The 114,549-nt window shown below is 60.5% G+C and carries 101 protein-coding genes, 2 tRNA genes and 1 pseudogene (2 of these 104 running past the window's edge); 45 read left to right on the forward strand and 59 right to left on the reverse strand.

Features of this window, described 5'->3' with window-relative positions:
• The 14 genes from ACU5AY_RS08555 to ACU5AY_RS08620 all read right to left on the reverse strand — a co-directional run.
• Window positions 1-884, reverse strand: the 5' portion of a protein-coding gene (locus ACU5AY_RS08555; protein WP_446828728.1) for a peptidoglycan DD-metalloendopeptidase family protein. Its footprint begins 565 nt before the window's first position; only the first 884 of its 1,449 coding nucleotides appear in the window; its start codon is at window positions 882-884; the stop codon falls past the left edge of the window.
• Between the two features lie 251 nt (window positions 885-1,135).
• Window positions 1,136-1,789, reverse strand: coding sequence for a protein-L-isoaspartate(D-aspartate) O-methyltransferase (locus ACU5AY_RS08560; RefSeq protein WP_446824339.1), 654 nt, complete (start codon window positions 1,787-1,789; stop codon window positions 1,136-1,138).
• On the reverse strand, window positions 1,786-2,559 hold the full coding sequence (surE, locus tag ACU5AY_RS08565) for a 5'/3'-nucleotidase SurE (protein WP_446828729.1): 774 nt from the start codon (window positions 2,557-2,559) through the stop codon (window positions 1,786-1,788). Before surE ends, ACU5AY_RS08560 begins: the two co-directional genes overlap by 4 nt.
• Window positions 2,560-2,587: 28 nt before the next feature.
• Complete coding sequence (gene serS, locus ACU5AY_RS08570) at window positions 2,588-3,880, reverse strand: serine--tRNA ligase (RefSeq protein WP_446828730.1); 1,293 nt, start codon at window positions 3,878-3,880, stop codon at window positions 2,588-2,590.
• A gap of 99 nt (window positions 3,881-3,979) precedes the next feature.
• Window positions 3,980-4,813: a twin-arginine translocase subunit TatC gene (gene tatC, locus ACU5AY_RS08575; protein WP_446824342.1), complete on the reverse strand. Its 834-nt coding sequence runs from the start codon at window positions 4,811-4,813 to the stop codon at window positions 3,980-3,982.
• Complete coding sequence (tatB, locus tag ACU5AY_RS08580) at window positions 4,810-5,538, reverse strand: Sec-independent protein translocase protein TatB (RefSeq protein WP_446828731.1); 729 nt, start codon at window positions 5,536-5,538, stop codon at window positions 4,810-4,812. The genes tatC and tatB overlap by 4 nt, the downstream gene beginning before the upstream one ends.
• A 146-nt stretch (window positions 5,539-5,684) precedes the next feature.
• Window positions 5,685-5,879, reverse strand: a complete 195-nt coding sequence (locus ACU5AY_RS08585; RefSeq protein ID WP_446824344.1) for a twin-arginine translocase TatA/TatE family subunit — start codon at window positions 5,877-5,879, stop codon at window positions 5,685-5,687.
• Between the two features lie 32 nt (window positions 5,880-5,911).
• Window positions 5,912-7,024 (reverse strand): ABC transporter ATP-binding protein, encoded by a 1,113-nt coding sequence (locus ACU5AY_RS08590; RefSeq protein WP_446828732.1) that lies wholly within the window; start codon window positions 7,022-7,024, stop codon window positions 5,912-5,914.
• Between the two features lie 61 nt (window positions 7,025-7,085).
• On the reverse strand, window positions 7,086-7,748 hold the full coding sequence (scpB, locus tag ACU5AY_RS08595; RefSeq protein WP_446828979.1) for an SMC-Scp complex subunit ScpB: 663 nt from the start codon (window positions 7,746-7,748) through the stop codon (window positions 7,086-7,088).
• Window positions 7,749-7,839: 91 nt separating this feature from the next.
• Window positions 7,840-8,643 carry a segregation and condensation protein A gene (locus ACU5AY_RS08600; protein ID WP_446826083.1) on the reverse strand — a complete coding sequence of 268 codons (804 nt, stop codon included), beginning with the start codon at window positions 8,641-8,643 and terminating at the stop codon, window positions 7,840-7,842.
• Window positions 8,644-8,701: 58 nt separating this feature from the next.
• Window positions 8,702-9,715, reverse strand: a complete 1,014-nt coding sequence (gene nagZ, locus ACU5AY_RS08605; RefSeq protein ID WP_446828733.1) for a beta-N-acetylhexosaminidase — start codon at window positions 9,713-9,715, stop codon at window positions 8,702-8,704.
• An 82-nt stretch (window positions 9,716-9,797) separates the two neighbouring features.
• A complete protein-coding gene (locus tag ACU5AY_RS08610; protein ID WP_446828734.1) occupies window positions 9,798-12,662 on the reverse strand; it encodes an SPOR domain-containing protein in 2,865 nt (954 codons plus the stop codon).
• Window positions 12,663-12,790: 128 nt separating this feature from the next.
• Window positions 12,791-14,548, reverse strand: a complete 1,758-nt coding sequence (gene argS, locus ACU5AY_RS08615; protein WP_446828735.1) for an arginine--tRNA ligase — start codon at window positions 14,546-14,548, stop codon at window positions 12,791-12,793.
• Window positions 14,549-14,612: 64 nt separating this feature from the next.
• Window positions 14,613-15,833 (reverse strand): deoxyguanosinetriphosphate triphosphohydrolase, encoded by a 1,221-nt coding sequence (locus tag ACU5AY_RS08620; RefSeq protein WP_446828736.1) that lies wholly within the window; start codon window positions 15,831-15,833, stop codon window positions 14,613-14,615.
• Window positions 15,834-15,994: 161 nt separating this feature from the next.
• Between ACU5AY_RS08620 and erpA the strand changes: the two genes are divergently transcribed.
• The gene (gene erpA, locus ACU5AY_RS08625; protein WP_446828737.1) at window positions 15,995-16,327 is read left to right on the forward strand and encodes an iron-sulfur cluster insertion protein ErpA; all 333 of its coding nucleotides are present in this window, start codon (window positions 15,995-15,997) and stop codon (window positions 16,325-16,327) included.
• Window positions 16,328-16,405: 78 nt separating this feature from the next.
• Here erpA and ACU5AY_RS08630 read toward each other — a convergent pair whose 3' ends face one another.
• Window positions 16,406-17,761, reverse strand: a complete 1,356-nt coding sequence (locus ACU5AY_RS08630) for a nucleobase:cation symporter-2 family protein (protein ID WP_446828738.1) — start codon at window positions 17,759-17,761, stop codon at window positions 16,406-16,408.
• A gap of 203 nt (window positions 17,762-17,964) precedes the next feature.
• On the opposite strand from ACU5AY_RS08630, the gene xth reads away from it, so the two are divergent.
• Window positions 17,965-18,750 (forward strand): exodeoxyribonuclease III, encoded by a 786-nt coding sequence (gene xth / locus ACU5AY_RS08635; protein ID WP_446824352.1) that lies wholly within the window; start codon window positions 17,965-17,967, stop codon window positions 18,748-18,750.
• A gap of 38 nt (window positions 18,751-18,788) precedes the next feature.
• Here xth and ACU5AY_RS08640 read toward each other — a convergent pair whose 3' ends face one another.
• The 6 genes from ACU5AY_RS08640 to ACU5AY_RS08665 form a co-directional block, all read right to left on the reverse strand.
• Entirely contained in the window at window positions 18,789-19,586 is a 798-nt protein-coding gene (locus ACU5AY_RS08640) for a tetratricopeptide repeat protein (RefSeq protein ID WP_446826084.1), read from the reverse strand.
• A gap of 512 nt (window positions 19,587-20,098) precedes the next feature.
• Entirely contained in the window at window positions 20,099-21,259 is a 1,161-nt protein-coding gene (locus ACU5AY_RS08645) for an OmpP1/FadL family transporter (RefSeq protein ID WP_446828739.1), read from the reverse strand.
• 363 nt (window positions 21,260-21,622) lie between these two features.
• A complete protein-coding gene (locus tag ACU5AY_RS08650; RefSeq protein WP_446824354.1) occupies window positions 21,623-24,550 on the reverse strand; it encodes a valine--tRNA ligase in 2,928 nt (975 codons plus the stop codon).
• Between the two features lie 120 nt (window positions 24,551-24,670).
• Window positions 24,671-25,636, reverse strand: a complete 966-nt coding sequence (locus ACU5AY_RS08655; protein ID WP_446828740.1) for a DUF2497 domain-containing protein — start codon at window positions 25,634-25,636, stop codon at window positions 24,671-24,673.
• A gap of 213 nt (window positions 25,637-25,849) precedes the next feature.
• On the reverse strand, window positions 25,850-27,232 hold the full coding sequence (locus ACU5AY_RS08660; protein WP_446826085.1) for a TolC family outer membrane protein: 1,383 nt from the start codon (window positions 27,230-27,232) through the stop codon (window positions 25,850-25,852).
• Window positions 27,233-27,585: 353 nt separating this feature from the next.
• Window positions 27,586-28,236: a protein-L-isoaspartate O-methyltransferase family protein gene (locus ACU5AY_RS08665; protein ID WP_446826086.1), complete on the reverse strand. Its 651-nt coding sequence runs from the start codon at window positions 28,234-28,236 to the stop codon at window positions 27,586-27,588.
• 235 nt (window positions 28,237-28,471) lie between these two features.
• Between ACU5AY_RS08665 and ACU5AY_RS08670 the strand changes: the two genes are divergently transcribed.
• Window positions 28,472-28,545: transfer RNA gene (locus ACU5AY_RS08670), tRNA-Cys, on the forward strand.
• Window positions 28,546-28,794: 249 nt separating this feature from the next.
• A complete protein-coding gene (locus ACU5AY_RS08675) occupies window positions 28,795-29,931 on the forward strand; it encodes a hypothetical protein (protein WP_446828741.1) in 1,137 nt (378 codons plus the stop codon).
• 76 nt (window positions 29,932-30,007) lie between these two features.
• On the opposite strand, the gene ACU5AY_RS08680 is transcribed toward ACU5AY_RS08675, so the two are convergent.
• Window positions 30,008-30,082, reverse strand: a tRNA-Asn gene (locus tag ACU5AY_RS08680).
• A 184-nt stretch (window positions 30,083-30,266) separates the two neighbouring features.
• Between ACU5AY_RS08680 and ACU5AY_RS08685 the strand changes: the two genes are divergently transcribed.
• Window positions 30,267-30,518: a hypothetical protein gene (locus tag ACU5AY_RS08685; protein WP_446828742.1), complete on the forward strand. Its 252-nt coding sequence runs from the start codon at window positions 30,267-30,269 to the stop codon at window positions 30,516-30,518.
• 21 nt (window positions 30,519-30,539) lie between these two features.
• Here the strand turns inward: ACU5AY_RS08685 and bla are convergent, their stop codons facing one another.
• Complete coding sequence (gene bla, locus ACU5AY_RS08690; RefSeq protein WP_446828743.1) at window positions 30,540-31,433, reverse strand: class A beta-lactamase; 894 nt, start codon at window positions 31,431-31,433, stop codon at window positions 30,540-30,542.
• Between the two features lie 156 nt (window positions 31,434-31,589).
• On the opposite strand from bla, the gene ACU5AY_RS08695 reads away from it, so the two are divergent.
• The gene (locus tag ACU5AY_RS08695) at window positions 31,590-32,480 is read left to right on the forward strand and encodes a LysR family transcriptional regulator (protein ID WP_446828744.1); all 891 of its coding nucleotides are present in this window, start codon (window positions 31,590-31,592) and stop codon (window positions 32,478-32,480) included.
• Here the strand turns inward: ACU5AY_RS08695 and ACU5AY_RS08700 are convergent.
• Window positions 32,477-32,941 carry an Lrp/AsnC family transcriptional regulator gene (locus tag ACU5AY_RS08700; RefSeq protein ID WP_446828745.1) on the reverse strand — a complete coding sequence of 155 codons (465 nt, stop codon included), beginning with the start codon at window positions 32,939-32,941 and terminating at the stop codon, window positions 32,477-32,479. The genes ACU5AY_RS08695 and ACU5AY_RS08700 overlap by 4 nt on opposite strands.
• 128 nt (window positions 32,942-33,069) lie before the next feature.
• On the opposite strand from ACU5AY_RS08700, the gene putA reads away from it, so the two are divergent.
• From putA to ACU5AY_RS08715, 3 genes are all read left to right on the forward strand, one after another.
• Window positions 33,070-36,771 carry a trifunctional transcriptional regulator/proline dehydrogenase/L-glutamate gamma-semialdehyde dehydrogenase gene (gene putA / locus ACU5AY_RS08705; RefSeq protein WP_446828746.1) on the forward strand — a complete coding sequence of 1,234 codons (3,702 nt, stop codon included), beginning with the start codon at window positions 33,070-33,072 and terminating at the stop codon, window positions 36,769-36,771.
• A 127-nt stretch (window positions 36,772-36,898) separates the two neighbouring features.
• A complete protein-coding gene (locus ACU5AY_RS08710; protein WP_446828747.1) occupies window positions 36,899-38,344 on the forward strand; it encodes a cryptochrome/photolyase family protein in 1,446 nt (481 codons plus the stop codon).
• A gap of 189 nt (window positions 38,345-38,533) precedes the next feature.
• On the forward strand, window positions 38,534-40,441 hold the full coding sequence (locus ACU5AY_RS08715; RefSeq protein ID WP_446828980.1) for a HAMP domain-containing methyl-accepting chemotaxis protein: 1,908 nt from the start codon (window positions 38,534-38,536) through the stop codon (window positions 40,439-40,441).
• Window positions 40,442-40,501: 60 nt separating this feature from the next.
• Here ACU5AY_RS08715 and ACU5AY_RS08720 read toward each other — a convergent pair whose 3' ends face one another.
• Complete coding sequence (locus tag ACU5AY_RS08720; protein WP_446824364.1) at window positions 40,502-41,332, reverse strand: SDR family NAD(P)-dependent oxidoreductase; 831 nt, start codon at window positions 41,330-41,332, stop codon at window positions 40,502-40,504.
• A gap of 276 nt (window positions 41,333-41,608) precedes the next feature.
• Here ACU5AY_RS08720 and ACU5AY_RS08725 point away from each other — a divergent pair, with 276 nt between their 5' ends.
• Genes ACU5AY_RS08725 through ACU5AY_RS08745 form a run of 5 tightly spaced genes read left to right on the forward strand, consistent with a single transcriptional unit; the run spans window position 41,609 to window position 45,389 of the window.
• Window positions 41,609-42,646: a cysteine synthase A gene (locus tag ACU5AY_RS08725; RefSeq protein WP_446828748.1), complete on the forward strand. Its 1,038-nt coding sequence runs from the start codon at window positions 41,609-41,611 to the stop codon at window positions 42,644-42,646.
• 24 nt (window positions 42,647-42,670) lie between these two features.
• Window positions 42,671-43,402, forward strand: coding sequence for an alanyl-tRNA editing protein (locus tag ACU5AY_RS08730; RefSeq protein ID WP_446828749.1), 732 nt, complete (start codon window positions 42,671-42,673; stop codon window positions 43,400-43,402).
• Window positions 43,403-43,420: 18 nt separating this feature from the next.
• Entirely contained in the window at window positions 43,421-44,275 is an 855-nt protein-coding gene (gene sseA / locus ACU5AY_RS08735) for a 3-mercaptopyruvate sulfurtransferase (RefSeq protein WP_446828750.1), read from the forward strand.
• A gap of 3 nt (window positions 44,276-44,278) precedes the next feature.
• The gene (locus ACU5AY_RS08740; RefSeq protein WP_446828751.1) at window positions 44,279-44,869 is read left to right on the forward strand and encodes a GNAT family N-acetyltransferase; all 591 of its coding nucleotides are present in this window, start codon (window positions 44,279-44,281) and stop codon (window positions 44,867-44,869) included.
• 49 nt (window positions 44,870-44,918) lie between these two features.
• Window positions 44,919-45,389 (forward strand): DUF1203 domain-containing protein, encoded by a 471-nt coding sequence (locus ACU5AY_RS08745; protein WP_446828752.1) that lies wholly within the window; start codon window positions 44,919-44,921, stop codon window positions 45,387-45,389.
• 28 nt (window positions 45,390-45,417) lie between these two features.
• On the opposite strand, the gene ACU5AY_RS08750 is transcribed toward ACU5AY_RS08745, so the two are convergent.
• The 3 genes and pseudogenes from ACU5AY_RS08750 to ACU5AY_RS08760 all read right to left on the reverse strand — a co-directional run bounded on the left by ACU5AY_RS08750 (window position 45,418) and on the right by ACU5AY_RS08760 (window position 48,064).
• Window positions 45,418-46,209: a sulfite exporter TauE/SafE family protein gene (locus ACU5AY_RS08750; RefSeq protein WP_446828753.1), complete on the reverse strand. Its 792-nt coding sequence runs from the start codon at window positions 46,207-46,209 to the stop codon at window positions 45,418-45,420.
• Window positions 46,206-47,072, reverse strand: a pseudogene (locus ACU5AY_RS08755) (MBL fold metallo-hydrolase); the annotation flags it as partial. The pseudogene ACU5AY_RS08755 and the gene ACU5AY_RS08750, both read right to left, overlap by 4 nt.
• A 179-nt stretch (window positions 47,073-47,251) precedes the next feature.
• Window positions 47,252-48,064 (reverse strand): AraC family transcriptional regulator, encoded by an 813-nt coding sequence (locus tag ACU5AY_RS08760; RefSeq protein WP_446828754.1) that lies wholly within the window; start codon window positions 48,062-48,064, stop codon window positions 47,252-47,254.
• 115 nt (window positions 48,065-48,179) lie between these two features.
• On the opposite strand from ACU5AY_RS08760, the gene ACU5AY_RS08765 reads away from it, so the two are divergent.
• Window positions 48,180-49,385, forward strand: a complete 1,206-nt coding sequence (locus tag ACU5AY_RS08765) for an MFS transporter (protein WP_446828755.1) — start codon at window positions 48,180-48,182, stop codon at window positions 49,383-49,385.
• A 69-nt stretch (window positions 49,386-49,454) separates the two neighbouring features.
• Here the strand turns inward: ACU5AY_RS08765 and ACU5AY_RS08770 are convergent, their stop codons facing one another.
• From ACU5AY_RS08770 to ACU5AY_RS08790, 5 genes are all read right to left on the reverse strand, one after another.
• Window positions 49,455-50,504 (reverse strand): alpha/beta hydrolase family protein, encoded by a 1,050-nt coding sequence (locus ACU5AY_RS08770; RefSeq protein WP_446828756.1) that lies wholly within the window; start codon window positions 50,502-50,504, stop codon window positions 49,455-49,457.
• A gap of 201 nt (window positions 50,505-50,705) precedes the next feature.
• On the reverse strand, window positions 50,706-51,776 hold the full coding sequence (locus ACU5AY_RS08775; protein WP_446828757.1) for a helix-turn-helix domain-containing protein: 1,071 nt from the start codon (window positions 51,774-51,776) through the stop codon (window positions 50,706-50,708).
• A 94-nt stretch (window positions 51,777-51,870) separates the two neighbouring features.
• Entirely contained in the window at window positions 51,871-52,995 is a 1,125-nt protein-coding gene (locus ACU5AY_RS08780) for an FAD-dependent oxidoreductase (RefSeq protein ID WP_446828758.1), read from the reverse strand.
• Between the two features lie 205 nt (window positions 52,996-53,200).
• Window positions 53,201-53,455 (reverse strand): hypothetical protein, encoded by a 255-nt coding sequence (locus ACU5AY_RS08785; protein WP_446824376.1) that lies wholly within the window; start codon window positions 53,453-53,455, stop codon window positions 53,201-53,203.
• Between the two features lie 58 nt (window positions 53,456-53,513).
• Entirely contained in the window at window positions 53,514-53,918 is a 405-nt protein-coding gene (locus ACU5AY_RS08790) for a tautomerase family protein (RefSeq protein ID WP_446828759.1), read from the reverse strand.
• A 115-nt stretch (window positions 53,919-54,033) separates the two neighbouring features.
• Between ACU5AY_RS08790 and ACU5AY_RS08795 the strand changes: the two genes are divergently transcribed.
• Complete coding sequence (locus tag ACU5AY_RS08795) at window positions 54,034-54,891, forward strand: LysR family transcriptional regulator (RefSeq protein WP_446828760.1); 858 nt, start codon at window positions 54,034-54,036, stop codon at window positions 54,889-54,891.
• 80 nt (window positions 54,892-54,971) lie between these two features.
• Here ACU5AY_RS08795 and ACU5AY_RS08800 read toward each other — a convergent pair whose 3' ends face one another.
• Together ACU5AY_RS08800 and ald are read right to left on the reverse strand one after the other, a co-directional pair.
• Window positions 54,972-55,652 (reverse strand): helix-turn-helix transcriptional regulator, encoded by a 681-nt coding sequence (locus tag ACU5AY_RS08800; protein ID WP_446828761.1) that lies wholly within the window; start codon window positions 55,650-55,652, stop codon window positions 54,972-54,974.
• Between the two features lie 212 nt (window positions 55,653-55,864).
• On the reverse strand, window positions 55,865-56,983 hold the full coding sequence (ald, locus tag ACU5AY_RS08805; protein ID WP_446828762.1) for an alanine dehydrogenase: 1,119 nt from the start codon (window positions 56,981-56,983) through the stop codon (window positions 55,865-55,867).
• Window positions 56,984-57,140: 157 nt separating this feature from the next.
• Between ald and ACU5AY_RS08810 the strand changes: the two genes are divergently transcribed.
• Both ACU5AY_RS08810 and ACU5AY_RS08815 read left to right on the forward strand, forming a co-directional pair.
• On the forward strand, window positions 57,141-57,602 hold the full coding sequence (locus ACU5AY_RS08810; protein ID WP_446828763.1) for an Lrp/AsnC family transcriptional regulator: 462 nt from the start codon (window positions 57,141-57,143) through the stop codon (window positions 57,600-57,602).
• A 119-nt stretch (window positions 57,603-57,721) separates the two neighbouring features.
• Window positions 57,722-58,426 (forward strand): hypothetical protein, encoded by a 705-nt coding sequence (locus ACU5AY_RS08815; protein WP_446828764.1) that lies wholly within the window; start codon window positions 57,722-57,724, stop codon window positions 58,424-58,426.
• 244 nt (window positions 58,427-58,670) lie between these two features.
• On the opposite strand, the gene ACU5AY_RS08820 is transcribed toward ACU5AY_RS08815, so the two are convergent.
• On the reverse strand, window positions 58,671-59,072 hold the full coding sequence (locus ACU5AY_RS08820; RefSeq protein WP_446828765.1) for a hypothetical protein: 402 nt from the start codon (window positions 59,070-59,072) through the stop codon (window positions 58,671-58,673).
• Between the two features lie 274 nt (window positions 59,073-59,346).
• On the opposite strand from ACU5AY_RS08820, the gene ACU5AY_RS08825 reads away from it, so the two are divergent.
• Complete coding sequence (locus ACU5AY_RS08825; protein ID WP_446828766.1) at window positions 59,347-61,335, forward strand: bifunctional 2',3'-cyclic-nucleotide 2'-phosphodiesterase/3'-nucleotidase; 1,989 nt, start codon at window positions 59,347-59,349, stop codon at window positions 61,333-61,335.
• A 36-nt stretch (window positions 61,336-61,371) separates the two neighbouring features.
• Here ACU5AY_RS08825 and ACU5AY_RS08830 read toward each other — a convergent pair whose 3' ends face one another.
• Window positions 61,372-62,325, reverse strand: coding sequence for a LysR family transcriptional regulator (locus tag ACU5AY_RS08830; protein WP_446828767.1), 954 nt, complete (start codon window positions 62,323-62,325; stop codon window positions 61,372-61,374).
• Between the two features lie 138 nt (window positions 62,326-62,463).
• On the opposite strand from ACU5AY_RS08830, the gene ACU5AY_RS08835 reads away from it, so the two are divergent.
• Window positions 62,464-63,081 (forward strand): FMN-dependent NADH-azoreductase, encoded by a 618-nt coding sequence (locus ACU5AY_RS08835; protein ID WP_446828768.1) that lies wholly within the window; start codon window positions 62,464-62,466, stop codon window positions 63,079-63,081.
• A 133-nt stretch (window positions 63,082-63,214) separates the two neighbouring features.
• On the opposite strand, the gene amt is transcribed toward ACU5AY_RS08835, so the two are convergent.
• The 3 genes from amt to ilvA form a co-directional block, all read right to left on the reverse strand.
• Window positions 63,215-66,400: an ammonium transporter gene (amt, locus tag ACU5AY_RS08840; RefSeq protein WP_446828769.1), complete on the reverse strand. Its 3,186-nt coding sequence runs from the start codon at window positions 66,398-66,400 to the stop codon at window positions 63,215-63,217.
• A gap of 174 nt (window positions 66,401-66,574) precedes the next feature.
• On the reverse strand, window positions 66,575-66,895 hold the full coding sequence (locus tag ACU5AY_RS08845; RefSeq protein WP_446828770.1) for an HlyU family transcriptional regulator: 321 nt from the start codon (window positions 66,893-66,895) through the stop codon (window positions 66,575-66,577).
• 88 nt (window positions 66,896-66,983) lie between these two features.
• A complete protein-coding gene (ilvA, locus tag ACU5AY_RS08850; protein WP_446828981.1) occupies window positions 66,984-68,198 on the reverse strand; it encodes a threonine ammonia-lyase in 1,215 nt (404 codons plus the stop codon).
• A gap of 161 nt (window positions 68,199-68,359) precedes the next feature.
• On the opposite strand from ilvA, the gene ACU5AY_RS08855 reads away from it, so the two are divergent.
• On the forward strand, window positions 68,360-69,814 hold the full coding sequence (locus tag ACU5AY_RS08855; RefSeq protein ID WP_446828771.1) for a TrkH family potassium uptake protein: 1,455 nt from the start codon (window positions 68,360-68,362) through the stop codon (window positions 69,812-69,814).
• A gap of 85 nt (window positions 69,815-69,899) precedes the next feature.
• Here ACU5AY_RS08855 and ACU5AY_RS08860 read toward each other — a convergent pair whose 3' ends face one another.
• From ACU5AY_RS08860 to ACU5AY_RS08870, 3 genes are all read right to left on the reverse strand, one after another.
• Entirely contained in the window at window positions 69,900-70,349 is a 450-nt protein-coding gene (locus tag ACU5AY_RS08860; RefSeq protein WP_446828772.1) for a hypothetical protein, read from the reverse strand.
• Window positions 70,350-70,455: 106 nt separating this feature from the next.
• Entirely contained in the window at window positions 70,456-71,277 is an 822-nt protein-coding gene (locus ACU5AY_RS08865) for an SDR family oxidoreductase (RefSeq protein ID WP_446828773.1), read from the reverse strand.
• Entirely contained in the window at window positions 71,274-72,467 is a 1,194-nt protein-coding gene (locus ACU5AY_RS08870) for a phytanoyl-CoA dioxygenase family protein (protein WP_446828774.1), read from the reverse strand. Before ACU5AY_RS08870 ends, ACU5AY_RS08865 begins: the two co-directional genes overlap by 4 nt.
• A 100-nt stretch (window positions 72,468-72,567) precedes the next feature.
• Between ACU5AY_RS08870 and ACU5AY_RS08875 the strand changes: the two genes are divergently transcribed.
• Together ACU5AY_RS08875 and ACU5AY_RS08880 are read left to right on the forward strand one after the other, a co-directional pair.
• A complete protein-coding gene (locus ACU5AY_RS08875) occupies window positions 72,568-73,593 on the forward strand; it encodes a LacI family DNA-binding transcriptional regulator (protein ID WP_446828775.1) in 1,026 nt (341 codons plus the stop codon).
• Window positions 73,594-73,850: 257 nt separating this feature from the next.
• Window positions 73,851-75,041: a site-specific integrase gene (locus tag ACU5AY_RS08880; protein WP_446828776.1), complete on the forward strand. Its 1,191-nt coding sequence runs from the start codon at window positions 73,851-73,853 to the stop codon at window positions 75,039-75,041.
• A 262-nt stretch (window positions 75,042-75,303) separates the two neighbouring features.
• Here the strand turns inward: ACU5AY_RS08880 and ACU5AY_RS08885 are convergent, their stop codons facing one another.
• The 4 genes from ACU5AY_RS08885 to ACU5AY_RS08900 all read right to left on the reverse strand — a co-directional run bounded on the left by ACU5AY_RS08885 (window position 75,304) and on the right by ACU5AY_RS08900 (window position 80,984).
• The gene (locus ACU5AY_RS08885) at window positions 75,304-76,713 is read right to left on the reverse strand and encodes a hypothetical protein (RefSeq protein WP_446828777.1); all 1,410 of its coding nucleotides are present in this window, start codon (window positions 76,711-76,713) and stop codon (window positions 75,304-75,306) included.
• Window positions 76,714-76,786: 73 nt separating this feature from the next.
• Window positions 76,787-77,842, reverse strand: a complete 1,056-nt coding sequence (locus tag ACU5AY_RS08890) for a hypothetical protein (RefSeq protein ID WP_446828778.1) — start codon at window positions 77,840-77,842, stop codon at window positions 76,787-76,789.
• Window positions 77,843-78,429: 587 nt separating this feature from the next.
• A complete protein-coding gene (locus ACU5AY_RS08895) occupies window positions 78,430-79,383 on the reverse strand; it encodes a M48 family metalloprotease (protein ID WP_446828779.1) in 954 nt (317 codons plus the stop codon).
• A complete protein-coding gene (locus ACU5AY_RS08900; protein ID WP_446828780.1) occupies window positions 79,380-80,984 on the reverse strand; it encodes a type IV secretory system conjugative DNA transfer family protein in 1,605 nt (534 codons plus the stop codon). Before ACU5AY_RS08900 ends, ACU5AY_RS08895 begins: the two co-directional genes overlap by 4 nt.
• Window positions 80,985-81,243: 259 nt before the next feature.
• On the opposite strand from ACU5AY_RS08900, the gene ACU5AY_RS08905 reads away from it, so the two are divergent.
• Window positions 81,244-82,596 carry a MobA/MobL family protein gene (locus tag ACU5AY_RS08905; RefSeq protein ID WP_446828781.1) on the forward strand — a complete coding sequence of 451 codons (1,353 nt, stop codon included), beginning with the start codon at window positions 81,244-81,246 and terminating at the stop codon, window positions 82,594-82,596.
• Here ACU5AY_RS08905 and ACU5AY_RS08910 read toward each other — a convergent pair.
• Window positions 82,593-83,171, reverse strand: a complete 579-nt coding sequence (locus ACU5AY_RS08910; protein ID WP_446828782.1) for a Fic/DOC family protein — start codon at window positions 83,169-83,171, stop codon at window positions 82,593-82,595. The two genes, ACU5AY_RS08905 and ACU5AY_RS08910, sit on opposite strands and share 4 nt — an antisense overlap.
• Before the next feature lie 3 nt (window positions 83,172-83,174).
• Window positions 83,175-83,387 carry a hypothetical protein gene (locus ACU5AY_RS08915; protein ID WP_446828783.1) on the reverse strand — a complete coding sequence of 71 codons (213 nt, stop codon included), beginning with the start codon at window positions 83,385-83,387 and terminating at the stop codon, window positions 83,175-83,177.
• A 462-nt stretch (window positions 83,388-83,849) separates the two neighbouring features.
• Between ACU5AY_RS08915 and ACU5AY_RS08920 the strand changes: the two genes are divergently transcribed.
• The 8 genes from ACU5AY_RS08920 to ACU5AY_RS08955 all read left to right on the forward strand — a co-directional run bounded on the left by ACU5AY_RS08920 (window position 83,850) and on the right by ACU5AY_RS08955 (window position 91,357).
• Window positions 83,850-84,053, forward strand: a complete 204-nt coding sequence (locus ACU5AY_RS08920) for a hypothetical protein (protein WP_446824402.1) — start codon at window positions 83,850-83,852, stop codon at window positions 84,051-84,053.
• The gene (locus tag ACU5AY_RS08925) at window positions 84,050-84,565 is read left to right on the forward strand and encodes an antirestriction protein ArdA (RefSeq protein WP_446828784.1); all 516 of its coding nucleotides are present in this window, start codon (window positions 84,050-84,052) and stop codon (window positions 84,563-84,565) included. The genes ACU5AY_RS08920 and ACU5AY_RS08925 overlap by 4 nt, the downstream gene beginning before the upstream one ends.
• 91 nt (window positions 84,566-84,656) lie before the next feature.
• Complete coding sequence (locus ACU5AY_RS08930) at window positions 84,657-85,838, forward strand: hypothetical protein (protein WP_446828785.1); 1,182 nt, start codon at window positions 84,657-84,659, stop codon at window positions 85,836-85,838.
• A gap of 288 nt (window positions 85,839-86,126) precedes the next feature.
• Window positions 86,127-88,322, forward strand: a complete 2,196-nt coding sequence (locus tag ACU5AY_RS08935; RefSeq protein WP_446828786.1) for a patatin-like phospholipase family protein — start codon at window positions 86,127-86,129, stop codon at window positions 88,320-88,322.
• A 467-nt stretch (window positions 88,323-88,789) separates the two neighbouring features.
• A complete protein-coding gene (locus ACU5AY_RS08940; RefSeq protein WP_446828787.1) occupies window positions 88,790-89,350 on the forward strand; it encodes a hypothetical protein in 561 nt (186 codons plus the stop codon).
• Window positions 89,351-89,362: 12 nt separating this feature from the next.
• Window positions 89,363-89,695 (forward strand): hypothetical protein, encoded by a 333-nt coding sequence (locus ACU5AY_RS08945; RefSeq protein WP_446828788.1) that lies wholly within the window; start codon window positions 89,363-89,365, stop codon window positions 89,693-89,695.
• 54 nt (window positions 89,696-89,749) lie between these two features.
• Window positions 89,750-90,454 (forward strand): peptidoglycan-binding domain-containing protein, encoded by a 705-nt coding sequence (locus tag ACU5AY_RS08950; RefSeq protein WP_446828789.1) that lies wholly within the window; start codon window positions 89,750-89,752, stop codon window positions 90,452-90,454.
• A gap of 18 nt (window positions 90,455-90,472) precedes the next feature.
• Window positions 90,473-91,357, forward strand: coding sequence for a hypothetical protein (locus tag ACU5AY_RS08955; protein ID WP_446828790.1), 885 nt, complete (start codon window positions 90,473-90,475; stop codon window positions 91,355-91,357).
• A 219-nt stretch (window positions 91,358-91,576) separates the two neighbouring features.
• Here ACU5AY_RS08955 and ACU5AY_RS08960 read toward each other — a convergent pair whose 3' ends face one another.
• Both ACU5AY_RS08960 and ACU5AY_RS08965 read right to left on the reverse strand, forming a co-directional pair.
• Complete coding sequence (locus ACU5AY_RS08960) at window positions 91,577-91,879, reverse strand: hypothetical protein (protein ID WP_446824411.1); 303 nt, start codon at window positions 91,877-91,879, stop codon at window positions 91,577-91,579.
• On the reverse strand, window positions 91,879-92,748 hold the full coding sequence (locus ACU5AY_RS08965; RefSeq protein ID WP_446828791.1) for a phage integrase N-terminal domain-containing protein: 870 nt from the start codon (window positions 92,746-92,748) through the stop codon (window positions 91,879-91,881). Before ACU5AY_RS08965 ends, ACU5AY_RS08960 begins: the two co-directional genes overlap by 1 nt.
• A 1,112-nt stretch (window positions 92,749-93,860) precedes the next feature.
• Here ACU5AY_RS08965 and ACU5AY_RS08970 point away from each other — a divergent pair.
• Both ACU5AY_RS08970 and ACU5AY_RS08975 read left to right on the forward strand, forming a co-directional pair.
• Window positions 93,861-94,307 carry a transposase gene (locus tag ACU5AY_RS08970; RefSeq protein WP_446828792.1) on the forward strand — a complete coding sequence of 149 codons (447 nt, stop codon included), beginning with the start codon at window positions 93,861-93,863 and terminating at the stop codon, window positions 94,305-94,307.
• 2 nt (window positions 94,308-94,309) lie between these two features.
• Window positions 94,310-94,936 (forward strand): transposase, encoded by a 627-nt coding sequence (locus ACU5AY_RS08975; RefSeq protein ID WP_446828793.1) that lies wholly within the window; start codon window positions 94,310-94,312, stop codon window positions 94,934-94,936.
• Window positions 94,937-94,994: 58 nt separating this feature from the next.
• On the opposite strand, the gene ACU5AY_RS08980 is transcribed toward ACU5AY_RS08975, so the two are convergent.
• Window positions 94,995-95,675, reverse strand: coding sequence for a WbqC family protein (locus ACU5AY_RS08980; protein WP_446828794.1), 681 nt, complete (start codon window positions 95,673-95,675; stop codon window positions 94,995-94,997).
• 18 nt (window positions 95,676-95,693) lie between these two features.
• Complete coding sequence (locus ACU5AY_RS08985) at window positions 95,694-96,599, reverse strand: TauD/TfdA family dioxygenase (protein WP_446828795.1); 906 nt, start codon at window positions 96,597-96,599, stop codon at window positions 95,694-95,696.
• Between the two features lie 479 nt (window positions 96,600-97,078).
• On the opposite strand from ACU5AY_RS08985, the gene ACU5AY_RS08990 reads away from it, so the two are divergent.
• Together ACU5AY_RS08990 and ACU5AY_RS08995 are read left to right on the forward strand one after the other, a co-directional pair.
• Entirely contained in the window at window positions 97,079-97,999 is a 921-nt protein-coding gene (locus tag ACU5AY_RS08990; protein ID WP_446828796.1) for a PIG-L deacetylase family protein, read from the forward strand.
• Between the two features lie 5 nt (window positions 98,000-98,004).
• Window positions 98,005-99,036, forward strand: coding sequence for a UDP-N-acetylglucosamine--N-acetylmuramyl-(pentapeptide) pyrophosphoryl-undecaprenol N-acetylglucosamine transferase (locus ACU5AY_RS08995; protein WP_446828797.1), 1,032 nt, complete (start codon window positions 98,005-98,007; stop codon window positions 99,034-99,036).
• A 447-nt stretch (window positions 99,037-99,483) separates the two neighbouring features.
• Here the strand turns inward: ACU5AY_RS08995 and ACU5AY_RS09000 are convergent, their stop codons facing one another.
• Window positions 99,484-100,128, reverse strand: coding sequence for a recombinase family protein (locus tag ACU5AY_RS09000; RefSeq protein WP_446828798.1), 645 nt, complete (start codon window positions 100,126-100,128; stop codon window positions 99,484-99,486).
• A gap of 281 nt (window positions 100,129-100,409) precedes the next feature.
• Here ACU5AY_RS09000 and ACU5AY_RS09005 point away from each other — a divergent pair, with 281 nt between their 5' ends.
• Window positions 100,410-100,676 (forward strand): hypothetical protein, encoded by a 267-nt coding sequence (locus ACU5AY_RS09005; protein ID WP_446828799.1) that lies wholly within the window; start codon window positions 100,410-100,412, stop codon window positions 100,674-100,676.
• Between the two features lie 225 nt (window positions 100,677-100,901).
• On the opposite strand, the gene ACU5AY_RS09010 is transcribed toward ACU5AY_RS09005, so the two are convergent.
• Genes ACU5AY_RS09010 through ACU5AY_RS09020 form a run of 3 tightly spaced genes read right to left on the reverse strand, consistent with a single transcriptional unit; the run spans window position 100,902 to window position 104,244 of the window.
• Complete coding sequence (locus ACU5AY_RS09010) at window positions 100,902-101,780, reverse strand: plasmid partitioning protein RepB C-terminal domain-containing protein (RefSeq protein WP_446828800.1); 879 nt, start codon at window positions 101,778-101,780, stop codon at window positions 100,902-100,904.
• Window positions 101,777-102,670, reverse strand: coding sequence for a ParB/RepB/Spo0J family partition protein (locus ACU5AY_RS09015; protein WP_446828801.1), 894 nt, complete (start codon window positions 102,668-102,670; stop codon window positions 101,777-101,779). The genes ACU5AY_RS09010 and ACU5AY_RS09015 overlap by 4 nt, the downstream gene beginning before the upstream one ends.
• Window positions 102,670-104,244, reverse strand: a complete 1,575-nt coding sequence (locus ACU5AY_RS09020) for a recombinase family protein (RefSeq protein WP_446828802.1) — start codon at window positions 104,242-104,244, stop codon at window positions 102,670-102,672. The genes ACU5AY_RS09015 and ACU5AY_RS09020 overlap by 1 nt, the downstream gene beginning before the upstream one ends.
• A 65-nt stretch (window positions 104,245-104,309) precedes the next feature.
• Between ACU5AY_RS09020 and ACU5AY_RS09025 the strand changes: the two genes are divergently transcribed.
• Complete coding sequence (locus tag ACU5AY_RS09025; RefSeq protein WP_446828803.1) at window positions 104,310-104,669, forward strand: hypothetical protein; 360 nt, start codon at window positions 104,310-104,312, stop codon at window positions 104,667-104,669.
• 306 nt (window positions 104,670-104,975) lie between these two features.
• Here the strand turns inward: ACU5AY_RS09025 and ACU5AY_RS09030 are convergent, their stop codons facing one another.
• Window positions 104,976-105,377 (reverse strand): helix-turn-helix domain-containing protein, encoded by a 402-nt coding sequence (locus ACU5AY_RS09030; protein WP_446828804.1) that lies wholly within the window; start codon window positions 105,375-105,377, stop codon window positions 104,976-104,978.
• Window positions 105,378-105,462: 85 nt separating this feature from the next.
• On the reverse strand, window positions 105,463-105,681 hold the full coding sequence (locus ACU5AY_RS09035) for a hypothetical protein (protein WP_446828805.1): 219 nt from the start codon (window positions 105,679-105,681) through the stop codon (window positions 105,463-105,465).
• Between the two features lie 227 nt (window positions 105,682-105,908).
• Here ACU5AY_RS09035 and ACU5AY_RS09040 point away from each other — a divergent pair, with 227 nt between their 5' ends.
• From ACU5AY_RS09040 to ACU5AY_RS09070, 7 genes are all read left to right on the forward strand, one after another.
• Window positions 105,909-107,279 carry a hypothetical protein gene (locus ACU5AY_RS09040; protein ID WP_446828806.1) on the forward strand — a complete coding sequence of 457 codons (1,371 nt, stop codon included), beginning with the start codon at window positions 105,909-105,911 and terminating at the stop codon, window positions 107,277-107,279.
• Window positions 107,280-107,319: 40 nt separating this feature from the next.
• A complete protein-coding gene (locus ACU5AY_RS09045; protein WP_446828807.1) occupies window positions 107,320-108,915 on the forward strand; it encodes a hypothetical protein in 1,596 nt (531 codons plus the stop codon).
• A gap of 134 nt (window positions 108,916-109,049) precedes the next feature.
• The gene (locus ACU5AY_RS09050) at window positions 109,050-109,259 is read left to right on the forward strand and encodes a hypothetical protein (protein WP_446828808.1); all 210 of its coding nucleotides are present in this window, start codon (window positions 109,050-109,052) and stop codon (window positions 109,257-109,259) included.
• A 70-nt stretch (window positions 109,260-109,329) separates the two neighbouring features.
• Entirely contained in the window at window positions 109,330-110,772 is a 1,443-nt protein-coding gene (locus ACU5AY_RS09055) for a DUF2235 domain-containing protein (RefSeq protein WP_446828809.1), read from the forward strand.
• Window positions 110,769-111,170 carry a sunset domain-containing protein gene (locus ACU5AY_RS09060; RefSeq protein WP_446828810.1) on the forward strand — a complete coding sequence of 134 codons (402 nt, stop codon included), beginning with the start codon at window positions 110,769-110,771 and terminating at the stop codon, window positions 111,168-111,170. Before ACU5AY_RS09055 ends, ACU5AY_RS09060 begins: the two co-directional genes overlap by 4 nt.
• A 122-nt stretch (window positions 111,171-111,292) precedes the next feature.
• Entirely contained in the window at window positions 111,293-112,420 is a 1,128-nt protein-coding gene (locus ACU5AY_RS09065; protein ID WP_446828982.1) for a Fic family protein, read from the forward strand.
• Window positions 112,417-114,549: the 5' end (the start) of a hypothetical protein gene (locus ACU5AY_RS09070; protein ID WP_446828811.1), read on the forward strand. The gene runs 2,178 nt beyond the window's last position; 2,133 of the gene's 4,311 nt are visible here — the first part of the coding sequence; it begins with the start codon at window positions 112,417-112,419; the stop codon falls past the right edge of the window. The genes ACU5AY_RS09065 and ACU5AY_RS09070 overlap by 4 nt, the downstream gene beginning before the upstream one ends.

Genomic DNA, 114,549 nt, shown 5'->3' on the forward strand with positions numbered 1-114,549 from the left:
GGCGTCGAGGCCGAGCCGTTCGGCAGCTTCAGCACCTGGCCGATGCGGATGCTGGCGGTGTTAAGACCGTTCAGCCGCTTCAGCTCGTCGATGTTGCTGCCGGTCTGGCGGGCAATCTTGGTGAGCGTATCACCGGCAGCCACCTTGTAGGTGCCACCGTCGCCGCCTGCCGGAGCCTTCTTCGGCTCGACAGACGCGGACTTGTCGCGATTGTCGACCGGCTTGGGCAGAAGGGCGACCTTCTGCTCGGTTTTCCTGGGCTGCTCGGGCAGCCTGCCGCCCTTGGAAAAGTCTTCCGCGGTGGCGGACGCCTTCGCCGTGTTCGGGCTGACGCTGTAGGACGGGATGATCAGTGTCTGGCCGGCCTGGACAGCACCGCTGGTCAGACCGTTGGCCTTCATGATGTCAGCCATCGACACGTTGTAGCGGCGTGACAGGGCAGCAATGGTGTCGCCCGGCTTCAGGACGACCTTCTGGCCGCCCATGCCGTTGTCGGCCGGACGCGTCGTCGCCGTCCTGATCGGATCGGCGGGCAGCGTGGCGTGCGAGAGGGTCGTCTGTGCAGGCGCCCTTGCCGGCATCGGCTGTTCCAGCGATGCGCTCTGCGAGGAGACCGGCGGCAGGCTCTGCTGCTGCACGCTCACCGGCGTCGCCGACATGCGCGCTCCGGAAGCGACCGTGCCGGTGCTCATCGGATCATAGTTGCTGTTGGCCGGGCGGGCCGGATAAGGCTGGTTGAGCGCCTGGTTGGCGGTCGAATAATCCTGCGCCGGCGCCATGCCGACATTGGCGCTCGGAACAGGCGCGCCAGCAGTGTTGGTAACGGGACGCACGGAGCTGGTGGTCAGGTTATCCGTGCCAAAATAGCCACCGGAAAACCGCATCGCATCCGAACTGCACCCCGCAACAGTCGAACCCAGCAAGGCTATGGCGACAAGCCGAAGAACTGAGTTTCCGAATTTTTGCGACACTTTGATACTCATAACTGGACCTACTCGATACGCGACAGGTTATGAGCAAATTAAACCGCGTTAATGTTACCGCCCGGTTAAGACGTGGACTCACAAGGAAGATTTTTGACAAAAAGCTAACCATGCCGCCACAATTGTAGGTCGAGCGCGCAGGTCGGACGTCTTCAGAGGAAGGAGGCGGTGTTCTCGACGAATGGCAGATACGGGGCTTCGAACAGGTCCTCGCGCTCGAAGCGGCTGCCGACCTTGCCGAGCTGGACCATGCGGCAGGTGCCGTTCTCCATCATCAGCGGCGCGATCATCGTACCGCCGGAGACCAGCTGCTCCGCGTAGAACCTCGGCGTTTCCTTGAAAGCCGCGGTGCAGACGATCCGGTCGAACGTCCCCTCGCCCGGAACCCCGGAACGGCCGTCGCCCTGGCGGATGATGACATTGAGGCGCTGCAGCTTTTCCATGCGCTGGCGGGCATTCTCTGTCAGCGTCCGGTAACGCTCGATCGACAGCACACGCTCCGCGAGCCTGGAGAGCACACCGGTCATGAAGCCGCTGCCTGTGCCGATTTCGAGCACCCGGTGGCCCGGCTTCACCTTCAGCCGGTCGAGAAGCCTGACGGCGAAATCGACCCCTTCCATGAAGGAGCCGCATTCGATCGGAATGGAGCGCGAGGAATAGGCCTTGTCGGCAAATTGCGGCGGCACGAACAGCGAGCGCGGCGTCTGCTCGACGGCGGTCAGCAGATCGATGTCCGAAATGCCTTCGGCCCTCAATCTGAGCACGAGAGCGGCAAAGCCTTCCTTTTCGACCATGGCAGCCGTCAAGCATTCCCTCCGTCAGCAAGAGCCTGAGCGACGCGATCCTGCACGGAGTAATCGGTCATGTCGAGCTTCAGCGGGGTCACCGAGATCTTCCTGTTGCGCAATTCCACAAGATCCGTGCCTTCGCCCTCGCGCGGCGTCCGGCCGCCGAGCGTCAGCCAGTAATACGGGAAGCCGCGGCCGTCCTGACGCTCCTCGATGCCGACCCCGTAGTCGAGCTTGCCCTGCGAGGTCACTGCCACGCCGGCTACCTCTTCGGGCCGGCAATTGGGGAAATTGATGTTGAGGAAAGTGCCTTCCGGAAGGTCGAGATGCATCAGCTGCCGCAGCACGCCCGGTGCATGGGTCTCGGCAACCTCCCACGGCACGACCCGCCGTCCGTCATAGATGTAGGCCTGGCTCAGCGCGAAGGAGCGTATGCCGTTCAGCGCACCTTCGATGGCGCCGGCAACCGTGCCGGAATAGGTCACGTCCTCGGCCATGTTGGCGCCGGAATTGACGCCGGAAAGCACGAGGTCGGGCTTTTTCCCGGACATCAGCTTGCGGATCGCCATGATCACGCAATCGGTCGGCGTTCCTTTCAGGGCGAATTTCTTTTCGCCGACCTGCCGCAGCCGCAAGGGCTCCGACAGCGTCAGCGAATGGGCAAGCCCGCTCTGGTCGCTCTCGGGGGCGACGATCCAGACGTCGTCGGACAGCTCGCGGGCGATCCGCTCCAGAGCCGCCAGACCTTCGGCATGAATGCCGTCGTCATTCGTCAGAAGAATGCGCATGATGCCCCCGAGGCAGGCGCCACCCTGGTCAGGCGGCGCGTTCGATTCTCTTCAATCCACCCATATAGGGCAGCAGAACGTCCGGAATTGTGACCGAGCCGTCCTCGTTGAGGTAATTCTCCAGAACGGCGATCAGCGCGCGGCCGACGGCGGTGCCGGAGCCGTTCAGCGTGTGAACGAACTTCGTCGCCTTGTCCTCCTTGCCGCGGTAGCGGGCGTTCATGCGCCGCGCCTGGAAATCGCCGCAGACCGAGCACGACGAGATTTCGCGGTAGGTGTCCTGACCCGGCAGCCAGACCTCGATGTCATAGGTCTTGCGGGCGCCGAAACCCATGTCACCGGTGCAGAGCGTCACCGTGCGGAAATGCAGACCGAGACGCTTCAACACCTCTTCGGCGCAGGCCGTCATCCGCTCCAGCTCGTCGACCGACGATTCGGCATCGGTGATCGACACCATCTCGCACTTCCAGAACTGATGCTGGCGCAGCATGCCGCGCGTATCGCGGCCGGCAGAGCCCGCTTCCGAACGGAAACAGGGGGTGAGCGCCGTCATCCGGAGCGGCAGCGTCTCCTGATCGAGGATTTCCTCGCGCACAAGATTGGTCAGCGGCACTTCCGCCGTCGGGATCAGTGCGAGCCGCGCATTGGCATGCGGGGTGAAGAACAGGTCTTCCTCGAACTTCGGCAACTGACCGGTGCCGTAGAGCGCGTCATCACGCACCAGGAAAGGCGGCATGACTTCGAGATAGCCGTGCTCGCTGGTGTGCAGATCGACCATGAACTGGCCGAGCGCACGTTCCAGGCGGGCGACCTGGCCTTTCAGCACCGTGAAGCGCGAACCCGACAGCTTTGCGGCCCGCTCAAAGTCCATCCAGCCGAGCTTTTCGCCGATCTCGAAATGCTCGAGCGGCTTGTGGTTCCACATCGGCTTGTCACCGACCATGCGCTTGACGACATTGTCGTTCTCGTCGGCGCCGACCGGCACGTCGTCGAGCGGGATGTTGGGGATGCGGGCGAGCGCGTCATTGAGTTCGAAGTTGAGCTGACGCTCCTCTTCCTCGAGCGCCGGCATGGTGGTCTTGAGGTCGGCGACCTCCGCCTTCAGCTTTTCCGCCAGCTCCATGTTCTTGGTCGCCATCGCCTGGCCGATCTCCTTGGAAGCGGCATTGCGACGGGCCTGCATGTCCTGCAGCTTCTGGACGACGGCGCGACGCTTTTCGTCGAGCGCGATCAACTGTGCCGAAAGCGGCTCGGCCGAACGCTTCTTCAGCGCGGCGTCGAGGGCTTCGGCGTTTTCACGAATCCATTTGATATCGAGCATTGTCTTATCCGAATTGTTCTACCGTTTTCGCTGTGAACGAGCCGCTCCCGTCGAGAGCGGCCTGGCAGCGCCGTCAGTTCCCGGGCATCGACCGAAAAGTCAGGCGCTGCCGGTGGTAGAGTCTTCGGAGGAGTCCTCCGCCGCGCTGGCGGCAGCCTCTTCGGCCCGCTTGCGCTCCACCATTCGCGCCGCATAGATCGACACCTCGTAGAGAAGGATTGTCGGCAGTGCAAGACCGATCTGGGAGAGCGGATCGGGTGGGGTCAGAATGGCCGCTGCGACGAAGGCCGCAACAATCGCATATTTGCGCTTGGCCGCCAGTCCGTCCGAGGTCAGAAAGCCGGTGCGCGCCAGAAGCGTGGTGACGACCGGCAGCTGGAAGACGAGGCCGAACGAGAAGACCAGCGTCATGATGAGGCTCAGATATTCCGACACCTTCGGCAGCAGCGAGATCGCAATGTCGTCGGCGCCGCCCGGCTGCTGCATCGACAGGAAGAACCACATCACCATCGGCGTGAAGAAGAAATAGACCATCGCACCGCCGAGCAGGAACAGGAGCGGCGAGGCCACGAGGAACGGCAGGAAGGCCGCGCGCTCGTTCTTGTAGAGGCCGGGGGCGACGAACTTGTAAATCTGCGCGGCGATGATCGGGAACGAGATCACCAGCGCCGAAAACATCGCCACCTTGAGCTGGGTGAAGAAGAACTCCTGCGGCGCGGTGTAGATCAGCTCCGTCTTCGACGGGTCGAGACCGGCCCAGCCGACCGCCCAGCGATAGGGAACGACCAGCAGGTTGAAGAGCTTCTTGGCGAAGAAGAAGCAGACGATGAAGGCCACGAAGAAGGCGGCAATCGCCCACATCAGGCGCGTGCGCAGCTCGATCAGGTGCTCGATCAGCGGCTGCGGCTTGTCGTCGATGTTTTCGCCGCTCATGCGTCACCCTTTTTGTTGTCTTTGGCCGTAGCGGTGGCCTTCTTTTTATTGTCTTTGGCCGTAGCGGTGGCCTTGCGCTTTGCAGGGGCCTTCGCCTTCGGCGCGGCGGCTGCCACATCGGCATCGGCCGTTTTGGCGGCAACTTTCTTCGGCGCCGCCGCTTTGGTGGCAGTCTTTGCCGGCGTCGCCTTGGCGGCAGCGGCGTCGGTCTTTGGAGCTGCCTTGGCTGGCGCGCGCGGCTTGCGGGCCGCCGGCTTCTTCACCGGTTCGGCAGCGGCGGCTTCCGTCTTTGCAGGCTCGGGCTTTGCCGGCTCGGGGCTCGGCGCAGGTTCGGGCGAAGCCATGATCGGCGGCGGATCGCTTGGCAAGGAAACGGCCGGATCCGGCATCACGATCGGGTCCTCGGCCTTCGGCGCCGTAGCGCTTGTCGCCTTCTGCAAATCGGAGCGGATCGAATTGCCGGCGTCGCGCAGCGGGCTCATCGCCTCGCGGATGGTGTTTGCCGGATTGAGGCTCTTGAGGTCGCGGACTGCCTTGCCGACATCCTCCATATCGGCTTCCTTCAGCGCCTCGTCGAACTGCTGACGGAATTCACCGGCCATGCCGCGAAGCTTCGAGGTCATCTTGCCGAATGCACGCAGCATCGGCGGAAGATCTTTCGGACCGACCACGACGATCAGAACGACGGCAATGACCAAGAGCTCGGTCCAGCCAATATCCAACATGAAAGGGCTCCTGAAGCCGACAGCTTCAATTCTAGCGGAGGTTGGCTGCGGCCGGCACACCCTTGTGAACCGGCCGCTGTCATGCCTGCTGTTCAAGAAAAAAGCGCATACGTCGCCCTATGGCCGCCCGGATGCGCCCTTCAGACTTACTTGACCTCGTCGGCCTTGTGATCGACGGTCTTGGAAGGAGCATCGGGCGTATCTTCGTCGGACATGCCCTTCTTGAAGTTCTTGATGCCCTTGGCGACGTCGCCCATCAGTTCCGGAATCTTGCCGCGGCCGAACAGCAGCAGAACGATCGCCAGAACGATCAGCCAGTGCCACATACTAAAAGAACCCATAATACTCTCCTCGATTGGATCTTGAATTCGATTTAAGACGTTTGGCTTTGATTTTCAAACACCAAAATGTCCTGTTCATTGACTGTCAGTGTCACATCCTTAATGCCGGACGGCAACTGGTCTGCGCGAATACGTGCCCTGACCGTCCGTTCGCTTCCCGGAACGGCAAGGCTGAGCAGCTCGACGACCCCCAGAAACCGCCTGGACAGGATGCGAGCGGGAATGGCGCCGCCCTCCGCCTGGACGCCGATGCCGGAGAGCCGCACCGCGACCGTGACCGGCGTGCCATCGGCAAGTTCCGGCGCCCTCGCCTCGCCCACCGGCGTCATCACCCGGCCATCGCGCACGGTGCCGGGAAACTCGTTGATTTCAGAGAAGAAAGCGGCGGCAAACAGGTTGCGCGGGCGGCGATAGAGATCGTCCGACGTGCCCGACTGCACCAGCCGTCCATCCTTCAGAAGCGCGATCCGGTCGCCCATGCGCATGGCTTCTTCCGCGTCATGAGTGACGACGATGGCGGTCGCCCGCGTCTCGCGCAGGATTGCCAGCGTGTCGGCGCGGATCGTGTCCTTGAGCCGCGAATCCAGACCGGAAAACGGCTCGTCCATCAAGAGAACGCCCGGCCTTGGCGCCAGCGCCCGAGCCAGCGCCACCCGCTGCTGTTCACCGCCGGAGAGCACATGCGGGTATTTGTCGCTGTAGTGGGAAAGCCCGACGCGATCGAGAGAGGCCATCGCCTCGGCGGTCGCCGCCTTGCTCTGCATGGCCGTCAGGCCGAACTTCACATTGTCGAGGATCGTCATGTGCGGGAACAGCGCGAAGTCCTGAAACATCAGGCCGATGCCGCGCCTCTCCGGCGGCAGGAAGACATCGGGGCCCGCGACTTCGCGGTCGTTGATGACGATGCGCCCGTGGCTCTGCGCCTCGATGCCCGCCGCAATCCGCAAAAGCGTCGTCTTGCCCGAGCCGGAGGGCCCAAGCAGGCAAAGCACCTCGCCCGGCTCTGCCGTCAGCGAGACGTCTTTGAGCGTTTCCTTGCCGTGATAGCTGTGGCGGATGCCTTCAAAGGCCAGCCGCGCGGCGAAGGTCACCCCCGCCGTCCGCCTGGCGCCTTCCTGTGCCACCGCCGCTGTTTCAAATGCCATGCGTTCACTCTGTCGGTCTGCAGACATAGAAAGCAGCCGGAAACTCCATCAAAACCTGACTCTAATCATCCGCTTGGCCGCCCGGTGTCAAGAGGCCAAGCTCCTCCAGATCCATCTGGGTGATCGGATCCTCGTCCTCCGCCAGATCGTCTTCGCCACCCGGCAACGGCACCGCGAAGTTCGGCGGAATGCGGCCGGAAAGCAACCCCGCCCCCTTCAATTCTTCGAGACCCGGCAGATCCCGCAATTCCTCGAGGCCGAAATGGTCGAGGAAGTCGCGCGTCGTGCCGAGCGTCACCGGCCGGCCCGGCGTGCGCCGGCGACCGCGGAAACGCACCCAGCCCGCCTCCATGAGGACGTCGAGCGTCCCCTTCGACGTCTGGACGCCGCGGATTTCCTCGATCTCGGCACGGGTCACCGGCTGGTGATAGGCGATGATCGCCAACACTTCGAGCGCGGCGCGCGAGAGCTTGCGCACCTCATTCTCATCGCTGCGGATGACGAAGGAGAGATCGGATGCGGTCCGGAATGCCCAGTTGTTCTCGATCTTTAGAAGATTGACGCCGCGCCCGGCATAGGCGCGCTGCAGCCTTTCCATGATCGGAGCGACCGCGACGCCGCGCGGCAGGCGCTCGGCGATGAAGCTCTCCGAGACGGGACCGGCAGACGCAAAGACCAGCGCCTCGGCGATGCGCTCGGCCTCGACCAGAACTGCCGCATGCATCGGGCGCGCAAGGGCTTCCGCCTCCACGCCGTCGTCATCCTCGATATCGTCTTCGTCTGCCGCCAACCCCTGATGCCCCCGCCTCGGGTTTCTATTCCGCCGGTTCGCCCGCCGCGGGCCCGTACCTTTGGCCCCGCCGCATGTAGATCGGCTCGAACGCGCCTTCCTGACGTATCTCCATCTTGCCCTCGCGCACAAGCTCCAGCGAGGCTGCGAAGGCGCTGGCGATCGCCGTGACCCGATCCTCGGGCGCGACCATGTAGCGGATAAGATACTGTTCCAGCCCGGTCCAGTCGGCGATTTCGCCGATCATCCGCGTCAAAATCTGGCGGGCATCGACCAGCGACCAGACGCGGCGGCGGGCAATCGTCACCTGCGTGATCGCCTGACGCTGGCGCAGCGACGCATAGGCCGTCAGTAGGTCGTAGAGGCTCGCATCGAAGGCCGACTTGCGGCTCTCGGCGATGTGTTCGGGCGCGCCACGCTGGAAGACATCGCGGCCGAGGCGGTCGCGGTTGATCAGGCGGGTTGCCGCCTCGCGCATGGCTTCCAGCCGCTTGAGGCGGAAGGCCAGCGTCGCGGCCATTTCCTCGCCCGAGGGGCCGCCGTCCTTCGGCTGCTGCGGGATCAGGAGGCGCGATTTCAGATAGGCAAGCCAGGCGGCCATGACCAGATAGTCGGCCGCCAGCTCGATGCGAATGCGCCGCGCCTGCTCGATGAACTCGAGATACTGTTCGGCCAGAGCCAGAACGGAGATGCGGGCGAGATCGACCTTCTGCGTGCGGGCGAGATGCAGCAGCAGATCGAGCGGGCCTTCGAAGCCCGCCACATCGATCAGCAAAGTCGGGTCGTCGGTCGCCCGGTCGGCCTTGGCATCCTGCCAAAGCTTGTCCATCGGGATCGCCGCCGCCTTGTTGCCGATGATGTTTTCCTTGTTCAATCGCTTCTCCCGGTCAGACCGTTGGCAGCATGGCGTTGAATTCCGCCCTCAATGCCGCCTCGTCGCCGTCGCTTGCCCTGCCGATCGCCGCTTCGACCTTTTTCGCCCGTTCCAGCGCGCGGCCGGTCAGCGCCGGCACCTCGCGCGCCACTGCCGTCATCTCATCCATGACGCCGTTGCAATGCAAGACAATATCACAGCCGCCGGCCGCAATATTGGCTGCCCGCTCGCCGAGCGTGCCTTTCAGCGCGTTCATCGAGGAATCGTCCGACATCAGCAGGCCGTCAAAGCCGAGCGTCTCGCGAATGATGCCGTCGATGACCTTGCGTGACGTGGTCGCCGGATTGTCCGGGTCAATCGCCTTGAAGACGATGTGGCAGGTCATCGCCATCAACTCGTCCTTCATCGCCGCAAACGGAATAAAGTCATGGGCCTGAAGCTCGGAAAGCGAGGCCTCGACCACCGGCAGGTCGTGGTGGCTGTCGGCCATGCCGCGGCCGTGGCCGGGAATATGCTTCATCACCGGCAGGACTCCGCCGGCCTTCAGCCCTTCCGCCGCGGCCTTGCCGAGTGCGGCGACCTTCTGCGGATCCGTGCCATAGGCGCGGTTGCCGATGACATTGCTGGCGCCCTCAACCGGAACGTCGAGCACCGGCAGGCAGTCGACGTCGATACCGAACCGCGTCAGGTCGAAGGCATGCAGGCGCGACATCAGCCAGGCGGCGCGAAGCCCCCTCTCCCGGTCTTCGTCGTAGAGCGCGCCGATGACGGCGGCCGACGGATAGGCCTGCAGGATCGGCGGCTTGATGCGCTGGACGCGGCCACCCTCCTGGTCGATCAGCACGGGAGCATCGCGGCCGACGCATTCGCGCATTTCGGCGGTCAGGTCGGAAATCTGCTGCGGTTCGGAAATGTTGCGGCCGAACAGGATGAAGCCCCATGGGCGCTCATCGCGATAGAAGGCCTTTTCGTCTTCCGTCAGCTTGAGGCCGCTGCAGCCGAGGATCATTGCTTTTGAGTCGGTCATGACCGGATCATAAAAAGCCGAAGAGCCCGTGGCGAGGGCGCCACGGGCTCATTCACAGCTTAAAGAATCAGTCGACCGTCGATTATCGGGCGACGAGGCAGCTTCCGCCGGCAGCCCTGTAGCGTTCGCACAAGGCGACGGCCTCGTCCTTGGTCCCTCCGGCGATCCGGACACGATAATAGGTGCCCTTGCCCGCAATATCCGCCTTGACGATCTGCATGCCGCGCCCGCCGATGACGGAGGCGAACTTCGTCGCAAGGTTCTTGTAGGACTTCTGAGCTTCCGCTTCAGACGGCAGCGAGGCGATCTGGATGGAATAGGTCCCGGCCGGGATCGTCGTCTGCGCTGCAGCCGGAGCCGTCGCCGCGGCCGGCGCCTGAGCGGCCGGCGTCACGGGTTCGGCTGCAGCCGTCTCGACGGGCCTTGCGGCCGGCGCGGTGTTCTGGTTGTTGACCACGCGAACCGGCTGGTCACCGGGGCGCGGCACCGGTACCGGAGCATTGGCAAGCGCCGGACCGGCCTCTTCCGGCGTATCCGGAGCCATGTCCGGAGAATTTGCGTCGGCTGCGGCATTGCTGTTGGCCACCTGCTGAAGCGCTTCCGGCGACGCCTCGCTGGCGACCGGCGGTTGGGTGCCGTCGGGATGCATGGTCGTGCCGGCGGCTTCGGCCGGAGCCATGACCGACGGCTGGGCACCGTCATTCTTCTGGGTCACTGTCAACGCTGCGGCGGGTTCTTCCTCGCGGGTCACCAGCGTGCCGTCCGGACGCACGATCAGGGTTCTGACCTTGCGCGGCGCGACACTGGCATTCTCGGCGGTCGCCTGCGAACCATCGGCCGGCAGGCTCTCGCCGGACGGCGCCAGGCGCTGATCGGACGCGCCCGCGTCCGCGGTATCATCCGCTTCCCCTTCCATCGGGATCGTGCTCGGCTGCAGCGTCCGCTGCACCACGTCGACCGGCGCTTCGTCGCTCGAGATCAGCGTTCCCTGCGTGGGCTGGTTTTCCGTCTTGCCGGACACCTGGTCGTAAACCGCCTGGTCCTGGTTCAACACCGTCTTGCCGCCCTTGTTGGCCGGCTCGGTGCGATAGGCCTCCTTGTCGGCCTTGATGATTTCCGGCTCGCTCGACAGTTCCGGCAGGCTGACCCCGCCCGCCATCCATGTGTAGGCGCCAACGGCGCCGGCACCGGCGAGCAGCACCAGCGAGGCGACAACCAGCATGCTGCGCTTCGGCCGGTTGGCCGAAATCGCGGCGACGGAGGGCTGGTGTTCGAGCCTTTCCTCCTCGTACTGGCGGTCGTTATCGATACCGGCCATGGCGGCCGACTGCAGCTCGCGGTGAATGTCATCGTTCAGCGCCGTCTCGAAATCCTCGAATTCGAACTCGGTGTCGAACATGTCGGCCGTCTGGGCCGACTCCGTCGCTTTCGACGCCGGTGCTGGCGTGGTCGTCTGCTTCGGGTAATCCGCGATCATCGCCGCCATCTCGGCGTCGACGTCCACCTCGTAGGCGCTGACGGCCGGCCGCGGCTCCTCTTCCGGAACTTCCGGCAGTGCGGGCACATCGAGCGGCGCGATCACCTCGGGCTGTTCTTCGGTTTCCGTGATCATGGCCGGATCGAAGGCCGTTTCCTCGGGCGTTACGTCCATAGGCGGCACGTCGTCTTCCGTCGCATAATCCGGCTCGGATGCCGCAGCCGTCATGACGGGCTCCTGGCGCACCGGCTCGGAAACCTGTGCACGTTCGCTCACATGGGGCGCTTCCGGCTCCTGCCGTGCCCGCAGGAAGGCGGACGACACGAATTTCGGGATGGCAGCGGCCGCTGCAGCGGTCGCCATCGCCGCCGGCGTCGACATTCTCTGCTCGGCCTCGATGCTCGGCGCCTCGATCGCAGCGTCGTCGACCTCGTCGACCTCTTCGGCGATCGCCGGCATGGCGATTTCGTCCTCGAGCGCACGTCCGAAATCATGCGTCATAGACGCGCTGATCGAAACGTCGGAGGCTGCGGCATTGGTGCCGAACGGGATCGGGTAACGGGAAATATCGTCGAGCAGGTCATCCTTGCCATGGTTCCAATGGCCGGGATCCTCTTCCGGCAGGCCATCGTGCCGATCGTGCTCGGCCTCGAAGCCCATGGACGGCGGCTGCGACACCGCTTCTTCCTCGATCGGCTCCTCGACGATTACCGGTTCGGCCGGCACGCCGTCGCGGAAATTCGACACCGGCAGACGGATCGCCGGCTGATCGTAAGGCATCTCCGGCTGCTGGTGCATATGCGCGCCATCGTCGGCCTCCACCTCGTCGGACGGCTCGTCCGTTTCATCGGCATTGAGTTCGTCGGCAAAGGCGCCGATCGACAGATAGAGTTCGCGCGTCAGTTCGCTTTCGTCGAAGTCATCCAGCGCGTCGGCCTGGGATGACACGGCATCGGCTGTATCCTCCGCATAGGCCTCATGTTCTGCGCTCGCGTCTTCCATCGGCTCGACAGCGGCGGGCTCATCCGCGTAGGATTCGTATGCGGCGACGGGAGCAAGGTCCTCGTCTTCATACGCATCGACCTCTTCCGCGGACGCCTCTTCCGACGGCCATTCGGCGCTTGTCGGCTCAGCCTCGTAAACCGCATGCGGAAGTTCGGCAGGATGTGGAGCGATCGCCTGCGGCACCGAATCGGGTTCGGCCGCGAGAGGCTCCGGCGCCAGCGGATATTCGTCTTCCAGTTGAGGGTGTGCCTGCTCGTCGTCGGAGTCTTCGAACGCATCGTCGATCGACAGCTCGCGCATCAGCTCCGCTTCGAGATCGATGACCGGCTCGACGTCGTGGTAGGGCGCCTCAACGGGCTCGACGGCCGCCGGAACGTCTTCGGCAGCCTTTTCCTCGGGAACGGGTTGGGACACAGGCCGCACAGGCTGAGGGTCGAAACCGACAATCCGGGCCAGCTCGGCCAACGGATCATCTTCGGCAAATACAGCCGCCCTCTTGTTCCCCTGACCCGAGTAGTTATTGTCCACCATTACTCATCCAGTCATGTATTTACGCGCATAACTGCCAAGACTTTGTGGGCAAATGTTGGCCGTTATCGCATTTCCTCGGGTGCCGCCGTACCAGTGATGGCAAGACCCGACCGCAGGACCGATGCAACGGCATACACCAGCCCTAGTCTGGCAATGCTCAATTCTCGGTTTTTATCGTTAACAAACCGTAATTCAGGTGCATCTTTACCTTTATTCCAATGCGCATGGAAGGAACTAGCCAGGTCGTAGAGGTAAAAAGCGACCCTGTGAGGCTCCTGAATGCCGGCTGCCGTCTCGATCAGGCGCGGAAACTCCGCAAGTTTGGCGAGCAGCGAGACTTCGCTCGGATCCTGGATCAGCGAAACCCCCTTGCCAAGATCAAGTGATTCGATGTCGACGTCCGGGAACGCCTCCTTCGCCTGGCGGAAGATCGACATGCAGCGGGCGTGCGCATACTGCACGTAGAAGACCGGGTTGTCCTTCGACTGTTCCGTTACCTTCGCGAAGTCGAAGTCCAGCGGTTCCGAGCTCTTGCGGTACAGCATCATGAAGCGAACAGAATCGCGGCCGACCTCGTCGACGACCTCGCGGAGCGTCACGAAATCGCCCGACCGCTTGGACATCTTTACCGGCTCGCCGTTGCGGTAGAGCTTGACGAGCTGGCACAGCAGCACGGTCAGCTTCACAGTGCCGCCGGACACCGCCTTCGCCAGCGCCTCCAGGCGCTTGACGTAGCCGCCATGATCGGCGCCGAGCACATAGATCATCTCGCCGAAGCCGCGGTCGAACTTGTCCTTGAAATAGGCGACGTCGGCGGCGAAGTAGGTATAGCTGCCATCCGACTTGATCAGCGGCCGGTCGATGTCGTCGCCGACCTCCGTCGAGCGGAACAGCGTCTGCTCGCGGTCTTCCCAGTCTTCCGGAACCTGGCCCTTCGGCGGCGGCAGTACGCCCTTGTAGACATGGCCCTTGAAGGTCAGGTCGTTGATCGCGGTACGGATCGGGGCTGCGCCGTTGGCATGCAGCGTGCGCTCCGAGAAGAACACCTCGTGCTTTACGTTCAGCGCCTCCAGATCCTCGCGGATCATCACCATCATCGCGTCGATGGCGCGGTCCTTGACGATCGGCATCCAGTCGTCCTCGGGCATTTCCAGAAGCCTGGTGCCGCAGTCGGCGGCCAGCGCCTTTCCGACCGGAACGAGATAGTCGCCCGGATAGAGCCCTGCCGGAATTTCGCCGATGGTTTCGCCGAGGGCCTCGCGGTAGCGCAGGTAGACCGAGCGCGCCAGAACGTCGATCTGCGAACCGGCGTCGTTGATGTAGTATTCCTTCTCGACAGCGTAACCGGCATAGGCGAGCAGGTTCGCCAGCGCATCGCCGACGACGGCGCCGCGGCAATGGCCGACATGCATGGGCCCGGTCGGATTGGCCGAGACGTATTCGACGTTGACCTTGCGGCCCTCGCCCATCGTCGACCGGCCGTAATCCTCGCCGAGCGCGATCATGGAGGCGAGCAGGCGCTGCCAGTAGCCCGTCGACAGGCGAATGTTGATGAAGCCCGGACCGGCGACCGAAATCTCGGTGACGTCCGGATCTTCCTTCAGCTTGGCGATCAGGATGTCGGCGAAAGCGCGCGGATTGGTGCCGAGCGGCTTTGCCAGAACCATGGCGGCATTGGTGGCTACATCGCCATGGGCCGAATCGCGCGGCGGCTCGACCGTGATGCGGGAAAGATCCACTTCGCTTCGCTTTTCAGAAACAATGTCAATTTCTTCCAAAGCTTTTTTAATTCTTTTGTCGAAGTCGCTGAAAAGGTTCATCTGTTGTGGTCCACGCATGAAAAGAAGCCGGCGAACGCCCCGTTCCCGGCATATTGCCCGCTGCCTATCGCAATTCCGGAGTATGGTCAAACAGGCGCTGATGGGTCTTGATGGCGAAAGTATCGGTCATGCCGGCCAGATAATCGCCGACATGGCGGGCCTTGGCACCCTCGTTGAGGTTCGGCAGCTGGTCCACCCAGTAGTGCTTCTCCATCAGGCCGGGATCGCTCATATAGGCGCGGAACAGGTCCTTGACGATCTGGGCGGCACCGGCCCGGATGCGCATGATATCCGGGTGCCGGTAGATGCGCTTGAAGAGCATGCCCTTGATCTCGCGATCGGTCTTCGCCATCGCCTCGGAGAACGTCGCCGTTACCCGGGGAGCAAGCCGAATGTCCTGCGCCCTCTCCGGCTTCACCTCGGCAATTCTAGCCTGGGCGACGCCGATCACATCCTCGATCATGCGGGTGATCTGCCGGCGCATGATCTCGTGGGTGAAGCGGCTGGCCTCCAGCGACGGATAGCGGTCGCGGACCTCTTTCATCAAACCTGCCAGGAACGGGATTTCCTCCAGCATGTCGAAGGTCAGGTAGCCCGACCGCAGGCCATCATCGATGTCATGGGTGTTATAAGCGATATCGTCCGAAATTGCCGCGACCTGCGCCTCGAGGCTGGCGAAGGTCGCGAGCTCCAGGTCGTGCAGTTCGCAGTAATCGAGGATGGGCTTCGGCACCGGATGGCCGTTCAGGCCGGTTCCATCCGCGGCCATCAGCGGGCCGTTGTGCTTGACCAGCCCCTCCAGCGTCTCCCAGGTCAGGTTCAGCCCATCGAACTCGGCGTAGCGGCGCTCCAGCTTGGTGACGATTCTCAGCGACTGGGCATTGTGGTCGAAGCCGCCATAGGGCGCCAGTTCCTCGTGCAGCGCGTCCTCGCCGGTGTGGCCGAATGGTGTGTGGCCGAAGTCATGCACCAGTGCGACGCCTTCGGCGAGATCCTCGTCCAGGCGAAGGGCGCGGGCCAGCGCGCGGGCGATCTGCGCCACCTCGATCGTATGCGTCAGCCGGGTGCGGTAGTGATCGCCGTCATTGGCGATGAAGACCTGAGTCTTGTGCTTCAGGCGCCGGAATGCGGTCGTGTGGACGATACGGTCACGGTCGCGCTGGAAGTCGGAGCGAGTCGGACTGGCATTCTCGTTGTAGAGCCGGCCGCGCGTCGTCCACGGATCGGCGGCATAGATCGCCCGCTCGCCCGCTCCAAATCCCAATGCATGCCTGTCGAATGTCATTCCTGCTCCTGCCGCCTCTTCAGCCATTGACGCCGCCTGCCTGTCTTCATACCTATAGCTCTGCAGGGCTTGCAACAGTCAGCGGTCTATGACGGCTATCTGACGCGGGCCTGACATGAAGACTTTTACTCTCCGGACCTTGACCCCGGCAGGAGGACAGCATGAGCGAACCACAGGTAACCCTTTCCGATTCCGCCGCGAAACGCATCGCGACCATTCTCGGCTCCGATCCCGGCAAGACGGCACTGCGCGTCTCCGTCGAAGGCGGCGGCTGTTCCGGCTTTTCCTACAAGTTCGATCTGGTGAACGACCAGACGGATGACGATCTGGTGATCGAGAAAAACGACGCCAAGGTACTGATCGACAGCATGTCGCTGATCTACATGGCCGGCTCCGAGATCGACTTCGTCGACAACCTGCTCGGGCAATCCTTCCAGATCGCCAATCCGAACGCGGTCGCCAGCTGCGGCTGCGGCACCAGCTTCGCGATCTGAGCACAACGTTCAGACCGGCAATCGGAAAAGGCCGCGGCTTCTGTCCGCGGCCTTTCGCATATTCGGCTGACGTCTTGTCTATTCGCTTGCGCCTGCCTTTTCCGGAATGACAAGCGAGAGGACGATTGCGGAGAGACCCGCCAGCGTGATCGGGGTCGCAAAGACCTGCTGGACGATCGACGGCAGACCCTTGATCGCGTCCGGCACCAGCGTCACGCCCAGACCCAGCCCGAAGGAGACGGCCATGATATATATCTTGCGCCGGTCGATCTCCTGGGTGGCAAGGATACGGATGCCCGCGACCGCGATCGAGCCGAAGAGAACCAGTGTAGCCCCGCCGAGCACCGGCTTGGGAATCAGCTGAAAAATGCCACCGATCACCGGGAAGAAGCCGAGGACGACGAGTATTCCCGCGATGTAGAGGCCGACATGACGACTTGCCACCCCGGTCATCTGGATGACGCCGTTGTTCTGACTGAAGGTGGTGTTCGGGAAGGTGTTGAAGAGTGCCGCAAGTCCGGAGTTTACACCGTCGGCAAGGACACCGCCCTTGATCCGCTCCATATACACCTTGCCTTCGACCGGCTCGCCGGAAATGACGGAGTTCGCCGTCAGGTCGCCGGTCGTCTCGATGGCCGTGATGAGGTAGACGAAGGCAATCGGCAGGAACAGGACGAGATCAAAGTCGAAGCCGTATTTCAGCGGCACCGGCAGAGCGAAGATCGGCTGGCTGCCGAAGCTCGAAAAGTTCACCTTGCCGATGATAGCGGCGACGATGAAGCCGGCGATGAGACCGAGCATGATCGCCGAGATGCGGATCATCGGGTTCTTCTGGAACGTCAGCGTCAGTATGACAGCGACGACGAAGAGGCCTAGCAAGATGTTGACCGGACTGCCGAAGTCGGCCGCCCCTACCCCGCCGGCAAAATCCGTGAAGCCGACCTTGACGAGGCTGAGACCGATCACCGCGATGACGATGCCGGTCACTGTCGGCGTGATGATGCGACCAAGCTTGTCGATGAACTGGCTGAGCACGACTTCGACAAGGCAGCCGACGAGGCACAAGCCGAAGATCATGGCGAGGATGTCCTCAGGTGTTCCACCTTGCGCCTTGACCCCGAAACCGGCCGCAAGGATCGCACCGAGAAATGCGAAGCTCGTCCCCTGCAGGCTGAGCAGGCCGGAACCGACCGGACCGATACGCCGGCATTGAATGAAGGTCGCCACGCCCGACACGAAGAGCGACATCGAGATCAGATAGGGAATATGCTCGCCTAGGCCGAGAACACCGCCAATCACGAGCGACGGCGTCGCAATTCCGACGATGCTGGCGAGAATGTGCTGAAACGCCGCCAGAAATGCGGGTCCCGGCGCCGGCACATCGGCGAGCGCGTAGATAATTTCTCCATCTGCAGTTGCCTGTTTTTCAGTCATGTTTGCCCCTTCCAAGGCTGAATTGCCTCTCGAACCCGACAACCGTCCTTAAATGACGGCGCCCGTTTCATAAGACGCAAGGAATATGCCATGGAGGAAAGCCCGCCTGTCGCGCCCGCTCAACACAGCGCGACGGCGGTCGGGGCTTTACTGGGAGGGCGAAGGCAGGTAACCGGTTTGCAAACGAGACCGAGAGGACGCCGATGAAGATCGCCACCTGGAACATCAACGGCATCAAGGCGCGGATCGACAATCTGCTGACCTGGCTGAAGGACGCCTCGCCCGACATCGTCTGCCTGCAGGAAATCAAGTCGGTCGACGAAGGTTTTCCGCGGATGGAGATCGAGGCGCTCGGCTATCACGTCGAGACCCACGGCCAGAAGGGTTTCAACGGTGTCGCCATCCTGTCGAAGATGAAGCCCGACGAGGTCAATCGCGGCCTGCCGGGCGACGACAGCGACGAGCAGGCCCGCTTCATGGAGGCGGTGTTCTCCCATGCCGGCGGCGCGTTCCGCGTCTGCTCGATCTACCTGCCGAACGGCAATCCGGCTGACGATCCGGTCAAGTATCCCTACAAGCTCGCCTGGATGGAACGGCTGAAAGCCTTTGCCGAGGATCGCCTCGCGCTCGAGGAACCGCTGATTCTCGCCGGCGACTACAATGTCATTCCCGAACCGCACGACTGCTACGACGTGAAGGCCTGGGAATCAGACGCCCTCTTCCTGCCGCAGACGCGCCAAGCGTTTCGCCGGCTTGAGCACCTCGGGCTGACGGACGCGCTCCGCGCCACGACGGACGGCGTTCCGGCCTATACGTTCTGGGATTACCAGGCAGGCGCCTGGCAGAAGAACAACGGCATTCGTATCGACCATCTTCTGCTGTCGGCGGAAGCGACGGACCGTCTGCAGGCGGTCGAGGTCGACAGCCAGGTCAGGGCTTGGGAAAAGCCGTCCGACCATGTGCCGGTGATCGGCCGATTCGATTTCTGAAGGATCGCCGGGCGCTTCAGGCACCCGATCGTTGACCGTTACTGGGTCGCGCCGGTCTTTTCGAACTTCTGCGCCAGAGCCACCGCATTGCGGCGATCGTCCTCGCTGACGACCGAGAAGGCCTGCTCCTGCATCTCCTGAACCCAGCCGTGATCCTGCGGGGCGCTCAGATCGAGAGCTGCCGTCATGTAGGCGAGGCCGAGAACGCTCTGGCCTTCCTCGAAGATCAGGTTGCCGAAGACCGCCATGGCACCCGGATGGCCCTTCTTGCGGGCCTGGTTCAGCCACTTCTTGGCGAGCTTGACGTTCACCTTGCCACCTTCCCCGGCGAGAATCATGCGGGCGAGCTGGAACTGCGCCTCCGCCACACCGAAGGTCGCCGCCGCCTGATAGAGCTGGCGGGCCATCGGCAGGTTGACGGTCACCGGGCTGTTGGGAATGCCGTTGTGATAGTAATTGGCGAGCGACATCAGCGCCGAGACGAAGAAACCGGTATCCTCGGAGCCGGGCTCCACATCCTCGGAGGCGATTTCCGAATAGATCTTGAAGGCCTCGTAGTCGTCTTCGGTGACGCCGTCGCCATAGGCATACATGCTGGCCAGCGCCCAGCGGGAACCGGTGTGGCCCTTCTCTGCGGCATAGCGATAGGCCTCGACGGCCTCGTCCTTGTGACCGCTCTGATAGGCCTTGAAGCCGAGCTTGAACACATCGAACGGTTTCGAGGCACTGTCGGCCTCGGGAATGTCGAAGGCGAACGCACTGCCCCCGGCGGCGCACAGCGCCAGCGGCAGGGAGACCAGCAAGACCTTCAGGGATTTCAACTCAAGCGTTACCATCAACAACAAGCCGTTTCTTTTGCTGCTCCGGACTGGGGAGCAATCTTCAAGCGCGAATGTTCATGCCCGTGTCCCTCGCCAGTCAGGCGGATGGGACGACACTCGGCCGTGCGGCGAAAAATGCTGGTCTTTTTTGCGAAACCATCTCGGCGACCGGCCACCACCCATCGCGACAGAGTCCCTGCGGAGCAAAGTTCTTTTGCCTCCGCCCGCCCCGCAGTTTTCTGCGAAGCACAAACCGTAACCGGCTGCAAACAAGCCTTCCGGTATCGGGTTTTCAATTTCCACCACCCATTTTTTACGCTGCGCTTTCTTACCGCGCTGTGTCTGACGTCACATTTGCTCTTCGTTTGTGGCGGGAAATAGACATTCCCCCTCGCCACGCATCATAGAACAACTGTCATAAAAAAGTGTTGCGATTTCGTCACATTGCGGTTGCGTTGCAACATGGTCTTGCGGGACGAAAAAACCCGGCCGCGAGGCCGGGTTTTTCTTGCGTAGTCACTATGAGATCAGAACTTGACCTTGAAGGACGTCGACAGGGCCAGCACGAGATCGTTGCCGAAGTCGTAGGAGGCGTCCGTGCCGTAGCCGTCAACCTCGCCAACGCTGCCGCTGGTCAGGAGACCAACCGCACCGCCGAGCCGCAACTCGACGTTTTCGGTCGGGGTCCACGCCGTTCCGACGGTGACGTACCAGGAGTCGGTTTGCGAGCTCAGGCCCGTGGTCGTGCCACGATCCCAGGTCAGGCTGACGGCGCCGCTCCACTGATCGTTGAACTTGTGGCCGATGCCGCCCGTGATGGTCCAGCCGTCGCGGTACAGGAGATCGAGAGAGGTCAACTCCGTCGTCGTACCCTTCTGATAAAAGCCGATGCTTTGAAGTTGACTCCAATCGGTCCACTTGACGCTACCGAAAGCCAGCCAATCAGGCGCAATGCCGGATTGAAGCTTCAACTCGAGCGAATCCGGCATGGACGTCGAACCTTGTACATCATAAGTAGCAATGCCGGGCAAAGCCAGAGTGCCGGTAATGTCATCCAACTTAACGGCGCTATTGTAGACCAAGCTGGCGCGCATCGCGTATTCAGGTATTTCATACGCGACACCAGTCCGCCAACCCCAGCCATCGCCTTTTAGATCCAAGCGACCAACTACAGGATATCCTGCGCTGATGAAGGCTTCTTTGAACCCACCAACCTCTTGATAAAATCCGCCGCCAATCAGGCGCAACTGACCGGGCCCAACATCGAATTTGTATGAGCAAGTGCCAGCATAATTGTGGCTGTAAATTTTGATCTCGGTGATGTCGACTGCACCCGCCCACTCCGTGCCAGGCGCAGAATGCACGCCCCATGGCTCCGAATAATCGAGCAGGCAGTCTATCCCCTCACCCAAACCAAATTTCAGGCCGGCGTAGTAATTGGTGTAGTCCTCTGCGCCATCCGCACTGGCTGAGCCGGATGACAAGCCAGTGGAACCGCCAGTCGCATTTTTGAACTTCCGGTCCGGATGCACATAGGTGACGTGACTATCGAACGTCACCACAGAAGTGTCAAAAAGGTCGTCAATATTGTAGCCGGCCTCCTCAAGCCCGCCAGCATGAGCCGCCGTGAAGGCGCTCGTCGCCAGAAGTGCAGCCAGAACGCCCTTGATCATGGAATTTGTAGTCATAATTGCCTCTCTCCCGCATTACTGAGCGGATCATTGCCATGATCGCACGAGGAGACAAGCCTGAACTCTCGTGTGGAAAATTCGTATCGCGATCAAAACCTTACGTAAGATTCTGATCCAAATTGGTTAATGAATTCGACGGTGGAAATTCATTCCACGCTCAACCGCCAAGGAGTCTGCGGTTTGGAATTTTTTTTCACAAAGGAAGGAGTTTGTGTCGATTTGACAACAATCAGATTTCCTTTCCTTACGTGCACGTAATTGGCCATCTTCCTGCCCGATTCCGGTTTAAGCCATTCGCACACATACGAAAACACCCGGCCATGAGGCCGGGTGTTCTGGTTTGTGGGACCGTCTGTCTGATCAGGCCGATTCGTTGACCCGGCTGAGCGCAATCTGCAGGCCCTTGAGCTGCGTTTCGAGCTCGTCGAAGCGCTCGCGCTCGGCTTCCACCACTTCAGGCTTGGCATTGGCGACGAACTTCTCGTTGCCGAGCTTGGCGGCGATACGCGCCTTGTCCTGTTCCGCCTTGCCGATCGCCTTTTCCAGCCGGGCGCGTTCGGCGCCGAGATCGATCAGGTTCCCGAGCGGCAGGCAGGCAGTCGCCTCGCCGACAACGATCTGTGCGGCCCCCTTGGGTGCCGCATCGGCGAACGTCACCGTCTCCACACGCGCCAGGCGCTGGATGGCCGGCGTATGGCGGCCAACGCGCTCTCGCGTCACCGCATTCGCCCCGACGATCACCAGCGGTGCGGTTGCCGCCGGCGCAACGTTCATTTCCGAACGTACCGAGCGGATGCCGGAAACGAGGTCGATCAGCCAGTTAATCTCGTCGGCCGCGTGGTCGTCGAAATAGAACGGCGTCAGCCAGTCTGCGTGGCAGAGCAGGCTGTCGCGTGCGCTGCCCTCACCCGCCGTATGCGCCCACAGTTCTTCCGTGATGAACGGCATGAAGGGGTGCAGCAGCTTGTAGGTCTCGTCCAGAACGTATGCCGCGCAGACCTGCGCTTCCTTCTTGGCGGCCTCGTCCTCGCCGTTGAAGACCGGCTTCAAGAGTTCCAGATACCAGTCGCAGAACTGGTTCCAGACGAAACGGTAAAGGCTCGCCGCCGCATCGTTGAAGCGGTAGGCCTCGATGCTCTCGGTCACCTCTTTCGCGGTCCGACCGAGTTCGGTCAGGATCCAGCGGTTGATCGTCTGCGTGGCGTCTTCCGGAATGAAGTCGGGATCACGCTTGACGCCGTTCATCTCGGCAAAGCGCGTCGCGTTCCAGAGCTTGGTGCCGAAGTTGCGGTAGCCGGCGACACGCGCCGTGTCGAGCTTCACGTCGCGGCCCTGCGCCGCCATGATGGCCAGCGTGAAACGCAGCGCGTCGGCACCGTACTCGTCGATCAGTTCGAGCGGATCGATGACGTTGCCCTTCGACTTCGACATCTTCTGACCGTTCTTATCGCGCACCAGCGCGTGGACGTAAACGGTGTGGAACGGCTCGACCGGATTGCCGTGCTCGTCCTTCATGAAGTGCAGGCCCATCATCATCATGCGGGCGACCCAGAAGAAGATGATGTCGAAGCCGGTCACCAGCACGTCGGTCTGGTAGTATTTTGCCAGTTCCGGCGTCTCGTCCGGCCAGCCGAGCGTCGAGAAGGGCCAGAGCGCCGAGGAGAACCAGGTGTCGAGCACGTCCTCGTCGCGGGTGAGGATGTCTCCCGGTGCGAAGTTCTCGAGCTTGTCCTCGACCCAGGCCTTCCAGGGGCCTTCATGGGCGATGTAGTGCTGGATGGCGGCGTCGAGCGCCTCTTCCTCGGTCTTCTCGACAAAGACCTGTCCGTCCGGGCCGTACCAGGCGGGGATCTGGTGTCCCCACCAGAGCTGGCGCGAAATGCACCAGGGCTCGATGTTTTCCATCCATTCGAAGTAGGTCTTTTCCCAGTTCTTCGGAACGAAGTTCGTCCGGCCTTCGCGAACGGACTCGATCGCAGGCTTCGCCAGAGTCTTCGCGTCAGCGAACCACTGGTCGGTCAGCATCGGCTCGATGACGACGCCGGAGCGGTCGCCGAAGGGCTGCATGATCTTCTTGTTCTCGACATAGGGAATGTCGTTGCCTTCGTCATCCTTGACGGTGACGGCGAGGCCTTCGGCATTGATCTGGGCGACGATGCGCTTGCGCGCCTCATAGCGGTCGAGGCCGCGATACTCGTCCGGAACCAGGTTGATGGCGTCGACGTCCGACTCGCCCGGCAGCTTGCCGGACCGGGCGATCTCCATCGCCTGCGCCGCGCAGACCGCGTATGGCTCGCCGTCTTCCCGCATGGACGCCTTCTCGTCCATCAGACGATAGAGCGGGATATGGTTGCGGCGGGCGACCTGATAGTCGTTGAAGTCGTGCGCGCCGGTGATCTTGACCGCGCCGGAACCGAAATCCTTGTCCGGATACTCGTCGGTGATGATCGGGATCAGACGGCGATGCTCCTTCGGGCCGACCGGAATTTCGCAGAGCTTGCCGACGATCGGCGCATAACGCTCGTCGGACGGATGAACGGCGACGGCTCCGTCTCCGAGCATGGTTTCCGGACGGGTCGTGGCGATCGAGATGTAGTCGCGCTCTTCCTGGAGGATGACGTTACCGTCGGCATCCTTCTCGACATAGGTGTAGGTTTCGCCGCCGGCCAGCGGATACTTGAAGTGCCACATATGGCCGTCGGTTTCGCGGTTCTCGACCTCGAGGTCGGAGATCGCGGTCTCGAAATTCGGATCCCAGTTGACCAGCCGCTTGCCGCGGTAGATCAGGCCTTCCTTGTAGAGCGAGACGAAGACTTCGAGCACGGCCTTCGACAGCCCTTCGTCCATGGTGAAGCGCTCGCGCGACCAGTCGCAGGACGCGCCCAGGCGCTTCAGCTGGTTGAAGATGAGACCGCCCGACTGGTCCTTCCATTCCCAGACCTTGTCGATAAAGGCGTCGCGGCCCATGGCGCGGCGGCCCGGCAGCTGGCGTTCCATCAGCTGACGCTCGACGACCATCTGCGTCGCGATGCCGGCATGGTCCATGCCCGGCTGCCACAGCACGTCCTTGCCGCGCATGCGCTCGAAGCGGATCATGATGTCCTGCAGCGTGTTGTTGAGCGCGTGGCCCATGTGCAGCGAACCCGTCACGTTCGGTGGCGGGATGACGATGCAGAAGCTTTCGGCGCCCGGCCTGGCGTTGGCGCCGGCCTTGAAGGCGTCCGCCTCTTCCCATGCCTTGGCGATTTTCGGTTCGACGGCTGCGGAATCGTAGGTTTTTTCAAGCATTTTCTGATCGCTTCCGGAAATTCTAGGGTTCGAGGTTGTAAACCGGATGGCCTGAATGAAGTCAACAAAAAAGCCGCCGGAAATGCGGCGGCTTCCTGGGGTGTGACGAAGGACCGCCGATCAGCGACGCGGGCCTCGCGCCACCCTTTCGATCTCCTCACGCACGAGACGCTCGACGAGGCTCGGCAGGTTGTTGTCCAGCCAATCCTGCAGCATCGGGCGCAGCATCTCTTCGGCAATCTCGTCGAGGGAACGCTTCTGCGCACCGTCGACCGCCTGGGCGAGATCCTCGAACGAGCGGGCGACCTGCTGGCCGGCCACGGCCGAAATCAGCCCTCCCCGGTTCGGCGCCGGTGCCTGCGCCACGGCGGGCGCCGCCGGAGCCGCCTTCGCTTCGACCGGAGCAACAAGGACGGGCGCGGGCTTTGCCTCGACCGTTTCGCTCGCGACGACAGGGGCCGGAGCAGCCGGTGGCGTCTCGACGGCAGCCAAAGTCGGAGCTGCCGGCGGCGTCTTCGGCTCGGAAGATACGGAGACGGGTGACGGCCGGACGGCCGGGCTTTCCGACGCCTTGTCGGCCGATGAAGTCGGTTCGCGCATTGCAACGGGTTCCGGCGCTGCCGGCTCCGGTGCGCGCGAGCGCATCATTTCCGCATTGCGTTCGGATGCTGCGCGTACGCGTGCAGCGACATCGGCCAGGGACAGGTTCCTGGACGGATCCGCCTGCTGCGGTGCGGCTTCCCGAGCCTCACGGACGGGCTGTGGTGCCATGCGGGCCGGCGCGCCCTGGTTGGCGGCGGACATCGACGGCGTGTAGCTCGACGGGGACCGTTCGACCGCGACCGGCGCCGGCATGATGTCGGCGGACGGACGGGGTGCCGGAGGCGTTTCCGGCTCTATCGAAAAGGCCGCAAAGGGATCACCGCCGTCGTCCGACAGGTGCGAAGGGGCATTGTGCAGCGAAGGTGCCTGCATGGACGTATTCTGCTGGCCGTCGCTCTCCGGATCATTGTTCTCGATGATCTTGCGGATTGATGCCAGGATTTCTTCCATGGACGGTTCACGCGCTACATTTGGCTGGGCCATACTCATCCCCGTTTTCCCGAAAAAACGATCGGACCAGCGAAACAAAGTCCGAATCATGGTCACCTTAGGATACTCATCAGGGGAAAAAAATCACTGCGAATCAATTATCGGGACTGATGCACAGCTTTGTTCGCCGGCATGGTAAACGTCGGAGGCCGGAGGTTGATGTCATCCCCCGGCCTCGCTGACAGACTGCACAACGCAACGGAAACACTACTTGGTGTCAACCGTCCTGAGGCCGATCCACTTGTCCTTGACGGCTTCGTAGTGGTCTTCCGAACGGTATTCGGCAACCTGCAGGCCCTGGCTTGCCACCGTCAGGCGGCCCGTCGCGGCGATCACGGAATAACTTGCCACCACGGCGTCATGCTGGGCAATCACGAGGTTTTCCTTGGCGGACAACACCGTCTGCTGCGAATTGAGGACGTCGAGTGTCGTCTTCTGGCCGACATTGCGCTCCTCGATGACCCCCTTCAATGCCAGCTGCGCGGCGTTGACGGACTTTCCGTTGGCAGAGATGGAGGCCGTCGCGGCGCGCAGCTGCGCATAGGCGGAGACGATCTGCTGGCGGACGCTGGCACGCACCGAGTCCACCATAATGCGCCGCTGGCCGGCTAGCTCTTTGGCCTGGCGGATGCGGCCGTATTCGGCGCCACCCTGATAGATCGGAATGTTGACCTGGGCGGTGATGCTGGCCGATGTGTTGTTGATGTCGTTGACGGACGGATTGGTCGTCAGATGGCGGGTGACGCCACCCTGCAACGTGACGCCCGGAAGCAAAGTGCCTTCCGCCGCCTTGGTATTGTAGTCGGCCTGGTCGACCTGGGCGAACGCCGCCTTCACCGAAGGATGTTCGACCACGCCGATCGCGACCGCCTGATCGACGCTGGCGGGCATCGCCTTGCGGGCGGGCGACGGCTGCTTGATGCCGGTCGGAGTGTCGCCGACGATCTGCACATAGGTGGCCTGGCTGATGGCCAGCTGCGCATTCGCGCTGGCGAGCAAGGCTTCGGCGGAGGCGAGCTGCGCCTCGGCCTGGCTGACGTCCGTGCGGGTTCCCTCACCGACCTGCAGCCGCGCATTGGCCGAATTCAGCTGCTCGCGCAGGAAGCTCAGGTTCTGCTTGCGGATAGAGACGATCTGCATGTCGCGGGCAATGTCCGCATAGGCCTGGGCTGCCGACAGGAGTATGGAGATTTCGTTGGCCTTCAGGCTTTCACGGCTGGCAATGACGCCGGCCTCGGCCGAGCGGACATTGTTGAGCGTCTGGAAGCCATCGAAAATGGTCTGCGTGATCGTGAAACCCGCATCCGTCTGATGATAGCTGAACTCGGACGCGTTGCCGTTCATGCCGTACACGTCGACGAGGCCCGCCGAAGCGTTGGCGGAAACCTTCGGCCGATAGCCGGCCTTGGCGATCGTCACACCCTCGTCCGTGGCACGCAGCCCGGCGCGCGCGGCGTTGAGATCGGGGTTGTTCTGGTAGGCCTTCGCCATGGCGCCGTAGATGGTCTCGGCGCTCGCCTGTAGGGGCTGAAGGATCAACAATGGCGCAACAGCCGCGGCCAAAGCCGCCTTCCGGTAAAATGACACGATCAACCCACTCCTCAATAAAAACAATCAGCCGCTACACTCGATGACGGAGTACCGTCCAGCCTCGGCCTGCCCCGGATTCTACACTGCAGAAATGCATGCAAATTTCAACAACGCCACGTCGATAACAAACACCAAATGGCTCCGGGTCGGCGAGTCATGCCGGCACGGCTGGGCCGAACATGGTTGCTTTTAGTCAAATGATCAACACCTTATCAGAGTGTTAACATGCGACCGTGGATGGCCGTTGCTGCGGCGCAACAGTTTCGAACGACTTTGATTAAAAAAAGAGGCGGGTATGACACCCGCCTCTTGCATCGAAACCATCATGGAGCTGCCGGCTCGCGGCAAGGAACTCAGAATACGAACTCGGCCACCTTGGCGAAGCCGGGCAGCGGCTTGACCGCGGTATTGAAGTGGGAATTTTCGGCGACCGCGCCGCCTTCCTTGACGAACAGCTTGGCACGCGAAGCATTGCCGTGGCCAATCACGGCGACCAGCCGGCCGCCTTCACGCAGCTGACCGAGAATGTCGGCTGGCACCTGATCGACGGCACCGCCGACGAAGATGAGATCATAGGGGGCTTCCGGCGCGTAACCCTTTTCAAGCGGGCCAGTGACGACGGCGACATTGTCATAGCCGAGACGGGACAGGGTTTCCGTCGCGGTTGCCGCCAGCGTCTCATCGACTTCCAGCGACACGACGGAACTGGCCAGCAACGACAGCAGGCCGGCCGTATAGCCGGTGCCGCAACCGATCTCGAGGACGACATCGTTGCGGGTGATCGCGGCCAGCTGCAAAAGCTTGGCGAGCGGCGACGGCTCCATCACGAATCGTCCGGGCGCCACTTCGATGTCGGTGTCGACATAGGCAAGCGCACGCGATCCGGCCGGCACGAATTCCTCGCGCGGCACGGACAGGAAGGCATTCAGCACCGAATGCGACGTCACGTCGGTGGTCCTGATCTGGTTGTCGACCATTTTGACGCGGGCTGCTTCAAAGTCCATCATATCTAATATGCCTGTGATAAACGGTTCGGGTTTCCTGTCTTGTCTCTTAGTTCCGCCTGCAGCGGCTGGCAAGAGTTTGCGACGGTTTCCTCCGTTTTTGCCCGGCGGCGGTGTGTCACGGGGTTTCCGCCAGCGGCTCGAAGATTTTCCGTTCATACCCTCTTGCGCTCTCCTTTGATCCGTTCTAAACGCCCCGTCACCACCCGCTCTCGCACCTTTGAGAGATACGGACGGCCTCGTGGCGGAGTGGTTACGCAGAGGACTGCAAATCCTTGCACCCCGGTTCGATTCCGGGCGAGGCCTCCACTTTCTCCAATATCGATTGAAAACCTGGCTCACTTCAGCGCGACGTGGATCAATTGCGGATGTTTTTCCGATTAATCTGAGGCCCCGCTTTGTCCCGAAACGGACCAGTACCCAGTCTCCTCTCGGACGGTTCGTTAACCGTTCGCCGCGACCGGCGGTCGGATTTACCAAATCTTCAGGGGTTCGGCGACTTCATCTCTCCAAATCCCCTAAATTCTCAGGGGTTATTGCAAGGAGAGAGGGAAACCCATGCAGAAACCTATCCGGAAGTTGCTCTGTTCCACCGTTGCGGCGCTGTTCGTCGCCGCGCTGCCATTGTCCGTCCTGGACGGCCAGCCGTCCGTCATCAAGAGTGCGCTGGCGAAAAGCGAAAAATCGTCCGGCAATGGCGGCGGCAATTCGGGCAACGGCGGCGGAGGAAACTCTGGCGGCAATGGCAACAGCGGCGGCTCGAGCGGCAAATCCGGCGGTTCCAGCGGCAAGTCGGCCAGCGCCTCCGGCAAGAGCTCGTCGACTGGCTCCTCCTCCAGCGGCAAATCGCATGCGACATTCCAGTCGCTGTTCTCATCCGCCTTTTCGAGCGACAAGAAATCGCAAGCGAAGGGCAAGAAGGCGAACACCACGCTCGTTTCGACCGGCACAGAGAACGGCAAGTCGAAACAGAAGGGCGTCAAGACCGCCAAGTTGAAACTGACCGGCGCCATTGCAGCCGCTCATGCTTCGGCAACGGCATTCGCGCATGCCTCGCCGAACTCCCGTCTCGGCAAGCTGAAGAGTTATTATGAGTTGAACGGCACCTATGCCTCGCTGCAGGACCTGGCGGACCAGACCGACGCAACCGCGCTGCAGGAAGCCTATGACAGGCTGCTCGGCAAGGTCGGCCAGACGACGGTCGATGCCTACAATGCCTATCTCAGCGATCCCGACGCCAAGGCGCTGCTCGACACCTACAATTCCGAGCTCGCCGGTACGAGCCTGACGGAAGAAAGCTTCCAGTCGCTGCGCGACGCCTACGAGGCCGCCAAGGCCTCCGACCCGACAGTGGATCCAACCGCCGAGCAGGCCTATCAGGACGCTCTGACCGCGTCCAACCTGACGCCGGAACAGTTTGATGCGCTGAATACGGCCTATACCGGCCTGCAGTCCAACACGGCCTATACGGATTACCAGCAGGCGCTCGCCGCCTCCGGCGTGACCGAGCAGGATATCACCGACCTCGAACAGGCCGGAACCGACCTGAAGACGGCGCAGGACGCCGACCAGGCCGCCGCTGACGCCGAAGCGCAGGCAGGCGATGCGTTGATGACGGCCAACAACGGCCGGCCGCTGACGGACGAACAGAAGGCGCTGCTCGACGCCACTCTCGCACAGAAGCTCGGCGGTTGACCGCCGGGCCCACCAGCAAGGCCCCGAAACGAAGAACGCCGGCAGCGGATATCCGCGCCGGCGTTCTTTCTGAAACTGGCTCCCCGGGCCGGATTCGAACCGGCGACCTGTCGATTAACAGTCGAATGCTCTACCGCTGAGCTACCAGGGAACATCGCCTCGCGGCGGTGTGGGTGGCCTAATACAAATGCTTTGCCGATTTGCCAAGCGGTTTTTTCAAAAAAGTTCGAACCCCTTGCCTAATTTCGCCGCCGTCGCCATGTCCTGTGGACAGATGAAGCGCCTGCAGGCGCACGTTTTCATGACCAAACAGGTACTGCAATACAATGTTCAGCATGGATCACAAAAACGGTGCATTCGTCGTGATGGGCCGCAGCGTGCGCCTCCCCCGCTCGCGGTGGCCACGCATCACGCTGGGCTGCCTGCTGATCCTTGGCGGCTGCCTCGGCTTCCTGCCGGTGCTGGGCTTCTGGATGATTCCACTCGGCCTGCTCGTCCTGTCGCAGGACCTGCCACCGGTCAGGCGCTGGCGACGGCGCTCGGAAGTCTGGTGGGGCCGCAAGAAGCGCAGAGGCAATTCCCGCTGACTCGTTTGGGCTGCGCCTGCATCAGACCTCGGAGGCGATGCGGCCGATTTCCGCGATCACCGCATCCCGCTCAGACGATTCGATCTTCGGGATCTCGCAATAGGCGGTCACGATGACCGGCGGTCGATCCGTCGGCCATGCCACGGCGATATCGTTGGCGTTGCCGTATTTCTTGCCGTTGGTCCCGGTCTTGTCGCCAACCAGCCATTTTGCCGGAAGACCGGCCCTGAGGCGCGCATCGCCGGTCTTGTTGGCGATCAACCAGGCGGCAAACTGCGCGCGCGATGAGGATGACAGGACATCAGTAAACAGGAGCCGGCGCAGGTCTTCGGCCATCGCCGCCGCGGTCGTCGTGTCGCGCTGGTCATCAGGACCTTCATGATAATTGAGCCCCGGCTCCATACGATCAAGCCGCGAGGTGTTGTCGCCGATCGAACGGAAGAAGGCCGTCACCGCCTTTGGACCGCCGAACCGCTTCAAAAGCAGGTTCGCCGCCGTGTTGTCGCTCCAGCAGACCGCCGCCTCGCAGAGTTCCGCAATCGTCATGCCGGTGCCGCCGACGCGCTTCTCGGCCACGGGCGACCAGGCCGTGCTGACATCCTTCTTCGTGAAGCGAATGCGGGCGTCGAGCGCGTCAGCCTTGTCGTCCACCGCCTTCAGCACCTGCGCCGCAAGGATCGCCTTGAAGGTGCTGCACATCAATATCGGTTCGTCGGCGCGGTGCGACACGGTCTTGCCCGTACCGAGGTTGACGATCCTGACGCAGATCCGCCCGGCATGGCGGCTCTCCAGCTCGGCGAGGCGGGATTCGGCGCCCGGGTTGCTGGCCGAAGCGGGGCTCGAAAGCGCGGTGAGCGCCGGGGCGACAAGCAGGGATGCGGCAAGGGCCTGACGGCGGGACAATGATGTCGTCATGAAAACTCGTCCTGTCTTGGAGTGCACGATGCTGCGGTCCGGTCCATGGTCCCAAGGGCCTGTCCGGTCGGCTGCGTGAGGACCCTAGGGCGAGCATTGCCCTCGTACAAACGACGATTTATACGGTGAGGCATGAGAAAATTTTGGGCTTGAAAGATGGATGTCTCGCAACTGCCGCTCAACTCGCTGCGCGCCTTCGAGGCCTCCGCCCGGCTTTGCAGCTTCACCCGCGCCGGGCTGGAACTGCGGGTCACGCAGACGGCGATCAGCCATCAGGTCAAGGCGCTGGAGGCCGTCCTCGGGGTCAGTCTCTTCAAGCGGCTGCCGCGCGGTCTGGCGCTGACCGATGAGGGACACGCCCTCCTGCCGGTGCTGACCGACGCCTTCCAGCGGATGAGCGCCACGCTCAGCCAGTTCGAGGAGGGCAATTTTCACGAGATCCTGACCGTCGGCGTCGTCGGCACCTTCGCCATCGGATGGCTCTTGCCCCGGCTTGCCGACTTCAGGCGCCGGCAGCCGCATGTGGACCTGCGCATCAAGACCAACAACAACCGCTCCGACATTCTCGGCGACGGCCTCGATTTCCTCATCCGCTTCGGCGACGGCGCCTGGCACGGCACCGAGGCCGTCCACCTGATGGACGCTCCGCTATCGCCGGTCTGCGCGCCGGAACTCCTGCCGGCACTGAATTCCGTCGAGGATCTTGCCGGCATGGAACTCTTGCGCTCCTACCGCGTCGATGAATGGCCGAAATGGTTTCGCACCGCCGGCATGGCGCCGCCAAGCCTGCGCGGCTGGATGTTCGATTCGTCGCTGGCGCTGGTGGAAGCGGCTGCCCGCGGCGTCGGCGTGGCGCTCGTGCCGGTCTCCATGTTCGGGCATGATTTTGCCGCCGGCCGGATCGTCAAGCCGTTTGCCACCGAGGTCGACATGGGCGGCTACTGGATGACGCGGCTGAAATCACGGCCGGAATCACCTGCCATGAAGGCGTTTCGCGAGTGGATCACCGCCGAAATCGCCGGCGACGCCCGCGCTAGTGGCGCCTAGATCCCCCTCTCCTTCACCGTCTGCATGGCAACGAAGGTCGAGGAGCTTGCCACATGCGGCAAAGCGGAAATCTTCTCGCCGAGCACGTGGCGGTACTTGCGGATGTCGGCGGTGCGCACCTTCAGCAGATAGTCGAAGGAGCCGGCGATCATGTGGCACTCCTCGACCTCCTTGATCTTGCGCACGGCGATGTTGAATTCCTTCAGCGCCGCCTCGCGGGTGTCGGAAAGTTTTACTTCCGTAAAAGCCACATGGTCGAGGCCGAGCTTGACGGGATCGAGCACCGCCTTGAAGCCGAGAATATAGCCGTCGTCGATCAGCCGTTTCAGCCGCACCTGGCACGGTGTCTTCGACAGGCCGACGCGCCTGGCAAGATCCGTCACGGAGATGCGACCGTCATCGCCGACAATATCGAGGATTTTTCGGTCGAAGGCGTCGAATTCCCTTTGCTCAGCCGCCACGGCAATCCACTTTCTCTTTTATCGGATCTCTAATCAGGAAAATCTCATCATGCAGCGCTGAAATCAAGTCGGATTTCCTGAGGTCGTTTTGCTATCATCTGCACAGCCTTTGCCATGGAGTGTGAAGCATGCCGCAGCCGCAGTCGATTGTTGCCCCCGAGACCCCGAATTCCAACGCCTTCCAGCATTTTGCGCCGCCGGTCGCCGAGCAGAGCGAACTGCGGCGGGCGATCACCGCCGCCTATCGCCGCGATGAGGCTGAATGCCTCGTTCCGCTACTCGAGCAGGCGACGCAGACAGGCCCGCGCAGCGAGGTGATCGCGATCACCGCCCGGCAGCTGATCACCGCGCTGCGCGCCAAGCACCGCGATTCCGGCGTCGAAGGCCTCGTGCATGAATATTCGCTCTCCAGCGAAGAAGGCGTGGCGCTGATGTGCCTCGCCGAAGCCCTGCTGCGCATCCCGGATACGGCGACCCGCGACGCGCTGATCCGCGACAAGATTTCCGATGGCGACTGGCGCTCGCATGTCGGCGGCGACCGTTCGCTGTTCGTCAATGCCGCCACCTGGGGACTGGCGATCACCGGCCGCCTGACGGCGACCGTCAACGACCGTTCGCTCTCGGCGGCGCTCACCCGCCTCGTCGCCCGCGCCGGTGAGCCGGTCATCCGTCGCGGCGTCGACATGGCGATGCGCATGATGGGCGAGCAGTTCGTCACCGGCGAAACCATCGACGAGGCGCTGAAGCGCGCCCGCGTTCTGGAAAAGCGCGGCTTCCGCTACTCCTACGACATGCTCGGCGAAGCGGCGACGACGGCGGCCGACGCCGAACGCTACTACCGCGACTACGAGACCGCCATCCATGCGATCGGCAAGGCCTCCGACGGGCGCGGCATTTATGAAGGCCCCGGCATCTCCATCAAGCTTTCCGCGCTGCATCCGCGCTATTCGCGCGCCCAGGCTGCGCGCGTGATGGGCGAATTGCTTCCGAAGGTGAAGGCGCTGGCCCTGATCGCCAAGGACTATGACATCGGCCTCAACATCGACGCCGAGGAAGCCGACCGCCTCGAACTGTCGCTCGATCTCCTCGAAAGCCTTTGCCTCGATCCCGATCTTGCGGGCTGGAACGGCATGGGCTTCGTCGTCCAGGCCTATGGCAAGCGCTGCCCCTTCGTGCTCGATTTCATCATCGACCTCGCCCGCCGCGCCGAGCGCCGCATCATGGTGCGTCTCGTGAAAGGCGCATACTGGGATGCCGAGATCAAGCGCGCGCAGGTCGACGGCCTCGACGGCTTTCCGGTGTTCACCCGCAAGGTCCACACCGACGTCTCCTATATCGCCTGCGCGAAGAAGCTGCTTGCCGCCGGCGACGCGGTCTTTCCGCAATTCGCCACCCACAATGCCCAGACGCTCGCCACCATCTACCACATGGCCGGCAAGGATTTTCATTCGGGCAAGTACGAGTTCCAGTGCCTGCACGGCATGGGCGAGCCGCTCTATGACGAGGTCGTCGGCCGCGGCAAGCTCAACCGTCCGGCCCGCATCTATGCGCCGGTCGGCACGCATGAAACGCTGCTCGCCTATCTCGTCCGTCGCCTGCTCGAAAACGGCGCGAACTCCTCCTTCGTCAACCGCATCGCCGATCCAACCGTCTCGATCGACGAGTTGATCGCCGACCCGGTCGAGGTCGTCCGCTCGATGGCGAGCCCCGGTGCGCAGCACGACCAGATCGCCCTGCCCGAAGACATTTTCGGTGCCGGCCGGCCGAATTCGGCAGGCCTGGACCTTTCCAATGAGCAGGTTCTCGCCGACCTCACGGTTTCGCTGAAGGAAAGCGCCGCCACGCAGTGGCAGTCCGTCCCTCAGCTTGCCGACGGCAAGGCCGGTGGCGAAACGCGGCCGGTCCTCAACCCCGGCGACCACGCGGACGTCGTCGGCTCGGTCACGGAAACCTCCGAAGACGACGCCCGCCGGGCCGTCAGCCTTGCCGCCGAAGCGGCCGCTTCGTGGGCCGACACGCCGCCCGCCGAACGCGCCGCCTGCCTGGAACGCGCCGCCGACATCATGCAGGCGCGCATGCCGGTTCTGCTCGGGCTGATCGCCCGCGAGGCCGGCAAGTCGCTACCGAATGCGATTGCCGAAGTGCGCGAGGCGATCGACTTCCTGCGCTATTACGGCGAGCAAGCCCGCGCCACCTTCGGCCCGGCGCACAAGGCGCTCGGTCCCATCGTCTGCATCAGCCCGTGGAACTTCCCGCTGGCGATCTTCACCGGACAGGTGGCAGCAGCCCTCGTCGCCGGCAATCCGGTTCTCGCCAAGCCGGCCGAAGAGACGCCGCTGATTGCCGCCGAAGGTGTCCGCATCCTGCATGAGGCCGGCGTTCCCGCCTCCGCGCTGCAGTTCGTGCCCGGCGACGGGCGTGTCGGTGCCGCCCTCGTCGGCAGCCCGGAGGTCGCCGGCGTCATGTTCACCGGCTCGACCGAGGTCGCCCGCCTCATCCAGTCGCAGCTCGCCGGCCGGCTTTCCGCCACCGGCAAGCCGATCCCGCTTATTGCCGAAACCGGCGGCCAGAACGCCATGATCGTCGATTCATCCGCGCTTGCCGAACAGGTAGTCGCCGACGTCATCGCGTCCGCCTTCGACAGCGCCGGCCAGCGCTGCTCGGCGCTGCGTGTCCTCTGCCTGCAGGAAGACGTCGCCGACCGCATCCTCGCCATGCTGAAGGGCGCTTTGCACGAGCTTTCGATCGGTCGCACCGACAAGCTCAGCGTCGATATCGGCCCTGTCATCACCGCCGAAGCCAAGGGCATCATCGAGAAGCACATCGAACGCATGCGCGCGCTCGGCTGCAAGGTCGAGCAGATCGGCCTCGCCGAGACGACCGCCAACGGCACCTTCGTGCCGCCGACGATCATCGAGATCGGCAAGCTCTCCGACCTCGAACGCGAGGTCTTCGGCCCCGTCCTCCACGTCGTGCGCTATCAGCGTCGCGGCCTCGACCGGCTGATCGACGCGATCAACGCCACCGGCTACGGCCTCACATTCGGCCTGCATACCCGGCTGGACGAGACGATCGCGCATGTGACCAGCCGCGTGAAAGTCGGCAATATCTACGTCAACCGCAACATCATCGGCGCCGTCGTCGGCGTGCAGCCGTTCGGCGGGCGCGGGCTCTCCGGTACCGGACCCAAGGCCGGCGGACCGCTCTATCTCGGCCGTCTGGTCGGCACGGCCCCGCTGCCGCCGATGCTGAGCTCCGTTCACCAGGCGCCGGCCCTTCTCGACCTCGTCAACTGGCTCGACGAGAAGGGCCGCTCGGCCGATGCCGAAGCCGCCCGCACGCTCGGCGGCAATTCGGCGCTCGGGCTCGAAACCGAGCTTCCCGGCCCGGTCGGCGAGCGCAATCTTTACCAGCTGCATGCGCGCGGCCGGGTGCTGCTCGCGCCCGAAACCGAAAGCGGCCTGTACCGCCAGCTGGCCGCAGCCCTTGCCACCGGCAACCACGCCGTCATCGACGCCGGTACCGGCCTGCAGGCGGCGCTGAAGGATCTGCCGGCCAGCATTTCGGCACAGGTTTCGCTCTCGCGCGACTGGGCGGCCGACGGCCCGTTTGCCGGTGCGCTGATCGAAGGCGACGGCGAGCGCGTGCGTGCAATCAACGGCAAGATCGCCACCCTGCCCGGCCCGCTCGTTCTGGTCCAGGCGGCATCGGCCGGCGAGATCGCGGCCAAGGCCGACTGCTACTGCCTCAACTGGCTGCTGGAGGAGGTCTCTACCTCGATCAACACCACGGCGGCGGGAGGCAATGCCAGCCTGATGACGATCGGGTGAGATTTATTCCTGAACCAAACGGGTCCGGGAATCGTATTAGATTGTGAGTACTGCGTAGGCGGCAGGTCGGGAAAGGTCCGCGCCCGGCCTGCCGCCCTCCTCACGATGATCTGATACGGAGTTTTCCTTGACCTCATCCGCCAAGCCCGTCCTCGTCTGGTTCCGCAAGGATCTTCGCCTTGACGACAATCTGGCGCTGACGGCAGCCGCGCAAAGCGGCGGGCCAGTCATTCCCGTCTATATCCGCGAACCGGAGGAAGCCGGCACCGGGCCGCTCGGCGCCGCGCAGGCCTGGTGGCTGCATCACTCACTGGTGACCCTGCAGAATTCGTTCGAAAAGCTCGGCTCGCGTCTGATCCTGGCGAGCGGTTCCGCCGACGATCTCCTGCCCCGCCTCGTCAAGGCAACGGGTGCCGGCGCCGTCTACTGGAACCGGCGCTACGATCCGCCGGGCATCGCCATCGACACGCCGCTGAAGAAGAGCCTCGCCGAGACGGGCATCGAGGTGAAAAGCTTCGCCGGCCAGCTCCTGCACGAGCCCACCCATCTTCTGACCGGACAGGGCACGCCCTACAAGGTCTACACGCCGTTCTGGAAGGCGTTCAGCAGCGAGGACGATCCGCGCGATCCGGTCGACGCTCCGAAATCGCTGAAAAACCCCGAGAAGTGGCCAAAGTCCGAAAATGTCACCGACTGGGGATATCTGCCGACGAAGCCGAACTGGGCGGAGCATTTTCCGGAAATGTGGGAGCCCGGCGAGGCCGCCGCCCACAAGCGCCTCAAGGTCTTTCTCGACAAGCATGTGAAGGACTATGACAGCCTTCGGGATTTCCCGGGCGTCGATGCAACCTCGCGCCTGTCGCCCTACCTGGCGCTCGGCGAGATTTCGCCGGCACGCATCTGGCATTCGACCAACGGCCTGATGGACCGCTACGGCACCGACGGCGTGCTGCGCTTCCGCAAGGAGATCGTCTGGCGGGAGTTTTCCTACCACCTCCTCTTCCATTTCCCGGAACTGGCGGAGAAGAACTGGAACGACAAGTTCGACAACTTCCCCTGGGAGTTCAACGAAAAGCTGTTTGACGCCTGGAAGAAGGGCGAGACCGGCTATCCGATCGTCGACGCCGGCATGCGCCAGCTCTGGAAGCACGGCTGGATGCACAACCGTGTGCGCATGGTCGTCGCCTCCTTCCTGATCAAGCATTGCCTGATCGACTGGCGGCACGGCGAGAAATGGTTCCGCGACACGCTGGTCGATGCCGACCCGGCCTCAAATGCGGCCAGCTGGCAGTGGGTGGCCGGATCGGGCGCCGACGCGGCACCGTTCTTCCGCGTCTTCAACCCGATCATGCAGGGCGAGAAATTCGATCCGGACGGCGACTATATCAGCCGCTACGTGCCGGAACTCGCCAAGCTTCCGGGCAAGTACAAGAACCTGCCGGACAAGGCGCCGCCCGCCTTTCGGGAAAAGGCCGGCATCAGCATCGGCGAGACCTATCCCGAGCCGATCGTCGATCACATGAAGGCGCGCGAAAAGGCACTGTCCACCCATTCGGCGCTGTCCGGCGACTGAGGGGCCTTCCGGCGCAACCCTCGCGGGTTTTTACCGAACTTTAAAAGTGTGTCCGTAGAAAGAAACGGAGGAGTTGTTGCGCCGCAACATTCCTCTTCTCCCAAAAGCCTGGGACATGATGTCTTGCCGGTCACCTATCCCGATACCGCCAATGATCGCCGGTATCGTCGTCCCCACGAGGCCTCGGACATGCACTTCAAGAACCTTTCCATCCTCCACAAGATTGGCATTGCCGTCGCCATCATGGGCTTGAGCTCCGCCGTTATCGCCGCCACCGGCGCGACCGGCCTGAACTCGCTCAGCCGTGCGATCGCCGATACCGGCGCCCGCGAGGAAGTCGCCCGCGAGGCGATGGACCTGCGCATCGATATCGTCGCGATCAGCCGCATGACCTACCAGCTGGCGCAGGCACCTGAAAAGGCCGCGGACTTCGCCGCGGACACCGAAAGCCGCGCAAAGGAAATGCTCGACCGGCTGCCGAAGATCCAGTCCACCGCCGACGCCAACGAGCTTGCCCTGCTGGAAACGATCCGCACCACGCTCGCCAGCTACTTCGACGACATCCGCGCCATGGTGAAGACGGTCGCCGCCAATCCCGACGACCAGGGCGCCATCAAGGCCGCGCTCGACAAGGCCCTCGACGGCCAGAAGACCGTGACCGCCGCCGTCAAGGAATACAGCAAATATTCCGGCGACACGCTCGCCAACTCCCGTGCCAACGCCATTTCGGCCTCGACCGTCACCATGATGGCGCAGATCATCGTCGCCGCCGTCGGCATTCTCGGCGGCCTGATGATCAGCTTCCTCGTCGCCCGTCGCGGTATCGTCGGCCCGATTGCCGACCTCACCGGCATCATGAGCCGGTTTGCCCGCGGCGACCTCGAAGGCCGCACTCCCGATACCGACCGCAAGGACGAGATCGGCGAAATGGCACGCGCGCTGGAAATCTTCCGCCGCAACGAACTGGGCCTGCGCGACATGAAGGCCCAGGAAGCGGTCATCCAGGCACAGAGCGATGACCTGCAGTCGAGCATCAGCCATGTGGTGGCCTCCGCCGTCGCCGGCGACTTCTCGGTGCGCATCTCCAAGGTCTATGACGACGAAGACCTCAACCGCTTCGCCGCCAGCGTCAATGAACTGATCGGCTCCGTTGATCTCGGTCTCGCCGAAATGCGCCGGGTCATGGCAGCCCTTGCCCAGGCAGACCTGACACAGGACATGCGCGGCGAATTCCAGGGCGCTTTCGCCGAGCTCAAGGCCAACGTCAACACCACGCTCGCCACGCTGCGCTCGACCATGCAGAACGTGCGTGCCGCCACCTCGACGATCAACAGCAACTCCGCCGAGCTGAGCTCCTCCGCCAACGACCTGTCGCGCCGCACGGAACAGCAGGCCGCAGCTCTGGAGGAAACCGCCGCCGCGCTCGACGAGATCACCTCGACCGTGCGCACCGCATCGCAGCGCGCCGTCGAAGCCAGCGAAATGGTCGCCGAAACGAAGAACAGCGCCGCACGCTCCGGCGAAATCGTCCGCAATGCGGTCGACGCCATGGGCCGGATCGAGGATTCGTCCAGCAAGATCAGCCAGATCATCGGCGTGATCGACGAGATCGCCTTCCAGACGAACCTGCTGGCGCTCAACGCCGGCGTCGAAGCGGCACGTGCCGGTGAGGCCGGCCGCGGCTTTGCCGTCGTCGCCCAGGAAGTGCGCGAGCTCGCACAGCGCTCCGCGAATGCCGCCAAGGAGATCAAGACGCTGATCTCTGCTTCGGCATCCGAGGTCGGCAACGGTGTCGCGCTGGTGCGCTCGACCGGCGAGGCGCTGGTGGAAATCGAGAAGCTGGTCAACCGCGTCAACGACCATGTCGCGACGATCGCCACGGCGGCGCGCGAGCAGGCGACCGGCATCCAGGAGATCAACACCTCCGTCAACCACATGGACCAGATGACGCAGCAGAATGCGGCAATGGTCGAAGAGACGACGGCAGCCAGCCAGACGCTTGCCGGCGAAAGCCGCAGCCTGCAGCAGATGCTGGAGAAATTCCGCCTGGACGCCGCTGCGCCCGGCCAGCCGCACCGCGTTGCACGCGCCGCCTGATTCAGACGAGCACGGTCAGAAACGAAGCCGTCCGGTCACTCCGGGCGGCTTTTTTCATCACTATTCGGCAGGATGCAGGGTGTTTTCCACGGCCTTCGGCTGGCGCGCCACGGTCTTGCCGCGCATCCAGCGCAGCAGCGGGAAATAGAGGGCATAGGGCAGGATGCCGAGAAGCTTGGCGGCCAAGGCCTGTCGGCGCGGAAAGGCGATCTCGAAGGCCTGCCCCTGCAAGCCGTCGGCGATGCGCCTGGCCGCGTCCTCCGCCGTGATCCGCCCGGCGGCAAGCGTGCGCATCGCGGCCGTCATCGGCGTCTCGACGAAACCGGGATTGATCAGCTGCACGAAGATGCCGGAGCCTTCAAGGTCCAGCGCCAGGCTCTGCGCCATGTTGATCATCGCCGCCTTCGTCGCGCCATAGGCGGCGCTGCCCGGCAGGCCGGCATAGCCCGCCGCCGAGCCCATGAAGGCGATCTGGCCATGGGAATAGGTCTGCATGTGACGCAGGCACGGCACCAGACAATTGACGACGCCGGTCAGGTTGACCGCGATCGACTTCTCGAATGCGCGGCGCAGTTCGACGCCCGGCCTGGCTCTCTCGAAAATGCCGGCATTGAAGACGGCGAGCGCAATCCGGCCGTGCTCGTATTCGATCGAGGCGATCACGCGTTCCATGTCCTGCCGCTCGGTGACATCGCCGTCGACGACATGGATCGCCCCCTTCAGGGCGCCGGCCTCTTCCTGCAGGGTGACGAGGCGGTCATGGTCGCGGGCGGTGGCTGCGACATTGTAGCCGCGCCGCGCCATTTCGAGCGCCAGCGCGCGGCCAATGCCCGAGCTCGCGCCGGTGATCCAGACTACGCCATGTTCGGGTTTTGCGTTGAACGAGGTCATCCGGTACATCTCCAAACTGCGCAGCCTGAGCCGCGCGCTTTCCGAAATCCCCTCTTCGCCATTTCTGTATTTTCCAGACCATATGGAGCAGCAGTATGGCGGCACCAAGCCGGAATCGTGTTTTCACCTTGTATTGAGGGATTGCCTCCCGGAAAATAAGATGAATTTGGCGCGTTCCTTGGCCGCCGTAAAACAGAATTCCTTGTTTTATTGTCGCCGCTCGCCGAAAACCCGACGATAGAATTTCTGACCCCTGACGACATGAAGGCGATCCCCATGACCTTTCTCCCCACCGTTCTGGACGCGATCGGCAACACGCCGCTGATCAAGCTCAAAGGCGCATCGGAAGCCACCGGCTGCACCATTCTCGGCAAGGCGGAGTTCCTCAACCCCGGACAGTCGGTCAAGGACCGGGCAGCGCTCTTCATCATCCGCGACGCGGAAAAGAAGGGCCTGCTGAAACCCGGCGGCGTCATCGTCGAGGGCACTGCCGGCAACACCGGCATCGGGCTCACCGTCGTAGCCAAGGCGCTCGGCTACCGCACCGTCATCGTCATCCCGGAAACGCAGAGCCAGGAGAAGAAGGACGCGCTGCGCCTGCTCGGCGCCGAGCTCGTCGAGGTGCCCGCCGTTCCCTACAAGAACCCGAACAATTACGTGAAGGTCTCCGGACGCCTCGCCGCGGAACTCGCCAAGACCGAGCCGAATGGGGCGATCTGGGCGAACCAGTTCGACAACGTCGCCAACCGTGACGCCCATATCGCCACCACGGCACCGGAAATCTTCGAGCAGACCGGCGGCAAGGTCGACGGCTTCATCTGCGCGGTCGGCTCGGGTGGCACGCTTGCCGGCGTCGCCATGGGGCTGAAGGTGAAGAACCCCGCCATCAAGATCGGCCTCGCCGATCCGGAGGGTGCGGCGCTCTACGAGTTCTACACGAACGGCGAACTGAAATCCGCGGGCTCCTCGATCACCGAGGGCATCGGCCAGGGACGCATCACGGCGAACCTTGAAGGCTTCACACCGGACTTCGCCTACCAGATTCCCGACCGCGAAGCCCTGCCGCTGATCTTCGACCTCGTCGAGAACGAAGGACTGTGCCTCGGCGGCTCGTCCGGCATCAACATCGCCGGCGCCATCCGCCTTGCCAAAGACCTCGGGCCGGGCCATACAGTCGTGACCATTCTTTGCGACTACGGCAACCGCTACCAGTCGAAACTCTTCAATCCGGACTTCCTTGCATCGAAGGATCTGCCGGTCCCGCAATGGCTGACGAAGCCGACGGAGATCGAGGTTCCTTTCCAGGCGGCGTGAAGTCCGCCACGAAAGGAATGCCCGATGCCCGTCAAGCCGCTGTTCCGCGACGACTTCTATCTCTCCACCTGCGAGGCGGTCGTCACCGCGGTCCATGAAGACGGTGCGATCGAGCTGGACCAGACCTGCTTTTACGCCACTTCAGGCGGACAGCCCGGCGATACCGGCTTTTTCGAGCGTGCCGACGGGTCGAAGATCATGCTCGGCGTCACCACCCACGGCGACACCAAGGAGGTCATCCTGCACCGGCCGCTCGAAGGCGAAGCGCTGCCTTCGGTCGGCGAAACGCTGGTGCTGCATATCGACTGGCCGCGCCGCTACAAGCTCATGCGCATGCACACGGCCTGCCACCTGCTCTCCGTCGTCTGCCCCTATCCGATCACCGGCGCATCCGTGAACGAGGACGACAGCCGCGTCGATTTCGACATGGCGGAGACGATCGACAAGGACGAGGTGACGGCGAAGCTGATGGCGCTTATCAACGAAAACCATCCCATCTTCGTGCAATGGATCACCGACGATGAACTGCAGGCCAATCCCGGCCTCGTCAAATCCAAGAACGTCCGGCCGCCGATCGGCATGGGCCGGGTCAGCCTTGTCTGCATCGGCGAGAATTCTTCCGTTGACAGTCAGCCCTGCGGCGGTACCCATGTATCCGAGACCCAGGAGGTCGGGGCGATTCACATCGCCAAGATCGACAAGAAGGGCAAGGAAAACCGTCGCTTCCGCATCCGTTTCGGCACGCCGGAAGCCTGATTGGGCAAGGGAGCCATCATGACCAAGGAAAAGAGTCCGTTCGTCGTTTCCGCCGACTGGGTCGAAAAGCAGTTGGGCGCGCCGGAATTCAGGGTCGTCGATGCTTCCTGGTATCTGCCGGCCCAGAAGCGCAATGGTGCTGCCGAATATGCCGAAGGCCATGTGCCCGGCGCCGTCTTCTTCGACCAGGATGCGATCTGCGACCAGTCCTCCGGCCTGCCGCACACCCTGCCCTCGCCGGAAGAATTCGCCGCCGCCGCCGAAAAGCTCGGCATTTCCGATACTGACACGATCGTCGTCTATGACGGCCCCGGCATCTTCACCGCTCCGCGGGTCTGGTGGATGTTCCGCCTGTTCGGCGCCACTAGGGTCTTCATCATGGAGGGCGGCATCGACGGCTGGAAGAAGGAAGGCCGGCCGCTCGAGACCGACATCCCGGAACCGGCGCCCGGGCATTTCAAACTCAATCCAAGTCTCCACAAGGTGACCACCTTCGCCGCCATGCAGGAGGTCGTATCATCGGGCAGCCGGCAGATAGCGGATGCGCGCGGCGCCGGCCGTTTCACCGGTGAAGAGGCGGAGCCCCGCGCCGGCATGCGCTCCGGCCACATGCCGGGTGCAAGGAGCCTGCCGTCGGGCGTCTTTTCCGAGGCCGGCCGCCTGAAGGACCTCGCGGCCCTGCGTGAGACGATCGAGGCCGCCGGCATCGACCTTTCGAAGCCGGTCACCACCACCTGCGGCTCCGGCGTGACGGCGGCGATCATTTCGCTGGCGCTCGAAAGCCTCGGCCATACGGATCACACCCTCTATGACGGCTCGTGGTCGGAATGGGGATCGAAGGAAGACACGCCGATCGTCACCGGGAAGGCCTGAGGCATGGCCGAGCAGACGAAATCGCCGCGGGCGCTGAAAGCACACATCACGCACCTGGAAATGACGGCGCCGCCGAAGGCGAACCTGCCGATCCCGGTCAACATCCACACGGCGCTGATGCGGACGAAGAACATCCCGCTGCCCTTCTATCGCTACCTTTACCGCCAGGTCGGCAGCCGCTGGCACTGGGTCAACCGCCTGCGCCTCGCCGACAAGAAGCTGGAGGCGATCCTGCGCGATCCGCGCGTCTCCGTCACGGTTCTCTATGTCGACGGCGCACCCGCCGGCTTCTTCGAGCTTTTCCATGAAAGCGTGGAGACGGTCGAGCTCTCCTATTTCGGCCTGATGGAACACGCACTCGGCCTCGGCGTCGGCAAGTGGTTCCTGCTGCAGGCGATCACCGCCGCCTGGATGCTGGAGCCCAAACGCGTCACCGTGCAGACCAACACGCTCGACCATCCGCGCGCCCTGCAGCTCTACCAGCGCTACGGCTTCACCCCCGTCTCCACCTCCGACGCCCTCGTCCGCCCGTTGAGCGACAAGGAGCTTCTGGATCTGGCGAAGCGGGATGTCGCGCAAGTATCGGGTGGCTGACGCAGCGGTCATCGTCAATCATGGCCTCCACACCTCAAGGGAGACCACCATGACCGCCATCCATTTTTCCGCCATGCCCACGAGTGACGCCGAAGCCTATTGGGCCGGCGGGCCGGACGCCTACGGCCTGCCACCCGAGCGGCAGATATCGGATGGCGACGGCGTGCCCTGCCGGCATTGCCTTGCAACCGTCGGCAAGGGCGAGGCCTATCTGGTGCTGGCCTATCGCCCCTTCCCGGCCCTGCAGCCCTATGCCGAGACCGGGCCGATCTTCCTGCATGCCGAGCCCTGCAAGCGTTACGCCGCCGAAGAGATCGTTCCGCCTATGCTGGCAAGCCCGGACTACATCGTGCGTGGCTATGGAGAGAACGACAGGATCGTCTATGGCAGCGGCGCCGTGACACCGACCGGTGACATACCGGCGCGCGCCGCCGACCTCCTGTCGCGCGACGACATCGCCTATGTGCATGTCCGCTCGGCGCGCAACAATTGCTATCAGTGCCGGATCGACCGCGCCTGACGGCGGGAGATGGCGCTTTTGCGGCGGTTCAGCCCCAGAGCGCCATGCCGCTTCTTGCCAGAATATAGAGGCCGACGACGACGATGATTCCGGCGAAGATGTTGTTGAGCGTCTGGCCCTTCGTTGACAGCCGCGACGCCGCCAGCATGCCGATGACGCCGCCAAGGATGCCGCCGGCGATGAATTCGAAGGCGATCTTCCAGTCGACGAGCCCGGAGGCCGCATAGTTCGCCGCCGTCGTCAGGCCGAAGGTGCCGACGGCAAGCAGCGACGAGCCGACCGCGTTGATCATCGGCATGCCGGTCGCAAACATCAGGCCCGGCACGATCAGGAAACCGCCGCCGATGCCGAAGAAGCCCGACAGCACGCCGGTGCCGATCGCGACGATCGACGTGCGGATGCAGATATGCGGCGGCTCGACGGGCGTGTCGGTGGCCGAACTGTTGCGGCGGCCGCGCATAATCGCCGCCGCGACCACCAGCATCAAAAGGCCGAACAGGAAGAGCAGCTTCTGGCCGTCGACCATCTTGCCTAGGCTCGATCCGCCGAAGGCACCGATCACGCCCATGCCGGCGAAGACGGCGGCGCAGCGCCAGCGCACATGGCCCTTGCGGGCGTGGCTGATGAGATTGGCATAGGCATTGACCGCCACCGCCAGCGCCGAGGTTCCGAGCGCCACATGCGGGCTCGCCACGCCGACCACGTAGATGAGCAGCGGTGTCGCCAGGATCGAGCCGCCGCCGCCGATCAGTCCGAGGGTGAAGCCGACGAGGCTACCGGAAAACAGCGCCGTCAGCGTTCCGGCCAGCTCCGTGCTCATTCCCAGGCCGCTCCTTGCAACGCGTTCAGCGGGATCTTCAGGTAGCGTCTGCCGTTTTCCTCCGGCTCGGGAAGCCGGCCGCCGCGAATGTTGACCTGCAGGGCATGGAGGATGAGCTTCGGCATCGGCAGCGTCCTGTCGCGCGCCTCACGCAGCGCCACGAAGGCGGCTTCGTCCTTGCCGGCAATGTGCGGGTTGGCGGCCCGCTGTTCGGCAACCGTGCTTTCCCAGCGCGGCTCGCGGCCGCCCGGTTGGTAGTCGTGTCCGGTGAAGACGCGCGTGCCACCGGGCAGTGACAGGATCGCCTGGATAGAATGCCACAGCCGGCTGGCGCTGCCGCCGGGAAAATCGGCCCGTGCCGTGCCGCTGTCCGGCATGAACAGCGTGTCGTGCACGAAGGCGGCGTCGCCGATGACATAGGTGATGGAGGCCAGCGTGTGGCCCGGCGAGAAGATCACCTTCGCCTCGAGGGATCCGACCTTGAACCTGTCGCCGGCCGAAAACAGCCGGTCCCACTGCGAACCGTCGGCGGGAAAATCCGGCCAGTTGTAGATTGCCTTCCACAGTGCCTGGACGTCCCTGACCTTCGCGCCGATGGCGGTTGGCGCACCGGTCTTTTCCTTCAGGTAATGCGCCGCCGAGAAATGGTCGGCATGGGGATGCGTGTCCAATATCCATTCGACCGTCAAGCCCTCATCGGCCACGAATTTCAGGATCGCGTCGGCATTTTCCGTCGAGGTCGTGCCGGATTTCTCGTCGTAGTCCAGCACGGGGTCGATGATTGCGCATTTGCCCGTCGCGGGGTCGGCCACGACATACTGGACAGAGAAGGTACGCTTGTCGAAGAAGGCGGTGACGACGGGGTTCTGGGGCATGAACTGGGCCTTTTGCTGAAATTCGTGATCCGGGCCGGCGCTGAAGCCGGACCGCGAGAGACGTGACCGCCGCGATGATCGGCGGCCCGCCTAATATATATTATTTTTCGTATCTATTTGAGCTGATCGATGATTTCAAGGGTAACAGACCGACAATTGCAATGCGCCTACGGCTCCGCGTTGCGCAGGTAGGTGCTGGGCGCCACTCCGGTCATCCGCTTGAACATGACGGTGAAGGCCGCCGGGCTGTCATAGCCTAAATCGAGGGCGACATTGGTCACCAGATCGCCGCGCGCCAACCGCGGCAGCGCCGCGAAAATGCTTGCCTGCTGACGCCAGTCGGACAGGCTCAGGCCCGTCTCGCGGCGGAAGAAGCGGGTGAAGGTGCGCCGGCTCATGCCCAGCCGTTCGGCCCAGTCGTCGATCGACGCGCCAGCCGACGGGTCCTGCACGAACCGGCCGCAAAGCCCGCCCAATTTCGGATCGGCCGGGAACGGCAGGCCGAGCGGCAGTTCCCTCAGATTGGGTATCTCCTCCAGAATGAGCGCCATGATCAGCCCGGCCCGCCCCTCCGGCGCACAGCCCATGGGAAACTTCACCGCCTCGATCATCAGGCTGCGCATCAGGTCGGTCATGCCGACGACACGGCTCGTCTCCGGCAGTCCCTCGATTGCGCCGGGTTTGACATAGAGCGAGCGCAGGCTGACATCGCCGTTTGCGACGACGGAATGCACGACATGGGCCGGGATCCACAGCGCATGGCCGGCCGGCACCATCCAGCGCCCGAACGCCGTCGACACCGTGATCACTCCCGTCAGCGCATGGATCAGTTGCGCGCGGCTGTGGGCGTGCGGCGCAACGACGAAGCCGTCGGGGCATTCGCTTGCCTTGGCGACGAGCGGCGTGGTCGTCCGCTCCAGCCGCTCGAGCGACTGTTCCTGGCTCTCCGGCACAGGTGAGTTGAGGATTCTGAAGTGCATGCAATTGGCCCACTTGCGATAGTAATAGACCATACCACGAAAGCAGGCCGGAACAACCCTCTATACCTTGCAGGCAAAGAACACACTCGACAAAAAACGCCCTACGGAGACATCCATGACCGACGCCACAACCGCCGACCGCGCCGCGGCCGGCACGACGGCCTTCACCATCATTGCCGCCTTGAGCTTCTGCCACATGCTCAACGACATGATGCAGTCGCTCCTGGCCGGCGTCTATCCGATCCTGAAGTCGAATTACGGCCTCGACTTCGGCCAGATCGGCATGATGACGCTGACATTCCAGGTGACAGCCTCGCTTCTGCAGCCGCTCGTCGGCATCTACACCGACAAGCATCCGCAGCCCTATTCGCTGGCGGCGGCCATGGGCTTCACCCTGGTCGGGCTCATCCTGCTCGCCAATACCCACCAGTACGAACTCATGCTGGTCGCCAGCGCCCTGATCGGCCTCGGCTCGTCGGTATTCCATCCGGAATCGTCGCGCATCGCCCGCATGGCCTCCGGCGGCCGGCACGGACTGGCGCAGTCGCTCTTCCAGGTCGGCGGCAATTTCGGCACGGCGCTCGGGCCGCTGCTCGCCGCCTTCATCGTGCTTCCCAACGGACAGAAGAGCATCGCCTGGTTCTCCGCAGCCGCCCTGCTCGCCATCCTCGTCCTGTGGCGGGTTGGCGCCTGGTATGCCGGTAACCACCTGAAGCGTGGCAAAGGCGCCGGCAGCGCCGTGCGCGAAGGCCTGCCGCGCAAGCAGGTTCTGACCGCGATCGCCATTCTCGGCCTGCTGGTCTTCTCGAAATACATCTATCTCGCCAGCCTGACGAACTACTACACCTTCTACCTGATCGAGAAGTTCGGCCTGACGATCCGCGAGTCGCAGCTGCTCCTCTTCGTCTTCCTCGGCGCGGTCGCCGCCGGCACGGTGATCGGCGGCCCGGTCGGAGACAGGATCGGCCGCAAGGTGGTGATCTGGATATCGATCCTCGGCGTGCTGCCCTTCAGCCTTGCCCTGCCCTATGCCAACCTGTTCTGGACCGCCATCCTGACCGTGATCATCGGCGTCGTGCTCGCCTCGGCCTTTTCGGCGATCATCGTCTTCGCGCAGGAGCTGGTGCCCGGCAAGGTCGGGCTGATCGCCGGCCTGTTCTTCGGCTTCGCCTTCGGCATCGCCGGCATCGGCGCCGCCCTTCTCGGCGAACTCGCCGACATCAAGGGCATCGAGTTCGTCTATCATCTCTGCGCCTTCCTGCCCGCCTTCGGCATCCTGACGATGTTCCTGCCGGACATCGAGAAGCGGCGGGCGCACTAGGACGGGCGCGGCACTTGTCGCGAAAATCCGGGTTCGACGCCCGATTTTCGCGACAGTGATGACATCCGGTCAGCGGCTTGCCTTCAAGGACCGATCAAAGGCGTCCGTCGTCATCTTGATCAGCTGCTGATGGATTTTCAGGCGTGAATGTCCCGTGCCGTCCGAGCAGATCGGATCGCCGATCTCCTCGGTCTCGGCAAGGTCAGCCGCCCCCGGCTTGCACTCGCAGAACATGCTGTAATGGCTCGCATCCGCGATCGTCGCATATGTCGCCTCCGGAATGGCCTTTGCGACACCCGAGGCAAGTGCGGTCCGGGGGATATGTCCGGGCTGACCGAGATTGACGATCTCGACCGGCATCGCAATGTTCGCAAATGAATCGGGCCGCAGGACATCGACCGGTGCCGGATCGATTGCCATGGCGAACCGGATCCGCTTGTCGCTGTAATTGCCACCCGCCCGTTCCATATCAATGGCATGAAGATCGACACCGCTCTGTCGCATCCACCCGCAAAGCGATGCGTTAAGACTTTCGGTGTCGCAATATCCGGCCAGAAGCGCAGGATCGATGCGCGCGCCGGCCAGCACCAGGGCTGTGTTGCCGCCCATGGAAAGCCCGAGCACGCCGACACTGCTCGTTTCGAGCCCTCGCTTGAACACTGGATCATTTTCCACCGCATCCAAAGTGGCGGTGATGTCCCCGGGCCTCAGCCACAGCTTGATCGTCTCCTCGGCGGATCGATAGGCGCCACCATTTCCCGGATGCGTGGGGGCCGCCACGATGAAGCCGGCCTTTGCCAGTGGTGTTGCAATCCAGCTCATCGCTTGCGGCGTGCCTCCAAGGCCCGCGCCATGGGAGAGCAGGATCAGCGGATATTGTCCAGCCGCGATCGGCGCGTCGGCCATGGCGGCCGTGCCATCGAAAAACGCACTCTCGCCCAGAGTGACCGGCGTGCCACCCTTCTCCGCCGGATACCACACAGTCACCGCCAGATCGCTTCCTCGCTCCTTCGACGGAGCCGCGATCTGTCGTACGCCAACAAACTCGCTGGCAAGGGCGGGACGTTGTACCGTCAGCACTGCTGATACTGCCAGGCAGATCAGGGCGGCTCTTGTCATAGGGTGTTTCATCTCGTTCCTCTCTTGTGCTGGTTTCGCGACATGCCGTCGTTCTCCGCCGTCCGGTCATTGTCCGGTGGGGCACGAAATTGAGGGCCGGCTGCAACTTGCCCGAATCCGAAGCGGCCGCGACCTTGATCACGATCTAGGACGTCCATGATCGCGATTGAGGTCGCTTTGCGGATGATGTTGGCGGAATGCCTAGGAGGCGGTTGCTTTCGCTTTTGCTGCCGCCGGGACGTCGCCACCCGCAAGCCGGAAAGCGCTTGGGGTCATGCCCGTGACACGCAGGAATTCGCGATTGAAGTTCGATTTGGTGCCGAAACCGGATTCCAGCATGATGGTTGTCACCGACTCGCTGGTCGTGGCCAATCGGCGCTTGGCATCGCCGACCCTATATTCATTGACGATCTGCGAGATATTGCGGCCATGCACCCGGTTCAGCGCAGCCGAAATCTGCCGCCCGGGGATGCCGGCCCGCCTGGCAAGACGCTCCAGCGTGAGGTCCGGGTCGCGATAGAGATGCTGCTCGCGCATCAGGAGATCGATGCGGCGTGCAATCGCCTGATCATCTTCAATGCTCTGAGGAGCCGGCTCTGACAAAGAGGATGACGCAATCCCCGCATCAGCGCCATCGGTCTCGCTTTCCGGACGGGCGCTGTCGGCGATGGTCGCGGCATATCCGGCAATGGCCAGCCAGAGCACGCTTGCCACGCTCAGAAGCGTCCGGGCCTGCCTGCCATCCCCGAATGCGAAGTCGAGCGACACGATGGCGTCGAGAACGGCCGTCACGATCAGCATGATCGCCATTGCCACGAGCGCCCTGTACGCCGTCCACTCGTCGGCAATCCGGACGGCAGACAATGCTTCCGGCCCCTGCCGCGCAATTCGCAGCAAGGCAAGGCCGTATCCGAAGTAAATGATAAAGAGCACAGCGTCGAGCGGCGCCCGCCAAAAGGCGACGAGGAGGGCTGTAACGACCGCCGGCACCAGATGCGGCAGCATGTCCGAAGACCTCATAGGGTTGTTGCGCCTTAGCTGGCCAAATGCGGCAAAGGAGAGCGCCGGCAGCCATGCGGCGATGACCGGCTGGATCAGATGCGCGGGATGCCAGCCGACATTCCAGCTCAACCCTGACATCACCGACTGCACGGCGAAGGACGCGACGAGCAGCGGAAAGAGCCCCAGCCCGCGATCGGCCTGCCGGAGCATGCGCACCAGGATGAGGCAAAGAATCAGGCAGATGACAAATGGCAGCGGTATCGAAGGCATGGGCATCCATTAGCACGGATCATCACTCGGTCACCCCATGTGATAGCGACTGACGCGCAGAGCGCAAACCCAGCGCGGCAAGCTGTCCCGCCTCTCAATGTCCGTTGAACAGGGCCACCACGCTTCGAGGTGCTTCATCGCTGAAGAACTGTTCGAGGTTACGCGCGCTCTCTTCGGCCGCTTCGGCGCTTCGGGCGAACATCTCGGCTTCATAGGCGGCAAGCGCGCCTTCGACGTCGCCGGAAGCGGCAACCAGAGCTTCGGCGAGCCGTGCACCGTCATACATCGCCAGGTTCGCGCCTTCGCCTGCAAACGGCGACATCAGGTGCGCAGCATCGCCGAGCAACGTCACGCCTTTCACACGCATCCACCGATGCCCGACGGGCAGCGCATGGATCGGGCGGATCACCGGATCGACATCGCTCTCCGTGATGTGGGCGGTCAGCTCCCGAGCCCACCCTTCGAACTCTTCGGCGATGCGGGTCAGGCCAGCTTTCCGGTCGCTGAAGTCGACCGCCTGAAGCCAGATCTCCGGCCTGTTCAGCGCCACATAGCTCTGCAGCGTTCCGTCCGCATTTCGATGCGCCAGGATGCCCTTGCCCGGCGCAACCGCCATCATCGTGCCAGTGCCGATGAGATCGGCGGTCGCCCTGTGGCGTGTATCGCCGTCGAACAAACATGTCTCGACGAAGGATGTGCCCGTATAGCTCGGCCTGGCATCAGATACGAGCGGCCGAACCTTCGACCACGCGCCATCCGCGCCGACGAGCGGATCGGAAACAACACTGGCCCCATTGGCAAAGTCGACCTTGTGCCGGCCGTCGCCGAGGGCCACCACAGAGGTCACCTTGTGGCCCCACTTGATCGTTTCCGGAGGGAGCGATTCGAGCAGAATGCGTCGAAGATCACCCCTCTCGATTTCGGGGCGGCGGCCGGCTTGGCGGCCGGGGCGATCGAACAGGATGCGTCCGTCCTTGTCGGCGACGCGTTTGGCATCCTCGCCGGGACGGATGAGCGTACGGAACTCATCGAAGAGGCCCGCAGACTTCAGGGCGATCTGACCATTGTGTTCGTGCATGTCGAGCAACCCGCCCTGCGGCCTCGCCCCCGCCGAGACCTCCGCTTCGTAGACGGTTGCTGCAATTCCGTTGATATGCAGGACCCTCGCGAGTGTGAGACCGCCGAGCCCGGCGCCGATGATTGTAATCGCATGTTCCATTATTGCGCTCCTTTGAACGCAGACAGGCGGCGTCGATCGACGCTGCCGGCTGCAATGACCTGATCTCGTCAGGCGGTTTTGTGGGAGACGCTGGCCGAGCCACGCGGGGCGTGGCTGACGTGTACGCGATGGCAAGAACGGCCAATCGTTTTTCGCGACACTTGAGACATAGTCCAGTCTGACGAGACGATCAAGCGCGACAGGCTCACAGCTCCGCGATCACGCCCGCTGTCGGATCGACCCGGATCAGGGCGTCGAAGATGTCGATCCGGGGGGCCGAGCCGTAGAACGACGCGACCATCTTGCGGTAGGCCTCGCCATGCCAATGGGCGGCATCGGCGCGCGAATGCCAGAGATAGACACCGCCACCGACGGAGCGCCCCTCATCGAGAAAATAGTATTTCCCGACGAGGTCGCTGTTCATCAGCCATTTTCCGGCCGACTGGCGCAAGAGCGTCATCGCCTCTGCCCGCGCCCCGTGCCGGGCGTCAGCTCGTAGGCGACGATCTCGACGATCATCACGCGCCCGCCATGCGCCGGAAGGCGTATTCCGCCTGCGTGACGCCGCCGTAACCATAAGCTGTCGCGCGGCAGTCGATGATGTGGATGTTGGAATGCGGATGCAGGTTGCCGATCCGCTCCGAGAGAAGCGCGAAGGCCTCGCGATGGAACACGGCTTTCTCCTCGCGTGTATTGGTCTCGTCGGTGATAGCCACTTCGAGCCGGAAGGCATTGCGGTCAAGGGCTGCGAGCGACTTTCCGGCGATGAACCAGTCCTCGCGGGCCACGTGCCGGACGATGACCGTCGTGCGCTCGAGCTCCTTGCGCAATATGCGGCAGGTCAGCTCCGAAACCTCGTCTGCCAGCCGCGCAGTTTGTGACGGGTCTTTTTCACCGGATAGTGTCAAGGTGATGCCGGGCATGTAGGTCTCCTTTGCTCAAACCTCTGTCGTTCGGATGAGAAAAGCCTAGCCCCGGCCTTTTCATCTGAAAAGCGGGAATATATGGTATCATCCATCGGTTATTCTGGTGGATGATATGGCCCGTTTCGATCTCGACCTTCTGCATGCCTTCGTGACCGTCACCGATACCGGCAGCCTGACGGCCGCCGCGCCTCGGCTTTGCCGGTCGCAATCGGCGGTGAGCGAGCAGATTCGCAAGCTGGAGGAGACCTGCGGCACGGCGCTCTTCCTGCGCAGCAAGGCCGGCACACAGCTGACGGCGGCCGGCGAACGACTGCTCGGCCACGCCCGGCGCATCCTGGCGCTGAACGACACGGCATTCCAGGATATGAAAGGCTTGCGCCTTGCCGGCGAGGTGCGGTTTGCCATCACCGACTATTTCGAGCCGGCGACGATCGCCACGACGCTGAAGAAAATCCGGCTCACCTATCCGGATCTGCGCCTGCACGTCGCCGTCGTCAGCAGCTCGGTCATCGAGACGGCGCCAGGGGACGTCGATATCGGCCTTTTCATGCGCATTCCGGAAGCCAATTCGCCCGACGCGCCCATCGGCCGCCCCGTTCGCAGCGAAACGTTGCGATGGGTTGCCGACGAAACATTTGCCCGCCCCGGCAACGCTCCGCTGCCCGTCATCGCGCTCAGGGGCTCATGCCGCTTGCGCCAGCACGTCGTCGAGCAACTGACGGCACATGAGATCGCCTTCGATCTGGCGCATTCGGCCTCCGGCATTGCCGGCGCGCAGCTGGCGCTGTCGGCAGGGCTCGGCGTCACCTGCCTCAACGCTTCCGCCGTGCCGCCCGGTGCCGTGGCTGTCGGGGAAAAATTCGGCCTGCCGGCCATGCGCGACGTCGATTTCTTCCTGACGCCGCCGAAGACCGGCGAAGCCGCTTTCGTCACCGATGTGCGCAACATTCTTGCCGAACAGCTGCAATAGGCCTTTGCCCCCCACAAAACGAAACCGCCCGGAACGAACGATCGCTCCGGGCGGTTTCGGCAAGCCTTTGGGGTCATTGATCACTCGACCCCGTCGGCCATCTCCAAGAGCTTGCGCACGATGTCGGTGGCGGCTGCCGGATCCTTTTCCAGCTTGCGGGCGACGACTTCGCGGAGGTTCATCATCGCCGCCTCGACGCTCTTCGGCAGGTCCGGGCCGCCGCGCATCTCGTCGCGCCACTTGCGCATGCGGCTCGCCTTCTCGCCGATCGCCTTCAGCCGCTCGAACAGCATGGTGGCGAGCGCCCGGTTCTCCTCGAGATAGGCCCTGCCCTCGTCGGTGATGGCGTAGCGCTTCTTGGAACCTTCCGACTCTGTGATCGCGGCATAGCCGGCCTCCTCGAGGAAGGTCAGCGTCGGGTAGATGACGCCCGGGCTCGGCGCGTAGGCCTCGGCACTCAGTTCCTCGATCTGCTTGATGATCTCGTAGCCGTGGCGCGGCTCGTCCTCGATCAGCATCAGCACCAGCGTGCGAATGTCGCCCTGGCCGAGGAAACGGCCGCCGCGCGGGCCGTCGCCATCGTCGCCGAAGCCACGGCCGCCGCGCCCGCCGCCCATGAAGCCGCGGCCGAAAGGCCCACCCTTGGCGGCCAGCATGGCGATGAATTCTTCACGGTGCCGGCGATGGCGACCGTGTCCGCAATGGCCTTCGCCGTTTTCATGGCCCCTGTCGTGGCCCCTGTCATGCATGTGCTTGAACATGATTTTTCCTTCAAAATATGTTTTCGATATATCGTAAATAATCCCATCTCACCCCGCCTGCAAGATGTTCGATATATCTAAAACCTATCTTTTTATATCTGGATCGCCCAAGCCATTGAAAAATCAGGCAACAAAAAAGGGCCAGCCGGATGGGAGACGGCTGACCCAGTGTCGTCATCGACGGTTTTCCAGCGGGCCTGCGCCCGTCTTTCTTATGCAGCCTTTATGGCGGCGTCCGGCTGCACCAGATCGTAGCCGAGCGCTTCGGCGACCGCCTTGTTGGTGATGCGGCCCTTGTGGACGTTGAGGCCGTTCCGCAGATGCTTGTCCTCGGTGATGGCGGCAAGGCCGCGATCAGCCAGCGCCAGGCCGTATTGCAGCGTGGCGTTGTTCAGCGCGTGGGCCGACGTCACCGGCACGGCGCCCGGCATGTTGGCGACGCAGTAATGCACCACGCCGTCGACCTCGTAGGTCGGGTCGGAATGGGTGGTGGCATGCGAGGTCTCGAAGCAGCCGCCCTGGTCGATGGCGACGTCGACGATGACCGCGCCCTTCTTCATGCCGGAGAGCATTTCGCGGGTGACGAGCTTCGGCGCGGCGGCACCGGGGATCAGCACGGCGCCGATGACGAGATCGGCGGCGAAAACTTCCTCTTCCAGCGCGTCGATGGTCGAATAGCGGGTGTGGATGCGCCCGTTGAAGATGTCGTCGAGCTGGCGCAGGCGCGGAATGGAGCGGTCAAGGATCGTCACGTCGGCGCCGAGACCGACGGCCATCTTGGCGGCATGGAGACCGACGACGCCGCCGCCGATGACGGTGACCTTGGCCGGCAGCACGCCAGGCACGCCGCCGAGCAGGATGCCGAGGCCGCCATTGGCCTTCTGCAGCGAGGTGGCGCCGGCCTGGATCGCCAGCCGGCCGGCGACTTCCGACATCGGTGCCAGCAGCGGCAGGCCGCCGCGCTCGTCGGTCACGGTCTCATAGGCGATGGCGGTGACGCCGGATTCGAGAAGACCCTTCGTCTGCTCCGGATCGGGCGCAAGGTGCAGATAGGTGTAGAGCAGCTGGCCTTCGCGCAGCTGCGCCCATTCGGACGGCTGCGGCTCCTTGACCTTGACGATCATGTCGGCCTTTTCAAAAATGTCCCTGGCGCTGGCGGCGATCTTCGCGCCGGCCGCCATATAGGCCGCGTCGTCCGCGCCGATGCCGGCCCCGGCCTTCGTCTCGACGATCACCTGGTGGCCATGGGCCACATATTCGCGCACGGCGCCCGGCGTCAGGCCGACGCGGTACTCGTGGTTCTTGATTTCTTTGGGACAGCCTACGATCATCTTGGTTCCTCTCTTTCGCCGGTCTTGCGCCGGCGTCCTTGTCAGATGCGGCGAGTGAACCATTCCGGCCGGGCAATGTCCTTGCAAAGTCCTATTGCCGCAAACACATTTTTCGACGAAAATTGCGTGGAAGCGAGAGAAATCGAAGAGTGTGCGAATGAGCGACCTGGATACCGTCGATGTTTCGATCCTGCGCGTCCTGCAGAAGGAGGGGCGGATCACCAATGCCGAGCTTGCCGAACGCATCGGCCTGTCTGCCTCCGCCTGTTCGCGGCGCCTCGACATCTTGGAAAAGTCGGGCGTGATCTCCGGATATCACGCCCGCCTGTCGCACAAGGCGCTCGACTACAAGATGATGGTGATCGTCCACATCTCGCTCTCCGGACAGTTCGCCAAGACGCTGTCCGAGTTCGAGGCCGCCATCAAACGCTGCCCCAACGTGCTCGTCTGCTACCTGATGTCGGGCGAATACGACTACATATTGCGGGTGGCGGCCAAGGATCTCGAAGACTACGAGCGCATCCACCGCGACTGGCTTTCCGCCCTGCCCCACGTCGTCAAGATCAACTCGTCCTTTGCTCTCCGAGAAATCATCGAACGGCCGAACGTGGGGCTATAAATGACGCGTCACTTCACAACTAATGAGAGCTTTTCTCAAATCATCCATTCTTAATTGCAATTATAGCAATAACTGTTAAGCTCGCATCTTACTAATCCATCGATCAGTGGGGGCTGGAAATGGACGGGACAGTGGGCGCGTGCATCAACCAACTGAGCCAAGTAACCTTCGATGGGGCCATCAAGTTACTCCAGCTCGGCACCACCGGCCTCGGTGCACTGGTTCTGATACTGGCGTTTCTCATTCTGGCGATTGCAACCTCATTCGGCAATGCCATTTCCAGCAACACTCGCATCATCTTCACGCGCTTTCTGCTCTTTGGTGGATTTTGCTTTGCAACATCTTTGACAAGCGTCGCAATCGAAAAGTTCATACCGACACATGCAAAGGTGTCGGTATCATTCTCTCCTCAGTTCGCGGTCATAGACGTCCCCGACCCGGAGATTCGATACGGCGGTAAATCCTATGAACAAGACACCGCTATCGATGTGCGTGACGACGGAACTATACGGATAATCGTAGACCGCACGATCCAAACGTACCGCAGCCTGCGGGCAGCCAATACCAGTGCGCAGGCAAGCATTGAAAACCTAAGGCGAGTAGTCGTTTCCTCTCCAACGGGTGTGGGCGATATATTCGGTGGCAATCACAGTGTCTTGCCCAAGTTGCCCAGCGACCTGACTCAAGACGGACTTTCGTCGTCCCACGGCAGAGATAATGCTGAATTTGGGGTCGGAGGAGGTGCGACAACGGAAACTGCGAAGAAAAAGCAGTTGGTCAATCAGCTAGATTCCGTATTAAACACATTGAAAGAGCCATTATAAAGCCATATGGGGGACCGATTGACAAACTACGACAGTCATATTTCGGCAGCCGTCAAAACGAAGGTTGATTATTTTGGGAAGGCCGAAGTTTGCTACCTCGTTTCTTCGGTGGAAGCCGTTCAATAAGCAGCCACTCCTTGTTGCTAAAGTTGACCCTGACCAAGACCACGCCCAAAGAAACAGCTTTGAATCAAGTTTTCAGCGATTTTAGAGCTCTATCGAACAAACTTGGTAACGGATGCCGTCAGTTCGACAATGCGTTTATCAACGTCTTGTCCTGTGGCTCAACTTCCATGCCGCGGCCTATGACAGAGACTGTCTTGAAGAGAATTTCGATGGTTACGTCATTGAAAGATAGCAGCCAAAATCTCGGGCTGAGCACCTTCCATCGAGTCGTCTCTTCGCTATCCCAAATTTCATTGAATGCCCACGGCTGAATGGGATAGCGATACTCTCGCAGTCCCTCGACATTCAGCGGCGCAATACGAAAATCGATGACATTTCCGAATTCAAGTACCACATTTCCACCGCCTGCAGCCGCTGACGCCTCATAACAAACGAACGCGTTGTTTCCATCAAAGAGCACGGCAGGGTTAGCGACAGTCCCCAGTTCAGGGAAGCTCTCTTCAGCAACAGCTACTTTCATTATAAGTCACGCTCAGGAATCGAGGAAAACTTAAACACCGTTCGTCCAAGAGTGGCGACTTTGTCAACAGAACCTAGGCGCGGAGCGGGAAAAATACGAGCCGTGCCCTCTTTCTCCTGCGACGATTTATTTTACCAAAGGGACAATTTTTCGTCTGGCCATCCCAAACCGTCGCTGTCATCATCCCGCCATCAATTCAGACGTATCGACAACCGCACCGGGAGGGCTCGGCGCCCGACCAAACGTCATCGAACTCGACTTCGGGAGACAGACAATGCCCCACCTCCTCTCCTCCACCGCGCTCACCCGCCGCTCGCTGCTCGGAGGCCTTGCCGCCGGTTCGGCCTTCATCATGCTGCATCCGTTCGCCGCGCATGCTGCCGCCAACCAGGCGCATCTGCGCATCATGGAGACGACCGACATCCATGTGAACCTGCTGCCCTACGACTATTATGCCGACAAGCCGAACGACACGATGGGTCTTGCCCGCACCGCCTCGATCATCGACGGGATCCGCGCCGAGGCCGGCAACTCGATGCTGATCGACAATGGCGACCTGTTGCAGGGCAATCCCATGGGCGACTTCATGGCCTACAAGATGGGTATCAAGGCCGGCGACATGCACCCGGTGATGAAGGCCATGAACATGCTCGGCTATGATTGCGGCACGCTCGGCAATCACGAGTTCAATTACGGCCTCGATTTCATGTTCAACGTCTTGAACGGCGCCAATTTCCCGATCGTCTGCGCCAACCTGACCAAGGGCCAGCTCGCGTCCGACCCGAAGGACGACGACCTGTTCTTCAAGCCCTATGTCATCCTTGAAAAGCAGATCAAGGACGGCTCCGGCGAGATGAGCCCGGTCAAGGTCGGCTTCATCGGCTTCGTGCCGCCGCAGATCATGGTGTGGGACGCCAAGAACCTCGAAGGCAAGGCGCAGACCCGCGACATCGTCGAGGCGGCCAAGGCCTGGGTGCCGGCCATGCGGGAGGAAGGCGCCGATATCGTGATTGCCCTCTCCCACTCCGGCATCGATGCGACCGGCCCCGGGGAGCGCATGGAAAACGCCTCGCTCTATGTCGCCGGCGTCGAGGGCATCGATGCGGTCTTCACCGGCCACCAGCACCTCGTCTTCCCCGGACCGAAGACCTGGGACGGCATGGCCGGCGTCGATCCCGTCCGCGGCACGTTGCAGGGCAAGCCCGCCGTCATGGGCGGCTTCTGGGGCTCGCATATGGGCCTCATCGACCTGCTTCTGGAAAAGGACGGCAAGACCTGGAAGGTCGTCGACTTCACCACCGAGGCGCGGCCGATCTACCACCGCACCGAAGACCGCAAGATCGTCGCCGACATCAAGAGCGACGAACGCATCGCCGATGCGGTGAAAAAGGAGCACGAGGAAACGCTCGCCTATGTCCGCACCCCGGTCGGCAAGACGTCGGCGCCGCTCTACTCCTACTTCGCGCTGGTCGCCGACGATCCGTCGGTGCAGATCGTCTCGATCGCCCAGACTTGGTACATCAAGGACATGCTGAAGGACACGGAATACAAGGATTATCCGGTGCTCTCGGCGGCAGCCCCGTTCAAGGCCGGCGGCCGCGGCGGCGCGGACTACTACACCGATGTCCCTGCCGGCGACATCGCCATCAAGAACGTCGCCGACCTCTATCTCTACCCGAACACCGTGCGCGCCGTGCTGATCACCGGCGCCGAGGTGAAGAACTGGCTGGAAATGTCGGCAGGCATGTTCAACCAGGTCAAGCCCGGCGCCAAGGATGCGCCGCTGCTCAACCCCGATTTCCCGTCCTACAATTTCGACGTGATCGACGGCGTGACCTACCAGATAGACCTGTCGCAGCCGGCGATGTTCGACAAGGACGGCAAGAAGGTCTCCGACGGCGCCGGCCGCATCGTCGATCTGAAGTTCGACGGCAAGCCGATCGATCCGGACAAGAAGTTCGTCGTCGCCACCAACAATTACCGTGCCGGCGGCGGGGGCAACTTCCCGGACATCAACGACAGCAAGATCATCTTCGTCGGTCCGGACACCAACCGCGACGTGGTCGTGCGCTACATCATCGAACAGGGCACCATCAACCCGTCGGCGGACGACAACTGGTCGTTCAAGCCGATGGACGGCACGACCGCGGTTTTCGACACCGGTCCGAAGGGCCGGCAGTATGCGGCCTCGGTCAAGAGCGCCAAGATCGAGGATGCCGGCGACGGCGCGGACGGTTTCGCCAGGTTCCGCCTGGTGCTCTGACTACGACCGTCCGGCCCTGTCCAATGCCGCTGCGGATTACTCCGCGGCGGCTTTGGGGGGCAGAAGGCCCAGGGCCTCGTGCATGTCGGACGGGCATTTGCCGAGGAACAGCCGGAATTGCTCCATCATCCAACGCGCCGCCGGTCCCGGCGGGCTTGCGGACCGCCACATCGCGAAGATCGGGAAATTGGACGTCTCGAACATGTCCATCTGCAGCCGCACCAGCCGCCCATCGCGAATATCCTTCTCGACGATCGCGCCCGGCATGCCGCCCCAGCCGAGCCCGGCACGCAGCAGCGTATGCTTGGTCATCATGTCGCCCACCCGCCAGGTGCGCATGGAAAAGACGTTGAAATCGCGTCCGCGCGTCTGGCCGGTCGAGTCGGAGACGACGATCTGCACCTCGTCGCGGACGTCGGCGACCAGCAGCGGGCGATTGAGTTTCGCCAGCGGGTGGTCGGCGGCGGCCACCGGCAGCATATAGGACTGGCTCAGCCGTTCGACGATGATCCCGTCCTCGACCTTCATCACCGCCCCGCCGATGCCGAGATGCGCGTTGCCGGTCTCGATCATGTCGCTAACCATGAAGCCGGACCCCCAATTGACGTTCAGCTGCACCGTGGGAAACGTCTTCTGGAACGCAGTCAGGATAGCCACCAGGGCCTGCTCCGGCACCATGACGCTGACGGCGAGCTTCAGTTCGCCCTCAAGGCCTTCCCGCAGGACGGCGGCCCGGCCGCGCAAGGAGTCAAGCTGCGCCGCCATCCGCCGCGCATCCTCCAACACCGCCTTGCCGGCCTCCGTCAGCACCGGCTGGCGCGAACCGCTGCGGTCGAAGAGATCGAGCTGCAGCTGGTCTTCCAGATTGGAGATCGCATAGCTGACGACCGACTGGGCCTTGTTCAGCTGGCGCGCGGCCGCTGAGAAGGAACCGGTGTCGGCAATGGCGATCAGCACCTGGAGCTGATCGAGCGTCGGATTTGGCTGCATGGGTACCCATCCAATATTTCGATGATATCAATCCATATTATCATGGTTTTATATATTAATCATCTGACTTATCTAATTCGTCAAGACAGCCGGGGGGACAACGCTCGGCCATTGATTTCAATGACGAAAGGTACAGAAATGTCCAATATTTTGCTTGTTACATCCAGCCCGCGCGGTTCCGAGTCGCTCTCCAGCAAGGTCGCCACCGAACTCGCCGAAAAGCTTGCCGCCAAGGCTGCCAACAACGGCATCATTCACCGCGATCTCGGCTCCGAGCCTGTGCCGCACCTCGACACCATTTCGACCAATGCGATCCGCAAGGCGCCGGCCGACCGTAGCGCCGATGAAGCCGCTGCCGCCGACTATTCCGACAAGCTGGTTGCCGAACTGCTGGCCGCCGACACGGTCATCCTCGCCACCGGCCTGATCAACTTCAACATCTACTCGACGCTGAAGTCCTGGATCGACAACGTTGCCCGCGCCGGCCACACCTTCAAGTACACCGAGACCGGCCCACAGGGTCTTGTCACCGGCAAGAAGGTCTACATCGTGCTGTCCTCCGGCGGTGTCTATTCCGAAGGCCCGGCAGCCCCGATGAACCACGCCATCCCCTACCTGAAGACGGTTCTCGGCTTCCTCGGCATGACCGACGTCGAGGTCATCTATATCGAAGGCCTCGCCTTCGGACCGGAAGCTGCGGAAAAGGCGATCGCCGACGCGCAGGCCAAGGTCCAGCAGTTTTCTGAAGCAGCCTGATTTTCAAGCGTAAGTTCACTATAGATCTTTTCAACAATTCATAATGACAGGGCGCGGCCTCATTGGAGACCGCGCCCTTTTTACGTCCAAAATTTCGAAACGGCACCTGCCCGAGGGGCCTACGTGGCCGCCGTCAGGCGGGCCTGGATATCGGAGCGACGTCATTGCGGCCGGAGACATGCGGCCTCTCCTGCCGGACGCTCGTGATGATCTGGTTCATGATGGCAGGCTCGATCTCGGTCTGCAGCTCGTCCGCAGGCTTCGCCCGCCCGAGGAGGAAGCCCTGCAGCTGATCACATCCCGACAGCGACAGGAATACCGCCTGGTCCACCGTCTCGACACCCTCGGCGACGACGCGCATGCCGAGCCCGGAGCCGAGCGCGATGATCGTGCGGATGATCAGCGTCGCATTCTCGGATACAGTGAGATTCTTGACGAATTCACGGTCTATCTTGATCGTGTCGAACGGATAACGGCTGAGATAGCCGAGCGAGGAATAACCGGTGCCGAAGTCGTCCAGTGCGATCGAGAAGCCCTTGGCCTTCAGTGCCTTCAGCAGATGCAGCGCCCGCTTGTCGTCTTCGATCAGCGTGCTTTCGGTGATTTCGAGCTCGATCTGCTCGGGGTTTACCCCGTTCGCCTCGACGATCTCGATCAGCCGCGGCAGGAAATCCACCTGACGAAACTGGATGGGGCTGACATTGATCGAGATGTGGCGGTTGCCGAGATGGGACTTGACGATCCGGCAGGCTTCCTCGATCACCCATTCGCCGATCTGCACGATCTTACCCGAGACCTCTGCGACCGGAACGAAATCCACCGGGCTGATGGCGCCCTTTTCCGGATGCGTCCAGCGCAGCAGCGCCTCGTAGCTGACAATCTTGGCGGTGGCGGAATCGACACGCGGCTGCAGGTGCAGTTCAAACTGGTTGCGGTCGATCGCAGTCACGAGGTCGGCCTCGAGCTGCCGGCGCTTTTCGGTGAGCTCGCTCATGCCGGGCCGGTACATGTGCCAGATGTTTCTGCCGGACTCCTTGGAATGGTAGAGCGCGATGTCGGCGCGGGCGACCAGAAGCTCCGGATCCAGGCCGTGCTCGGGGCTGAGGCTGATGCCGACGCTGGCGCCGACCTGCACCTCCAGCCCTTCGCGGATCTGAATCGGCCGTGACAGTTCGCGAACAATGCGCATGCCGAGATCGGTCATCTGGTTCTGGAACGTCACGCCCGTGACGATCACGGCAAATTCGTCGCCGCCGAGGCGGGCGACCATGCTGCCCTGACCCGACACCTGCTTCAATCGCCGCGCCGCTTCGCGGATGACTTCGTCGCCGGCCGGATGCCCGTGGATATCGTTGACCAGCTTGAACCGATCGAGGTCGATCAGCAGCAGCGCCACCTGCTCGCTTTCAAGCACCGTTTCGACGGCCTTCGCCAGCTGCTGGTTGAACAGGCTGCGATTTGCAAGCCCGGTCAGCGGATCGTGCTGGGCAAGATGGATGATGTTCTTCTCCGCCGCCTTGCGCTCGCGCAGGTCGACGATGCAGCCGATCCGCACTGTCTCGCCCTTGTACCGGATCATCCGGCCGCGCGCCGCGACCGGTATGCGCTCGCCGGAGGTATGCAGCAGATGGTACTCGTATTCCTCGGTGCTTTCGGCGTCGAGAACCGCCCTCACCCGCTCGCGGTCCTCCGGCGCTATGAGCTCGTAAACCGAGCAGTTGATCAGCGTCTCCATCGGCCTGCCGGCCAGGGTGACGAGCTGGTCGTTGCCATCGACGATGACACCGTCGCGGATCATGACGATGGCCTCGAATGTCGCATTTGACAGTGCGGAGACGCGCTCGGCCTCTTCCGTCTGGCTCTTCATCTTTTCAAGCTGTGCCCGCTCGCGCTCCTCGTCCTCGAGGTTGTCCATCAGGCGGTTGAAGAGGTCGGTCAGTTTCTCCGCTTCGTCGCCGGCGACGACCGGCAGCCGCTTGTTGAAATCCTTAGTGCCGCCCAAAAGACCGCCGAGCGCATCCTCGACATGGCCGACGCCGAGCCGGGTTCCGTGCTCGGCGACGTTCAGGCCCATCTCCTCCTGTTCGGCCGACACGCGGATCGGCGTCAGCTTGTTCAGAAGCCAGAAGAAGGCGAAGCCGGTGCAGAAGGTCCAGTAGAAATTCAGCAGCGAACCGAATGTCTGGATATAGAGCTGCCCCAGGGCACTTCCCGCCGGCAGCACGTGTGCCGGCGCCAGCACCGCAAGACCGAGGGTGCCGACCACGCCGGCGAAGGCATGCACGCCGATTGCGCCGACCGCATCATCGACCTTCCACCGGCGTTCGACCCAGATATTGCCGTAGACGGCGGCGAGGCTTCCGGCAGCGCCGATCAGCAAGGCGCCGCCCGGCCCGAGCACGTGACAACCGGCGGTCACGGCGACAAGGCCGCCAAGGAGACCGGACAGGGACTTTTCCGGATAGATAAGGCCATCCTGGAAATAGCCGACGCAATAACCGACGCAGGCCCCCATGCCGCCGGCCAGCACGGTGTTGAGGATGATGCGGCCGATATCCGGTACTGCCTTGAGCGTCGAACCGCCATTGAAGCCGATCCAGCCGATATAGAGCAGCAGCGCGCCGGTGGTCGCCAGCACCGGCGAATGACCGGTGATGCGGATCGGGTTGCCGCGGGCGTCGAAGCGTCCGATGCGTGGACCGATGACGATGCAGGCCGCAAGCGACACCCAGCCGCCGGTCGCATGCACGACGGTCGAACCGGCGAAATCGATGAAACCGAGATTGGCGAGGTAGGCCGACGGGTTTTCGAAGAGCGCAGCGCCCCAGGCCCAATGAACGAAGATCGGATAGATGAAGCCGGACAGGAACAGCGAGCCCATCACATAGACCCAGAGCCGCATGCGCTCGGCGACAGCACCGGAAACGATGGTCGCCGCCGTGCCGCAGAACATCACCTGGAAGACGAAGAAGCCCGCCTGCCATGAATCCAGCTTCTCGAGGAAATAGAAGTCCGGATCCCAGCCCACAACGAAGCCGTTGTCATGGCCGAAGCCCATCATAAAGCCGATCGCTGCGAAAGCGACGACGCCGAAGACGAAATCGAGGAGGTTCTTCTGCGCGACGTTGACGGAGTTCTTCGAGCGCACCAGACCGGCTTCGAGCAGCAGGAAGCCGACCTGCATCATCATGACGAGCGCGCCCGCCAAAAGCATCCAGCTCAAATCCATACCGAGCGTGATGTCCCTGGCCGCTTCGGCAGCCTTCGCATCGTGGCCGGTCAGGGCCAACGCAAAACCGGTGAAAATTGCTCCAGTCACACCAAAGCGCATTGAAATGGATTCATCCGAAAACACTAAATTTTTACGGATGCTAAGTCCCAAGCGTTAACATTGCGTGTGCAGCGCACTGCAACCAGCGCACGACTGATGACTGCCCGGCCCGCTATCGGCCCGCCCGCATCATGCTTCAGAGCAAATCAAGGAGTTGCCGTATCAGACGGGGCGCGAGCCTTCGGCATCGGCAAACAGGTGCTTGCCATTCTGGTCGATGATCTGCCTACCCTTGCGCAAGGTGAACTCGATCGCCTCGTCGGACGACGAGAACAGGTCGGCGCGGATGAAGGAACGCACCAGCGTGCCGCCGTCCCCGCTCTTCTCGATCCGTCCGGCCAAGCGGTACTGGCCGCCTTCCTTGATCGGTTCGGCGAAGATCATAAGACCTTGATATTCCTCCGACTGTGTCGCGGACGGCGCTGCCGCCCCCTTGTCGCCGGAGGAAAAGATGGAGGCAATCTTTGAAAATATCGAGCTCATATCCGGGGTCTATCACGATTTGACGAGGAGGCAAAGGCAGCGGATGCAACCGCGGTAAACCTAACCTTACGGAATGACGTTGAGTCACTCAGATGATCAGGTTGGCGAGGATTTCGTTGTCGGTAATGTCCTCGTATCCCATCCCTGCCGCGTCGAAATTGGCCCTCAGCCGATCGAAGTTCTCCGGCTTCGCCGTCTCGATGCCGATCAGGATCGAGCCGAAATTGCGCGCCGATTTCTTCAGATATTCGAAGCGCGAGATGTCATCCTCCGGCCCGAGCAGGTTGAGGAAATCGCGCAGCGCGCCGGGGCGCTGGGCGAGCCGCAGGATGAAGTACTTCTTCACGCCCGCATGGCGCATCGCCCTCTCCTTGACGTCCGGCAGCCTTTCGAAATCGAAATTGCCGCCCGAGACGACGGCAACGACCGTTTTTCCCGCCAGCTTTTCCGGACCCAACTGGGCAAGTGCGGCAATCGACATGGCGCCCGCCGGCTCCAGCACCACGCCCTCGACGTTCAGCATAGCCGTCATCGTCACGCAGATTGCGTTTTCCGGCAGCAGCATCACCTGCTCGGAAGGAAAGCCTTTGAGCATGGAAAAGTTCAGGTCGCCGATCCGCGCCACCGCCGCGCCGTCGACGAAATTGTCGACCTTCGGCAGCGTGACGATCTCGCCGGCCTCCAGGCTCCTCTTCAGGCTCGGCGCGCCGGCCGGTTCCACGAACAGGAAGTTCTCGCGCTTCACCACGCCGTCGAGATAGCCGGTGATCCCCGCCGAGAGACCGCCGCCACCGACCGGAAGGATCATCAGGTCCGGCACCGTGCCCTCCGGCAACTGTTCCATGATCTCGGCTGCAACGGTTGCCTGTCCCTCGACGATATCGGGGTGATCGAAGGGCGGCACCATGATCGCGCCAGTCTCGGCGACATGATCCTGGGCTGCCTTGTAGCACTGGTCGAAGAAGTCGCCGAACAGGCGGATGGTGATGAACTCGCCGCCGAACATGCGCGTCTTGTCGATCTTCTGCTGCGGTGTCGTCACCGGCATGAAGACGACGCCCGGCACCTGGAAATGCCGGCAGACGAAGGCAAAGCCCTGCGCATGGTTGCCGGCGGACGCGCAGACGAAGGTGCGGTTGGACCCGCCGGCGGCGATCGCCTTGCGGAAGAAATTGAAGGCGCCGCGAATCTTGTAGGAGCGCACCGGCGAGAGGTCCTCCCGCTTTAGCCACACCCTGGCGCCGTAGAGCCCGCTCAGGTGCTCGTTGAGTTGCAGTGGTGTCGCGGGAAACACCGAGCGCATGGCGTCGGCAGCGTTATCAACATCCTGGGTGGCAAAGGTCTTGGTCATCAATACGGGGCTCATTGAGTTTAACGGTCGTACCCGCTATGACATATGGCGAAAGCGGTGACAAAAGTTTCTTTGCCGCCAGTCTTGTCTGCGAAAGCCGGGATGCCACCGCATTGAATGTCAATCTGATACGCTCCGCGATCCACATTGCTGCGATCTGTGGCCTCTATCTCGCAACGGTCATGTTCATTCCCGCCATGGTCGATCTCTATTTCGGCCATCCGGACTGGCGCATCTTCGCCATGTGCGGCTTCATGACCTTCGGCTTCTCGCTGGCGGCCGCGATGGCGACGCGCGGCAATTCCACGCCGTTCAACAAGCGTTTCGGCTTCCTGCTGGTCAACATCCTGTGGGCGACCTTCTCGCTGACCGGCGCCATCCCGCTCTATTTTTCCGCCGCCAAGCTCACCTTCGCACAGGCGCTGTTCGAATCGGTCTCGGCGATCACGACGACCGGATCGACCGTCATCGTCGGCCTCGACAACATGCCGCCGGGCCTCCTGCTCTGGCGCTCGCTCCTGCAGTGGCTCGGCGGGGTGGGCATCGTCGCGCTCGGCCTGTTCGTGCTACCTTACCTGCGCGTCGGCGGCATGTCCTTCTTCAAGATGGAATCGTCGGACACCAACGACAAGCCGTTCGCCCGCATCGCCAGCTTCACCCGCGCCTTCGTCGGCGTTTATGTCGGCATCACCATCGTCTGCGCGATCACCTACGACGTCCTGGGCATGGGCCATTTCGATGCGCTGAACCACGCCATGTCGACGGTGGCGACCGGCGGCTTCTCCACCCATGACGCCTCGCTTGGCTTCTTCCGCAACCCGGCGCTGCTCTGGGCCTCGACCTTCTTCATGATGGTCTGCTCGCTACCCTTCTCTATCCTGATCCTGTTCATCGTACGCGGCCGGCTCGATTCGCTGCGCGATCCGCAGATCCTGGTCTTCCTCGGCTATGTCTCCGCCTTCGCGGTGGCGGTGGCGGTCTATCACCATTTCCAGTCGGACGTGCCATTCTCGCGCTCGCTCACGCATTCCTTCTTCAACTTCGCGTCGATCTTCTCGACCACGGGCTATGCGAGCGAGGACTACTCGCTGTGGGGACCCTTCGCGATCATGGCGGCCTTCATCGCCACCTTCGTCGGCGGCTGCTCGGGGTCGACCGCCGGCGGCATCAAGGCCTACCGCTTCACCATCCTCTTCAACCTGCTGCGCACGGGATTGAAGAAGCTCCTCTATCCGAACGCCATCTATTCGGTGCGCTACGGCCGCAATATCGTCGAAGCCGACACCCAGCGCGCCGTCTTCCTGTTCTTCTTCCTCTACATGCTGCTCTGGGCCTTCGGCAGCCTCGTGCTCGGCGCCATGGGCTTCGACCTCGTGACCTCCGTCTCGGCGGTCATCACGGCGCTCTCGAATGTCGGCCCCGGCCTCGGCGACATCGTCGGCCCGGCCGGCAACTTCTCCACCTTCACCGACCCGCCGCTCTACCTGCTGTCGCTGATGATGCTGCTGGGCCGCCTCGAAATCCTCACCGTCCTCGTCCTCCTGATGCCGATGTTCTGGAAGAACTAGGCTCCGCCACAAATGGAGTCAGAAATCAGCGGAAGCTTGACTGATGGCACTCCTTGCCCCGGCTAGCGTCCGCTTCTGATTGCCATCATTCGTCGGCAGGGTCCTGGAACCAGGACGTAATTGGAGCCTCGCCCATCCGGACGTCTCTATAGGCGGAGCCAATCCTGTTCAGCACCGTCTCGTCATCAGAAACGATCTCATAGAAGGTGCTGTCGACGGCCCGGATTATCACCCACGGCCTGTCGGACTGAGCGGGTAGCGAGCCGACGAACTCGCCCCAGATAACTTGCCGCGTATTCTCAGCCAAGGCGGCCAAATCAGAACCCGAAAGCTGACCATTGTCTTGCGCGAACCCCTCAAGCCGTTCGCCCCCTTCACCGGTTGCCTCAAACCATTCGTGCCCCGGTTTGGAGGACTTCACCGTCGAGACGACCCAATGTGCTTCTAGGGAAAGCGGAGCCAAAAGCCGCAGCAAGTCTCTAAGATCAAGCGCAAGAACCTGATCTTTCATATCATAGACACGAAGTGTCTTCATGGCATCCTCCGTCAACCCACGGTCGCATTGCCAGAATCACTTTGTCAACGGGACCCAGGGCAACCGAACCCGGCCCCCTCTCGGACACCGGCCGGTCTCAGCCTCCCTACAACGCCGTCTTCGGATGCGGGCTGTCCTCGTAGGCGCCCCACACGGACTGGTCGAAGTTGATCGTCGCCCCCGTCATCAGGCCGGATTCCGCCGAGGCGAGATAGGCGGCGGCACGCGCCACCTCGGCCGGATCGACCAGCCGGCCGAAAGGCTGTCGGGCCGCGGCTTCCTCCAGCCAGTTCTCCGGCGCGCCGTGATGCTCGCGCTGGATACGGTCCTCGCCGTCGCTCGACATCCAGCCGATGTTCAGCGCATTCACCCGGATGCGGTTCTTCAACAGCGCGAAGGCGGTGTTGCGCGTCAGCGTGTCGACCGCGCCCTTCGAGGCGCAATAGGCGGCGATGAAGGGCTGGCCGGCCATGGACGACATCGACGAGATGTTGACGATCGCCCCTTCCGTGCCGGTTTCCCGCATCGCCTTGATCGTCTCCTGCATCAGGAAGAAGGGTGCCCGAACATTGATCGCGAAGATCCGGTCGAAGAGCGCCGGATCGGTGTCGAGGATCGTGCCGCGGTCGGTGATCGCTGCGACATTGACCAGCACGTCGATGACGCCGAACGCATCGCGCGCCGCCGCGATCACCTTGCGGCAATCCTCGACCTCTGCGAGATCGGCCGCCACGAAGCGCACCGGCACGCCGTAGCGCTCCGAAATTTCGCGCGCCTTCGCCTCGCCCTTGTCGACCGAGCGGCCGCAGATCGTGATCCCTGCCGCGCCGCGTTCGGCAAAAAGCCTCGCCACTTCCGCGCCCAACCCCTGCGTGCCGCCGGTGACGACGGCATGTTTTCCATCCAGTCTTCCCATGTCCGCGCTCACGCTTCCCGCCGCGCGGCGTGGTTGGCGATCAGTTCGCTGAACGCTGCCGGCGCCATGCCGCTTTCCAGCGCCTCGGCCATGATCGCAGCTTGGATCTTCGGCGCCAGACCGCCGACCGGCGGATCGCTGTCGAGATTGGTCGGGAAGGCATAGCCCTCGGCGCTGGCGGCAATCGCATTGACCGCCTCACCCATGCTCAGCGTGCCGGCTTTCAGAGCGGCGAGCAGATGCGGATAGAGGGTCTCAACCATCCGCGTGCGGTTGACGCTTTCCATCGCCCGGCCGAAGGCGGAGGAGACCTGCAGCAGGTTCGCCATGCGGTAGATGTCGGAAGAGACATTGTTGCCGGCCCCGTGCATCAGCGCCGGATTGAAGAAAACGGCGTCGCCCTTGGCGAGCGGCAGCTGCACGTGGTTCTCCTGGAAATAGGCCTGGAATTCCGGCCGGCCGAAGGCGAGATAGCCTTCGAAGAAGGTCTGCGAATAGGGCAGGAACAGCGTCGGTCCGCTTTCGAGCGGCATGTCGCAATGGGCGACCGCGCCCTGCAGCGTCAAGAGCGGCGAAATGCCGTGGATGTGGCCGGGATAGGCCTGCATCTGCGCCGGCGACATGAAGCCCAGATGATAGTCGCGATGCGGCTTCTGCGCCGTGCCGCCGGGATTGACCCGGTTCATCTGCGCCGTCATCTGGTAGCCCTTGCCGAGCCAGGCTTCGGACGCCATCGCGACCGCCTCCGAGGCGTAGTAGCGGGCGAAATTCTCCGGATCGGCGAGACAGTGCTTTTCCAGCGAGTTCCAGATGCGGTCGTTGGCGCCCGGCTTGGCGAAATGGTCGGCCGCGACCTTGCCCTTCTCGCGCTCCTCCAGAACGATCGCATTGAAGACTTCGGTTGCCCGGTCGACGACGGCCGCGTCCGGCAGCGCATTCTTGATGGCGATGACGCCGGGGCCGGTCGCAAACGCCTCGACCCATTCGGCCATCAGCTCGCGGCGGCCCTCGGCGTCGCGTGCCACATCGCGCACCCGCTCGCCGTCATAGATCAGCACGTTCTTCTCGACTGCCGCGGCATAGGGCCATTCGGCGATATCCGTCGCCCTCATCACCTCGGCCTTGAAGCTCTCGAAACTGCCGCTGTCGGCCGCAAGCCACACCTTGTTGCGCCGCCGGCTGGCGACTGTCTGCGCGTCCATGACGTTATCCTCCCATTATTGACATAAGTCAGCTTGATCCTAGCGGAGGCCGGCCCTAATCATAGGCGGAAAACACCTCAAAAACACCTCAGACCGTTCCATGAAACCGCCCTACCCCTTGAAGGATATCGCATTCCAGGCGGGCCTCAGCCTCGCCACCGTCGACCGCGTGCTGCACGGCCGGCCGGGCGTGCGCAGCGTCACCCGGCGGCAGGTCGAGGCGGCCATTGCCGAACTGGAGCGCCAGTACGCTACCGCCGGCCTCGCCGGACGCCGCTTCGTCATCGATATCGTCATGGAAACGCCGACACGCTTTTCCAATGCGGTGCGTGCCGCCTTCGAGGCGGAGCTGCCCGGCATGCGGCCGGCCTCCTTCTCCGCCCGTTTCCACGTGGCCGAGACGATGAGCGAGCGCGATCTCGTCTCGGTGCTGACCGCCATCCGCCGTCGCGGCAGCCACGGCGTTATCCTGAAGGTGCCATCGACGCCGGCCATGGCCGACATGGCGCGGCAGTTCCTGGAGGCGAAAATCCCGGTCGTCACCCTCGTCACCGACCTGCCCGTCGAGGTCCGCACCGATTATGTCGGCATGGACAACCGTGTGGCCGGCGCCACCGCCGCCTATCTCCTCGGCAAGATGGCCGGCTCCAAGCCCGGCAAGGTGCTGGTGACGCTTTCAAGCGCGCTGTTTACCGGCGAGGACGAACGGCAGCAGGCGTTTCGCGCCGCGCTCGCCGAGCGCTTCCCCCATCTCGAAGCCGTGACGATCTCCGAGGGCCGCGGCGTCGACCGCACGACGAAGGCGCTCGCCCTGAACGCACTGGAAGCGCATCCCGACATCCGCGCCGTCTATTCCGCCGGCGGCGGCAACCGCGCCATTCTCGACGCCTTCGACGACCAGACGCGCGCCTGCGAGGTCTTCGCCGCCCACGATCTCGACGCCGACAACCGCGCGCTGCTGGCCGCCGGCCGACTGACCTTCGTCATCCACCATGATCTGCGCCAGGACGCCCGCAGCGCCTGCCAGACGGTGCTGGCCTACCACCGCATGCTGCCCGCCGAGTTCCGCATCGCCCCCTCCCGCGTCGCGGTGGCCACCCCCTATGACGTGTCGGCCGGCGCCTGACACAACCCGACCGATCACTTCACGCGCCAACCAGCCTTGACGAATCCGATACCGTCGTCAAAGAAGAACACGGCGCATAGGAAAGCGCCTCAGTGCGGACGTGGCGAAACTGGTAGACGCAAGGGACTTAAAATTGGGCCTCCCTAAATTCTCATGTCGCACAATTTACAATAAATACAATTATTTAGACCCTTGAAAATCGCTCAAAAGCTGCCAAAATAGCCGGACACATAGCGGACACAGTCTGGTGGGTCAAAATGAGCGAAACCCATTACATTTTCGACGGCAAAGTGCGTATTTATCGCCGCGAAAACAGCAACCTCTGGCAGGCGCAAGCCCGCTTCAACGGCCAAAAGTGGCGCGTCAGCACGAAGACCGAAAACCTGTCGGAAGCGAAGGCGTTCGCGGAGAACTGGTATTTTGGTCTTCGCGGCCAAAACCTGAACGGTCAATTGAAGCGTGAGAAGACCTTCAAGGACGCCGCCAAGAAGTTTCTGGCTGAGTACGATGCCGTCACCGGCGGCACGAGGAACCGGCAATACGTGGAGGGCAACGAACGGCGCCTCAGGCTTTACCTGCTGCCGTTCTTTGGATCATTGGGACTGTCGGAGGTCACCGCCGGGAAGGTTCAAGAATACCGTGTAATGAGGCTTACTCCGGGACCGGATGGGAAGCGACCGGCAAGGAACACCCTGCACCAGGAATTCGTGACCTTGCGGCAGGTCTTGAAGACCGCGCTTCGCGCCGGTTGGCTCAACCATCTGCCGGACCTGTCGGAACCCTACCAATCGTCCCGGAAAATCTCGCACCGCGCCTGGTTCTCAGCAGAAGAGTACAAACAGCTCTACACTGCCACGCGGCAACGCGCCGAGCGGCACCGCGACCGGCGGTTCCAGTGGCATGCCGAACAGTTGCACGACTACGTCCTCTTTATGGCCAACACCGGCCTCAGACCGGATGAAGCGAACCGGCTTCAGTACCGGGATGTCGAGATCGTTGAAGACGAAGAAACGGAGGAAACCATCCTCCTCATTCAAGTGCGCGGCAAGCGCGGTGTCGGTTACTGCAAGAGCACAAAGAATGCAGTCTTCCCCTTCGAACGGTTGCTCAAGCGGAACCTGCCAAAGCCGGACGACCTGATGTTTCCCGGCAACCACGTCATCATGTTCAACAACATACTGGACGAGGAGAAGCTGAAATTTGACCGTGAGGGAAACCGGCGAACGGCCTACAGCTTGCGCCACACCTACATCTGCCTGCGGCTGATGGAGGGTGCGGACATCTACCAGATCGCCAAGAACTGCCGCACCAGCGTGGAGATGATCGAGAAATATTATGCGTCACATATTTCCACCAGCATCAGCGCGGCGGCTGTGAACGTGAAGCGCAAGGCGAAGTCAAAGAAGGAAATTGTCGAGCATGCGAAGCGCAATGAGCACCGTAAATAGGCTTTCCGGACTGGGTTTACCGAGCCGAGTATCAACTTTTGTCATTGCGACGATCACCTTCGCCTTCACGATCCAGCATCGGATTCTCAATCAGTCCCACCAGTTGGTGACAGTCCGAGCGCGCGTCAGCAATGACTCAAGCACCGCACGTGTTTTTTGAGACAGATTACAGGTGGGGGTGCGGGCTATATCACCACAGACGTGCGACGAAGCGAGGAGAAATGCGTTTTGCGCTCCGCGAGATGGAATCGTGATCATATTTTCAATTGCCTTCAACAGCCGGCGATTGAGGAGCCACAGTTGGCTGCGCGGCAGGTGGCGCTATTGGATCAGGAGCGGCCAATTTGTCGTCCGGTGATGCTGTAGGTGTCTCAGGTAAACCGGAGGACGTGGCAGATGGGGTCTGCATTGCCACTGGATGCGAGGCCTGCCAATCTTTGATACCCTGCCAAAGTTCTGGTCCGGAAATGACCGTGACGGCGATTAGAAGACTTATTGCCAGTATCCCACTGATCCATGACGCAGCGCAAAACGCGCGCTCTGCCCTTCGAGCCGGTTCGTTGACCATCCTCTTATACTCATCTTGCGGGAGAAAGCGGTAAAGACGATTTCGCCACTGGTCCCTCAGATCTCGTTGAATGCTGACGAACTGGTTCCCCGTCCAAATCGTCCCGCAGACGTATATCGCGAGGACAACGCCGATCAGCAAGACGCCTGCAGCCACCGTCAAATTACTCGTGGCCATCGTCAACCTGGCAACTATTAATGCTATCCCACCGAACATGGCGCCACTGACTGCAGCTGCGAGCTGACGCGTTGTATCACCGAGTCTTGCCGCTTCGTCCGAGACAGCTTTGCGAAGATCTGTAAGTGCCCTCAAGGTATCGGCACTGATCTTATGCAAGCCCATCTCGAAGGCAATTCTGGCACCTTCCAGCGCGGGCTGTCCTGAGTTTCTGTACAAACTTGGCAGATCATCAGAACCTGGCGCCGAGCGCGAGAGTTCAGCGGTCAAAAGAATGTGACGGGTATCCATTTCATTGGGCGCAGAGAACACCCAATGAGCACATGACTGTAACGCCTGGAAGCCATCTGGCCCCATCCTTTCCACCATGTCGTCGACCACTTCATAGCGGGTAACGGGCGGCCCTTTCAGCAAGATAGTTTTCGTTCCTTCCACCTCGTTGGCAAGACAGGCGGCGAGGTTTCGAGCGGCAGCATTCGCCCAGACTTTTGTCACGGCATCGCTAAGATCGATTTGTGAATTTGGTCTCAAAATCCAGGGTGAAACGTCCGCTGGCACAACACGAACCTGACCACTTTCCTTGACGACTGCGCGTGGGTCAGAGGAAAGCACTTCCGGCTCAAAGCTGCACGGAAGTTCTCGGGTTGCGAATTTGACGGAGAATGTTTCGAAACCGACCCCGAGACGGCTAGCTTCAACAATGGGGCTCGCAGGGGGCCTCGCCAACCAGTCTTTCAGGCCAACGTTGGTAAGGATGTGATCACGTCCTTCCGCGACAACGGGCTTCTCAGCTGTAATCCGGAAAGGTTCATAGTCAATCTCAAGCTGGTCCTTTGTAACAACCGCGGGCGATCCGTCCTCAATTGAATGGCTCCAGCCAAGAATCTCCAGACTTTGTACGAGTTCAAGTGCGTCGGCAGTTGACAACCTACCCACCACGATATCGCGTGTGTGCTCTGTTATGAGCGCCCGTCCCTCAAGAGCCCAAGCGTCGATTGTCTCAGCGAGCCTTTTTTCCGACGAAGTCATCTTCGACCAAAGCTTCCGATGTTTTGATTGTTATAACCCATCCGCCTCGCTCGTCTCTTGTCCGCGTAACGGCGCGGTCTTCCTGTTCGCCCGGGTATTCTACCAGTACGTCTTCTGCTGTCCTGAGCTTCATACGTGGCGCGCGCTTCAGAGATTTAGGATCGGGCTTGAATGACACTCCTGTCAACTTCTGACTTTTGAGGTGTCGATCGAGCGACTTGTCGATCTCCGCCCGAATATCCTCAGCGGGACGACCCGCGGCAACGAAGATTGCTTCCCTGATCGCTTCGTCATCTACTATGTCGCGGCCACTTAACGACTCTTTGGCGACGTTTAGTGCTAGTTTCGCGTCGTTCCCCGGCAAGTACTTCCTGCAGTCGCGTATCGTGTCGCGTAGGACACCGCTCAGTCTATCGCTCAGTTCCTTGGTATCGCGATCACGGCGGACTTCAAGGAATTTCTGGAAGTAGTCGGTCAGATCCGGGGCTTCGCCCATTCTGTCGAACGCCGATGCCTCACCCTCAACTACACCAGCCCTGACCCGCACAAGGCAGGATTTCTGAATGGCACGCTTCTCCTTGACGAACGCCTGTACGATCTGACGAAAAGCGCTCTTGCCGTCTTTCGCATATAGTTCGACCGCCTCCCGGTAGTCGTATTTGATAAGGCTATAGAAAGTGGTCTCGGGGTTGTCGGTGCCGAGCTCGAAGACGAAAAATGCGCCGCCACTGCTAGAGCCCACGTGATCTAGCTGGAAGCGACGAGCAAGTTCTTGCCCCCCCTTTTCAAACGTTATGGCGTTAGTTGCCATCTCTTTTAAAAGAGCGCTGGTCGCGGATTTGTCTTCGAATTTGTGCACTGGACTTACCGCAGCATCTACGATGCGTGCGAGAAAGAACGCTATATGCGGTTCTTCGTCAACCGGAAGAGCAGGCTGCGGAGCAAAGTCTTGCTTTCCGCCAACCACATGCACGATCATTTTTTTAATCGTGATGCTATCGAATTCGTCATCATGGAAAAAGCTCAAGAGCGCCTCCGAATATCCGCCTATCACTCAAAGCAAAGATGCAACAAGTCTGGGTATACACGTGATTCGAGTGTTCCCCTATATTGGATAATGCGAGATTTTCGAATTCACTGGATTATTGGAACTATGAACTGACGAACGTCAGATTGTTCGGCATCAACCTCTTTCGCTATCAAGGTGTTGTGAACTGAAACTGAAATCAGTCGTTGCAGAGTACCTACTTCACCCCGGAAGACAGGCAACGCTTCACTCCGGCTGTCTTGGTGCGGACGGCGGGGGTCGAACCCGCATGGCCAAAGCCGAGGGATTTTCGTACCAGCTACGGCTTTCGCCGCCGCCCGTGCGGGCGTTTGTGGTCTGGACTATACCTTCACCGTTGCTATCGCTTTAGGTGCTGCCCGTCTAGTCTCTACACCTTCCCCTGACGGGGCTTGGCTCGGGATCGCCATCTGACAGGGTTCCCCGACTTTGAGCAGTTCTACGTCCGGCGTTTCCCCCGGCGCACTCAATTTTGCTTAAGTCCCTTGTGTCTACCGATTCCACCACGTCCGCGTGGTCATCCCTGCTAGCAAAGCGGACGGCTCTTCTCAACCCGAAATCGCGTAGTCGGCGCTTCGCAGATCAGTCGTTACCGCTGCCACCCGGCTTACGGGTAACGGCAAGGCCTTGAGGGCCGCGATCCGGTCCTCAAGCGGCGGATGGGTGGACAGCCAGGTGCGGTCTCCGAGCGCGAACATCTTCACCATGGCCAGATCATCGTTCGGGCTTTCGCCTTTGGCATGACGTAACGTTTCCAGCACCGAGATCATCGCTTCGGGTGACGTCAGCCGGGCGGCGATCGCATCGGCGGTAAACTCGCGTGTGCGGGAGAACCGCAGCAGCTCCAGTTCCGAGAAGGGCATGAACAGCCAGCGGGCGAACGCCTTCAGGCGCGCAAACACCAGAAAGAACGTCAACGCCTCGCGCACACCGAGGGCATAGGTCATGCGCGCCATGTCGTTGCAGGCCACATGACCGAGCTCGTGGCCGAGCACGGCATCCAGTTCGTCGCGCGACAGTTTCTCAACCGCACCCTTGCTAACCGCAATCAGCGCATTGCCGGGCTTCGTGCCCATGGCAAAGGCGTTGATGGTGTCGGAGTCGTACCAACCGATATGGGCTACCGGCGGCAGGCCCAGCCGTGCCGCCATCCGTTGGGTCGCCTCGTGGATCGGATGGCCTTCCGACAGGAAGGTCACCCCCGTGACCTGGGCGGCCGGGCTGGCCGCACCGGTCGAAAACCGCGCCGCGAACAGCATGCCGCCAATCAGCGCCCAGACCGGCACGCCGATCAGGATATACAGCGCGGTCATACTGAACACCCCGAGCAGAAGCGGCGCGAAGAAAAGGATCGCCAACGGCCCACCGGCGGCAACCCCCATACTGGAGATCACGAAGGCAAACACCAGCGCGATCACCGTCCCGGCGGCCGCGCCGAGGATCAGGACAAAGGCCGTCGCGCCGACGGGATGACGGGGTACGCTCTCGACAATATCGGTCATGAAGGAGTCTCCGCAGATACGAGATCGGTTTGCAGGGGATGGGCAAGGTCCCGCAGGAAATGGATTGCCTTGCGACCGGCGACCGAGCCGCGCAGCAGCCCGGTCACCTCGTCGTGGGTCATCAAGCGCCGACCGGCGAGATGCAGGTTCTCGGACAACGAGTAGCCGGCGGAGGCGTTGGTGCCGCCGCTGACCGAGGCCGACATGTTCGGCACGTCATAGGCCACGGTCCGGTCGCCCAGGTAGCGCGAGATCAGTTCGGCCGTGTGCGGGTCGTCTGTCCCGAAAAAGGTCTTGGTCTCGACCTGCAGGAAGGACTTCCATGTGGTGGGATAGAGTTCTTCAAGGGTCGGCAGGTCCTGCAGGAAGAACCACAGCCGCACGCCCGCGCTGGCATGGGTGCGCATCGCCGCGACAAACCGGTCCTCGCGATCCAGCGCCAGAAACTCGTCCAGCACGAACAGCACCGGAATATCCGGGCGGACGGGGTTTCGGAGCATGGCATCCAGCGCCGAGGCGAACAGGATGCGCACCAGAATGGAGAAGGGCCTGATCTTGGCGAACGGCAGCACGAGGTAGACGGTGGCGGGTTTGTCCTTGAGGTCTTCGAAGGCGAACCCCGAGCGTCGGGTCACATGGCGCAGTCCCGACGTGTCCCAGATCCGCAATTGCGTGTTGAGGCTGTCGAGAACGCGCGGCTGCCCGGTCTCGCGCGACTTGGTGCGGAAGTTCCGTGCCGCATTGCGGATCGACGGCGGCATGACCTCGTTCGCCATGGCTTCGACAAGCTGGTGAAAGTCCCGATCCAGCGTGCTGAGTGCGTCCCTGATGGTGGCAAGGTTGCGGTGGCTCTCCGGCGCGAACCGCGCCGTAAACTCCACCACCGCCGCAAGGAAGCCGACCGCCTCGTTCTCGAAGAACTGCTGCCGGTCGTCGCGTGTGCGCGGATACAAAATCTCCGCCAGCTGCACCGCTGACTGGCTGTCGGTCACCTCGTCAAGCGGATTGAAAGCGTCGTCGTTCGGGATATCAGGAACCTCGAACGGATTGAGGACATAGACCGGCCCCACCTCGCGACGCCACGCCGCCGTGTTGTGGTAGAGCTCGCCCTTCGGGTCCAGCACCACGGCCGAGCCGCCGTAGGTGCGCAGGTTCGGAATGATCTGCAACCGGCTCTTGCCGGTGCGGGTCGGCGCGACCGTCAGAAGATGGCTTTCACCGTCCCAGTTGACGGCGTGCCCTTCGCAGGTGCCGAGGCTCAGTGTGCGCCCCGAGGCGGGGCGGAACAGCCCAGCCTTGCGGACATCATCGGCCGTTGCCCAGCGGGCCGAGCCATGTACCGGCGGCGGATCGCGCCGCATGGCGTCCTGCTTGTCGCGCAGCGCATAGGCGGCCTCGGCCTGCTCCACAATCACGCGTGGATCGCGTCCGGCCGCGAGAGCCTCGCAAGCGGCCTCGATGGTGACCGGATCATAGCCCGCCTTTTGCAGGCGCCGCCGCAGGTTCCAGACCAGCACCGCCCGGCTGACCTGGGTGCCATTGCGTGCGGCGGTCAGGATGTCGCCCATCGAACCGCCGATATCAAAAATATCCCTGCCCATGGCCGCCCCCGTGCCAACACCAAAGATTGAAAGGAACGTAATCGGCAACCTTGAAAAGAGTCAACATATGCGTGCATAAATCCGTACAGCGCACTTACAGGTCGCCGACATGTACTTACATGTTCGTCGACCTTGCCGTCGTTTGACGCGTTGCCGCGATAAGGCAACCACGTCAAACGCCGAAGTGCGGCAGGGGCAAGCCCCTGCACCCCACCGTGCCAGCCCTGCCGTTCGTGGCGTGTCTGGCGAGGACGCGCGCATGCAGGACGGGAATATTCATTGCCACGTCGACAACCTCGCCCGCCGCAACGGGAAGGGAGGTGAACGCATTGCCGTGGCCACCGCCGCCTACAACGCCGGGGCACGGCTGTGGTCGGAACGGGAGCAACGTCCCGTTGATTTCAGCTACCGTGAGGATGTCATCTTCTCGACACTCCTGCTCCCGGAGGGCGCGCCGGCCTGGGCGGCGGCGCGCGAGGTTCTGTGGAACCGGGTGGATTTGTCCGCGCGACGGCGCGACGCGCGCCTCGCCAAATCCATCGAGGCGGCGGTGACGCGGGACATTCCCGTCAACCGGCGGCCTGCCTTGCTGGAGGCCTTCGTGGCGCCCTTCGTCGCCATGGGCTGTGTAGCCGATATCGCCGTTCATGACGACGGCACCGGCGGCAACCCTCATGTCCATGTCCTGCTGACCACCCGCCTATTTTCGGGTGACGGCTTCGGCGACAAGATCACCGCGCTGGAACAGCGCGCCTTTGTCAAATCCGTCCGCAAACGCTGGGCGGACCTTACCAACCACATTCTGGAAGAGACCGGATCGGCGCTTCGCGTCGATCACCGCAGCTACAAGGCGCGAGGCATCGGGGCGGAACCGACCCGGCATCGTGGCCCGAATGCGATCGAGCGCCGCAGGAAGCGTGAACACGCGCGGCGCATCAGAGAGGAGCATCTTATGGAAAAGGACAAGGACGAACGTCCCAGCCATCCTGCCGGACGCGATCCGGAACCGGATCATCGCGACCGCGATCTTGAATTGGAACAATCCCTTGACGAACACCCGCCGACACCGGAGGAAGCCGCGCAATGGGACGCGGCGCGCGAACAGGCTCACAAAGAGGGTCACGGCCCTCCGGCATGGTGGAAACGCGCCCTCGAAAACGCCCGCCAAAGGGAGACGGCACAGGCACGGACCGAGTTTCCGGTTGCCGACCCCGAGCAAATGGCGGACCGGGCGGAGTACGAGCAGCGCCTCGCCATCGAAGCCGAACGGGAACCCTTGAGTGAGCCCGAGCGCCGCATGCTCGACGCCCTGTCGCCGGAACAGGAGGATATGCGCGGTCAGCTGGAAACCCTGATCCACTCCCGCCGGATTGCCGCCCTGCTTGCCCGCGACGAGGAGCGGCTTGTCCGGGACCTGTCGGGGCAGATGGAACCGGCGCAGCGTGCCGCACTGGACGACTACCTCGCCTCGGAGGCTCGTGAGCGCGACCACGATCTGCCGGTGCCGGGACCCGACGGTGACCTGCTCTCGCCGGGCGAGCGCGATCGCGCCGAAGACCTGATGCTGCAAGACTACCACCGCGAGGAAGAGGAGCGGGAACGGGAGCGTTAGAGCATCCGGCGGATTTCCGCGACAAGAGGGGCGAGATCGCCGCTGAAGCTTCGGATCATCGCAGTAAGGAACGGCTCGGGTCGGAGATGGTCTTCGTCCAGTTCCAACCCTGCGTTACGGGCAAGCATGGTCAGGAAGACCAGTTGGATACGGCCATTTCCCTCGCGGAAGGGATGGATGGCATTGATTTCGGAGAGGAACCAGGCCGCACCTTCGGAAAAGGCGTCGGTATCCGCCGCGTGCGCCAGATGGCCACGCTCCGCCAATTGCCGGAAAAGCCGCTCGGCGTAATCGTCAATATATTCGGGATAACAGAACCAGTTGTCGCCCTTGCCGGTGCGGATGCTGCGGACATGGCCCGCCCATGCGTACACGTCCTGAAAGAAATGATGGTGAAGCGCCTTGTAGTGCTCGAAATCCAGATCGCCTTCGGGCAGGTCCTCGCCCGCACGGGAATCAAACATCAGTTGCTCGAACTCGTCGAGCTCATCCTGATCGCGGATGTCTTCCTTGTTGCGGAGGATGTGCGTGCCCGGATAACACAGTGGGTCGTCAACCGCGTTGTAGCGAACCACCTATCAGCCTTTCTTGAAGGCCTTGGCAATCTCCGAACGGTACGCATCGCCCTTGAGTCCCTTGGCGGCCGTCTTCTCGGACAACACTTTCGAAGCCACACTCATTCGCATGCCTTCGACTTCCGAAAATTTGGCCGCCTTCTTGGCGCCGATCGGTTGCGTCACAAATTTGCCCGTGGATGCCGAGCGTCCTGCTGTCTTCGTATCTTTAGCCATACTTCACCGTACCATTTCTGTGGCTCTTTCGCCTACTTCTTTATACGGATCCGTACCAGTATCCCCGTCGTTGCCTCCTGAACCGTCGAGGCGTGTCGCCTTGATGCCACATGGCCTGACCTTCCGAAAGACGAGGGGCCTCTCCGGCATGTAGAGACCGGTGCCCCTTCGGACGCCGGTGCAACGTACCCTCCCCTGAACCGACCTGCATCCCGCCCGCACAACAGATGGCGTGGGACCGGCAGGCTGCGGTGTTCCGCCAGCCTCATCCGTGAACGTCCCTGCCGACACCCGCTGGCCGGAAGGTTCGCCAGACTGGGCCGCGCCGTGCCGTGCGCAAGGGATCTTCCGCCGCAAGCGGTCTCCCGAGAAGACCCTTGCACCCGTCCCGTGACGCCCGGCCCGAAACGCTGGCGACCGGCCGCAGAGGGTGGCCGGAGTAACCAACACAGGACGACGGCAATGGCAAAACCCCATGCACCCAAAGTACCAACCCACGAAATCTTCCATGTCACGGGCGAGAAAGACAAGGCCCGCTGGACCAAGATCGGGATCGGCTGGAGCCACGGCGACAACGAAGGTCTCAACCTCATCATCAACTATACGCCGCTGATCGAGGGCCGCACCGTGGTGCGCCGGATCAAGGCACAGGAGGATGCGGCATGAGCCCCGCGCTCTCCGGCAACCGGGCGAAGTCGCTGTACTTCGCCCAGCCCTACAGCATCAGCGCGACCGGCTTCTACTTCACCGATATGGATCAGTATCGGGACAAGGCCGCAAACCGCGTGGACGACTACGGTCAGCCGGTCGAGGAGTTCGAGATCCAGTACATCGACGGAGAAGAGGCCGACCTGTTCGCCGCCGTCGGCGTCACCCAGGCCTCGCTTTCAGAGTGGTTCGACCTTCTCGACGCACTCGTCGGTGACGAAGACCGGACGGTGATTGCGATTCACCTGCTGGAGCTTGGCTATCCGCTGGACGAATTGTCGACCCGCTGGGACGACTACTCGCTCTACCACGGCACGCTTGCCGACTACGCGGAGGAGATCGTGTCCGGTTGCTACACCCTGCCTGCCAATCTCGCAGGCTATCTCGACTATGAGCGGCTCGGCCGGGACATGGCGCTGGAAGGTTCGGTTACCGAGATCGAACGTGACCTCATCCTCATCGGAGGATGAGGAACATGTTGCCGGATGGGTCGACATCTCCCGTAATAGTTGCTGACGCGCCCTCTGTCGCTCATAGTGAGAACGACAGAGGGAGAATGAAATGGTGTGGACAAGCCAACCCAAGAAGCTGGGAATTTCGATCACGAAGGGGCACCGCAATACCAGTAAGGGAGTGAGCGGGCGTGTGCCCGCGATTACCGATATCCAATTCACCCCGCTGGAACTTTTTGGTGCTGCCGCCCGCTGCGGCCATCTGCATTTCATCAACCCGGCGTTGGCAACACCTGAATCCCATCTGATGGCAGCATTGATCGAGCAGTATGTCGACGAAGCCGGTACCGATTTTGCCATTCTCGCGACCGCCAACAACTTCAAGGACTTTGCCAAAAGCCATTTTGCCGGAACGGTTGCCGCCGGTCTGGCATATTTGGCCATGGTTCAGGACGGATACCAGTGGGTGGATCATTTTGAGAAAGTCACCGGCGGCAATCCGGCAATCAAAAAGTCGCCCGACTTTGTCTTCACCGGTCAGGGCACGGGAACGGCTCTACTGGAATCCAAGGGAACGCGCGGCCAAGGGCTAAATGCATTCGACAGCAGAGTCGAAACAGGCTACCTGCAACAGGTCGAACCGCATTTGGGGTATACCGTCAACGGTGTCGTTGCGACCCACGGCTATGCCATCGGCTCATGGATGACCTCGACCACCAAGGCGGAAATGATCATCCACCATACGGCAGGCGTTACCTCCGGCGGAAGCGGTTCCACACGACCGTCTCCGCAAGTCCAGCAGCATAACTATGCCACCGCCACGAACCTTGTGATCGGGCCCGACCTGTCCAACCAGATCCGGATGGGTTTGATCAAAAGTGTTCCGAGCATGGTGCAGTTCTGGTGGCTCGGACATTCCTGGCTCATGCGTCCCCAATGCCTCACACCCTTCCTGATGGCCCCGGACCCCCTCCGTGATTTCCTCTTGCTGCAAAGCCTACGACATCCCGCTGAACGGCCATGGGAAGCCATGATCCCGTTCATGGGCTTTGCGATCGAGGAAAGGACCGCAACTGCGGTATTCTCGCATTTTTCCGATCCCGAACGTTTCGATGAACCGGCGCTCGACATCGATCCTCTCTCGGAACACCTGCGGGAAGAGGCGCGAAGCGAGGGGGAAGCAGAAGCGGGGGCGGTTTTTCCGGATGGCCTGGCAGTCGTGGGATGGCGAAACATTATGTCCGATCCCCGAATTGTGACGTGGAATCGCGAAACTCGCCGGTTTGAATAACACGTCACCGCCGGGCAACCGCAACTGAGAGAAGACGGAATCATGCCATTCTGGAGAAAGGAATTACCACTGCGGATATCAGGCTCGTTCTTGCCAAGCTTGGGTCAACGACGATGCTTCTTCGGCGGCGGCAAATGTAAGTCAGAAAGACCTTTTGGTACTCCTAATCCGTCTGTTCACAACTCTTGATCCCTCTTGCAATTTATAATTGCACAAGCCGTTAGACTTATATTTAATGGTAATGCGCTCAATGTCATGGGTCAGGTGGAAGGGCCTTTGGGGGGAGTCATGGCAACTTTTGACAATCTAAAGACAGTGCGTTTCCCATTCGCTTACGCTGCGAGAGAATTTCTTTGGCCTTGTACCCTTACTCTAATCGGATTGCTCGCCCCGATTCTATTGGGTGACGCGGTTTTCGAAGTTCTAAGAAGCGCTGCGGAGGATCTGGATCTATCTGTCGCCCGAGTAGTGTTCGCAGGCTTCACATACGTCCTTCTCGGAATTGCCACGTATCAACTTTTACAATCTACAATGGAGGCAGTTAAGTCGCAGCCTCAAAAAAATCGCCCTGCAAATGGAACTGAACCCGATCTCCCGCCTCTTTGGATTGATCTTGTTTTCTCTGTCGCATCAACATTGCCGCTTGTCGGGATAGCGCTTGCGATTTCGAAAGCCAGCGCGTCTCCGGAATTTAAAAGTTATGGAAATCCGATTGGCGCGTTGATGTCGCTCGAACGCTACGCATGGTGTCTCGCAGCAGGTTTGGCCTTTAGCATTTTCCTCCTGTCGCGAAGCGGCCGCGTAAAGCATGTCTTCGAACCCGTTCCTGCCGCGATCGTCGCTCTTTTATCCATCTATTTTTTCATTCCCCGGGTTCAGTTTCCCAGCTTTGTGTCAGCGATCTCTGTGTTTTCGACCTGGTTGGCGTGCATTGCGGTGCTGTCAACCTACCTGAGCCGGCTGCGTCGAAGATCAGGGGTTCCCTGCTTGTCAGTGCTTGTCATCTTTGGTCTCCTGTTCACTACGCTAGGTTGGAACAGGAACCATGAGATAACTGGTGTCGGAAGCCGTCCGCTCTCAAAGCATCCGCTGGTGGAAAGCGCTTTTCTTGAATGGCTAGACAAACGACCCGACCTCAACGACTATTCGGATCGCCCCTATCCCGTTTTTGTTGTGACTGCCGAAGGTGGCGGTCTGTATGCCGCTTATTTTACGGCAGCTGTGTTGGCAACCTTGCAGGATATCTGCCCGCGCTTTGGCGCCCATACTTTCGCCATCAGCGGAGTTTCGGGGGGCTCACTAGGAGCAGCAATCTACGCAAGTTTGGCATCCGAAGCCACCGCGCCGCTTGGCGAATGCGATTTCAAGACTGAAAAGCGGCAGGAACTCAAAGAACGAGCCACCAAAATCCTGGGCCAAGAGATACTGACGCCGCTCTTAGCTGGCACCTTCTTTTACGACTTCTTTTCGTCAGCTCTTCCTTTTTCTATTCCAGCTTTAGATCGCGGCAAGGTTTTCGATAGATCAATCGAGAGCCTTTGGTCCAAGCAGCCTTCTGCCGGTATTCTATCCTTGCCGATGCATCAAGCGTGGCGTCCTGACGGAATGGCACCGGCGCTCATTCTTAATACTTACGATTTGACCACTTACGGACCGATCAGCGTATCACCTTTTCGACTGAATCTTGGTGTTGTCGCGGATTTTTACGAGGCCGCCGCCGAATTTTCTCACAACAGCCTCCAGTTAAGCTATCCGAGCGATGTTCGCGTGAGTACCGCTGTTGGCTTGAGCGCGCGTTTTCCTATCGTGACACCAGAGGGGACATATACCCGGCCAGTTCTTTACAGGAAACCCGGGTCACACTCAGGTTCGCCCAACAGCGAAACCGTAATCGAGCGAAACGAGGTTCTCAGATTTGTCGATGGTGGTTACTTCGACAACAATGGCGCAGGCGCAATATACAGTCTGCTGTTATCCTTGAGGCAAACCCGAAATCTGCGGCTCTGTCCGAATGGTGTCCCCAACACTATTCAATCCCCCTGTCTAGCCAAGACGTTTCAGATTTATGCGATCCAAATCAACGGGCCCGAAAGTGGCCCTCACTCGTCTTTCTATGGTTCGTTCGCCACGTTGCTAAAGGGCGTCACCTCCATTCGCGGGGCATGGAAGCAAAACATGAACGATATCTTAATTAATGAAATCGGAGATTCATGGGGCAATCTGCCATGTGGCCGTCCTAGGGCTGCTATTTTTCTTGATACGACTGCGATCAGGGCTTTTGATCCAGACAGCGGGATGTTTGACCTACCGCTTTCATGGCAGCTGTCGCGCACAACCAACAGAATGCTAGATTCTCTTCTGCCGCATGCATCGCTCTGCCATCAAAACTTCGGGGCAGTTACTAATACCAACGACTGCGGCCCTTGGGACGTAAAATGGGCCTTGGAGAGTCAGGACATGACAATGGAATGCCCAATCCGCTAGGTTAGGTTGTCCCGCCATCGGACATCGACATTTTTTAGCTTTGTGGGGCCAAACTCACAAGCGCTATACGTGACGTACACGCAAAACGGTAACAAGCCTTTGGGAACAAGCCAACATTACCGTCCAAGACAATCTTCAGTCTGCGGGAGACCTGAAGGCAGGTTTCACGCATTGGTAGGTGGTGATCGGTGAAGGGATCGCCAGACGAGTGGTTTGGTCGACCCGGAACAAGCCGGCCGAGCCCCTAAAAGCACCTCCTGAAGAAGAACAGAATACAAAAGAAGCTATCAGGCACGGCAAAACGAAGAACGAGAATCTTCCTGTTCTTTCCGTCATTTAAACAACCTAACGGTGATAACTGTAACCTTACTCACATTAGGCGTGTATTTTTTCGATGGACATTCCCATAAAAATCTAACAATAGTTGTATGGCTTCTCTTTTTCTATCCCGTGGGGGCGGTGGAAAAATGATCAAAGTTATTCTGACGTCGTCCGTGTGCGTTATCTCGCTGTCCGCATGCACAGTGGTTCAGATTGGCGAGCGCTACAATCAACAGATCGACGATGAACTGAACGCCTACCACAAGCAGGCCAGTCAGTTCATAAAGTCCATGGAACAAAACGCCGGAACGCCGCAAGGCACCTTTGGTTCCGCCGAGGCAAAGGCGTTCTACGCCGAGGCAAGCGCGACCCTGGCGAACATCGAGCTGCAGGCGGCCGTGCTCAGCCCCAGACGCTGCCCCACCGACTATCTTCAGAAAATCGCCGGCCAGCTGGCTCCCGCTGCGTTGCAACCGGAGGAGGCACCCGGTGCGTCTGCCGACAACACGCCGCAACCGACCGGAAGCGGCCCGACCGGCAACTGCCTTTCGATCGTGGTGCATGGTGTCTCGCTTGCCCAGCAGGATCTGGAGCTTGATCACAAAGACGCGGGCAAGCTGACCCCGACGGTCGGCACATTCAATCAACAGCAGATCGACGCATCGGTGAGGGTCGCCCTCACCACCTTACGGGCCAAGAAATACTGACGGAGACAAACCATGTCACTCGACGCATCAGATCTCGGAAGCAAAATGATCGCGGAAGCATCCGCAGTGGCGGGCGCCGGATGGAAGGACATCAAACAAGCGGCAATGGTCGAGTTTCAGGGATTAGCGCAACGCCTTGTGACTCTGACCCGCGCCTACATGGACAAAGAGATGACGCAGACGATGGTCAAGCGGCACCTGCGCACCATGCGCTACCACGTGGTGGCGACCATCGCGATGCTCACGGTGCTGCTGGAAGCAACGATCGAAAAGATGGTCAACAAGGCCCTCACCATCGTCAGGGACGCGGTCAACGACGCCATCGGCTTTGTCCTGATCGCCTGACTGCAGGTAAGTACTTCGAAACCTCACACACAACCACGATCAAGGGGGACCGTCATGCCAACCGGAGAGGAACTGCTGGCTCTTGCCAAAACCCGCATCGGGGAGAAATACGTCAACGTGTGCGTTCCCAAAAACAATCCCGACTGGCACGGTCCCTGGGACTGTGCGGAATTCGCGTCATGGCTCGTCTATCAGGTTGGCGGCGTCCTTTACGGATGCGTGGACGACGACGGCGATCCGGCACTCGTCGAAGCCTATACCGGCGCCTGGAAATCGGATTCCCAGAACCTTGGCCATCGGGTGTCCTGGGAGAAGGCCGCCAGTACGGTTGGTGGTATCGTGCTGCGCTACCCTCCCGCTCCGGGAAGCATGGGACATATTGCCATCTGTGACGGTAAGGGTGGTACCGTCGAAGCTATGGGAAAGGCCTACGGCGTCAAGGCCGGAAAGGTCAGCGGTCGGCATTGGGACACAGGCATCTTTCTGCCGGGCTTCGACTATGGAGACGCGGTGGATGGCCTGGACCTGCAGGGGCCAGAAATCATTTACGCGCTCGGCCGGCCGAATATGAAGAAGGCGGTCATATTAGAAATCCAGCACGCACTGGCTGACCTGGGAATCGATCCCGGCCCGATCGATGGTGAATATGGTTCGCAAACAGCCGCCGCGGTCGCGGCGTTCCAAACGATAAAGGGGCTGGTCGTTGACGGTCAGGTAGGACCGCAAACCGCGCGACGCCTCAAGATCGAGCTGCGCTGATTAGAGACCGGGTGCCGCATGATTCCCGATTTTGCCCGAACCCTTCTTCGCTGGCTCGCAACTGTTTGCGTGAGTGTCGCTGCACTTCTCGCATCAACGTGGCTGCTCTTGTTCATCCTTCACATTCTTGTGCCGTACCAAGCCATGGATCTGATGAACGCGACATTCGCAAGGTCACAATACGCTCTGTTCGAAGGGGTAGATCAGGCGCTGGGCTTGGGAAAGACCTTCAAAAAAAGCTCGTACAGGGTGCCGATGATCGGCAGTGCTCCGGAGACGTTGAAGTGCTTCGACGTGGAAGTTCAAACTGGACCGTCCGAAAGCCTTAATCTAGATGTCGAGGCCTTCGCCGCACTCGGGGTTACAGGGAAACCTGTGGCCATCAGTGCGATCCGGAATTTCGATGACCTGTACAGCGAGGTGGACAATCAGCTGCAGTCGTATAAGGATCAGCTTGAGCAGATGCGCAAAGTGGGTGCCCGATACACATTCGCGTTAATCGTACTGGGCTTCCTGATGACTGTAGTCTCGGCGATCAATTCCTCCGAATGGTCAAAGGAGCCCGGCGTGCGCTCCACCGCCATCCGCCTCGCGGCCATTGCCTTGCCTGCCCTGATCACCGCCATTACCGCCACGGCCGCTCTTTTTGCACCCAACGACAGCATCAGCCGCAAGTCGCAACTGGTCTTCAATCTCCTTACCCTTCAAGCCGAAATGAATGCGGCGATCAGTGCGTTACCCTGCCCCGTTAATGAAACCGAGACGGCGACGTTCCAGCAGTCTATCGCCGATTGGAACAAGCGCGCATCCACGGTCATCGCCACCGCTGAATTCCAGCCGGCCCGAGACCCTGCGGGCCAAGGCCAGCAGGAGATCAAGAGGGTGCAGCAAGTCGCACCCTGACCAGTGCCGGACGGGGACGGACACCCTCACAGCGGGTGCGGATGTGACGTTGAGAGACGCGGCTCCGCCACCCGGAGAGATGTCAATCCGGGTGGAAACAATGTCGTAGCAACCAGACACACCACAAGGCGGCCGCGACAAACCACAGCCGTCGTGCGAGAGGGCGTGTGGAGGTCAATCCCTGCTCGCACAACAGCCACAAGATGAACCCTTTGGGGATCACCAGTAGATCACCAGTTCGGGGTATTCGGTGGTTTGGCCGGGCCGGAACGGATCGGACTCGATGAAGGTGGGGCGCCACACATAGCGGAACTCCTCATTGTCCAGCCACACTTCGAGGGCACGGGCGGCATCGGTATCCGAGAGGTCGAACGGGTCATCCTGCTCGATGCGGTAGGACCGGTGGCCAAGGGCGGCCACCTCGTGGATGGCATTGGCCACCACGCCGGGGTTGAACAGCACATTGGCGATCTCGCGGCGCATGTCGGCCGCCATCGTATAGTAGCTTTCGGCGCGTTTCATCAGGAAGCCCTCCCAAGGTAAGTGTCGGTGATCTTCAGGCGCGCGTGGCCGAGTTCGGCCGAAATCTGCCGCCGCGCCGCCCGGTCGGCGTGTTGTTCCTTTGCGGACATCTCCGCCCAGCGCTTGCCGCCCGCCAGCGGGCAGAGCTGGCCGGTCAGCGTCCGGTAGCGCTCCTGGGCATAGTGGTGGCGCAGCCCGTGGGTGTTGCGCAGGCCCGCTTTCAGGGTCAGGTACTCGTAGCGTTTCAGCTGTTCGACATAGGTCAGGTCCGGCGGGATCAGCGAGCCGCCGCCGGCGACCCGCGCGGCGTTTTCCAGCGCCTGGCGCTGCTCCAGCGTGAGGATATCCAGGGCGCGCGGTCGCCCTCCCTTCGTCCAGCTGGCCTGAAGGACGAGCTGATCGGCGCGGAGCGCGAGATGCGGGCGGATCTTGATCGCCTCCTCGCGGCGCAGGCCGAAGGCCGCCTGCAGCAGCAGCGAGGCCCGCACATGCGGATCGCTGATGGATTTGCATTTCTGGAGGTCGAGGGGACGGGCGCGGTTGCGGGTCCCCTCGCCCCGCTCGCCCACCCCATACGGGGTGTTGTCGCGGTGGAGAAGCGCCGGCCGGTTGATCTTCTCCGCCCAGTAGCGCAGCCACGTCAGGCGGTTGCGGATCGTGGCGTCCGTCTTGTCGTCGTTCAGCCACTTCTCGACAAGGGCTTCAACATGTTTGGGTTTAAGGGAGGCCGCCGCCGGAAGCCGGTAGCCAAGGTCCCTGAGTTCGCCCGCCATCGCGGTCAATCCGCGTTGCCGGTTCGCCTGTGTGCCATAAGAGCCGTCCCTGTTGCGCCGGCACATGCGCACCAGGTCCATGGTCAAATCGTCCATCTTGCTCGCTTCCTCTTTCAAGGTCGGTGAGTGTTGATGGCCGATGCGCGCTCCGTAGAGGTCAGCGCACCCCGCGAAGGTCATTCGCGGCCATGGGCCGGAATGCGAACGTGAGTTCTCCTTTCATCGGTAAAAGCCTCCGTGGCCCGGTCGGGAGACCGGTCCGGTTCGGTTTGCCCTGTTGGGCATCCGGCGTCCGTCCGGACGTCGGGGTGTGGCCGCCCGGGCGGCGCACGTATGGTCTGAGCGGTCATGGCGCTCTCCTTTCGTTGGGAAAATGGTCGGAAAGATGGATCAGGCGGTTGCGTGATCTGGGGGGAGTGTGACGGCAACCAAGCGGCAAGCGCCAGTGTTTTCCGCTGGAAATGATGACGCCACGCGGCATAGGACGCGTCGTCGTTTGTCCATCATGTACGGTCACGTGCACAAAAGCAGGCGCTGGGCTTGGGTCCGGCGGGTCCGTCACTCCCCAACCGGTTGGCGAGTGACGGACCGCCGCCGCCCCGCATGTCGGACATCGCCCGTCCGAAGATCGGACGGCTCAGGCCCGCATGCGGGGCGCCGAATGGTGCTGGGGGGATTATTGGATGTTGTGGTTAGGGTGCTAAGAGGATTGAAGGGGAAGGCCTTCCCCTGCCTGCAACCCGCAGGGGCGGTTTTCCGTCACCCCTTCTGCGGGGACACCCCGCAACGCCCCTTGGCTAAGTGAACAAAAGGCGAGTTGCACCTTCGCCCATTTCATAGAAACCGCACAACAGCCTCTGCCCACTTCGCGGGGAGACAGTTTATTCCTTCTGCCGATCGCTTCGACACCATGTCCGTCTGCGCTTATGTGCCGTCTTCTCTGGAATACAGCGCCTTAAATGGTCGCATGCCCGAGAGGAGGCTGAGCCATTCATCTGGCTCCGATGTCTTATTTCCAAGCTTTGCGACTGGTCGCCGCAAAGCTGTTTGTTTGGAACTAGCCACTAGAACATCATGCGCGTCCGCTATGAAGGTTCACGGTCGGTTCGAACCTAGCGTACAAGGCTTTTATCAACCAAAAACAGCAAACTCCTTGTTATCTCTGGCGCTTCATGCGATTCTTTTCCCGATGATTGCGGGAGATCAATATGACTGAAATGATGCTGGCCACGCTTTCCAAAATTCGCACCACTCGAGACATGATCCTGGCATTCCGTGACGAAGAACATTGCCGCCGTTTGCTGGAAAGCATGGTCTGGCCGGATGGCAGAGTTTGCCCCGCCTGTGGTTACAAGCGCTCAATTGCGATTGCTGGCCGTGACATTGGCAAGCGCCGCGCGCGACCGGGGCTATATCAGTGCTCCAGCGGTGATTGCCGCTTGCAGTTCACGGTGACGACCCATACCCCGATGCATTCAACGAAACTGCCGTTGAGTACATGGCTCAAGGCGATGTGGCTCCTGTTGCAGTCGGACAAAGGTATGTCGTCGGTTCGACTTGCTGAAACACTTGGTGTCAGCCAGCCTACCGCGTGGCGGATCGGACATGCGCTTCGTCTCATGGTGGCGCGAAAACATGCTCGACGGAACGGTTGAGATTGACCATTTCTATCTTGGTGGCAGGCCAAGACAACAACGAGATAAACCGACATCAAGGAGAGGTCGCAAGGGCCAGGCGAAGCCGGAAAGACGCCCATCGTCGCGATTGTGCAGCGACCAGGCGATGCTTTGCCGGGTTCACCAGCTGGCGATATCCGTGCATCACCGTTTCAGGTTTTTCGTTGCGAGCGGCTGTTGGCGCGATCGCAAACCAGGTCGCGCGCGGTTTTCATCTAACAAGCGCCGAAGCCAAAGCATTTATGGCGATTGGCGAAAGCTTCGCCGTGCGCGAGACGGTCAACCACTCCAGTCGTGAATATGTACGTGGTCCGATGCATGTCAATTCAGTCGAAGCCTTGAACGCTCGGGTGCGCAGAACCATCGCCGGTGTGTTTCATCATATCAGGCCCGAACTCGCAGATTTGTATTTCCACGAAATGGGTTTCCGCTGGTCGCAGCGCATTGTTTCAGGCCAAGCAATGCGCAAGAACCGGAGCGGCAAGGCAAGTCTGAAAACCTTATGGTCACGCGAACCGCCCGCGCTGCAACTATTGCAGGTGTTCCGCTCGGCAACGGGATGCCAAATGCGACGAAGCCCCTCGGTGAAATTGTCATCAAATCAATAGTGGCTGTCTTTGGTTGATAAAGGCCGCGTACGATTTTTCGCAAATCCTGTTCCGCCACCTATATTAAATGAACTGCATCTCTACCCAAATTCATTAAAGCATCAAAGGACCACAGATGGGATCGGAACGAGCCTGTTGAGTCAAACTGACCATAATGCGGATGTGGATAGTCCTGCCACAGTAAATCTATTTCTTCTTGTTTAAATCTACCCTCTAGGAGATAGGACCTTGCGCCAACCCCACTCAAGTAGGCTTTCGCCCCAACCTTTTTGCAAATTTCTAAGACCAACTCCGTTTTTTTCTCACAAAGTTCACCCAATTCGGATGCTTTAATAACTGTTGTTTTGATATTAAATAACGACATTAACAAATAAAGTATATCCACGCAAAAATCTACATGTTTCGTCCTTCTCTTGAATATTACACTTTTCAATGGCGCCTCATATTCGCGCCAAAACGGGGCGCCCTTGTAGTTATTATTTATAATCGACCATATATTTCGCTGCCAATTATGATCATATGATATATATTTATTTTTAATAAATTCGTCATGATCGCTTTTTTGCAAAGGTATAGTTATCATACGCCTAGCACCGAAATGGGATATATAGTTTCTATTTTGCCACTCCTGTTTTACATATTGAGTCTCATCCAGGAGGACAAATAAGTCGACAGTCTTAACCTTATTTAAGTAACCGAGCCACGGGAACGCATGTGGTTGATGAATCGCTATCCTCATAAGTGCCATCCAAGAAGACTAAGTTATCCAGCCGTTCGCCGTCCTAATAAAACCCTGCCGAAGATATCGACGTTCGGAAGGAGAATAGGTGGACTGATTTTTCGCCAATGGTAGACGCCCATGAAAAACCTTTAGCTGGTTTATAAATAGTACATCCCCTGGCTGCAGCATTATTGAAAAAGAAACCGCTGAAAGTATCCGATCTACCATCTCTAGAATTGGGCGTTGAAGCGAATCCTTCGGAAGTTCACGCGGAAGCACCTTCCCAGAGAACCTGACCCTATATTGGCTATCTTTAAACTCCATCACCGAGAAGGGCCGTTTCTCGCGGCCAACGTGATCAAGGTTAAAAAACTTGCCTTCTGCGTACTCTCTTTTACTCAGAGTAAGGATTTCATCCGCCGAGAGTCTCGATATTAATGCTTCTACCCCCGCTAGCAATGAAGCGCCGCCGCCGCCTGGATCATTCCGGACGCAAGCTAGCACGACCACGTCGGGGGGAAACTCGACGTTAACGCCATCAATATGCAATGGTTGATAGCCGATGCCGCCAAACCGGTAAGGCTCGGCTTGCAAATCAACACCAAGATGCTGCCACGTCGGTAAATTTCTGACCATCCTAAAAGGAATTCCAACCAGACTTGACAGGAACGACAATGAACCTGGACAATCAACTACTAAGTCTTCAGGAGGGCATCCACTTAGGATAGCCCAGCCTGGGGATCGAGTTAGAAACAAGCGCTCTTGTAAGTAATCTTGTACCCTATGCGCATAAGCTGATGTGGCCAACAGCCGGTGAATTTCGCCTCGGTACTCTGGGGTTGAGAGTCCGCCCTCATCGAACGGATACTTCAGGGCTTCAATAGCTAATGTCTCTCTCAGCCAGTCTTCACTGAGGAAAAGGGAGTCTTTATGCTCAAACATTACTTTCTCAGGGTCAAATCTGGCATTGATGAAATTATTCCCTCTAGTTCACTAATTATTTTTTGCTTAGACATTGGCTCTATGGATTTCTTATTCTGCTCTTTGTTGCGAAAAATCATTGAAGTTTCGCGTAGAAACGGACTTTGAACCATGAGAGTGACAGCTCCTCCTGGGGATTTGCTCTCATGAATAATGTCGTGGTCTAAAAAATAAAAGTGCCCGGATCCTATAACGGAAAGTGACTTCGATTTCAGATTTACCCGGCCGTCAGGAACGAAACTGTAACCTTCTCCGCCGCCAATCGGGCCTATGGTAAACCGTTGAAAGGACGAACCTTCGCAAACCGCGAATGTTTCATTTACGATGGTGCCAGCAAGCACAAACGAGCACAAACGCCATGCATGGTTATGCTTATGACCGTCTGCGTGGCCAGGAATCCAGCTGTGGAGCCGGATCTCCCCAGTTGATTTGTCCGCTGAATGCAAAACAATCTTGTGGAATCCGTTTATGTGCGTAAAGGAGCGGGCGACGACCTCCGTAAGAAAAGCGTTGCTATTAAGGATGCGGTTAATTGTGGAATGCAGCGAAAAATTCGTGTCAAATTTTGCGACAACGTCGTACACCCATTGAGGGACCAGCGATGCAGATTTGTTCATTTGGGGCTGTTTTTAATTAGAGTGACGATGAATTTCTTACCAGAGCACACTAGTCGCGTTTTAGCAATATTTGCACATCCGGATGACGCCGAGCTCTCCTGCTTTGGCACGCTCGCGAGATTGAGCTCGCAAGGCGCGCAAATTTCTGAAGTTATCGTTTCAGACGGGTCTCGTGGAGGTCCTGCCGATCATAATGGCCGCTCGATTGCCCAAGTGCGGCTCGAAGAGGCACAGGCAGCCTTTAGACCGATTAATGCGAGCCTTTCGACATTAGGTTTTGCCGATGGAGATCTTGATTACAATCGAGAATTAATAAATTCCATTGAGACTATTAATAATATTATTGATCCGACTATGGTTATAAGCCATTATGCTAATGAATATAGTTCGGAGCATCAAGATCACATTGCTGTCTTTAGAGCTGTTAAGAATGTTTGTTTTAGAAAAAGTAACGTGAAAATATTTCTCTCATCCGAGCCAATAAATCTGGGTTCCGATTTTACACCTAACGTATTTATCGACATCACTGACCAGTTTGAACAAAAATGGAATGCTATTGCTTCTCACCGATCTCAGGCTGGCCGCTTTTATATGAGGCGGCCATATCAAGAAGTGCGAAGCACCGGTTGGGCCCAGAGAGCATTTCCGACAAATCAGGAAGTCGTTAGATATTGTGAGGCATTCCAGCTAGAGAAACTTCTCATCGGTGCTGGCAGTGACGTGCAGACAACTCGGGGAGATTAGATTGCATGGCTAAATTCGTGTTTGCAGGCGGTGGGAGTGCTGGCCACGCTTTGCCTAGCATAAGGGTCGCCCTCGAGATGAGGGCGCGTGGCGCAGATATCTTTTATATCGGCTCCGAAAACTCTATCGAGATGACACTATGCAAACGTCACGATATTGAGTTTTTTGCAGTTAAGACGGCAAAATTTGATAGATCCCGAAAACTGTCCGCCGTCGGAACAATTGGGGCAAATATAACGGGAATACTGTCTGTCCGCAGCATATTGCGACAATTAGACGTTGATGGCGTTTTCGCATCAGGCGGATTTGCTAGCGTGCCAGTGGTAATTGGGGCAAAAACTTCTGGAATAAAAAAAATACTGATTCACGCCTGCGATTTGACCCTCGGTTTGGCCAATAATATTTGTCTGCCGTTTGCTTCGGAATTATCGTGTACATTTGAACAAACAAAAGCTATATCGCGAAAGGCGTTCTTTTCAGGACCAATAGTTGATAGAAAATTGCTAATGAATAGGCCTAACTTAGTACAAGGCAAACCCGTTCTGCTAGTTTACGGCGGCAGCCAGGGCTCGCAAGCAATAAACTCCAAGATCAGACGTGATATACATATTATTCTCAAGAAATTCGATATTATTCATTTGTGTGGAAGAGGAAACCTTGATGCTAGCCTTGAAAATACTCCTGGATACGAGCAATACGAATATGTATTCGATTTTCCTGAGATCCTTATGAGGAGCCATTTAGCAATTTCACGTGCCGGTTCTAATTCGTTATGGGAGTTAATTTTAACAAGGACACCTCATCTGGCTGTTCCAATTCCCAAATCAGTGAGCCGGGGTGATCAACATGAGAACTGCAAGTACTTCGCTTCGAAGGGCGTCACAACATGGCTTGAACAGGAAGAATTCTTGAAGTCGAATTTACCTGAGCGCCTCATCGAAATTCTCTTGTCGTCAGACACCATCGTTGATCACATGGTGGCGATGACCCCTGATAAGCCCGCTGTATCGCGCATTGCAGAGATCTTGTTACAATGAAAGCTCGTGGCCGCTGGTGGCTCGTCGCGATTGGTCTGCCAAACTGGTCACACGGGTGCCGAGAGTTTGAAGCAGATGCTGTCTCAAGCCGTGGAATACGCCTGATTGTGATCTGAAAATGATCCCGTTTGACAGATTGAACGAGAACTCCGGCCAGATGATGGTTCCTCCATTTGGGGATACTATCGTCGTTCGTGTATACCTACGATCCGGCCGCTCTGTCGACAGCCAAAGAGAAAGTAGTGGTTCGGGACCACTGGCAAACGGTGCGTGACCTGCCGGAATCTCTCTACCGTAATGATTACTGTTCTTGCCCTGCCCCTTTTATCATAGCGATAAGGTAGCGCGTCGAATGACGACCGCCATGCCCGCGTGCGATCATTGACCCGCCGGTGAATCTGGCGGCCATGTTCTTCCTAGGCAAGGAGTGCGGCGGCAAACGACTGGTCAGCTAGATTCACGACCGGACAGGCCGCCACCCCTACTCTGAGGTATCGCAACGCCGGTCTCCCGAGTGGCCGCCGGTTTCTCGTTCTTTGGCAGCACACGCAAAATCGTACTCTCGCTAACCCCAAAATCCTTCGCTATTGTCGCACAGGATTGGCCAAGAGCGCGCCACTCGAAAATTTTCTCGCGCTCCCGTGCCCCAAGCTTGGGCTTCCGCCCAAACCGGACGCCGCGCTTTCGCGCCAGTTCACGTCCGTGCGCCGTATTCTCCAGAATCCGCCGCCTTTGCCACCTTGCGGCCCAGCCTACAAGGAACATAAGCAGGTCCGACAGTTCCGATGTGGTGTCGATGAACGGTTCATCGAGCAGCCGGAGCGCCGCACCGGCATCTTTTACCGCCTGAAGGATGTTCAGCATGTCGAGCGGATCGCGGGCGATGCGGTCGGTCACCGTCGCCAGCACCGTGTCGTTTGGTCGGAGCAAAGCTAGCAGCTTCTCCAGTTCCGGCCGGTCACGGTTTTTGCCGCTGCGCTTTTCCTGAAAGATCCGGGTGCAACCGGCGGCCTTCAGCTTATCGATCTGGTAGGAAAGGTCCTGCCCCTGCGTGCTGACACGGGCGTAGCCGAGGATACGAGGGATGGTCATGGATAGGTCTCCATTTTGCGAAACCACCCTGACGCCCACTTCGTCTTGCTATGTTGATGTTTTGGTCTGTGCGTCCAGCCTGTCAAAACTCACGAGTTTTGCAACACCAAAACCCGTATTTTAGACATATTGAATCTACAGGGTTTTCCGTATCGAAAACCCGCGAACATGTGCCGTTTCGCCCTTCTTCCCTGCCTCCGTCAAAACTCGTGAGTTTTGACTATCCCTTTCGTGTCAGGGCCGGTTTCCGGCCGCTTTGTCCTCTTGCGAAAGGTTCTCCCATGTCCGCATTCCACCGTCCCATGGTTCTGTCCCTGCCATTCGTGCTATGCCTGATCGGCCTGTTTATCGGTATCCTTACCCGTCCCACCGTTCCGCTGCTGGGTGCCATCCCGCTGGACGTGCTGTTCAGCGGTGTAGAAGGCGACCAGCCGCTGGCACGCGAGCTGTGGGGACACCTGCTGTTCACGGCGGGTATCGGCTTTATCCTTGGCGGTATCGCCATGTTCGTGGTGGGCAAGGCCCGCAACATCGCGCTCTCACGGTAATCCACATCCTGTCCAGCCCTCTTGCCGGGCCGCCTTCAAGCCCCTCGCGGGGCTTTTCTTTTACCGGGAAGACAGGGAGTTATGCGGAACGCGCGGGCGGGGCCGGTCGATCCCGACTTGCCCTGCGGGCCGCTTTGCTGAGGCTGCTGCGGCTGGCCTTTTCCGATGTCAAGCGTGAGCGGGTGAGATCGAAATTGGGAATTTCCGGCGCTTTGGGTTGTTACGTCACGCTGCCTTGCGCATTTCGGTGATCTTCTGAAACTCAGCCAGAATCTCGGGGTAAAACTGGGCCAGAAAACGTACGACCCGCGCATTACCAAGCAACTTGTTCACATAGCCGACAGCGAGAACAAGATTGAGGTTATCGGTGCCGTAGTCGGCTTCGATAGCCTTGAAATCCCGATCCAGAGTGGCGCTTTCCCGTTCCATGAGATTGATCTGCTCCTCGCTCAACACCCCTTTCTTTCGTTTTGGGCGGATCAGCATGGTGTCGGGGGTGGCTGCCACAAGAGATTGCGCATAGGTGATCGAATATCTGTTCATCGCGATCATGAGCTGTGCGGCCTCAATCTGGCGCATGGGCTTCATTTTCTTAAGCTCGGCCATCGTATTCAGAGGCACGTGTTTTTCCTTCAAGAGGTCCACAGCTTCCGGACACATGCCATCCAGCAGGTTTTTCTTGTGACGGATGCTGGAAATATTGACATTGAGCGCTCGTGCAAGCCGTTCTTCCGGAACACCCTTTTCGATGGCCCTGAGGATCATCCGGTGTTCCTGGATCGTGGCCAGCCGGCTGATCCGGCGATTATAGGTAAACGCCTCGTCCTCCGTTGCGACGAGGCAAACCACGTCCCTCTCTCCGTTTTTCGCCAGTATATCGAGACGTAAGTGACCGTCGAGCAGATGAAATTTCTCCGGTTCGACGCGATCACGGATAACGACCGGTGGCTCAATGATTCCGACCTCCGCGATCGAAGCTGCGATCTGGGCGTATTTGACTGACTTCAATGCGGCCGCGCTTAACTGCTTCAACGGCAATATTTCCCCAAGCGGGATACGCAAGCTGGTATTTTCGAACGAAAGCTGCACCGGGGTTGACTTCATTTCACGGCACTCCTCTCGTCTGTGACTCTTCTGGCAATTCCCTCGGGCAATGAAACAAGCCCCTCTTCGGCGAGCAGTGCGGGAAAGCGGTCGTCGTCAAGCAATCGCCCAAGCGCCATACCGATGAAGCTCAGACGCGCCTTTGCCGTTTCGGCTCGGCGTATCATGACACGTTTGCGGTCAACATCCTCCTGAAACGCCTGCATCAAACGCTCGGAAGACATCGCGCGCGGAAAAGCCTTGTTCTTCGATTTCAGGCCTTTGCCCTGTGCCCGTCGTTGTTCAACTATGCGCTTTGCAGTCAGAAGCTTTTTTCCGCGCAAAAGCTTTCGCTCATAGGCAACCTGAAGCGCTGCCTGGATATCGTGATCTTCCGCCTCCGCGATCTCCAGCGCGACACTGAACGGGATTTGACCGGCCTCGACAGCACGAAGAAGGCGTTCCTCACCTCCTTCCAGCAAGCGGATGACCGCATAGACATATTCAGCGGACAGATCCGTCATGCGCGCGATCTCCGGCACACTGTGACCGCGCTTTTTCATCGCACCAATATCCTGGAGCAGATCAATGGCACGATGTTGCCGCCGCGCGCAGTTCTCGACAAGGCTCGCGACGAGGCAATCCTCCGCGCTGGCGCTGACGACAAGTGCCGGAACCAGATGTTGGCCCAGCGCTCGGAACGCCTCAAGGCGCCCTTGACCACACACGAGGTCGTAGTGCAACTCACCCGCCTCCATGCGCTGCGTCACCGTTATGGGGCGCTTTAGCCCGATCTGCCCTATATTGGAGATGATTTCCCGGAAGTGCTTCTTGTTGCGAAGCCGAGGATTAACAACAGTTATGCGGTGGATCGGGATCATCTCGACCTTTTGCGCTGGAACAGCAACCATCAAGCAATCTCCTGCAGTAATCGGCGCGCGCACAAATTATAGAAGCGCGAAAGGCCGTCGACACGGTAGGCGTCAAAGGACAAACCATTGAACTCGCAAAGCCGGAGGACGGCATCGTGCATGTCCAGAATTGGTAGAAGATAGTAGTCCTGCGGATGGAGATTGCCGGGAGCCATCCGAACAACGACGGTGACGTCGGGCCTCAGTTCCGTGTCGAGGCGAACCTTCCATCGCAATGAGCCGGCGGCCGTCTCGATGCAACGAACAATGATAATTGAAGCCGTGAACTCGCAGTTGATCGTCAACATGTCACCGCTCGGTGACTGATCGGCCACACCGCCGACTGACTGTATGCCTTCGATCACCTCGGCCATCAGGCCGGGATACATTCGCCGCAGTGCGCGATTTATTTCAAGGTAACGATAGTCGCGGCCCGGCAGAAATCCGACCAGAGCATAAGCGCGGAGTAAACTTCCAAACCGGTGAGAGTAAGAACTGCTGGACGGGCAGTTTTCGGCCTCGTCGATAATCAGACCTGAAAGGTAGCCCTCACGTTCCAGAATTCTGGCCAACTTGGCGAGCATCGCATCGTCAGTTAGGCGCGCATCCCTTGTTTGTATGCGTTTTCTTGCCCCATCGAACAGCTCCACGGGAACAATGCCCTCGAACGCCCTGTCCGAGCGGATCCATTCCGACTCGGCATTGGTCACGTGAGCTTGCTTCAGCTTGAACGAGGTACGGCCCCAGACATTGTTACCAATGTATTTCTCATTGATGAGGACCTGGTGCACTGTCCCACGTGTCCATGGTCGATCAAGGTCTGTCAGAATGCCCTCCCTGTTCAGACGTTCGGCAATTTCCTGTTCGGAAAGTCCATCGCTTACGAAAAGGCTATAGATTCTCCTGACCGTCTGAACTTCGGTATCCGGCCCGCGAACAAGAATGACACGGTCCGTCGCGATACTCTTGTGCTCGCCACGGCGAAGTAACCCCTTCGGCTCGCCGTTTTGATCGACAAGTTGACGCCGCAGACCAAACCCGGCAGCGCCGCCCTGACGAAATCCAAGACGGATCAGGTTTGCTTGTCCGTTGAACACCTTCACCGACAATTCGCGGCTGTACTCACCGGCCATGGCGCGTTTGACAGTCTTGATGATGGAAGATCCCATACTTCCGTCGTTGGCGAATTGCTCGGCACAATAATGGACATGAATGCCGTGCCGTTTGCACCGCAATTCCACCTCCGCCGCTTCATCGGGATCTTGAAAGCGGCCCCAACGGCTCACATCATAGACCAGCACGGCTTCAAAGTCGGCCTCGCCCTGGCCAATTTCGCTAAGCAGACTTTGAAGAGCGTCTCGTCCGGCCAAGCGCAAACCGCTTTTGCCTTCATCGGCATACTCGCGAACAATCTCGAAGCCATGCTTTTCAGCATATTTGCGAATGACCGCAATCTGATTGTCTGTGGAGTATTTCTGATGCTCGGTGGACATGCGAACATAGGCGACCGCAGGAATACCCGTCCTGACAGGCGGTGCTGTCTCACCGCTTTTTTGTCTCCAGTCGATAACCATCACATATCAACAACTGATCACCGGGTTGCCGCTGTGCGGGAATATACAATGAAAGGATGTGCAACATGGTTCCGATTTCAGGCACAACTGTTCCCCAAGGGGATCGTACGCTCCAGAAGCTGTATGCCAAGACCATCTCACAAGCATTGCAACAAGAACTTGGGCAAAGCGCCCGCGCCACCAAAACGATCATGAAATGGACGGGGGCGAGTGAACGGGCGGCGCGATATTGGCTGCAAGGCTCCCGCGCTCCGGGCGGTTGGCAACTCGTGTTGTTGGTGAAGAATTCGGATGTCGTTCTTCGAGAGATTCTGCGGATGTCGGGGCGCGACCTCCATGAATTATCCCTGGAGCTTGACATTGCCGAGATATCGCTGAACCGCGCGGCGGCAATGGTTCACGCCCTCAGGGCTGCAACACATTGAAACGGGCAAGCCGAATGGTTTACCCGCGGTGATGTCGAGGAGATACGGAACGCGCGGGCGGGGCCGGTCGATCCCGCCTCGCCCTGCGGGCCGCTTTGCTGAGGCTCCTGCGGCTGGCCTCCTTCCGCCCTTCGCGTGACGAGAATGCCCGACATCCCGCCTGCGGCGGCGCGATGCTGATGTCTCCGATACTCTTCATTGTTTCTGACGGCAGACCGTTCGGGGAACACTCTGGCTCAGGAGCTCACACGTCTGTCGCCGGCGGCAGATGCCAACACAGATTATGTCGAAGGGCTGACCCGGTTATCAGGAGGCCTTGGAAGCCGCCGCTTTGCCCGCCATGTGGTCCTTGTCGGCCACGGCCTGCAGAAACCCCCGAACAGCTTGCTTCACCTTCGGCGACTGGATGCTGTCGTAAATGCGTGCAAACGCGATGGCATCCGAACTGAACGGGACAATGCTCTCGACATTGCCTTCATTGTCCGTTCCCAGGAACAAGGTCGCAATCCCAATCCCGAGAAACTCCGCAATCTGGTGAAGCCGGCTTGCGGATATCCGGTTGGATCCTTTTTCGTACTTCTGAACTTGCTGGAACGTAATTCCGATGGCGTCAGCCAACTCTGTCTGACTAATGCCTTTTTGCGTGCGCAGGATGCGGACATTGCGTCCTACGATGACATCAACTTCATGCGGATGTTGTATCGGCATCGCGGTTCCCCCTCAAAGAACAGATTTCCGATGATATGCTGATACGCTCGAACAATTCAATCCGATACAACCGGATTGCATACTTTTAGTTGTCGCTGCTTCCGTCGCTCGGGATATGTTTACTGTTGGGGCGGCTTGGAGGCGCCTTTAAATCTTTGCCGGAGGCTTTGAGCGCATCCGCATCGTTCTGCCTCGCATACATCGCCCGGACCAGATCAAGGGTCTCGGCTTCCGGCGTTCCCTTCCGGAACTCGTTGCGGATGCGGGCACTGAGCATGTGGCCAATGTTTTTGGGAACCGTCATGGAGTCTCCCTGTCTCCGGCAACCGCGAGATGTCGTTGTGAAGTGTACGTGAACGGGTTGCGGCACGCCATACGTGCATGACATTTATCAACTGCCCAGTGCGCGCGTCCCGGCCTCCCCGCGTTCGCACACCCGCTCAATTCTGAGACATCATCGTCAGTGATTTACAATTCCCGGTTATTGGACTTAAAGTTGCGTTAGTCTTGGCGAAGTTGGGGACCGTCGCTATGAAGATATTCATCCTTTCGATCTTGTTTGTTGTTGGCGCGTGTGCCGGATCCGCTTTTGCGGACTGTCCGAAGCCAACAGACGCCAGCTACGAAGCGGCGGCAACAGCATTCTTCAATTGCTCCAGTTCAAGGCCTTTGAAAGGCGGCGAAGGCGAGCGGAAGTTCCAGATACATTACGACTTCCCTCAGACCATGCCGGACAACACGAAGCTGCCATGGCTCGCGATCGATCCCTTCAAGGATCCCGCAGGCTACATGAATGCGATCCTCGCCTATGTCACCAAGGTCAATGCGCGCCCGGACATCGACTGGCGCATCGAGGACAACAAGCTAGAGCATTGGTGCGATGCTCCTTGGTTCTTCATGCTGCGGGAACCTCTGCACGGCATGACCAGCGAACGCTGGTCGCGGCCCCTTGAATTGCATGCCCTCCAGAAAGACTGGCAGCAGACATTCGCGGTGGGTATCTACAATGATGTTGCCTGTTACGGCTTCGGCCAGATCTGGGGCGACCCGACCTTCCCGAAAACGAAAGACTTCGCCTTTGCCAACGGCGCGCTGGGGATGAAAATGCTCTTCACCTCAGCCCCTGCCTCACAGGTACCGTTTCTGGCCGGGTCCAAGGAATGGCAGGTCGCCGCCGGCAAGGACGGCAGCATCATGACGATGCGGTTGCTGCAGATGGACATCTCGGTCAAGGACAAGCGCTCGCCGAATGGATGGTTTTTTGGAACCTTCATGTACGACGCCACCCAGCCGGGTGATACACCCTACCAGCGCCTGGCACCTGTCGGACTGATCTGGGGCAGCGATCCCGATCTGACCGCCACTACTTATCTGCAGAATGCGATGGTTCCCCAGGAAAGCTGGGTAAACCCAACGGTTGCGGCACGCTTTTATGCATTGCCGCGGCAGCATCTCGGTCTGTTTGGACGCACCAATGGTCCGGTCGATAACCCCAAATCTGCCTGCATCACCTGCCACCAGCGCGCCCTGGATTGGGGCCGGGCCGTGCTCCCGAAAACGCCGGAAGCTGCTCAGGCGGACGAACTTATGCCGGATGTGCCGAATGATCCCTATGACGAAGTCGCGACGAAGAAGTACTTCCACAATATCGGTAGTAATTCACCGGTCGCCGACACGCAGTCACTGGACTACGTGCTCCAGGTTTCCAAAGGCATTGCTGCTTTCCGCAACTGGGTCGCGACCGATTTTCCGGACTATGCCGACAAGACTACCGACGTGACACCCTATCCGTTCAAGACGGCGGAAAAGGCTGGTATGATGGCGCCGGTAACGAGTGAAGTTCCAGCCGGCAAATCCGGCATTGACGTGAACGATATAACGGGTGACATGTTCACACGATAATGCCGCTACCGGCATCGACAACACGCTGTGGGAAATGCCCATGCTGTCGCTGAACGTCTTCGGCAGGTTGCAATTGCTGGATGATGCCGGAGCCGATGTGACTCCGAAGAGCAAGAAGGCACGCGCTCTTCTGGTCCTTCTGGCGTTGACCAAAGACCACATCCGGACGCGGACCTGGCTTCAGGACAAGCTCTGGAGCGATCGGGATACGAAACACGCTTCCGAGAGCCTGCGTCAGACCCTGACAGGCCTTCGCAAGGCGTTGGGGGCGCACGCCACGGTGCTGCGGACCGACAGGGAAACGGTGGGCCTCGACACGCGGCTGTTTACCGTCGTCTACAATCGATCTGTTGTTTCGCTCGCAGGAGACGACGAGGAAGAAGCGTTCCACGGCCTAGACATCAAGGACCCTGAGTTCGAGGACTGGATTCGCGATCAGAGACTTGCCTTGACCGACGGCATGGGGGCGGCTCACGTCCCCAGCGTGTCACCTCACAAGCCACGCAATCCGGCTATCTTCTTCACGTACAAGACCGATTTGCATCCCGACAGCGAAATCCTCCTGCACGATCTCCTCTCTCTGACCACGACGTCCCTGCTGGATTTTTCCGATTTCAGTATTTTCCAGGCGCCGGGCGACGTATTGCCGACCGCGACGGCGCAACCTCAGCGCGGGATCAGTGTTTCGCTTGTCGCCATGCGGAAGCCTGGGCAGGTTCATATCTCGGCGACAATTTATCACCCGGCGTCAAATCGGATCTTCTGGACACAGAGCTTTCTCATCGCCGTTAAAGAAGGCGACGACGACCGCATCCATCCTGTTTGCGCGCAGCTTGTCGAGGCCATCCTGTCGACACTGCGTCAACGCCATGACGCGCTCGCCATTCCGAACTGTGCGGCGCTGCTTGCCGACAAGGCCAGAGGCCTAATCTTTCAGTTCGACAAGAAAAGCCTCGCAGAAGGTGATCGGTATATCCAATACGCCTACGAGTACGAGCCACGTCCGCAATACCTGGCATGGCGGGCATTTCTTCGTAACATGGCCAATTTCCAGCACCGTGACACCGGCTTCCTCGACACTCCGGTTGATGTCGCGGAAATGGCGCAGGAAGCAATCCGGCAGGCCCCGGGCAGCGCAATCGCGCTTGGCGTCGGTGCCCACATCGAATATCTCTCCGGCGGTTCCCATCGCAGTTCGCTTCAACTAGCCAGTCGTGCCGTCGGATTCGATCCCCTCAACGCGATCAATCATGCGGTTCTGTCCAACACCCGACTGGTTCTCGGAGACCTTAACGGGAGCCGAGAATCGGCACTAACGGCTCTGGCCTTGGCCGGAGCCGGTGAACACCGCGCCTATGTCGAGTTCTTCTGCTGCATGGCGGCGGCCGCACTCAGCGACTATCAGGCCGCTATCGATCATGCCGAAGCGGCATTGATCTTACGTCCATCGTTTCGCGCACCCTTGCGGTATCTGGTGGCGCTCTACAAGCAGGCCGGCATGCTTGCGGAGCTCCAGCGCGCCATCGGGAAGCTCCGGCAGCTTGAGCCGGACTTTTATCTCGAACGCTTTCTGGACGATGACTATCCCGTGACGACGATGCGGCGCATACGCCTCATTGAGGCCATCGCGCGCTAGTGTTTGCACACAAGCGATTGTCTTCTTAGTGGAATCGCGAGGCGATCACGAATGTTTCTCGCAAAAATCACGAAGAAATCACGCACACCTGTTGTGTTGCGAATGCTGGCAATTGGGACGCATAGGGGGCCGCAATGAGCGAACAAAAAGATCGCAGCGAAAACAGCATCACACACCATCTGGAGTGCGCATTGAGCTTGGCTTATGCCGAGGACAAGGCGCTGCTCATCTACCTCATCGACATGGCGCTAATGGAGAGCAAGGGTCTGGACGTCCAGTTAAAAACGACGGCGCATAAGGGTGAGGACAAAACGCGGACACCACACCTGACCATCATCAAGTAGTCCGACGCGCAATAGCAAAGTCCGCTCCTGCTCTGATCGTAGGCTGAGGATAGGGAACCAGGGGGTGGCGTTGGCGAAAGACATCCTGATATTTTCGGACGGCACTGGCCAAATTGGCGGCATGCGGCCGGACCAATGCTTGTCGAACATCTACAAGATGTACCGCGCCATGCGGCCCGGTCCGGACTCACCCATCTCCCCCAAAGAGCAGGTTGCCTTCTATGATCCCGGCCTCGGATCCGGTGAAAATGCGGGTACCCTGCTGGATCGCATCCGACACGCCGTCGAAGCCGGGGTTGGAGATGGCATCGATGACAACGTTATCGATTGCTACGCGAAAATCATTGCCTATTATGAGCCTGGCGACCGGGTATTATTGTTCGGGTTTTCACGGGGAGCCTACACCGTCCGCTCCGTGGCGAATGTCATGAACCTCTGCGGAATACCTACTCGTATGCCGGACGGATCAGCTGTCCCCCGATACGGTCCGGAATTGCGCAAGATTGCCACCGACGCTGTCAAATACGTCTACAACCATGGGGCTGGACGCCCCAGAGGCGATGAACCCTATTACTCCCAGCGGGAGGAGAAAGGTCGCCGGTTCAGGGCCAAATACGACTGCGCAGCAGAAGGCGAAAAAGCTTCTGAACAAGGCAATGTGCAGCCGACCTTCGTCGGCGTTTTTGATACGGTCGCGGCCCTCGACAGCAAGACCGTTAACACCATCACCAGCGTTCTCGCCGCAATACTGCTGACGCTCGTTTTGGCCGCGTGGTTCTACGGTTGGCCTTGGTATGTCAGGGCGGGACTGACCATCGCGCTGGGTTTGGCTGCCTACCGTGCAATCCTCATTCTCATGTCAGCCTGGAAATACTTCTCACCCGACCCCGACAAGCCGCTGAAATTCTCCAACCCTCTCGATTGGTGGGCAATCTACAAAAACGGTCATTGGGCGACCTGGAGCAAGAAAAACTACGATCGTTACCTCGATTCCGATGTCATGCACGCACGTCATGCGCTGTCGATCGATGAGAGCCGCGCGGATTTTCCAAACGTCGCCTGGGGGAGTGCCGCTGAAGCGGAGAAGACCAATGGTCGCACACCCGAGTGGCTGAAGCAGGTATGGTTTGCGGGGTGCCATAGCGACGTTGGCGGAAGCTATCCCGAGGACGAATCCCGGCTGAGTGACATCGCACTTGGCTGGATGATTGAAGAACTGAAAGAATGCGTGCCGAGCGTCCATATTCGCGAGGACCTGCTGATGCGATGGCCGGACCCTGCGGGCCTGCAGCACGCAGAGGTCTATTTTTTCACGCTCGGTCCCCTGAAGATTAAGTGGCGGACCAAGCCGCGTTCCATCAATCCACAGGCCACCCTCCACCCTTCGGTGCTTGAGCGATGCAAGGGGGGCGAGGTCCCGCAGCTCGGACTATGCAGGCCTTACCGACCCGATCAACTTGCCGGGCATCTGAACCTCAGCGAATTTTATGCAACCGGCAAGGACCAGGCATGAGGTTCGGACGCGTGCCTCGCCGAGGTCGACGGTCTTCCACTATCGTCAAGGGGCCATGGCGCTCCGGCCGGAGACGGTCACTCGTTCCCCTGCTTTTGGGGGGTGCCGTTTTTGTCGGCGCCGGCCTTGGGGCCGTCATGCCGGATGGGGTGGGTCAACAGGCGAGGAATATGGGTGATGCGACCGTCACGATTGCCGACAATCGAACAGCGTCGCCACATGCGCCTTCCGACTGCGTGATCAAAGGCAATATCAGCATCAACTCCGGCAAACGCATTTATCACGTGCCGGGACAAAAATACTATCAGCAGACGAAAATCAGCCCTGAATACGGGGAAAGATGGTTCTGCACGGAAGCAGAAGCGCAAGCGGCCGGCTGGCGACGGGCACGACAATAAACAGGGCATTTTGGCACAAATCGGAAACAAATCCCTTTTTAAGGAAAACATATGGTGATAACCTTTATTTACGAAAATCGTAAGTAAAGGATCAGCGAGTGAAGGCACGTATCGGACAGTGGATGGAATCGACCACGGGAGGCGAAACCGTCCGTGCCTATGTACCCAATCCGTTGCCGCCGAAGCCACCGGTCGATCTGACGGTATTTTCCAGCCTGATCGAACAGGCCAATCTCGCATTGGGCCGTCTCGACGGGGTGACCTCCATTCTTCCGTCCCCCGCCTTGTTCATCTTCATGTATATCCGAAAGGAAGCGCTTCTGTCGTCCCAAATCGAGGGAACGCAATCCTCACTTTCGGATCTGCTGCTGTTCGAGGCCGACGAGTTGCCGCTGGTCCCGCTGGACGATGTCCAGGAGGTCTCAAACTACATTGCCGCCATGGAGTATGGCTTGCAGCGCATGCGGGACGGATTTCCGCTCTCCCTGCGTCTCATTCGTGAAATCCATGGAGTGCTCCTGAAGAAAGGGCGCGGCGCGTCCGCGCAGCCCGGCGAGTTCCGGCGCAGCCAAAACTGGATTGGAGGCGCCCGGCCCTCGCGTGCCATGTTCGTGCCTCCGCCGCCAGAGCGGCTGGAGCAATGCTTGCATGACTTCGAACTGTTCCTCCACGAACCGCACGGCCTGCCGACGATCGTCAAGGCGGCCTACGCCCATGTCCAGTTCGAGACCATCCACCCGTTCCTCGACGGCAACGGGCGTCTGGGACGGTTGCTTATTACCTTTCTGCTGTGCGCGGAGAACATCCTGCGCGAGCCGACCCTGTATCTCAGCCTCTATTTCAAGACCAACCGGCAACACTATTACGATCTCCTGCAACGCGTGCGGACGCATGGGGAGTGGGAAGAATGGCTGGCTTTCTTTCTCGACGGCGTGGCCGAAACCGCCAGCCAAGCCGTCCAGACCGCCCATGAAATCCTCAATGTCTTTGAAAAGGATACCCAGAGGGTCCAGACCCTAGGTCGTGCGGCTAGCTCCGCTGCCGTCGTCCACCAGTATCTCCAGAAACATGCCCTGACCACGTCGGGCAAGGCGGCGAGCGAATTGGCGCTGAGTGAGCCGACCGTGAATTCCGCTCTCAAGCACCTTGAAACATTGGGCATCGTCAAGGAAATCACCGGGAAACAGCGTCGCCGTGTCTTCGCCTATGATGCTTATCTGGAAATTCTGCGCAGGGGGACAGAGCGGTGACATCATCCGCAACAGCGAATGAATATATCCAGTTGTTCCGAAATTTTCGGCCCGTCCAAGAGGATGAAAGCGAATTCCACACGTCTCGCGAAGTGGCACGGGCCTTAGGCAATGAGCAAGACTATGGTTGGGATTCCGTACTGAAAACGCGGAGAGCAGTCATTCTGGCCGAAGCTGGCAACGGTAAAACCGAGGAATTCAAACAACAAGCAGTCCGGTTAAATGACGCTAGCCATTTTGCAGTCTTTATTCCCATTGAGGATATCGACGCTATGCCTTTCGAGGACGCGCTTGATGTATCGCAAGCTGCCGCTTTCCAGGCTTGGAAAGATGGAGATAGCCACGGCTATTTCTTTCTGGACTCAGTGGATGAAGCGAAGCTCACAAACAAGAGCCTTCGTCGGTGTGTCATCAATCTTCAGAAGGCGATTCACGGGCATGCAGAACGTGCAACCGTCATCATCAGTTGCCGCTGGAGTGACTGGGACTTCAAGCGTGATCTTCCACTTCTCAACGAGAAGCTAGCTCTGGTCACACACCCTTCTGTCCAAAAGCACAATAGCGAACAAGCCCTCATAGAGCTTCTTGAAGGCGCTCACAGTGGCAATGATGTCGACAAAAACGCAGAAACTGAAATCCTCTCGCGAGAGTTTCAGATATTTGTACTGGACGGATTGGACGATGAACAGCGTAAGATCTTCATTGAGGCAAAAGGAGTAGTGAACGCAACGGCGTTCCAAAACGAACTGGAGCGAAACGGACTGCTGCCATTGGCTAGCCGCCCCAAAGATCTTTTGGATTTCGTCAGCTATTGGCACGATCATCAAGAACGACTTGGTGCCCGCAAGGAGATGATTTCCTTCACGATCGATAAGCGCCTAATTGAGGAACAAAAACATCGCCCAACAATCCACGGTTTATCGATTGAACGCCTGAGACTGGGTGCCGCTCGCCTCGCGGCAGCCATGGTTTTGGGTAAGACCCTCTACGTTTCGGTATCGGGGACGGATGAAGCACCTGGTGAGACCAGACTGGATCCGTTCGCACTTCTACCCGACTGGGACGAGGCTATGGTTCATAGCCTTCTCAGACGAGGAATCTTCACGCCAGCAAGCCTCGGGCGGGCAAAGTTCCATCACCGCGAGACCATGGAATACTTGGCGGCAGTATGGTTCAATCATCTGCTTGCAAACGGTTGCCCTTATTCCTCGGTCAGAGAGCAGCTTGTTGTCAAAACCTACGATCAAGAAACAATTATCCCTTCATTGCGTCCGACGTCAGCATGGCTTGCATGCCTTGATGAACGCTTCCTGAGAGACATTATCGAAAGGGAACCCCTCGTTCTGATACGCGATGGTGATCCGGGCTCAATCCCAATCCCATATCGGCGCGATCTGCTTCTAAAATATGCGGAGCTCCATGCGGAAAACAGGATAAGCGACGACAGCATTTCCAATGAACGCCTTTGGATGTTCGCGGATAAAGAACTCGAGCCGACCATTCTGCAAATTTGGCCGGATCATTATGAATACGACCTCAGGGGCGACCTTGTAAGATTGGTGATGTTCGGTCAACTGACGGGCTGCCTAGGTGCGGTCAGGAAGCTTCTGGATAACCCCTGCGCCAACCGCCACCAAGGTCCATGGGCACTGGATTGCCTGATCAAACTTGGTGACGACGAGGCGGTTCGTGATTTCGCAAAGCGCTTCATGCTCACTTACAGGGAAATGCCTATCCGCTTTCAGGTCAACTTTGCTGAAACGATGTTTCCCCAGTACCTGTCAACCAAACAGTTGCTGGAGGTGATCGAGCACTCCAAAAAGCCGGAAAAAGGAAGCATTGAAGGGTTTGGTTACTACCTGAAAACGCTGTGGCGCAATTGCCCCGAAAACGACAGACTCGATTTTGCAGAAAAACTGGCGGAGTTGGCTCTCCGACCGCCATTTCTCGCCACATATTACAAAGTGTCTCGTCATTTCCTGTTTATTGCACGCCACATCGAACCTATTTGCCGCGACCTCATCGGGCGACTGGATGATGAAGCCCCCCCACCAGCTCTGACAAAATGCCTTTGCGTCCTGTCAAATGCCGATCGTCAAGAGGATACGCGCAGCCGTGAGCAAGTGCCA

The sequence above is a fragment of the Rhizobium sp. PAMB 3174 genome (assembly GCF_052908375.1).

What these genes read in the sequence shown, in the direction of transcription:
- ACU5AY_RS08750 (WP_446828753.1), bottom strand. Translation starts at nt 46,209, where the DNA reads ATGAGCACGGAGCTGGCCGGAACGCTGACGGCGCTGTTTTCCGGTAGC.
- ACU5AY_RS09065 (WP_446828982.1), top strand. Translation starts at nt 111,293, where the DNA reads ATGGAATCGACCACGGGAGGCGAAACCGTCCGTGCCTATGTACCCAAT.
- ACU5AY_RS08780 (WP_446828758.1), bottom strand. Translation starts at nt 52,995, where the DNA reads ATGGAACATGCGATTACAATCATCGGCGCCGGGCTCGGCGGTCTCACA.
- ACU5AY_RS08720 (WP_446824364.1), bottom strand. Translation starts at nt 41,332, where the DNA reads ATGACCTCGTTCAACGCAAAACCCGAACATGGCGTAGTCTGGATCACC.
- ACU5AY_RS09000 (WP_446828798.1), bottom strand. Translation starts at nt 100,128, where the DNA reads ATGACCATCCCTCGTATCCTCGGCTACGCCCGTGTCAGCACGCAGGGG.
- ACU5AY_RS09040 (WP_446828806.1), top strand. Translation starts at nt 105,909, where the DNA reads ATGAAGATATTCATCCTTTCGATCTTGTTTGTTGTTGGCGCGTGTGCC.
- xth (WP_446824352.1), top strand. Translation starts at nt 17,965, where the DNA reads ATGAAGATCGCCACCTGGAACATCAACGGCATCAAGGCGCGGATCGAC.
- ACU5AY_RS08995 (WP_446828797.1), top strand. Translation starts at nt 98,005, where the DNA reads ATGGCTAAATTCGTGTTTGCAGGCGGTGGGAGTGCTGGCCACGCTTTG.
- ACU5AY_RS09025 (WP_446828803.1), top strand. Translation starts at nt 104,310, where the DNA reads ATGGTTCCGATTTCAGGCACAACTGTTCCCCAAGGGGATCGTACGCTC.
- scpB (WP_446828979.1), bottom strand. Translation starts at nt 7,748, where the DNA reads ATGCATGCGGCAGTTCTGGTCGAGGCCGAGCGCATCGCCGAGGCGCTG.
- ACU5AY_RS08945 (WP_446828788.1), top strand. Translation starts at nt 89,363, where the DNA reads ATGTCACTCGACGCATCAGATCTCGGAAGCAAAATGATCGCGGAAGCA.
- ACU5AY_RS08905 (WP_446828781.1), top strand. Translation starts at nt 81,244, where the DNA reads ATGCAGGACGGGAATATTCATTGCCACGTCGACAACCTCGCCCGCCGC.
- surE (WP_446828729.1), bottom strand. Translation starts at nt 2,559, where the DNA reads ATGCGCATTCTTCTGACGAATGACGACGGCATTCATGCCGAAGGTCTG.
- ACU5AY_RS09035 (WP_446828805.1), bottom strand. Translation starts at nt 105,681, where the DNA reads ATGACGGTTCCCAAAAACATTGGCCACATGCTCAGTGCCCGCATCCGC.
- ACU5AY_RS08880 (WP_446828776.1), top strand. Translation starts at nt 73,851, where the DNA reads ATGAGCGAAACCCATTACATTTTCGACGGCAAAGTGCGTATTTATCGC.
- ACU5AY_RS08740 (WP_446828751.1), top strand. Translation starts at nt 44,279, where the DNA reads ATGGCCGAGCAGACGAAATCGCCGCGGGCGCTGAAAGCACACATCACG.
- ACU5AY_RS08820 (WP_446828765.1), bottom strand. Translation starts at nt 59,072, where the DNA reads ATGAAAGTAGCTGTTGCTGAAGAGAGCTTCCCTGAACTGGGGACTGTC.
- ACU5AY_RS08960 (WP_446824411.1), bottom strand. Translation starts at nt 91,879, where the DNA reads ATGAAACGCGCCGAAAGCTACTATACGATGGCGGCCGACATGCGCCGC.
- ACU5AY_RS09030 (WP_446828804.1), bottom strand. Translation starts at nt 105,377, where the DNA reads ATGCCGATACAACATCCGCATGAAGTTGATGTCATCGTAGGACGCAAT.
- ACU5AY_RS08665 (WP_446826086.1), bottom strand. Translation starts at nt 28,236, where the DNA reads ATGGACTTTGAAGCAGCCCGCGTCAAAATGGTCGACAACCAGATCAGG.
- tatC (WP_446824342.1), bottom strand. Translation starts at nt 4,813, where the DNA reads ATGAGCGGCGAAAACATCGACGACAAGCCGCAGCCGCTGATCGAGCAC.
- ACU5AY_RS08795 (WP_446828760.1), top strand. Translation starts at nt 54,034, where the DNA reads ATGGCCCGTTTCGATCTCGACCTTCTGCATGCCTTCGTGACCGTCACC.
- ACU5AY_RS08585 (WP_446824344.1), bottom strand. Translation starts at nt 5,879, where the DNA reads ATGGGTTCTTTTAGTATGTGGCACTGGCTGATCGTTCTGGCGATCGTT.
- ACU5AY_RS08935 (WP_446828786.1), top strand. Translation starts at nt 86,127, where the DNA reads ATGGCAACTTTTGACAATCTAAAGACAGTGCGTTTCCCATTCGCTTAC.
- argS (WP_446828735.1), bottom strand. Translation starts at nt 14,548, where the DNA reads ATGAACCTTTTCAGCGACTTCGACAAAAGAATTAAAAAAGCTTTGGAA.
- ACU5AY_RS08830 (WP_446828767.1), bottom strand. Translation starts at nt 62,325, where the DNA reads ATGCAGCCAAATCCGACGCTCGATCAGCTCCAGGTGCTGATCGCCATT.
- ACU5AY_RS08765 (WP_446828755.1), top strand. Translation starts at nt 48,180, where the DNA reads ATGACCGACGCCACAACCGCCGACCGCGCCGCGGCCGGCACGACGGCC.
- ACU5AY_RS08790 (WP_446828759.1), bottom strand. Translation starts at nt 53,918, where the DNA reads ATGCCCGGCATCACCTTGACACTATCCGGTGAAAAAGACCCGTCACAA.
- ACU5AY_RS08895 (WP_446828779.1), bottom strand. Translation starts at nt 79,383, where the DNA reads ATGACCGATATTGTCGAGAGCGTACCCCGTCATCCCGTCGGCGCGACG.
- ACU5AY_RS09045 (WP_446828807.1), top strand. Translation starts at nt 107,320, where the DNA reads ATGCTGTCGCTGAACGTCTTCGGCAGGTTGCAATTGCTGGATGATGCC.
- ACU5AY_RS08965 (WP_446828791.1), bottom strand. Translation starts at nt 92,748, where the DNA reads ATGGACGATTTGACCATGGACCTGGTGCGCATGTGCCGGCGCAACAGG.
- ilvA (WP_446828981.1), bottom strand. Translation starts at nt 68,198, where the DNA reads ATGCGCTCGGTGTTTCCCGCGACACCACTGCAACTCAACGAGCACCTG.
- ACU5AY_RS08730 (WP_446828749.1), top strand. Translation starts at nt 42,671, where the DNA reads ATGCCCGTCAAGCCGCTGTTCCGCGACGACTTCTATCTCTCCACCTGC.
- ACU5AY_RS08950 (WP_446828789.1), top strand. Translation starts at nt 89,750, where the DNA reads ATGCCAACCGGAGAGGAACTGCTGGCTCTTGCCAAAACCCGCATCGGG.
- erpA (WP_446828737.1), top strand. Translation starts at nt 15,995, where the DNA reads ATGAGCGAACCACAGGTAACCCTTTCCGATTCCGCCGCGAAACGCATC.
- bla (WP_446828743.1), bottom strand. Translation starts at nt 31,433, where the DNA reads ATGACGACATCATTGTCCCGCCGTCAGGCCCTTGCCGCATCCCTGCTT.
- ACU5AY_RS09010 (WP_446828800.1), bottom strand. Translation starts at nt 101,780, where the DNA reads ATGAAGTCAACCCCGGTGCAGCTTTCGTTCGAAAATACCAGCTTGCGT.
- ald (WP_446828762.1), bottom strand. Translation starts at nt 56,983, where the DNA reads ATGATCGTAGGCTGTCCCAAAGAAATCAAGAACCACGAGTACCGCGTC.
- ACU5AY_RS08770 (WP_446828756.1), bottom strand. Translation starts at nt 50,504, where the DNA reads ATGACAAGAGCCGCCCTGATCTGCCTGGCAGTATCAGCAGTGCTGACG.
- ACU5AY_RS08775 (WP_446828757.1), bottom strand. Translation starts at nt 51,776, where the DNA reads ATGCCTTCGATACCGCTGCCATTTGTCATCTGCCTGATTCTTTGCCTC.
- ACU5AY_RS09050 (WP_446828808.1), top strand. Translation starts at nt 109,050, where the DNA reads ATGAGCGAACAAAAAGATCGCAGCGAAAACAGCATCACACACCATCTG.
- ACU5AY_RS08860 (WP_446828772.1), bottom strand. Translation starts at nt 70,349, where the DNA reads ATGAAGACACTTCGTGTCTATGATATGAAAGATCAGGTTCTTGCGCTT.
- tatB (WP_446828731.1), bottom strand. Translation starts at nt 5,538, where the DNA reads ATGTTGGATATTGGCTGGACCGAGCTCTTGGTCATTGCCGTCGTTCTG.
- ACU5AY_RS08675 (WP_446828741.1), top strand. Translation starts at nt 28,795, where the DNA reads ATGCAGAAACCTATCCGGAAGTTGCTCTGTTCCACCGTTGCGGCGCTG.
- ACU5AY_RS08685 (WP_446828742.1), top strand. Translation starts at nt 30,267, where the DNA reads ATGGATCACAAAAACGGTGCATTCGTCGTGATGGGCCGCAGCGTGCGC.
- ACU5AY_RS08925 (WP_446828784.1), top strand. Translation starts at nt 84,050, where the DNA reads ATGAGCCCCGCGCTCTCCGGCAACCGGGCGAAGTCGCTGTACTTCGCC.
- ACU5AY_RS08915 (WP_446828783.1), bottom strand. Translation starts at nt 83,387, where the DNA reads ATGGCTAAAGATACGAAGACAGCAGGACGCTCGGCATCCACGGGCAAA.
- ACU5AY_RS08900 (WP_446828780.1), bottom strand. Translation starts at nt 80,984, where the DNA reads ATGGGCAGGGATATTTTTGATATCGGCGGTTCGATGGGCGACATCCTG.
- ACU5AY_RS08745 (WP_446828752.1), top strand. Translation starts at nt 44,919, where the DNA reads ATGACCGCCATCCATTTTTCCGCCATGCCCACGAGTGACGCCGAAGCC.
- ACU5AY_RS08835 (WP_446828768.1), top strand. Translation starts at nt 62,464, where the DNA reads ATGTCCAATATTTTGCTTGTTACATCCAGCCCGCGCGGTTCCGAGTCG.
- ACU5AY_RS09060 (WP_446828810.1), top strand. Translation starts at nt 110,769, where the DNA reads ATGAGGTTCGGACGCGTGCCTCGCCGAGGTCGACGGTCTTCCACTATC.
- ACU5AY_RS08815 (WP_446828764.1), top strand. Translation starts at nt 57,722, where the DNA reads ATGGACGGGACAGTGGGCGCGTGCATCAACCAACTGAGCCAAGTAACC.
- ACU5AY_RS08800 (WP_446828761.1), bottom strand. Translation starts at nt 55,652, where the DNA reads ATGTTCAAGCACATGCATGACAGGGGCCACGACAGGGGCCATGAAAAC.
- ACU5AY_RS08810 (WP_446828763.1), top strand. Translation starts at nt 57,141, where the DNA reads ATGAGCGACCTGGATACCGTCGATGTTTCGATCCTGCGCGTCCTGCAG.
- ACU5AY_RS08630 (WP_446828738.1), bottom strand. Translation starts at nt 17,761, where the DNA reads ATGACTGAAAAACAGGCAACTGCAGATGGAGAAATTATCTACGCGCTC.
- ACU5AY_RS08695 (WP_446828744.1), top strand. Translation starts at nt 31,590, where the DNA reads ATGGATGTCTCGCAACTGCCGCTCAACTCGCTGCGCGCCTTCGAGGCC.
- ACU5AY_RS09015 (WP_446828801.1), bottom strand. Translation starts at nt 102,670, where the DNA reads ATGGTTGCTGTTCCAGCGCAAAAGGTCGAGATGATCCCGATCCACCGC.
- ACU5AY_RS08920 (WP_446824402.1), top strand. Translation starts at nt 83,850, where the DNA reads ATGGCAAAACCCCATGCACCCAAAGTACCAACCCACGAAATCTTCCAT.
- ACU5AY_RS08650 (WP_446824354.1), bottom strand. Translation starts at nt 24,550, where the DNA reads ATGCTTGAAAAAACCTACGATTCCGCAGCCGTCGAACCGAAAATCGCC.
- putA (WP_446828746.1), top strand. Translation starts at nt 33,070, where the DNA reads ATGCCGCAGCCGCAGTCGATTGTTGCCCCCGAGACCCCGAATTCCAAC.
- ACU5AY_RS09005 (WP_446828799.1), top strand. Translation starts at nt 100,410, where the DNA reads ATGTCCGCATTCCACCGTCCCATGGTTCTGTCCCTGCCATTCGTGCTA.
- ACU5AY_RS08970 (WP_446828792.1), top strand. Translation starts at nt 93,861, where the DNA reads ATGACTGAAATGATGCTGGCCACGCTTTCCAAAATTCGCACCACTCGA.
- ACU5AY_RS09020 (WP_446828802.1), bottom strand. Translation starts at nt 104,244, where the DNA reads ATGGTTATCGACTGGAGACAAAAAAGCGGTGAGACAGCACCGCCTGTC.
- ACU5AY_RS08990 (WP_446828796.1), top strand. Translation starts at nt 97,079, where the DNA reads ATGCAAAACAATCTTGTGGAATCCGTTTATGTGCGTAAAGGAGCGGGC.
- ACU5AY_RS08640 (WP_446826084.1), bottom strand. Translation starts at nt 19,586, where the DNA reads ATGGTAACGCTTGAGTTGAAATCCCTGAAGGTCTTGCTGGTCTCCCTG.
- ACU5AY_RS08870 (WP_446828774.1), bottom strand. Translation starts at nt 72,467, where the DNA reads ATGGACGCGCAGACAGTCGCCAGCCGGCGGCGCAACAAGGTGTGGCTT.
- ACU5AY_RS08980 (WP_446828794.1), bottom strand. Translation starts at nt 95,675, where the DNA reads ATGAGGATAGCGATTCATCAACCACATGCGTTCCCGTGGCTCGGTTAC.
- ACU5AY_RS08715 (WP_446828980.1), top strand. Translation starts at nt 38,534, where the DNA reads ATGCACTTCAAGAACCTTTCCATCCTCCACAAGATTGGCATTGCCGTC.
- ACU5AY_RS08655 (WP_446828740.1), bottom strand. Translation starts at nt 25,636, where the DNA reads ATGGCCCAGCCAAATGTAGCGCGTGAACCGTCCATGGAAGAAATCCTG.
- ACU5AY_RS08985 (WP_446828795.1), bottom strand. Translation starts at nt 96,599, where the DNA reads ATGTTTGAGCATAAAGACTCCCTTTTCCTCAGTGAAGACTGGCTGAGA.
- ACU5AY_RS08825 (WP_446828766.1), top strand. Translation starts at nt 59,347, where the DNA reads ATGCCCCACCTCCTCTCCTCCACCGCGCTCACCCGCCGCTCGCTGCTC.
- ACU5AY_RS08955 (WP_446828790.1), top strand. Translation starts at nt 90,473, where the DNA reads ATGATTCCCGATTTTGCCCGAACCCTTCTTCGCTGGCTCGCAACTGTT.
- ACU5AY_RS08845 (WP_446828770.1), bottom strand. Translation starts at nt 66,895, where the DNA reads ATGAGCTCGATATTTTCAAAGATTGCCTCCATCTTTTCCTCCGGCGAC.
- serS (WP_446828730.1), bottom strand. Translation starts at nt 3,880, where the DNA reads ATGCTCGATATCAAATGGATTCGTGAAAACGCCGAAGCCCTCGACGCC.
- ACU5AY_RS08620 (WP_446828736.1), bottom strand. Translation starts at nt 15,833, where the DNA reads ATGACATTCGACAGGCATGCATTGGGATTTGGAGCGGGCGAGCGGGCG.
- ACU5AY_RS08590 (WP_446828732.1), bottom strand. Translation starts at nt 7,024, where the DNA reads ATGGCATTTGAAACAGCGGCGGTGGCACAGGAAGGCGCCAGGCGGACG.
- ACU5AY_RS08875 (WP_446828775.1), top strand. Translation starts at nt 72,568, where the DNA reads ATGAAACCGCCCTACCCCTTGAAGGATATCGCATTCCAGGCGGGCCTC.
- ACU5AY_RS08645 (WP_446828739.1), bottom strand. Translation starts at nt 21,259, where the DNA reads ATGACTACAAATTCCATGATCAAGGGCGTTCTGGCTGCACTTCTGGCG.
- ACU5AY_RS08940 (WP_446828787.1), top strand. Translation starts at nt 88,790, where the DNA reads ATGATCAAAGTTATTCTGACGTCGTCCGTGTGCGTTATCTCGCTGTCC.
- nagZ (WP_446828733.1), bottom strand. Translation starts at nt 9,715, where the DNA reads ATGACCGACTCAAAAGCAATGATCCTCGGCTGCAGCGGCCTCAAGCTG.
- ACU5AY_RS08600 (WP_446826083.1), bottom strand. Translation starts at nt 8,643, where the DNA reads ATGGACAAGCTTTGGCAGGATGCCAAGGCCGACCGGGCGACCGACGAC.
- ACU5AY_RS08930 (WP_446828785.1), top strand. Translation starts at nt 84,657, where the DNA reads ATGGTGTGGACAAGCCAACCCAAGAAGCTGGGAATTTCGATCACGAAG.
- sseA (WP_446828750.1), top strand. Translation starts at nt 43,421, where the DNA reads ATGACCAAGGAAAAGAGTCCGTTCGTCGTTTCCGCCGACTGGGTCGAA.
- ACU5AY_RS08760 (WP_446828754.1), bottom strand. Translation starts at nt 48,064, where the DNA reads ATGCACTTCAGAATCCTCAACTCACCTGTGCCGGAGAGCCAGGAACAG.
- ACU5AY_RS08725 (WP_446828748.1), top strand. Translation starts at nt 41,609, where the DNA reads ATGACCTTTCTCCCCACCGTTCTGGACGCGATCGGCAACACGCCGCTG.
- ACU5AY_RS08785 (WP_446824376.1), bottom strand. Translation starts at nt 53,455, where the DNA reads ATGACGCTCTTGCGCCAGTCGGCCGGAAAATGGCTGATGAACAGCGAC.